This is a genomic window from Vibrio sp. 03_296 (assembly GCF_002265885.1).
In genome coordinates this window covers 1-115,343 of record NZ_NPKW01000130.1, presented here as the reverse complement: position 1 = coordinate 115,343, position 115,343 = coordinate 1, and the positions used below count along the sequence as shown (strand labels likewise).

The 115,343-nt window shown below is 46.7% G+C and carries 92 protein-coding genes, 2 tRNA genes and 2 pseudogenes (1 of these 96 running past the window's edge); 55 read left to right on the top strand and 41 right to left on the bottom strand.

Going from position 1 to position 115,343, the window contains the following annotated elements; all coding sequences use genetic code 11:
* From oadA to luxS, 8 genes are all read left to right on the top strand, one after another.
* Positions 1-434: the final stretch of a sodium-extruding oxaloacetate decarboxylase subunit alpha gene (gene oadA / locus CIK04_RS16515; protein WP_086018381.1), read on the top strand. 1,351 nt of this gene lie to the left of the window's left edge; only the last 434 of its 1,785 coding nucleotides appear in the window; its start codon lies off the left edge, out of view; the stop codon is at positions 432-434.
* Between the two features lie 9 nt (positions 435-443).
* Positions 444-1,574, top strand: coding sequence for a sodium ion-translocating decarboxylase subunit beta (locus tag CIK04_RS16510; RefSeq protein WP_017421179.1), 1,131 nt, complete (start codon positions 444-446; stop codon positions 1,572-1,574).
* Positions 1,575-1,693: 119 nt separating this feature from the next.
* Complete coding sequence (locus tag CIK04_RS16505) at positions 1,694-2,644, top strand: NADP-dependent oxidoreductase (protein ID WP_097352079.1); 951 nt, start codon at positions 1,694-1,696, stop codon at positions 2,642-2,644.
* Positions 2,638-3,099, top strand: a complete 462-nt coding sequence (locus tag CIK04_RS16500) for a YqaA family protein (RefSeq protein WP_017421181.1) — start codon at positions 2,638-2,640, stop codon at positions 3,097-3,099. Before CIK04_RS16505 ends, CIK04_RS16500 begins: the two co-directional genes overlap by 7 nt.
* Before the next feature lie 9 nt (positions 3,100-3,108).
* A complete protein-coding gene (locus CIK04_RS16495; RefSeq protein ID WP_097352080.1) occupies positions 3,109-5,967 on the top strand; it encodes a pitrilysin family protein in 2,859 nt (952 codons plus the stop codon).
* Positions 5,968-6,125: 158 nt separating this feature from the next.
* Complete coding sequence (gshA, locus tag CIK04_RS16490; RefSeq protein ID WP_026060800.1) at positions 6,126-7,691, top strand: glutamate--cysteine ligase; 1,566 nt, start codon at positions 6,126-6,128, stop codon at positions 7,689-7,691.
* 10 nt (positions 7,692-7,701) lie between these two features.
* Positions 7,702-8,334 carry a hypothetical protein gene (locus CIK04_RS16485; RefSeq protein ID WP_038969645.1) on the top strand — a complete coding sequence of 211 codons (633 nt, stop codon included), beginning with the start codon at positions 7,702-7,704 and terminating at the stop codon, positions 8,332-8,334.
* A 50-nt stretch (positions 8,335-8,384) separates the two neighbouring features.
* The gene (gene luxS, locus CIK04_RS16480; protein WP_097352081.1) at positions 8,385-8,903 is read left to right on the top strand and encodes an S-ribosylhomocysteine lyase; all 519 of its coding nucleotides are present in this window, start codon (positions 8,385-8,387) and stop codon (positions 8,901-8,903) included.
* Positions 8,904-8,961: 58 nt separating this feature from the next.
* Here the strand turns inward: luxS and CIK04_RS16475 are convergent, their stop codons facing one another.
* Together CIK04_RS16475 and CIK04_RS16470 are read right to left on the bottom strand one after the other, a co-directional pair.
* Entirely contained in the window at positions 8,962-10,239 is a 1,278-nt protein-coding gene (locus CIK04_RS16475; RefSeq protein WP_038941428.1) for an HlyC/CorC family transporter, read from the bottom strand.
* A gap of 86 nt (positions 10,240-10,325) precedes the next feature.
* On the bottom strand, positions 10,326-11,120 hold the full coding sequence (locus CIK04_RS16470; RefSeq protein WP_097352082.1) for an inner membrane protein YpjD: 795 nt from the start codon (positions 11,118-11,120) through the stop codon (positions 10,326-10,328).
* Positions 11,121-11,333: 213 nt separating this feature from the next.
* Between CIK04_RS16470 and ffh the strand changes: the two genes are divergently transcribed.
* The 5 genes from ffh to rplS all read left to right on the top strand — a co-directional run bounded on the left by ffh (position 11,334) and on the right by rplS (position 15,011).
* Entirely contained in the window at positions 11,334-12,710 is a 1,377-nt protein-coding gene (gene ffh, locus CIK04_RS16465; RefSeq protein ID WP_011079540.1) for a signal recognition particle protein, read from the top strand.
* Between the two features lie 316 nt (positions 12,711-13,026).
* Positions 13,027-13,275 (top strand): 30S ribosomal protein S16, encoded by a 249-nt coding sequence (gene rpsP / locus CIK04_RS16460; protein WP_011079541.1) that lies wholly within the window; start codon positions 13,027-13,029, stop codon positions 13,273-13,275.
* Between the two features lie 15 nt (positions 13,276-13,290).
* Positions 13,291-13,839 carry a ribosome maturation factor RimM gene (gene rimM / locus CIK04_RS16455; protein WP_038941427.1) on the top strand — a complete coding sequence of 183 codons (549 nt, stop codon included), beginning with the start codon at positions 13,291-13,293 and terminating at the stop codon, positions 13,837-13,839.
* Positions 13,840-13,866: 27 nt separating this feature from the next.
* Positions 13,867-14,616 (top strand): tRNA (guanosine(37)-N1)-methyltransferase TrmD, encoded by a 750-nt coding sequence (trmD, locus tag CIK04_RS16450; protein WP_011079543.1) that lies wholly within the window; start codon positions 13,867-13,869, stop codon positions 14,614-14,616.
* Positions 14,617-14,657: 41 nt separating this feature from the next.
* A complete protein-coding gene (rplS, locus tag CIK04_RS16445) occupies positions 14,658-15,011 on the top strand; it encodes a 50S ribosomal protein L19 (RefSeq protein ID WP_011079544.1) in 354 nt (117 codons plus the stop codon).
* Between the two features lie 230 nt (positions 15,012-15,241).
* Here the strand turns inward: rplS and yacG are convergent, their stop codons facing one another.
* The 8 genes from yacG to nadC form a co-directional block, all read right to left on the bottom strand.
* Positions 15,242-15,436, bottom strand: a complete 195-nt coding sequence (yacG, locus tag CIK04_RS16440) for a DNA gyrase inhibitor YacG (protein ID WP_039536083.1) — start codon at positions 15,434-15,436, stop codon at positions 15,242-15,244.
* A gap of 62 nt (positions 15,437-15,498) precedes the next feature.
* Positions 15,499-16,239, bottom strand: coding sequence for a cell division protein ZapD (gene zapD / locus CIK04_RS16435; protein WP_017421189.1), 741 nt, complete (start codon positions 16,237-16,239; stop codon positions 15,499-15,501).
* Positions 16,240-16,271: 32 nt separating this feature from the next.
* Positions 16,272-16,880, bottom strand: coding sequence for a dephospho-CoA kinase (coaE, locus tag CIK04_RS16430; RefSeq protein WP_039536087.1), 609 nt, complete (start codon positions 16,878-16,880; stop codon positions 16,272-16,274).
* 1 nt (position 16,881) lies between these two features.
* Positions 16,882-17,751, bottom strand: coding sequence for an A24 family peptidase (locus CIK04_RS16425; protein ID WP_080526796.1), 870 nt, complete (start codon positions 17,749-17,751; stop codon positions 16,882-16,884).
* 93 nt (positions 17,752-17,844) lie between these two features.
* The gene (locus CIK04_RS16420; RefSeq protein ID WP_039561392.1) at positions 17,845-19,071 is read right to left on the bottom strand and encodes a type II secretion system F family protein; all 1,227 of its coding nucleotides are present in this window, start codon (positions 19,069-19,071) and stop codon (positions 17,845-17,847) included.
* Between the two features lie 47 nt (positions 19,072-19,118).
* Positions 19,119-20,807, bottom strand: coding sequence for a type IV-A pilus assembly ATPase PilB (pilB, locus tag CIK04_RS16415; RefSeq protein ID WP_097352083.1), 1,689 nt, complete (start codon positions 20,805-20,807; stop codon positions 19,119-19,121).
* Between the two features lie 4 nt (positions 20,808-20,811).
* Entirely contained in the window at positions 20,812-21,237 is a 426-nt protein-coding gene (locus CIK04_RS16410) for a pilin (protein ID WP_097352084.1), read from the bottom strand.
* A gap of 222 nt (positions 21,238-21,459) precedes the next feature.
* Complete coding sequence (nadC, locus tag CIK04_RS16405) at positions 21,460-22,347, bottom strand: carboxylating nicotinate-nucleotide diphosphorylase (RefSeq protein WP_072600771.1); 888 nt, start codon at positions 22,345-22,347, stop codon at positions 21,460-21,462.
* A gap of 92 nt (positions 22,348-22,439) precedes the next feature.
* Between nadC and ampD the strand changes: the two genes are divergently transcribed.
* The 5 genes from ampD to lpdA all read left to right on the top strand — a co-directional run bounded on the left by ampD (position 22,440) and on the right by lpdA (position 30,470).
* Complete coding sequence (ampD, locus tag CIK04_RS16400) at positions 22,440-23,012, top strand: 1,6-anhydro-N-acetylmuramyl-L-alanine amidase AmpD (protein ID WP_097352085.1); 573 nt, start codon at positions 22,440-22,442, stop codon at positions 23,010-23,012.
* A gap of 388 nt (positions 23,013-23,400) precedes the next feature.
* Positions 23,401-24,168: a pyruvate dehydrogenase complex transcriptional repressor PdhR gene (gene pdhR / locus CIK04_RS16395; protein WP_011079554.1), complete on the top strand. Its 768-nt coding sequence runs from the start codon at positions 23,401-23,403 to the stop codon at positions 24,166-24,168.
* Positions 24,169-24,221: 53 nt separating this feature from the next.
* Entirely contained in the window at positions 24,222-26,882 is a 2,661-nt protein-coding gene (gene aceE, locus CIK04_RS16390) for a pyruvate dehydrogenase (acetyl-transferring), homodimeric type (protein ID WP_017421198.1), read from the top strand.
* Between the two features lie 19 nt (positions 26,883-26,901).
* Positions 26,902-28,785 (top strand): pyruvate dehydrogenase complex dihydrolipoyllysine-residue acetyltransferase, encoded by a 1,884-nt coding sequence (gene aceF, locus CIK04_RS16385; protein WP_097352086.1) that lies wholly within the window; start codon positions 26,902-26,904, stop codon positions 28,783-28,785.
* Between the two features lie 257 nt (positions 28,786-29,042).
* Positions 29,043-30,470, top strand: coding sequence for a dihydrolipoyl dehydrogenase (lpdA, locus tag CIK04_RS16380; RefSeq protein ID WP_011079557.1), 1,428 nt, complete (start codon positions 29,043-29,045; stop codon positions 30,468-30,470).
* Positions 30,471-30,601: 131 nt separating this feature from the next.
* Here the strand turns inward: lpdA and CIK04_RS16375 are convergent, their stop codons facing one another.
* Positions 30,602-31,219 carry a LuxR/HapR/OpaR family quorum-sensing transcriptional regulator gene (locus tag CIK04_RS16375; protein WP_011079558.1) on the bottom strand — a complete coding sequence of 206 codons (618 nt, stop codon included), beginning with the start codon at positions 31,217-31,219 and terminating at the stop codon, positions 30,602-30,604.
* Between the two features lie 391 nt (positions 31,220-31,610).
* Here CIK04_RS16375 and hpt point away from each other — a divergent pair, with 391 nt between their 5' ends.
* Positions 31,611-32,141 (top strand): hypoxanthine phosphoribosyltransferase, encoded by a 531-nt coding sequence (gene hpt, locus CIK04_RS16370; RefSeq protein ID WP_011079559.1) that lies wholly within the window; start codon positions 31,611-31,613, stop codon positions 32,139-32,141.
* A gap of 98 nt (positions 32,142-32,239) precedes the next feature.
* On the opposite strand, the gene can is transcribed toward hpt, so the two are convergent.
* The gene (gene can, locus CIK04_RS16365; RefSeq protein WP_026060803.1) at positions 32,240-32,908 is read right to left on the bottom strand and encodes a carbonate dehydratase; all 669 of its coding nucleotides are present in this window, start codon (positions 32,906-32,908) and stop codon (positions 32,240-32,242) included.
* 242 nt (positions 32,909-33,150) lie between these two features.
* On the opposite strand from can, the gene CIK04_RS16360 reads away from it, so the two are divergent.
* From CIK04_RS16360 to CIK04_RS16350, 3 genes are all read left to right on the top strand, one after another.
* Positions 33,151-34,821, top strand: coding sequence for a SulP family inorganic anion transporter (locus CIK04_RS16360; RefSeq protein ID WP_026060804.1), 1,671 nt, complete (start codon positions 33,151-33,153; stop codon positions 34,819-34,821).
* 167 nt (positions 34,822-34,988) lie between these two features.
* Entirely contained in the window at positions 34,989-35,912 is a 924-nt protein-coding gene (locus CIK04_RS16355; protein WP_017421202.1) for an ABC transporter ATP-binding protein, read from the top strand.
* A gap of 1 nt (position 35,913) precedes the next feature.
* Positions 35,914-36,684, top strand: a complete 771-nt coding sequence (locus CIK04_RS16350) for an ABC transporter permease (protein ID WP_026130632.1) — start codon at positions 35,914-35,916, stop codon at positions 36,682-36,684.
* Between the two features lie 97 nt (positions 36,685-36,781).
* On the opposite strand, the gene panC is transcribed toward CIK04_RS16350, so the two are convergent.
* From panC to sfsA, 7 genes are all read right to left on the bottom strand, one after another.
* Entirely contained in the window at positions 36,782-37,687 is a 906-nt protein-coding gene (gene panC, locus CIK04_RS16345; RefSeq protein ID WP_038964323.1) for a pantoate--beta-alanine ligase, read from the bottom strand.
* A 12-nt stretch (positions 37,688-37,699) separates the two neighbouring features.
* Positions 37,700-38,494, bottom strand: coding sequence for a 3-methyl-2-oxobutanoate hydroxymethyltransferase (gene panB, locus CIK04_RS16340; protein ID WP_038969627.1), 795 nt, complete (start codon positions 38,492-38,494; stop codon positions 37,700-37,702).
* Between the two features lie 23 nt (positions 38,495-38,517).
* On the bottom strand, positions 38,518-39,003 hold the full coding sequence (gene folK, locus CIK04_RS16335) for a 2-amino-4-hydroxy-6-hydroxymethyldihydropteridine diphosphokinase (RefSeq protein ID WP_045622098.1): 486 nt from the start codon (positions 39,001-39,003) through the stop codon (positions 38,518-38,520).
* Entirely contained in the window at positions 39,000-40,367 is a 1,368-nt protein-coding gene (gene pcnB / locus CIK04_RS16330) for a polynucleotide adenylyltransferase PcnB (protein WP_026060806.1), read from the bottom strand. The genes folK and pcnB overlap by 4 nt, the downstream gene beginning before the upstream one ends.
* Before the next feature lie 80 nt (positions 40,368-40,447).
* Positions 40,448-41,329 carry a tRNA glutamyl-Q(34) synthetase GluQRS gene (gene gluQRS, locus CIK04_RS16325; RefSeq protein WP_026060807.1) on the bottom strand — a complete coding sequence of 294 codons (882 nt, stop codon included), beginning with the start codon at positions 41,327-41,329 and terminating at the stop codon, positions 40,448-40,450.
* 62 nt (positions 41,330-41,391) lie between these two features.
* Positions 41,392-41,838, bottom strand: a complete 447-nt coding sequence (gene dksA / locus CIK04_RS16320; RefSeq protein WP_017421208.1) for an RNA polymerase-binding protein DksA — start codon at positions 41,836-41,838, stop codon at positions 41,392-41,394.
* A 132-nt stretch (positions 41,839-41,970) separates the two neighbouring features.
* The gene (gene sfsA / locus CIK04_RS16315) at positions 41,971-42,687 is read right to left on the bottom strand and encodes a DNA/RNA nuclease SfsA (protein ID WP_017421209.1); all 717 of its coding nucleotides are present in this window, start codon (positions 42,685-42,687) and stop codon (positions 41,971-41,973) included.
* 66 nt (positions 42,688-42,753) lie between these two features.
* On the opposite strand from sfsA, the gene hrpB reads away from it, so the two are divergent.
* From hrpB to acnB, 4 genes are all read left to right on the top strand, one after another.
* Positions 42,754-45,216 (top strand): ATP-dependent helicase HrpB, encoded by a 2,463-nt coding sequence (hrpB, locus tag CIK04_RS16310; RefSeq protein ID WP_097352087.1) that lies wholly within the window; start codon positions 42,754-42,756, stop codon positions 45,214-45,216.
* Positions 45,213-47,582: a penicillin-binding protein 1B gene (gene mrcB / locus CIK04_RS16305; RefSeq protein WP_097352088.1), complete on the top strand. Its 2,370-nt coding sequence runs from the start codon at positions 45,213-45,215 to the stop codon at positions 47,580-47,582. The genes hrpB and mrcB overlap by 4 nt, the downstream gene beginning before the upstream one ends.
* Before the next feature lie 100 nt (positions 47,583-47,682).
* On the top strand, positions 47,683-49,971 hold the full coding sequence (locus CIK04_RS16300; RefSeq protein WP_232708571.1) for a patatin-like phospholipase family protein: 2,289 nt from the start codon (positions 47,683-47,685) through the stop codon (positions 49,969-49,971).
* A 270-nt stretch (positions 49,972-50,241) separates the two neighbouring features.
* Positions 50,242-52,839, top strand: coding sequence for a bifunctional aconitate hydratase 2/2-methylisocitrate dehydratase (gene acnB, locus CIK04_RS16295; RefSeq protein WP_097352090.1), 2,598 nt, complete (start codon positions 50,242-50,244; stop codon positions 52,837-52,839).
* Positions 52,840-52,900: 61 nt separating this feature from the next.
* On the opposite strand, the gene CIK04_RS16290 is transcribed toward acnB, so the two are convergent.
* The 3 genes from CIK04_RS16290 to CIK04_RS16280 form a co-directional block, all read right to left on the bottom strand.
* A complete protein-coding gene (locus tag CIK04_RS16290; protein ID WP_097352091.1) occupies positions 52,901-54,037 on the bottom strand; it encodes a glycerate kinase in 1,137 nt (378 codons plus the stop codon).
* 14 nt (positions 54,038-54,051) lie between these two features.
* Positions 54,052-55,317, bottom strand: coding sequence for a GntP family permease (locus CIK04_RS16285; protein WP_011079576.1), 1,266 nt, complete (start codon positions 55,315-55,317; stop codon positions 54,052-54,054).
* Between the two features lie 87 nt (positions 55,318-55,404).
* Positions 55,405-56,601: a sugar diacid recognition domain-containing protein gene (locus tag CIK04_RS16280; protein WP_097352161.1), complete on the bottom strand. Its 1,197-nt coding sequence runs from the start codon at positions 56,599-56,601 to the stop codon at positions 55,405-55,407.
* A 70-nt stretch (positions 56,602-56,671) separates the two neighbouring features.
* Between CIK04_RS16280 and CIK04_RS16275 the strand changes: the two genes are divergently transcribed.
* The 6 genes from CIK04_RS16275 (at position 56,672) to CIK04_RS16250 (ending at position 62,747) form a co-directional block, all read left to right on the top strand.
* Entirely contained in the window at positions 56,672-57,040 is a 369-nt protein-coding gene (locus tag CIK04_RS16275) for a YacL family protein (RefSeq protein WP_039536131.1), read from the top strand.
* 191 nt (positions 57,041-57,231) lie between these two features.
* Complete coding sequence (glnK, locus tag CIK04_RS16270; RefSeq protein ID WP_013571157.1) at positions 57,232-57,570, top strand: P-II family nitrogen regulator; 339 nt, start codon at positions 57,232-57,234, stop codon at positions 57,568-57,570.
* Positions 57,571-57,597: 27 nt separating this feature from the next.
* Complete coding sequence (locus CIK04_RS16265) at positions 57,598-58,827, top strand: ammonium transporter (protein WP_026060810.1); 1,230 nt, start codon at positions 57,598-57,600, stop codon at positions 58,825-58,827.
* Positions 58,828-58,980: 153 nt separating this feature from the next.
* Positions 58,981-59,994, top strand: a complete 1,014-nt coding sequence (locus CIK04_RS16260; RefSeq protein WP_017421219.1) for a Fe(3+) ABC transporter substrate-binding protein — start codon at positions 58,981-58,983, stop codon at positions 59,992-59,994.
* A gap of 99 nt (positions 59,995-60,093) precedes the next feature.
* Positions 60,094-61,719, top strand: coding sequence for an iron ABC transporter permease (locus CIK04_RS16255; RefSeq protein WP_017421220.1), 1,626 nt, complete (start codon positions 60,094-60,096; stop codon positions 61,717-61,719).
* Positions 61,719-62,747: an ABC transporter ATP-binding protein gene (locus tag CIK04_RS16250; RefSeq protein WP_017421221.1), complete on the top strand. Its 1,029-nt coding sequence runs from the start codon at positions 61,719-61,721 to the stop codon at positions 62,745-62,747. Before CIK04_RS16255 ends, CIK04_RS16250 begins: the two co-directional genes overlap by 1 nt.
* Positions 62,748-62,824: 77 nt before the next feature.
* Here the strand turns inward: CIK04_RS16250 and CIK04_RS16245 are convergent, their stop codons facing one another.
* The 14 genes from CIK04_RS16245 to hemL all read right to left on the bottom strand — a co-directional run bounded on the left by CIK04_RS16245 (position 62,825) and on the right by hemL (position 85,601).
* Complete coding sequence (locus CIK04_RS16245) at positions 62,825-64,237, bottom strand: phosphoglucomutase/phosphomannomutase family protein (protein WP_026060811.1); 1,413 nt, start codon at positions 64,235-64,237, stop codon at positions 62,825-62,827.
* A gap of 71 nt (positions 64,238-64,308) precedes the next feature.
* Positions 64,309-66,714, bottom strand: a complete 2,406-nt coding sequence (locus CIK04_RS16240) for a N,N'-diacetylchitobiose phosphorylase (RefSeq protein WP_026060812.1) — start codon at positions 66,712-66,714, stop codon at positions 64,309-64,311.
* Between the two features lie 90 nt (positions 66,715-66,804).
* Positions 66,805-68,724, bottom strand: coding sequence for a beta-N-acetylhexosaminidase (locus tag CIK04_RS16235; RefSeq protein ID WP_017421224.1), 1,920 nt, complete (start codon positions 68,722-68,724; stop codon positions 66,805-66,807).
* A gap of 9 nt (positions 68,725-68,733) precedes the next feature.
* Complete coding sequence (locus tag CIK04_RS16230; RefSeq protein WP_038964500.1) at positions 68,734-69,624, bottom strand: N-acetylglucosamine kinase; 891 nt, start codon at positions 69,622-69,624, stop codon at positions 68,734-68,736.
* A gap of 1 nt (position 69,625) precedes the next feature.
* On the bottom strand, positions 69,626-71,347 hold the full coding sequence (locus CIK04_RS16225; RefSeq protein ID WP_097352092.1) for a glycoside hydrolase family 9 protein: 1,722 nt from the start codon (positions 71,345-71,347) through the stop codon (positions 69,626-69,628).
* Positions 71,348-71,422: 75 nt separating this feature from the next.
* On the bottom strand, positions 71,423-72,418 hold the full coding sequence (locus CIK04_RS16220) for an ABC transporter ATP-binding protein (RefSeq protein ID WP_097352093.1): 996 nt from the start codon (positions 72,416-72,418) through the stop codon (positions 71,423-71,425).
* Between the two features lie 37 nt (positions 72,419-72,455).
* Entirely contained in the window at positions 72,456-73,439 is a 984-nt protein-coding gene (locus tag CIK04_RS16215) for an ABC transporter ATP-binding protein (protein WP_011079590.1), read from the bottom strand.
* 2 nt (positions 73,440-73,441) lie between these two features.
* Positions 73,442-74,467: an ABC transporter permease gene (locus CIK04_RS16210; protein ID WP_080526780.1), complete on the bottom strand. Its 1,026-nt coding sequence runs from the start codon at positions 74,465-74,467 to the stop codon at positions 73,442-73,444.
* A gap of 2 nt (positions 74,468-74,469) precedes the next feature.
* Entirely contained in the window at positions 74,470-75,456 is a 987-nt protein-coding gene (locus CIK04_RS16205; protein WP_011079592.1) for an ABC transporter permease, read from the bottom strand.
* A 168-nt stretch (positions 75,457-75,624) separates the two neighbouring features.
* A complete protein-coding gene (locus CIK04_RS16200) occupies positions 75,625-77,298 on the bottom strand; it encodes an ABC transporter substrate-binding protein (protein ID WP_080536627.1) in 1,674 nt (557 codons plus the stop codon).
* Between the two features lie 940 nt (positions 77,299-78,238).
* A complete protein-coding gene (locus CIK04_RS16195; RefSeq protein WP_097352094.1) occupies positions 78,239-81,628 on the bottom strand; it encodes a response regulator in 3,390 nt (1,129 codons plus the stop codon).
* A 246-nt stretch (positions 81,629-81,874) separates the two neighbouring features.
* The gene (gene rsmC / locus CIK04_RS16190; RefSeq protein ID WP_072608914.1) at positions 81,875-82,897 is read right to left on the bottom strand and encodes a 16S rRNA (guanine(1207)-N(2))-methyltransferase RsmC; all 1,023 of its coding nucleotides are present in this window, start codon (positions 82,895-82,897) and stop codon (positions 81,875-81,877) included.
* Between the two features lie 73 nt (positions 82,898-82,970).
* Positions 82,971-84,056, bottom strand: coding sequence for an AI-2E family transporter (locus tag CIK04_RS16185; protein ID WP_013571166.1), 1,086 nt, complete (start codon positions 84,054-84,056; stop codon positions 82,971-82,973).
* 249 nt (positions 84,057-84,305) lie between these two features.
* Positions 84,306-85,601, bottom strand: coding sequence for a glutamate-1-semialdehyde 2,1-aminomutase (hemL, locus tag CIK04_RS16180; protein WP_097352162.1), 1,296 nt, complete (start codon positions 85,599-85,601; stop codon positions 84,306-84,308).
* Positions 85,602-85,887: 286 nt separating this feature from the next.
* On the opposite strand from hemL, the gene erpA reads away from it, so the two are divergent.
* The 3 genes from erpA (at position 85,888) to CIK04_RS16165 (ending at position 90,642) form a co-directional block, all read left to right on the top strand.
* Positions 85,888-86,229 (top strand): iron-sulfur cluster insertion protein ErpA, encoded by a 342-nt coding sequence (erpA, locus tag CIK04_RS16175; protein ID WP_011079598.1) that lies wholly within the window; start codon positions 85,888-85,890, stop codon positions 86,227-86,229.
* A 125-nt stretch (positions 86,230-86,354) separates the two neighbouring features.
* Positions 86,355-87,449 (top strand): efflux RND transporter periplasmic adaptor subunit, encoded by a 1,095-nt coding sequence (locus CIK04_RS16170; protein ID WP_097352095.1) that lies wholly within the window; start codon positions 86,355-86,357, stop codon positions 87,447-87,449.
* Positions 87,450-87,459: 10 nt separating this feature from the next.
* Complete coding sequence (locus CIK04_RS16165) at positions 87,460-90,642, top strand: efflux RND transporter permease subunit (RefSeq protein ID WP_045627728.1); 3,183 nt, start codon at positions 87,460-87,462, stop codon at positions 90,640-90,642.
* 72 nt (positions 90,643-90,714) lie between these two features.
* Here CIK04_RS16165 and CIK04_RS16160 read toward each other — a convergent pair whose 3' ends face one another.
* Positions 90,715-92,007, bottom strand: a complete 1,293-nt coding sequence (locus CIK04_RS16160; RefSeq protein WP_097352096.1) for a peptidoglycan DD-metalloendopeptidase family protein — start codon at positions 92,005-92,007, stop codon at positions 90,715-90,717.
* Positions 92,008-92,134: 127 nt separating this feature from the next.
* Here CIK04_RS16160 and tyrS point away from each other — a divergent pair, with 127 nt between their 5' ends.
* Positions 92,135-93,322, top strand: coding sequence for a tyrosine--tRNA ligase (gene tyrS / locus CIK04_RS16155; RefSeq protein WP_097352097.1), 1,188 nt, complete (start codon positions 92,135-92,137; stop codon positions 93,320-93,322).
* 43 nt (positions 93,323-93,365) lie between these two features.
* On the opposite strand, the gene CIK04_RS16150 is transcribed toward tyrS, so the two are convergent.
* From CIK04_RS16150 to CIK04_RS16140, 3 genes are all read right to left on the bottom strand, one after another.
* Entirely contained in the window at positions 93,366-93,782 is a 417-nt protein-coding gene (locus tag CIK04_RS16150; protein ID WP_097352098.1) for a YbaN family protein, read from the bottom strand.
* 74 nt (positions 93,783-93,856) lie between these two features.
* On the bottom strand, positions 93,857-95,284 hold the full coding sequence (gene dacB / locus CIK04_RS16145) for a serine-type D-Ala-D-Ala carboxypeptidase (RefSeq protein ID WP_038969437.1): 1,428 nt from the start codon (positions 95,282-95,284) through the stop codon (positions 93,857-93,859).
* A 94-nt stretch (positions 95,285-95,378) separates the two neighbouring features.
* Positions 95,379-96,401 (bottom strand): porin, encoded by a 1,023-nt coding sequence (locus CIK04_RS16140; protein WP_011079605.1) that lies wholly within the window; start codon positions 96,399-96,401, stop codon positions 95,379-95,381.
* Positions 96,402-96,929: 528 nt separating this feature from the next.
* Here CIK04_RS16140 and greA point away from each other — a divergent pair.
* Positions 96,930-97,403: a transcription elongation factor GreA gene (greA, locus tag CIK04_RS16135; protein WP_011079607.1), complete on the top strand. Its 474-nt coding sequence runs from the start codon at positions 96,930-96,932 to the stop codon at positions 97,401-97,403.
* Between the two features lie 72 nt (positions 97,404-97,475).
* Here greA and yhbY read toward each other — a convergent pair whose 3' ends face one another.
* On the bottom strand, positions 97,476-97,772 hold the full coding sequence (gene yhbY / locus CIK04_RS16130; RefSeq protein ID WP_017419787.1) for a ribosome assembly RNA-binding protein YhbY: 297 nt from the start codon (positions 97,770-97,772) through the stop codon (positions 97,476-97,478).
* 138 nt (positions 97,773-97,910) lie between these two features.
* Between yhbY and rlmE the strand changes: the two genes are divergently transcribed.
* The 18 genes and pseudogenes from rlmE to CIK04_RS33435 all read left to right on the top strand — a co-directional run.
* Positions 97,911-98,540 carry a 23S rRNA (uridine(2552)-2'-O)-methyltransferase RlmE gene (gene rlmE, locus CIK04_RS16125; protein WP_011079609.1) on the top strand — a complete coding sequence of 210 codons (630 nt, stop codon included), beginning with the start codon at positions 97,911-97,913 and terminating at the stop codon, positions 98,538-98,540.
* A 107-nt stretch (positions 98,541-98,647) separates the two neighbouring features.
* The gene (gene ftsH, locus CIK04_RS16120) at positions 98,648-100,600 is read left to right on the top strand and encodes an ATP-dependent zinc metalloprotease FtsH (RefSeq protein WP_039468633.1); all 1,953 of its coding nucleotides are present in this window, start codon (positions 98,648-98,650) and stop codon (positions 100,598-100,600) included.
* A gap of 103 nt (positions 100,601-100,703) precedes the next feature.
* Entirely contained in the window at positions 100,704-101,483 is a 780-nt protein-coding gene (gene folP, locus CIK04_RS16115) for a dihydropteroate synthase (RefSeq protein ID WP_128824632.1), read from the top strand.
* A 28-nt stretch (positions 101,484-101,511) separates the two neighbouring features.
* Complete coding sequence (glmM, locus tag CIK04_RS16110; RefSeq protein WP_013571177.1) at positions 101,512-102,852, top strand: phosphoglucosamine mutase; 1,341 nt, start codon at positions 101,512-101,514, stop codon at positions 102,850-102,852.
* Positions 102,853-103,113: 261 nt separating this feature from the next.
* The gene (secG, locus tag CIK04_RS16105) at positions 103,114-103,446 is read left to right on the top strand and encodes a preprotein translocase subunit SecG (RefSeq protein WP_011079613.1); all 333 of its coding nucleotides are present in this window, start codon (positions 103,114-103,116) and stop codon (positions 103,444-103,446) included.
* Positions 103,447-103,463: 17 nt separating this feature from the next.
* Positions 103,464-103,547, top strand: a tRNA-Leu gene (locus CIK04_RS16100).
* Positions 103,548-103,604: 57 nt separating this feature from the next.
* Positions 103,605-103,681 (top strand) — tRNA-Met (locus CIK04_RS16095).
* 209 nt (positions 103,682-103,890) lie between these two features.
* Positions 103,891-104,346 (top strand): ribosome maturation factor RimP, encoded by a 456-nt coding sequence (rimP, locus tag CIK04_RS16090; protein WP_011079614.1) that lies wholly within the window; start codon positions 103,891-103,893, stop codon positions 104,344-104,346.
* A gap of 35 nt (positions 104,347-104,381) precedes the next feature.
* A complete protein-coding gene (gene nusA, locus CIK04_RS16085; RefSeq protein ID WP_017419789.1) occupies positions 104,382-105,869 on the top strand; it encodes a transcription termination factor NusA in 1,488 nt (495 codons plus the stop codon).
* Between the two features lie 24 nt (positions 105,870-105,893).
* Positions 105,894-108,617 carry a translation initiation factor IF-2 gene (gene infB, locus CIK04_RS16080; protein ID WP_097352099.1) on the top strand — a complete coding sequence of 908 codons (2,724 nt, stop codon included), beginning with the start codon at positions 105,894-105,896 and terminating at the stop codon, positions 108,615-108,617.
* A gap of 99 nt (positions 108,618-108,716) precedes the next feature.
* The gene (rbfA, locus tag CIK04_RS16075) at positions 108,717-109,112 is read left to right on the top strand and encodes a 30S ribosome-binding factor RbfA (RefSeq protein WP_011079617.1); all 396 of its coding nucleotides are present in this window, start codon (positions 108,717-108,719) and stop codon (positions 109,110-109,112) included.
* Positions 109,112-110,056 (top strand): tRNA pseudouridine(55) synthase TruB, encoded by a 945-nt coding sequence (truB, locus tag CIK04_RS16070; RefSeq protein ID WP_017789914.1) that lies wholly within the window; start codon positions 109,112-109,114, stop codon positions 110,054-110,056. Before rbfA ends, truB begins: the two co-directional genes overlap by 1 nt.
* 152 nt (positions 110,057-110,208) lie before the next feature.
* The gene (rpsO, locus tag CIK04_RS16065; RefSeq protein ID WP_011079620.1) at positions 110,209-110,478 is read left to right on the top strand and encodes a 30S ribosomal protein S15; all 270 of its coding nucleotides are present in this window, start codon (positions 110,209-110,211) and stop codon (positions 110,476-110,478) included.
* A gap of 24 nt (positions 110,479-110,502) precedes the next feature.
* Positions 110,503-111,654, top strand: a complete 1,152-nt coding sequence (locus tag CIK04_RS33450) for a PAAR domain-containing protein (protein WP_325205725.1) — start codon at positions 110,503-110,505, stop codon at positions 111,652-111,654.
* The gene (locus tag CIK04_RS33445; protein ID WP_232708552.1) at positions 111,617-113,539 is read left to right on the top strand and encodes a hypothetical protein; all 1,923 of its coding nucleotides are present in this window, start codon (positions 111,617-111,619) and stop codon (positions 113,537-113,539) included. The genes CIK04_RS33450 and CIK04_RS33445 overlap by 38 nt, the downstream gene beginning before the upstream one ends.
* The gene (locus CIK04_RS33440; protein ID WP_232708554.1) at positions 113,536-114,312 is read left to right on the top strand and encodes a hypothetical protein; all 777 of its coding nucleotides are present in this window, start codon (positions 113,536-113,538) and stop codon (positions 114,310-114,312) included. The genes CIK04_RS33445 and CIK04_RS33440 overlap by 4 nt, the downstream gene beginning before the upstream one ends.
* Positions 114,312-115,050 (top strand): annotated as a pseudogene (locus tag CIK04_RS16055) (hypothetical protein). Before CIK04_RS33440 ends, CIK04_RS16055 begins: the two are co-directional and overlap by 1 nt.
* A gap of 95 nt (positions 115,051-115,145) precedes the next feature.
* Positions 115,146-115,343 (top strand): annotated as a pseudogene (locus tag CIK04_RS33435) (hypothetical protein); the annotation flags it as partial.

Genomic DNA, 115,343 nt, shown 5'->3' with positions numbered 1-115,343 from the left:
GTGGTAATCCTGATGCATTTGAGCCAGCACCAACTCTTGAGGTGGCTCAGCCAACGGTGACGAAAGCCGCTAATGGTGCCGTTGAAGCTTATAGTGTCCGTGTTGATGGTCAGGTATTCCATGTTGAAGTAGGGCCAGAAGGTCAATTGACATCGGTGACACCAGCCGCTGCGCCAGCGAGTACTCCTATCGCGGCTCCTGTTGCGGCAGTACCAAGCGATGCAGAGGCTGTATCGGCTCCGCTTGCAGGTAACATCTTCAAAGTTCATGTTCAAGCAGGAAGCTCGGTTGAGGAGGGCGATATTCTGCTGATCCTCGAAGCGATGAAAATGGAAACTGAAGTCCGCGCTGCTCGTAGTGGTGTGGTGCATGAACTGAATGTGAAAGAGGGAGATGCCGTGACAGTAGGCTCACCTCTACTGAGTTTGGCGTAAGGATGTACCATGGATGGATTAATCACGCTTTGGTCTGAAACGGGAATTGCCCACTTTGAACTCGGGCAAATCTGTATGATCGCAGTAGGCTGTGTACTGCTGTTTTTAGCCATTAGTAAAGGCTTTGAGCCTTTACTTCTGCTGCCTATTGGCTTTGGTGCCATTTTGGCTAATATCCCGAATGCGGGCTTTACCGAGCCGGGTGGGTTGCTTTACTACGTCTACTACATTGGTATTGAATCTGGCGTTTTCCCACTGCTTATTTTTATGGGCGTGGGGGCAATGACGGATTTTGGTGCCTTGATTGCCAACCCTAAAACCTTATGGCTCGGTGCCGCCGCGCAGTTTGGTATTTTTGCCACGCTGTTTGGTGCGATTCTATTGAACTATGTGCCGGGCATGGAGTTTTCCATGGAGGATGCGTCGTCCATCGCCATCATCGGTGGCGCGGATGGTCCAACGGCCATTTTCCTCGCAAGCCGTCTCTCTCCCGATTTACTCGGTGCGATTGCGGTAGCGGCATACAGTTACATGGCCTTGGTTCCTATTATCCAGCCGCCTATCATGAAGGCGCTCACGACACCGGAAGAGCGTAAGATCAAAATGGCTCAACTTCGCCATGTCGGAAAAGTGGAGAAAGTGCTTTTCCCATTAGCGGTATTGGTGATGACCATCTTGTTCCTTCCCTCTGCAACACCGCTGGTAGGGATGTTCTGTCTGGGGAACTTGATGCGTGAAGCGGGTGTGGTGGAGCGTTTGTCGAAAACCGCGCAAAATGAGCTGATCAACATCGTGACGATTTTCCTGGGTTTAGGCGTAGGCTCGAAGCTACAAGCTGAGCACTTCTTGAATGTGGAGACTTTGGGCATTCTTGCATTAGGTGCTGCAGCGTTCAGTATTGGGACTGGCGCGGGGGTACTGATGGCGAAGCTACTCAACAAGTTCTCGGAAGAAGACATCAACCCGTTGATTGGGGCTGCTGGTGTATCAGCGGTGCCTATGGCGGCTCGCGTGGTTAACAAAGTAGGGCTTGAAGCAAACCCGCAAAACTTTTTGTTGATGCATGCGATGGGGCCGAATGTGGCGGGTGTTCTGGGCAGTGCGGTAGCCGCCGGTGTGCTGTTGGCTCTGGTTGGCTAACTTCGCTGTGAAATGTCAGTCAAATTGTGCCATCACAATTAACTTCGGTTAACAAAATGGTTTATAGTCAAAGGGATGCTTCGGCATCCCTTTCTTTTTGTCCTTAGGAACGGCTGATTATGGAAAATAAGCAAATCGTTATTACAGAATTTGGTGGCCCTGATGTACTGGCTATCCGTTCAAGTCAAATGCCTGAACCCAAACCTGGTCAGGTCATCATTAAAGTCTATTTTTCAGGGATTAATCCTATTGATGTTAAAACGCGTGCAGGTCTGGGATGGGCCGCTGCACAGAATAAGGACAAATTACCTTGGGTGCCCGGTTATGACATTTCTGGCAAAGTGGTCAGTTGTGGTGAGAACGCGGAGCGCTTTGTCATAGGCGATACCGTTGCCGGTTTTGTTGGTTTCCCATTAGAAGGCGGTGGTTACAGCCAGTATCTTTGCGTAGAAGAAGACGCATTGAGTTTGGTGCCCGGCTCGGTCACCTTAGAGGCAGCGGCGGTACTCCCATTAGCCGGGCAAACGGCAGCACAAGCGCTGAACAAGGCTCAAGTGAAAGAAGGGGAGAGAGTGCTTATCCTCGCTGGTGCGGGTGGTGTTGGTCATTTGGCGGTGCAAATCGCCGTTGCCGCGAAAGCTGAAGTGTACACGACATGCAGTGAACGCAACTTAGATTACATGGCGACCTTGGGTGCTCATGCCATCAATTACCAATTTGCTCCTGCTTCAGAGCGTTTGAGTGATGTGGATGTATTGATTGATCTGGTTGGTGGTGATGTCGCCCTTGATGCATTGAAGTGCTTAAAAGACAACGCCAGAGTCGTGACGGTGCCGACGCTGAGTGCTGAGATGATCTGTGAAAAAGCCAAACTGCTCGGGTTTGAAGCAATGGGGATGCTAGTGGAGCCCGATCCTCAGCAGTTGGATACATTGCTGTATATGGTGGGCGTTGGCTTACTTAAAACAGAAATTCAGCGTATCTATCCGATGCATGAGGTCAGCGATGCGCACAAACAAATCGAAACAGCGCATACCCGAGGAAAAGTACTACTGGATATGCAATGTTAGAAACCTTTAATGGATGGTTTGCAGAGGCGGCATTGTGGTTTTCCGACTCTGCACTTTGGGTATTGTTTTTCACTGGTTTTCTCAGTGCAACCTTATTACCTGGAGGCTCAGAGGCGAGTTTGATCGCGACCTTGTCTCTTAATCAGTTTCCAATTTCACACATCATTATTGTCGCGACGCTAGGAAATACCCTTGGTGGGTTAACTAACTATTGGCTAGGTTTGCTGCTACCAAATCGAACTCAACAGGAAAAACATGGTCATACCGCTTTGAGATGGTTAGCCAAATACGGCTATTGGGGGCTGTTTTTTAGTTGGCTTCCTGTGATTGGTGATCCTCTCTGTTTAGCAGCTGGTTGGCTGCGAATGAAATTTCTTCCTTGCTTGGCGCTGATTGCGCTGGGTAAAGCGGTACGCTATAGCGTGCTAGCTATGCTTTATATCGGACTATTCTAAGGAAAAAGCATGAAAAAACTGATGCTGAGTGCCTGCTCTCTTTTTGTCCTCGCTGGTTGTTCTTCCGTAAAATCGGTTTCTGTGCCGTTTTTCTCATCATTACCAGAAGGCGTGACTCTGATTGAAGAGTCGTCAGCACAAGCGGGTAAGGTCAAAATCCCGTATGAAAAATACCGTTTAGAAAATGGCTTAACCGTCATTTTGTCTCCCGATCACTCCGATCCCTTAGTGCACGTTGACGTCACTTACCACGTCGGCTCGGCTCGAGAAGAGATTGGTAAGTCAGGCTTTGCGCATTTCTTCGAGCATATGATGTTCCAAGGTTCGGAGAATGTTGGTGATCAGCAACACTTCAAGATCATTACGGAGGCGGGCGGAACCCTGAATGGCACCACAAACCGAGATAGAACCAACTATTTCGAAACGGTGCCAGCGAACCAACTTGAGAAAATGTTGTGGTTAGAGTCAGATCGCATGGGCTTTTTGCTTGATGCCGTCTCGCAGCGTAAGTTTGAGGTGCAACGCGACACCGTGAAAAATGAGCGCGCTCAACGCTATGACAACCGCCCTTACGGTTTGATTTGGGAAAAAATGGCGGAAGCGATTTACCCTGAAGGGCACCCGTATTCGTGGCAAACTATTGGTTATGTTGAAGATCTTGATCGTGTCGACGTCAATGACCTGAAAGCGTTTTTCTTACGCTGGTATGGGCCTAATAACGCCGTGTTAACTATCGGTGGTGACATAGATACCGATCAGACATTGGAATGGGTCAATAAATATTTTGGCAGTATTCCACGTGGGCCAGAGGTGAATAACGCGCCGAAGCAGCCTGCAACCCTGAAAGAAAATCGCTTCATCACGCTGGAAGATCGTATTAGACAGCCGATGGTGATGATGGCGTGGCCGACGACTTACAAAGGTGAAGATCATCAAGCCTCTCTCGATGCATTGGCGAGTTTACTAGGGGAAGGCAACAACAGCTTGCTATACCAAAATCTCGTAAAAACGCAAAAAGCAGTCGACGCTGGTGCCTTCCAAGATTGTGCGGAACTGGCTTGTACTTTCTACGTGTACGCGATGGGGGACTCCGGAGACAAGGGAGATTTGGCCAGCTTATATCAAGAGCTGATGCAGACCTTAGATGAGTTTAAACAGAAGGGCGCCGATGGGAAACGCCTTGAGCAGATCATTGGTAAAGCAGAAGCCGATGCCGTGTTCTCATTACAAAGCGTCAGCGGTAAAGTCAGTCAGCTCGCATCGAATGAGACCTTCTTTGCCACCCCTGATCGCATCGAATATCAATTAGATCAATTACGCGCGGTGACGGCGGATTCGGTCAACCAAGCCTATCAACAATTTATTGATGGCAAAAACAAAGTGACTTTAAGCGTGGTGCCTAAGGGCAAAATAGACATGGCGGTGCAAAAAGCCAACTTTGTGACGCCGGCGAGAACCTTGCCTGAATACCAAAAAATCACCGATGATCAGTTGGCCTATCGTAAAGCGGAAAACAGTTTTGACCGAGCTCAAATGCCACCGGCTGGAGAGCCAGTGAAAGCTGAAATGCCAGATCTGTACAAAGTGCATTTTGATAACGGCAGCGAATTATTAGGCGCTGTCAGTGATGAAACGCCAACCGTATTGATGCAGTTCCGCTTCCCAGCAGGGAGCCGATTTGACCCGGTAGGTAAAGAAGGGTTAGCTAAACTCACCGCCGCTATGATGGAGGAGGGGACAACCTCTCGCAGTGCGGAAGAGTTACAAGCGGAGTTGGACAAGTTGGGCAGTAACATCAGTGTTTCTGCCGAGCGATACAGCACGACAGTCACGCTTTCTGCATTAGAGAAAAATTTACCAGCAACGTTGGAAATTTTTCAGCAGATGATCCGGTCTCCTGCGTTTGATGAGGATGATTTCGCTCGAGCGAAGAAGCAAATGATCGAAGGGGCCGTTTATGAGCAGCAGCAACCAAGCTGGATGGCTTCGCAAGCAACGCGCCAAGTGATTTATGGTGACACGCTGTTTGCTCGTTCCAGTGATGGCACGATGGCTTCATTGCAAGCGCTCACGCTGGCTGATGTCAAAGCATTTTATCAATCGCACTACACACCACAAAGCACACAGATCGTGGTCGTGGGGGATTTGAGTCGCCGAGAAATGGCCAGTCAGTTGGCATTTTGGAAAGCATGGCAAGGTGAGGCCGCGCCGTTGTATCGCCCGCAAGTTGTGAAGCCATTAAGCGATTCAAGAATCTACTTGGTGGATAAACCGGGAGCGCCACAAAGCGTCATTCGCATGGTACGCCTTGGTTTGCCGTATGATGCCACTGGTGAAATGTTCCTAAGCCAATTAGCGAACTTTAATTTGGCCGGCAATTTCAACAGCCGTTTAAATCAGAATCTTCGTGAGGACAAAGGATACACATACGGGGCGCAAGGCTACTTTGCCAGCAATCTCGAGACCGGTGTCGTGGTGTTTGATGCGCAAGTGCGTGCCGATGCAACCATCCCTGCGTTAATGGAGATGGAGAATGAACTGAATGAGTTTTCTCAATCGGGTATGACGGATGATGAGCTGCATTTCATGCGTCAGGCGGTTGGTCAGCAAGATGCCTTGAAGTATGAAACTCCCGGACAAAAAGCGCAGTTGATCGGAAATATTCTCCGTTACAGTTTGGATGAAGATTATCTTAAACAGCGTAACGCGATTGTGGAAAACATTGATAAAGCGCCACTTAACGATTTGGCGAAGAAATGGTTTGACCCGAATGACTATCAGATGATCGTGGTTGGGGATGCGAAAACGCTTCGCCCACAATTGGAAAAGTTGAATAAAGCCGTAGAAGAGCTTGAAATCATCCGATAGAGTACACATTTAGTAGCGAAGAGTATTAGCTCTTCGCTACTTGTTGTTGGTCTGGATACCCTTTTGGATACACAGAAGGGTATCCAGACCATTTCGATTTCCGACAATTCAGTTTGCAGGTGTGACGCTGCAAGCTTCTGATATAAGTGAATTTCATTTTGACTGATTTTGCTGCGCGACTTGAGTTAGTTGCAAGAAACCCAGAAGTGTTTAAACAGTTTGGCCGTGGTGTGGAGCGTGAAACGTTACGCTACAGCCAAAATGGTCGGATAGCGACCACCATGCATCCTCAAGGTTTGGGTTCTGCGTTTACCAATCGGTGGATCACCACCGACTTTGCGGAGTCGTTGTTAGAATTCATTACCCCTGTTTCTCATGACATCGATGTTTTGTTGGGCCAGTTGGATGATATTCATCATTTCACTCAAACTCAGTTGGGTGAAGAAAAAATGTGGCCAATGTCGATGCCTTGTTTTGTCGAGACTGAAGATCAAATTACGTTGGCGCAGTATGGCAGCTCAAACTCGGCCAAAATGAAAACCCTCTATCGAGAAGGCTTGAAGCGCCGTTACGGTAGCCTCATGCAGATCATTTCTGGCGTGCATTTCAACTTCTCATTTCCTGATAGCTTTTGGGATGCACTGCATGGTGAGCAAACAGAAGATGAGCGCCAAGCAACGAAGTCGGAAGCCTATTTTGGCCTAATTCGTAACTATTACCGCTTTGGTTGGCTGATTCCTTATTTCTTTGGTGCATCACCCGCAATGTGTTCCTCGTTTCTTCAAGGACGCGAGACATCGCTGCCTTTCGAAGCATTGGGGAAAACCCTGTATTTACCTAAGGCAACGTCGCTACGCTTGAGCGATTTGGGCTACACCAATAGCGCTCAAAGTGGACTGACGATTGGCTTCAACAGCATTGACCAATACCTAGAGGGGCTAAGTAAAGCCATTCGCACGCCTTCGGCTGAGTTTGCCAAGTTGGGTGTGAAGGAAAATGGCGAATATCGCCAGCTTAACAGTAACGTACTGCAAATTGAAAATGAGCTCTATGCTCCGATTCGACCAAAGCGTGTGGCGAAAAATGGCGAGAAACCTTCAGAAGCATTGGCGCGAGGTGGGGTAGAATACATCGAAGTTCGCTCGCTGGATGTGAATCCCTTTACGCCGGTGGGTATCACGGAAACTCAAGTGCGTTTCCTCGATTTGTTCTTAACTTGGGCTGCCTTGTCTGAATCGCAACCGATGGATCAATGTGAACTGGCTTGCTGGCGAGAGAACTGGAACAAGGTGGTGGTATCTGGCCGCGAGTATGGTTTAGAGCTGCAGATCGGTTGTCAAGGTGAAAAGCTCAGCTTACAAGCTTGGGCTCATCGCGTGTTTGCAGAGCTGCGCCAGCTAGCGGAAGTGATGGACAGTGCCCACGGTGACAATCAGTACAGCCTCGCTTGTAGTGAGCTGGAAAAGTGGATTGACCATCCAGAAAAAACGCTTTCTGCACAGCTACTTACTTTGATTCAGAAAAATGGCAGCTTAGGAGCGACGGGGTGTGAGTTGGGGCGTGCATACCGTGAGCAAAACTTAGCTCATCAATATCGTCACTTCTCTCTGCAGCAAATGGAGCAAGAAGTTGAGCTCTCCCTCATTAAACAGAGCCAGATTGAACAAGCCGATGAGGTGGATTTCGATACCTTTTTGGCCGATTATTTTGCCTACTTAAAATAGGGAATCGGCAATGACAGGAGCCTCTGCTGAAAGAGGAGTGAGTAAGATTGCTCGCCGTGTGTTGTTGTTCGGTTTGGTGGGGTTATCTGGCTGTGCGACTACCCCGCCGGCGCAGCAAAATAACGTATGCGACATTTTCCGTGAGAAACCTCGCTGGTATAAAGATGCCTTAGCGATGGAAAAGGAGTGGGGAACCCCGATTCAAGTCGCGATGGCGTTTGTCAAACAAGAAAGCAGCTTTCGCCACGACGCAAGACCACCAAAAGACTATATACTTGGGTTTATTCCTTGGGGGCACGTGAGTAGCGCGTATGGTTATGCTCAAGCGCAAGATCCGGCTTGGGAAGATTTTCAACGTGCCACAGGACATGGCGGCTCACGAACTAACTTTGATGACTCGTTGATGTTCATTGGTTGGTATACCAGTGAAACACGTAAGCAGTTGGGGATTTCCTTATGGGACCCTTATAATCAGTATCTCGCTTATCACGAAGGTCGAGGTGGTTATCAGCGTAAGAGCTATCAAAGGAAACCTTCACTCATTAAGGTAGCTCGTAAAGTGGAACAACAAACAAAAGATTATGGCTGGCAGCTAAAGCAGTGCCGTCAAGAATTGGAAGATAATCGAAGCTGGTTTTTCTAAATCAGCAAAGTCCTCTGAGCATCAAGGACGAATAGAGCAGGAGAGAAGTAATGCCATTATTAGATAGTTTTACCGTTGACCACACTCGCATGCATGCACCCGCGGTGCGTGTGGCAAAAACCATGCAAACGCCAAAAGGCGACAACATTACCGTGTTTGACTTACGTTTCACTGCACCTAACAAAGATATTTTGTCAGAGAAAGGCATTCACACTTTAGAGCACTTGTACGCAGGCTTTATGCGTAAGCATCTCAATGGCGCCTCGGTTGAGATCATCGATATCTCACCGATGGGCTGTCGTACCGGTTTCTACATGAGTTTGATTGGCGAGCCGACCGAACAACAAGTGGCGGCGGCGTGGACGGCTTCGATGGAAGATGTGTTGAAAGTGGAAAGCCAAAACAAGATCCCTGAGTTGAACGAGTATCAGTGCGGTACCGCAGCCATGCATTCGCTAGATGAAGCGAAGCAAATTGCTCAAAATATCTTAGCGGTTGGTATTTCAGTCAATAGAAACGATGAGCTAGCATTGCCAGAAGCAATGCTAAAAGAGCTCAAAGTCGATTAATTCAGATCATCATAAACGTTAAAGGCCCAGTGTTTCCACTGGGCCTTTTTGATCGTCATTAGGCTGTTTTGCGTTTGCGTTTAGGAAACACTTTTACCGACTTAATTCGGTTTCCTTCCAGTTGCACAATCTCCATCGCATGTCCTTCGATCTTGATGCTCAAGTGGTTTTCAGGAATATGCTCTAAGTGTTCCAAAATCAAGCCGTTCAAGGTTCTTGGGCCATCGGTGGGAAGTTTCCATTTCAAACCTTTATTGATATCACGGATGTTGGTACTGCCCTCAATGAGAAAACTTCCATCGCTTTGAGGTGTTATATCATCGGAGAAACTCGGTGCAATCGAGGTGGTAAATTCACCCACAATCTCTTCTAGAATGTCTTCCAGTGTCACCAGACCGATAATATCGCCATATTCATCGACAATCAGGCCGATGCGCTGTTTGTTGCGTTGGAACTTCAGTAACTGAACATTAAGTGGGGTGCTTTCTGGAATGAAATAGACCTCATCAGCAGCACGCAACAAGGTTTCCTTGTTGAACTCATTTTTCTCCAACATCAAACGATACGCTTCGCGCAATCGCAACATACCCACCGCTTCATCAACTTTGTCACGATAGAGGACAATACGGCCATGTGGGGAGTGTGCCAATTGACGTACGATGGATTTCCAATCGTCATTGATATCGATACCCGTTATCTCATTGCGTGGAACCATGATGTCATTCACAGTGACGTGTTCCAGATCCAAAATGGAGACCAGCATATCTTGATGTCGCTGGGGGATCAGGCTGCCCGCTTCGTTCACCACTGTACGCAACTCTTCAGAGCTCAGATTATCTTCGCCGTTGTGTTGTGCTTTTAAACCAAGTAAGCGAATAAAACCATTGGTAATAAAGTTTACCAACATCACCAAAGGCGACAGCAGTTTCATCAAAACCGCCAGCAAAATGCTGCTCGCGTATGAAACCCGTTCAGGATAGAGTGCAGCCACGGTTTTTGGGGTGACTTCTGCGAAAACCAAAACGACTAAGGTAAGGACACCGGTTGCAATCGCAACACCCAAATCACCATAAAGGCGCATGCCGAGAATTGTCGCGATAGCGGAGGCAAGAATATTGACAAGGTTGTTACCGATAAGAATCAAACCAATTAATCGGTCTGGGCGGCTCAGTAACTTTTCGACACGCTTAGCCCCTTTGTGCCCTGAATTGGCGAGGTGCTTTAAGCGATATCGATTCAGTGACATCATCCCCGTCTCTGAACCAGAGAAATAGCCTGAAATGACGATAAGACACGCGAGTAGCGCAAATAAGATACCCGTAGATATGTCGTCCAAAACTCAATCTTTCCTTTTGTTATCCTGATAAATGACAGTGCTATTACGCGTTATAGCTGTCCTAAAAATGACAGTACATTATGGGTTTAGCTCAGTATGATCTCTTTTACAAAGCGGCTGCCAAAATAGGCCAGGGTCAATAAAGTTGCCCCTGCAACAGCAAACCAGGTCACTTTTTTTCCGCGCCAGCCTTTTTGATAATGCCCCCACAGCAAGGTGGAGTAAACCAACCAAGCAATAAAAGACAGCACCGCTTTATGCGCTTTTCCTTCCGCAAACATATCGTGAACAAAAACAAACCCAGTTGCCAACGTTGCCGTTAACAGTAGATTGCCGATCATAATGATTTTAAACAGCTGTCTTTCCACCATTAAAAGTGGCGGTAGGTTTGGATTGATGACTAATGATTTTTTTGCTTTCAGTTTATGGTCTAGCCAAGCCAATTGAAGTGCGTATAGTGCGCCAATGGTCAAAGTGGCATAAGAAAACAGTGCCAAGGAAATATGGATTAACAGCTTAGGGTCATTCTCTAAATGCTTAACGAAAGTGCTGGGTAAAAACGTCGCAGCAGAGAGATTAATGGCGGCAAAGCTATAGACGACAGGCAGTAAGAACCATAAACGGTTTTTGAGCATCGCGGCACTCATCACCAAGGAGATGATGAAGCTGATCAACGACGCGACATTTAAAATACTGAGATTTTGACCATACCCTTCAAAAATGAGATCGCTCAATAGCCACGCGTGAAAGACCAGCGCCAAAGAGGCACTAATTAAAACGGTTTTGGCCTTTATCCCCGTTTGGTGTGCAAGTCCCGGAACGATCGTGGCGATGGCTAATCCGTAGAGAATCGTGGCACCAATGGCAATTATGCTGTCCATATATCCTGAAAGTTGGTCAATAGAATGGGGCAAGTATACCTTGCAACTGAGTTCTGGGCTACGTTGAATACAGATCAATGATAAGAGTTGAGATATTGAAATTAATAACTTATCCCCAATAGTGTGGAATAGAGCCGTTTCGCGGGTATCTCTGATTCCGTGGCTAAGGTATACTCACCCCAATTTATCGCCGGATTAAGCGTAGAGAACACAATGTTTGAGAATTTAACGGATCGATTATCCAAAACGCTGAAGAATATCAGTGGCAAAGGTCGTCTGACAGAAGACAATATCAAAGATACCCTGCGTGAAGTAAGAATGGCACTGCTTGAGGCCGATGTTGCCTTACCTGTGGTGCGTGAATTTGTCGCTCGCGTAAAAGAAAAAGCCGTTGGTGTGGAAGTGTCGAAATCACTGACACCCGGTCAAGAGTTCATTAAGATCGTTCAAGGTGAACTTGAAGCGGTCATGGGTGAATCGAATGAAGCGCTGAACTTAGCGGCGCAACCGCCAGCGGTTATTTTGATGGCGGGTCTACAAGGTGCGGGTAAAACCACCTCAGTCGGTAAACTATCGAAGCTGCTAAAAGAGCGCGATAAGAAGAAAGTGTTGGTTGTATCTGCCGACGTTTATCGTCCAGCGGCAATCAAACAGTTAGAAACATTGGCGAGCGACATTGGTGTTGACTTCTTCCCTTCATCTGCTGACCAAAAGCCGATTGATATCGCCAATGCCGCTATCGACCACGCGAAGAAAAAATTCTTTGATGTTTTGATCGTCGATACCGCAGGTCGCTTAGCGATTGATGAAGCGATGATGGGCGAAATCCAACAACTTCATAGTGCAATTAACCCAGTGGAAACGCTGTTTGTTGTTGATGCCATGACGGGTCAAGATGCCGCCAATACCGCCAAAGCTTTTGGTGACGCTCTGCCACTGACGGGGGTCATTCTGACCAAAGTGGATGGCGATGCGCGTGGTGGTGCTGCGCTGTCGGTACGCCATATCACAGGTAAGCCAATTAAATTCTTAGGTGTGGGTGAAAAGACCGACGCACTTGAGCCATTCCATCCCGATCGTGTAGCTTCACGTATTCTGGGTATGGGTGACGTATTGTCGCTGATTGAAGATCTGCAACGCAACGTTGATACCGAAAAAGCGCAGAAACTGGCGCAAAAGTTCAAAGAGAAAAAAGGCTTTGATCTTGAAGATTTCCGTGAACAACTTGGTCAGATGCAGAACATGGGGGGCATGATGGGTATGCTGGATAAGCTACCTGGTATGTCTCAATTGCCATCGGACATCAAAGATAAAGTCGACGACAAGATGTTCAAGCAGATGGAAGCGATCATCAACTCCATGACGATGAAAGAGCGCCAAAACCCAGATTTGATTAAAGGTTCACGTAAAAAGCGTATTGCTGCCGGTTCTGGCACCCAAGTACAAGATGTGAATCGCCTATTGAAGCAGTTTACCCAAATGCAAAAGATGATGAAGAAAATGCAGAAGGGTGGCATCAAAGGCATGATGCGCAATATGCAAGGCATGATGGGTGGTATGGGCGGTGGATTCAATCCATTCGGCCGATAACATGATTTAGGCTCTAGCACTTGTTTGTGGCTAGAGCCTAGCATTCTCTTCAAACTTCAAACTTCAAACTTCAAACTTCAAACTTCAAACTTCAAACTTCAAACCTCAAACCTCAAGCCTTAGCCACTTTTCAACTTGTTACCTCCATCACAAACTTAAAAATGAATTTATGTTGGTGAAAAAGTAACAACCCCCTTGCATTCATGCCTAATAAGAGTAAAATTCCGGAGCTTTATTTTGGCACGAGACCCCAAACTGTTTAGTGATAGATGGTTTCTGGGGTTAATTTTATTTTTGAGAAAGCAAAGAGGACGACATGGTAACCATTCGTTTGGCACGTCACGGCGCTAAAAAGCGTCCATTTTATCAAATCGTAGTAGCGGACAGCCGCAATGTTGCAACTGGCCGTTTCATCGAGAAAGTTGGTTTCTTTAACCCAACTGCACAAGGTCAAGAAGAAGGTCTACGTATCGACCTAGATCGCGTTAACCACTGGGTTGGTCAAGGCGCATCTCTATCTGACCGTGTTGCTAAGCTAGTTAAAGACGCTCAAAAAGCGGCTTAATTAAGCAACTAGTGTATGTCGATGAAAGGTATAGAAACAATGAGTGATGAACGTATTGTTGTTGGTAAATTTGGTTCTACTTACGGCATTCGTGGTTGGCTCAAAGTTTTTTCCTACACAGACAATGCCGAAAGCCTATTTGATTACAGCCCTTGGTACGTTAACCAAAAAGGCGTGTGGGTCGAGTTCAAGGTTGAAAGCTGGAAGCGCCATAACAAAGGTATGGTGGCTAAGCTGGAAGGTCTAGATGTTCGCGAAGACGCGCATCTCCTGACTAACCTTGAGATCGCTATTGACCCTGCTGTACTACCTGAATTGTCAGAAGATGAATTCTACTGGCGAGAATTGTTTGGAATGCAAGTAGTAACCACCAATGGTTACGATCTGGGTGTCGTTACTGACATGCTAGAAACGGGCTCAAACGATGTTCTCGTAGTAAAAGCAAATCTAAAAGATGCTTTTGGGCAAAAGGAACGTTTAATTCCGTTCCTTGAAGAGCAAGTGATCATCAAAGTTGATCGCGAAGCTCAACGGATCGAAGTTGACTGGGATCCTGGATTCTAATCTCCAAAGCTACAGAGCGAGATAAACATGTGGGTTGGCGTAATTAGCCTTTTTCCTGAAATGTTCCGTTCTGTTACTGATTTTGGAGTAACAGGTCAAGCGGTTAAAAAAGGTCTTTTATCGATTGAGACTTGGAATCCTCGCGATTTCACTCACGATAAACATCGCACTGTTGATGACCGACCTTATGGTGGTGGCCCTGGTATGTTAATGATGGTTCAGCCTTTGCGAGATGCCATTCATGCAGCCAAACAAGCCTCACCAGGCAAGACGAAAGTCATTTACCTTTCTCCTCAAGGTCGTAAGCTCGACCAACAAGGAGTGGAAGAATTGGCAACCAATGAGAACTTGCTTCTTATTTGTGGCCGATACGAAGGGGTAGATGAGCGTATCATTCAATCTGAAGTTGACGAAGAATGGTCAATCGGAGATTTTGTGATGACGGGTGGTGAAATTCCAGCCATGACGTTGATTGATTCTGTCTCACGGTTTGTTCCGGGAGTATTAGGGGATTTTGCGTCGGCAGAAGAAGATTCTTTTGCTAATGGCTTGTTAGATTGCCCTCACTATACGCGTCCTGAAGTGTTGGATGGCAAAGAAGTACCTGAGGTACTGATGTCCGGCAACCATAAGGAAATTCGTCGTTGGCGACTGAAACAGTCGTTAGGCCGCACCTGGCAGAGAAGACCAGAGCTCCTGGAAAACCTAGCTCTGACTGACGAACAGGAACAATTACTTGCTGAGTTCATTCAAGAAACTCACCATAAGCGCAAGTAACCTATTTAATTTAGTATCAGTTTATTCTAGGAATATTAAAAATGAGTAACATCATCAAAGCTCTTGAGCAAGAGCAAATGAAGCAAGACCTACCTAAATTTGCACCAGGTGACACTGTTGTTGTTCAGGTTAAGGTAAAAGAAGGTAACCGTGAGCGTCTACAGGCGTACGAAGGCGTTGTAATCGCTATTCGTAACCGTGGTCTACACTCTGCATTCACTGTTCGTAAGATCTCTAACGGTGAAGGTGTTGAGCGTACGTTCCAAACTCACTCTCCAGTTGTTGATAGCATCGAAGTTAAACGCCGTGGTGCAGTACGTCGTGCCAAGTTGTACTACCTACGTGAGCGTTCTGGTAAGTCAGCTCGTATCAAAGAGAAACTTGCTAAGAAGTAATGCTATAACTAGCGTTCTCATAGTATTAGCGGAGGCCATTTGGCCTCCGCTTTTTTCTGTTCATCTGCATGATGACACGATTCGTGTGGATGTCTTGATTACTTAAATAGCGGTAATAAAAAAGGTTGATGCGTGAACATCAACCCTATTTAATCACTAGAAAACTAGAAAACTAGAAAACTAGAAAACTAGAAAACTAGAAAACTAGAAAACTAGAAAACTAGAAAACGTTAATATTGATCTTCAGACCAACCGTCACTGTCAGACATATCTGGCGCGCCCGGTATGGTATTTTCTTCATCGGCCCATTCGCCAAAGTCGATCATTTGGCATTTTTTACTGCAGAAAGGGCGATGAGGGCTTTGCTCTCCCCATTCCACGTCGGTGCCACATTGAGGGCATTTAACTATGGTTATTTTTGTCATAAAGATAGAACCGTAAAACAAAGTGGTTTACTAAAAATAGCGATATTCATTCTGTGTGGACGTTAACTGCATACGGCCAGTTCAAAATGAACATCTTGGCTGCAGGCTTGCCCAGTCTCAAAGTTGATGAACTTGATCGCAAAGCGGTTTTTGTGTCCAGAAATCATCGGATAGACACCATACTCCATGGGAATATGAAGGCGAAGAATATTCGCTTCTTCCGCGTCGCTTTGGAAAAATCCATTGAGTGCGGTTTGAGATCTGAAATGACCCGCTTCTCGGGCCAGTTTTAGCCACAAGTTTAATGCGTCGGAGAGTGGTTTAAGGCTATCCAACCACTGTCGTGCATCTTCGATCTTTCTCTCAAGGGGCAAATTCAACCAATAATGCAGAGCTGGAAGATCAAAACAGCAAGAGCCACCAGGAAGACTAAATCGCTGACGAATTGAACTAAGGAAGCGATCTTCCTTTAATGATTGGCCAAAACGCGGTGCCTGCATAAGAGCGGCGTGGGTACGATCGGCCTCATCAAGTAATGAGCGCAGTGTCGCTTGATCAACCCCTTCGACATTTAACCAACTGCGATAGAGTAGACGCTGTTTCTCAATGTCTTTCGCCAGTTCGCTCTTTAACTGAATTTGTTCAAAAATTTCGATGAGATCGAAGATAGAACGAAAAAAGAGTTGATGCTGGTGCGGCTCTGAAAATGAGGCGGCAGTATGTGCCTGTCTAAGCAGTGATTCGACTCTCAGATAAATGCGAGTCTTTTCATTGAGTGGATGTTCGAAGTTATGCGTGGTCATCTAGCGGGCCTGTCGTCGTCTCTGACTTATTTTCACCGATTTTGCTTGCTCATGGCTAGGTACTTTTGGTGTAAATCTGTGATTTGCTGCAAAAGATCTTGGTCTTTTGACTCATTTTTAATCACATCGTCTGCCAAGGCGAGACGTTCGTGTCTGCTTGCCTGAGCCTTGAGTATGGCACGAACTTGTTGTTCATCAACACCGTCACGATCCATGGTTCGCTGTAATTGTGTTTTTTCTTCAACATCCACGACCAAAACGCGGTCGCACAAAGTCTGTAATTGGTTTTCTACCAACAGCGGTACAACGAGTAAAGCATAAGGGGAGGAGACCTGCGCCAGATCCTCGATCATTTTACGACGGATCATTGGGTGCAGTAGCGCGTTGAGCCATTGTTTTTCTTCGCTATGGGCAAAGATACGCTGACGAAGTTGTCCACGATCGAGTTCGCCTTCATGAGTCAGAATATCAACACCGAAATGGTCAACAATTGCAGTCAGTCCCGCACTTCCAGGGGCGACAACCTGACGAGCAACAATATCTGCGTCGACGATATCGATGGCAAAGTGTTGTTGAAAAAGATTGGCCACCGTCGTTTTTCCGCTGGCGATACCACCGGTCAATCCAATCACTAAAGCCATATCATGCCCCTATAAGATAATTGAGATACCAAGACATCAAGCTATCTCCCCACATCAAGGCGACCCAACCAGCAATGGCCAGATAAGGCCCAAATGGAAAAGCCATCTCAATGCCTTGTTTTTGCAATCTGAGTTGAATGAGACCAAAGATCAACCCGACAATCGAAGAGAGTAAGATGATCATCGGTAGATATTGCCAGCCGAGCCAAGCTCCAAGTGCCGCAAGCAATTTAAAGTCTCCGTAACCCATGCCTTCTTTTCCTGTCAGCAAGCGGAAAAGGTGATAAACGCTCCAAAGGCAGAGATAGCCCGCCATCGCACCGATCACTGAATCTTGCAGAGATACTGGGCTTATCTCAAGTAACGCTAGCGCAATGCCTGCCCACGTTAGCGGCAGTGTCAGCTGATCAGGCAGTAGCATGGTATCTAAGTCGATGAAGGTGGCGGCGATCAATACCAAAGTAAGCCCAATCAGTGCTACGGTAATCGGTGCATAACCGAACTTCCAAGCGACTAGGCCGCACAAAAAGGCGCTCAGCGCTTCAACAAAAGGATAGCGAGCACTGATTTTCGTCTGGCAATGGTGACATTTTCCTCTTAGAGCTAGCCAACTAAAGACAGGAATATTATCTCGAACTCGTATTGGGGTATGGCACGAAGGACAACTTGAACGCGGCGTGCTTAATGTTAGGGTTTCTGTCGGCGGTGATATTTTGTATTCAGGAAAGGACTCTGCACACTCTTGGCGCCACTCCAGTTCCATTATTTTTGGTAGACGGTAGATGACGACGTTAAGAAAGCTGCCTACCAGCAAGCCAAACAGGGAAGCTAAACCAATATAAAGCCAAGGGTAGTACTGTAACGCGTCCATATAATCGTTGTTCTCTTTGTGGTGTGGGCAAAAATAGCTCAAGCAAGCCAATAGCTTGCTTGAGATTACAAAAGGTAAGCAGTGGGGGGTATCTTATCCCAGAACGCTCATTAAATTAAAGATCGGCAGGTACATTGCGGTGACCAATCCGCCGACGACAACGCCTAGAAAGACGATGATCAACGGCTCGAGAATCTTACCGAGGTTGTCGACGGTGTTATCCACCTCAAACTCATAGATGGTGGCAATTTTGTTGAGCATATCGTCCATTTGGCCAGATTCTTCACCAATCATCACCATTTGCAGTACCAATTCTGGGAAAGCAAGGCTGTTACGCATGGCGATGTACATTGGCATTCCGGCTGCGGTGTCACGATAAACATCTTCAATCGCATATTGGTAATGCAGATTGCCTGCGGTTTTACTGGTGGTTTTTAAACTGGTGAGGATCGGGATACCCGCACTGAAGCTGGTGGCTAATGTGCGGCTAAATTTGGCAATCGCTGCTTTGGATAAAACCCCACCAATCACAGGGATCTTTAAACTCAAGCGTGACATTTTTAAGCGAAATGCGGGTGATTTCTTGCTTAGACCGCGAAGTAAATAGATAGCACTGAACAACGTAATAAAAAACCAACTGCTGTAGGCTTGCACAAAATCAGACAGGTCTAAGACTTTTTGCGTAAACCAAGGCAGTTCTGCGCCGAATCCGGTGAACATTTTGCGAAACTCGGGAATAACCTTGGTCAGCATTAAATAAGAGACCCCCAACGCGACCAGCACGACCATGCAGGGATAAATCAATGCCTTGACCACTTTTGCTCGCAACTGCTCGTTTTTTTCCCGATAAAAAGCGAGGCGTTCAAAAACTTGATCAAGATTACCCGATTGTTCACCAGTGGCGACTAAGTCAACATAAATGCCATCGAATTGTGGGCTGGCACTGCGAAGCGCTTTGGATAACGGCGTGCCTGCTTCAACGGCTTTGCTCACACTGGCTAAGATTGATTTCATCTCAGCTTTGCGATGGTTGTCGGCAACCAATTTGAGCGATTGTAGAATAGGAACACCAGTGGTCAGCATGGTGGCGAGTTGGCGGGTAAGCAGTGTGATGTCTTTACCTTTGACTTTATGGCTTAACCTTGTGAAGACTGACACACTGGATTTCTTGATCTTTTTGATCTGGATATGCTGCATTTTCAGCTTATCACGCACCTCAAGCTCGGTAAGCGCCAGCGTGTTGCCGGAGACTTTTTTTCCGGCTCCGTTAATCCCTTTCCATTGATAGTTTTTGATTTGTGAATGGGTTTTAAGCTTCATATCGCTTCCTTCAGTGCGATGAGTATCAAGATAACAAACTATAAAATTTACAAATAGAGGACGCGTTGCAGCTCTTCTAAGCTGGTGATGCCTTGTTTGAGTTTCTCGAGGCCAGAGTCTTTGAGTGTCATCATGCCTTTTTGCCGAGCGAGCATCTCCAAGCTTTGTACCGAGGCGCCTTTCACGATCGCCTCTGCTAGCTGCTCATTAAAAGGCATGACTTCGTATATACCGACACGACCTGAATAACCATGAGTACAATGATGGCAACCCTGTTTATCGGCTTGATAAATCAAGTCGTCAGCTTTTAGGCCGAGTAACTCAAATGTTGCGTTGTATGGATGCGGTTGCTTGCAATGGCTGCATAACCGACGAGCAAGACGCTGAGCGATGATCAAACTCAAGGATGAAGCCAAGTTAAAGCTGGCGATCCCCATGTTAGATAGGCGAACAATGGTTTCGGCAGCGGAGTTGGTATGTAAGGTGGATAGCACAAGGTGGCCGGTTTGGGCTGCTTTGACGGCTATCTCGGCGGTTTCCAAATCTCGAATTTCCCCCACCATGACGATATCCGGGTCTTGACGGAGAAAAGAACGCAATGCTTCTGCAAAACCAAAACCAATTTTGGGTTTCACTTGCACTTGGTTGATTCCCGGGAGGTTAATTTCGACCGGGTCTTCCGCGGTGGAGATATTCACTTCAGGTCGGTTGAGCAAACTCAAGCCCGTGTACAGAGATACGGTTTTGCCGCTTCCTGTTGGACCTGTCATCAAAATCATCCCTTGCGGTTTGCGCAGGGCATCGAGGTAGAGCTGCTTTTGTTGCGGGTTGTAGCCTAACTTATCAATATCCAAGCTGCTACTCGAGCTGTCGAGAAGTCGCAGCACAATTTTTTCACCAAACAGCGTAGGTAAAGTGGAAACGCGCATATCAATCGCGGTTTCTTGGTTAAGGCGTAGCTTAATGCGTCCATCTTGTGGCAGACGCCTTTCTGCAATATCCAGCTTGGAGAGGATTTTGATCCTCGCGGATAAACGGCGGCTTAAATGGCTTGGAGGCTGCTGCACTTCCACCAAAATACCATCGCAACGCAATCGTACGCGGTATTGGTTTTCGTACGGTTCAAAATGAATATCAGATGCGCCTTTGCGCACCGCATCAAGCAGAATTTGGTTGATAAAACGGCTAACGGGGGATTCATCTTGGCTTAAGTCTTCAATGGACTCGATTTCGTCATCAGAAACCTCGACCAAATTCGCCAGCTCATCTTGGTGAATCTCTTTTAAACCAGAGCCTTGGCTCTGTTTGATGCTCTTTCCATAGAGTCTACGAATCGCCGCTTGCAGTTCTTGGCAGTCGGCTAAAACAATCTCCACCTGCACGCCTGTGGCAAAACGGAAATCATCTTCAGCTTGAATATTGGTAGGGTCAGCAACTGCGAGTATTAAACCAGCGTTGCTTTTTTGCAGTGGCAGTGCTTGGTGACGGGTGATCAGCTCACGCAACCCAAGTTGATTACACAGCTCTTGGTAGTCATATTGGTTGAGGTCAGTGCGTGGTAAGCCAAAAATCGCACTTAGCTTTTCGGTTAATTCATCTGGCTGGAAAAATCCCAGTTGCAACAAAGCTTCCGGTGCTGTGACACCAGAAGCTTGGATGGTTTCTCGACACGCTTGTTCTTGCGTTAGGCTAAGTTGGTTGGCCTGACGCAGAATCGTGGCAAGGTTGGATTGCACCGAGTTAACAGCCTTTAGGTTTTAGATCTGTCGCAACATCAGTTGCACATGACCAACCACCAGCAGACGTTCTTGAAAGTGTCACGTGTTTCGATACGATGTCTGGGCTAACCCCTGATGAGTTGAAACTAAATTTAATATCGCCAGCTGCACTAGTAGGGTTTTCGTATGTAATAACTCCGATAGGAGAAGTTGGTATTGCTAGAGCGCCTGAAGTTGATGGGAAAGAACCATTTTCTAGTACATATGTTTCAACGTTGGTTCGGTGACCTGTTATCGAAGCTAGAGCGGTTGCGGCTTCACTTTTAGCAACGTATTTTTGATACTGGGGTACTGCAATTGCTGCGAGCACGCCAATTACCGCCACTACTATCATTAATTCAATCAAGGTAAAGCCTTGTTGTTTATTGGTTTTGTTTAATTTCTTCATCATAATTTCCTTTAATCTATCAAATTCGCTCCGCGAGCTTGTGGCTAGATTATGCAAGGAGTAGATGAGTGAAAATCACACCAAGAGCATCACTCGAGTGATTTAAAATTCTTTGCGCTTTATTTACATCTGGTTACTTACAAGATGCGATGCTGACCCAAAATTTCGTAGCTCAAATAAAAACGGGAGCCTGAGGCTCCCGTTTTGTGATCTAGTCGATATCTATTTGAAACGCATCGATAAATCCATCGCTTTTACATGTTTGGTCAGGGCGCCAACCGAAATGTAATCCACGCCGGTTTCCGCATATTCTGCAATGGTCTCTAATGTCACGTTGCCTGAGTTTTCCAGTGCTGCGCGGCCTGCGTTAATGGCCACCGCTTGGCGCATCATCTCGGTGGTGAAGTTGTCGAGCATAATGATGTCTGCGCCCGCGTGAATGGCTTCACGCAGTTCATCGAGATTCTCGGTTTCTACTTCCACGGGCTTTCCCGGTTGCAGCTCTTTTGCTTTGGTGATCGCTTGAGTGATGCCACCGCAGGCAATGATGTGGTTTTCTTTGATCAGGTAAGCGTCAAACACGCCAATTCGGTGGTTGTAGCCGCCGCCACAGGCCACGGCGTATTTTAGCGCGCTGCGTAGGCCAGGGATGGTTTTGCGCGTATCTAATAAGCGACACTCGGTATGGGCAATTTTCGCGGCGTATTGTGCGGTGATGGTCGCGCAACCAGAAAGGGTTTGGATAAAGTTCATCGCGTTACGCTCGCCCGTCAGCAAATCACGGGCTGGGCCTGTGAGTGTGCAAAGCGTTTGATTCGGTTCGACTTTGTCGCCATCTTTGACGTGCCACTCAATGGTCACTTTGCCACCGAGCTGTTTGAACACTTCATCCGCCCATGCTTGGCCGCAAAATACGCCGTGTTCGCGAGTGATGATAGTGGCGGTATTCATCGCCTCTGCTGGGATAAGCGCGGCAGTCACATCATTGTCAGCGTTTAGCGAACCGCCCAAGTCTTCTTTAAGCGTATCGGCAACCGCTCGGGTGATTTCGATAGGAAGTTGTTGCTTCAAATATTCAAGGCGTTCTTGGCTGTTATGTGTGTTCTTCATCGCAAATCTTATCTTGAAAGGGGAATGGCAACGAATGATACTCTGCGTAGGTAATAATTTCAGCAGTTAATTGACAAACCCATGGAGATGATATGCAAGCGGTGATCACGCAAGGATGGTTGGAGGGGGTTAAACGAGTTTCGTCACCGTTTTTTGATGCGAGGCCTCAAGGAGCACCGATCTCTTTGCTGGTGGTGCACAATATTAGCCTGCCGCCGGGGCAGTTTGGTGGCCGCTATATAGAGGACTTTTTTCAAGGCCAGCTGGACCCAAGCGAGCATCCTTTTTTCCAAGTGATTCATCAGATGCGCGTCTCGGCTCACTGCTTGATTAAAAGAGATGGGGAAGTGGTGCAGTTTGTCTCCTTTGATGATCGCGCTTGGCATGCGGGTGCATCCAGTTTTGCCGGGGTTGAACGTTGTAATGACTATTCGATAGGTATTGAGCTTGAGGGCAGTGATTTTGTCGCTTATACCGAAGCGCAATATCAAGCGTTAAGCGAGCTCACCAAAACCTTGATGCGCCAATATCCGTACATCACCCTCCCTCGCATTACTGGCCACCAATACATTGCACCGCTGAGAAAAACCGATCCCGGTTTAAGTTTTGACTGGCGTTATTATCGCACTTTACTTTCTCAAGATGGAGCGGTTGCAAAAATGTAAACCCATCGCAAGGTTGTCACAAAAAGGTAAGCATCATGGCTTACCTTTTTTTATATCGAAAATTATTTCGTCTTGTTAAAAGTTAACTACGTTTAATCATGGGGTAAGCGACTTGAGGGGCAAATGAGGCAAAATATTTTGTCTTTTTTTGTTTTTCTTTAACCGTTTTGCTAGCACGCCCTTTCCCCATCTGTTTACTATTTGTAATTGGTAAGACCAATTCTATTGCCGTTTTAATGAGCGAATGTTAGCAAAGTGTTGAAGCGTGAGCTGTTCTATGATTTAGGTCAATTTTTGGCTGGACAGTTGCGTTTTAATTATGTTAATTTCTGCACCAACTTAGAATTGGTATTACCAATTAACAGCAAAGAGAAAAAGAATAATAAATATGGCTTATCAAAGGATTCGTCAGCCGAAACTTTCTGATGTGATTGAACAAGAGTTGGAAAGATTGATCGTCGAGGGAATATTGGCACCGGGGCAACAATTGCCTCCAGAGCGCGAACTGGCCAAACAGTTCGAGGTGTCTCGTCCTTCTGTACGTGAAGCGATTCAACGCTTGGAAGCCAAACGTCTGCTTACTCGTCGTCAAGGCGGTGGCACGTTTGTCAGTGAGAACATTTGGAAAAGTTTCTCTGATCCTCTGCTAAATTTATTATCCAGCCACTCTGAAACACAGCTTGATTTACTTGAATCGCGCCATGCGATGGAAGGTATTTCTGCGTATTTCGCTGCATTGCGTGGTACCGAGCAAGACTTTGCCCGTATTCAGGCCTGCCTGGAAAAGATTAGCGCGGAGCAGACAAAACAGAATGTAGAAGCGGAAGCGGCCGCTGTGATGGCATTTTTGGTTGCATTAACTGAAGCCTCGCACAACGTCGTGCTGCTGCATATTGTTCGTAGTCTCTCTCCGTTGCTCGAGCAAAATGTCTTACAGAATCTGAAATTGCTGCACCGCCGCGCTGAAGTGGTGGAAAAAGTCAGTAAACATCGGGCTAATATTGTGGATGCGATTGTTTCTGGTCAGCCAGAAAAGGCGCGTGAAATGTCCCATTCGCATTTAGCGTACATCGAAGAAACATTGTTGGATTTGACTCGTGAAGAGTCACGTAGAGAACGCTCTTTGCGTCGAATTCAACGAGGTAATGAGTCTTAATCGGACTCATTGCAAGTTTAACGTAGATCCAACCAACAGAAGGATAGATCGCCATGTCTGATATGAAGCATGACGTAGACGCACTTGAAACTCAAGAATGGTTACAAGCACTTGAGTCAGTAGTTCGTGAAGAAGGTGTAGAACGTGCACAGTACCTACTAGAGCAAGTTCTAGACAAAGCTCGCCTAGATGGCGTTGATATGCCGACTGGCATCACAACCAACTACATCAACACTATTCCAGCGAACCAAGAACCAGCTTACCCTGGTGATACTACGCTTGAGCGTCGTATCCGTTCCATCATCCGTTGGAACGCAATCATGATCGTTCTACGTGCTTCTAAGAAAGACCTAGAGCTAGGCGGCCACATGGCGTCTTTCCAGTCTTCTGCAGCATTCTACGAAACCTGTTTCAACCACTTCTTCCGTGCACCAAACGAGAAAGATGGTGGCGATTTGGTTTACTACCAAGGCCATATTTCTCCAGGGATCTACGCACGTGCTTTTGTTGAAGGTCGTCTAACTGCTGAGCAACTAGACAACTTCCGTCAAGAAGTGGACGGCAAAGGTATTCCATCATACCCACACCCTAAACTAATGCCTGAGTTCTGGCAGTTCCCAACCGTATCTATGGGTCTTGGTCCGATTTCTGCGATCTACCAAGCGCGCTTCCTGAAGTACCTTGAAGGCCGTGGTATGAAAGATACCTCTGAGCAGCGTGTATACGCGTTCCTAGGTGACGGTGAGATGGATGAGCCAGAATCACGTGGTGCAATCTCTTTTGCTGCGCGTGAAAAACTAGACAACCTATGTTTCCTAATCAACTGTAACCTGCAGCGTCTCGATGGTCCTGTAATGGGTAACGGTAAGATCATTCAAGAACTTGAAGGTCTGTTCAAAGGTGCTGGTTGGAACGTAGTGAAGGTTATCTGGGGTAACAACTGGGATTCACTACTAGCAAAAGACACCACGGGTAAGCTTCTTCAACTGATGAACGAAACCATCGATGGTGACTACCAAACATTCAAATCGAAAGATGGCGCGTACGTACGTGAGCACTTCTTTGGTAAGTACCCTGAAACTGCAGCGCTCGTTGCAGACATGACTGACGACGAAATCTTCGCACTTAAGCGTGGTGGTCACGAGTCTTCTAAACTGTACGCTGCATTCAAAAATGCACAAGACACCAAAGGTCGTCCAACGGTTATCCTAGCGAAAACTGTTAAAGGTTACGGCATGGGTGAAGCGGCAGAAGGTAAGAACATCGCGCACCAAGTTAAGAAGATGGATATGACTCACGTTCTACATCTACGTGATCGCCTAGGTCTTCAAGACATCCTAACGGACGAAGCGGTGAAAGAACTTCCATACCTAACTTTGGAAGAAGGTTCGAAAGAATACGAGTACCTACACGCTCGTCGTAAAGCGCTGAAAGGTTACACGCCACAGCGTCTACCTAACTTTACCCAAGAGCTTGTGATTCCAGCGGTTGAGGAGTTCCAACCTCTGCTAGAAGAGCAGAAGCGTGACATCTCTACAACCATGGCGTTTGTGCGTACTCTAAACGTACTGCTTAAAGATAAGAACATCGGTAAGAACATTGTTCCTATCATTGCTGATGAAGCGCGTACATTCGGTATGGAAGGTCTGTTCCGTCAAATCGGTATTTACAACCCGCACGGCCAGAACTACACACCACAAGACCGTGACATCGTTTCTTACTACAAAGAAGCAACGTCAGGTCAGGTACTGCAAGAAGGTATCAACGAGCTAGGTGCTATGTCTTCATGGGTTGCTGCGGCAACGTCATACTCGACAAATGACCTACCAATGATCCCGTTCTACATCTACTACTCTATGTTCGGTTTCCAACGTGTTGGCGACATGGCATGGATGGCGGGTGACCAACAAGCTCGTGGTTTCCTACTGGGTGCAACTGCAGGTCGTACAACGCTAAACGGTGAAGGTCTGCAGCACGAAGACGGCCACTCACACATCATGGCAGGTACTGTACCGAACTGTATCTCTTACGACCCAACATTCGCTTACGAAGTTGCGGTTATCCTACAAGACGGTATCCGTCGTATGTATGGTGATCAAGAGAATGTGTTCTACTACCTAACTCTGATGAACGAGAACTACGCAATGCCAGCAATGCCAGAAGGCGCTGAAGAAGGCATTCGTAAGGGTATCTACAAGCTAGAAACTTACACGGGTTCGAAAGGTAAAGTTCAGCTAATGAGCTCTGGTACTATCATGAACGAAGTGCGTAAAGCGGCTCAAATCCTAAGCGATGAGTACGGTATTGCGTCAGACGTTTACTCTGTAACGTCGTTCAATGAAGTGACTCGTGATGGTCAAGCGTGTGAGCGTTACAACATGCTTCACCCAGAAGCAGAAGCGCAAGTACCTTATATCCAAACAGTAATGGGTACTGAGCCTGCAATCGCTGCGACTGACTACATGAAGAACTACGCAGAGCAGGTTCGTGCATTCATTCCTGCTGAGTCTTACAAAGTGCTGGGTACTGACGGCTTTGGTCGTTCAGACAGCCGTGAAAACCTACGTCGTCACTTCGAAGTGAACGCAGGTTACGTCGTGGTTGCAGCGCTAACTGAACTGGCGAAACGTGGTGACGTTGAGAAATCTGTGATTGCAGAAGCAATTAAGAAGTTCGACATCGACACTGAAAAAACTAACCCGCTATACGCTTAATTGAAGGTAGGAAAGAATAATGGCAATCGAAATTAATGTACCTGATATCGGTGCGGATGAGGTTGAAGTTACTGAGATTCTTGTAAGCGTTGGCGACAAGGTTGAAGAAGAGCAGTCTCTCATTACTGTAGAAGGCGACAAGGCTTCTATGGAAGTACCTGCTTCTCAAGCGGGTATCGTAAAAGAAATCAAAGTTGTTGCTGGCGATAAAGTAACAACGGGTTCACTTATCATGATCTTCGAAGCAGAAGCGGGCGCAGCTGCGCCTGCTCCAGCGGCAGAAGCAGCTCCAGTAGCTGCACCTGCAGCAGCAAGTGAACTGAAAGAAGTTTGTGTACCGGATATCGGTGGCGACGAAGTAGAAGTGACTGAAATCCTAGTTGCTGTTGGCGATTCAATCGCTGAAGAGCAATCTCTACTGACAGTAGAAGGTGACAAAGCTTCGATGGAAGTACCAGCCCCATTCGCTGGTACGCTAAAGGAAATCAAAGTAGCAGCAGGCGATAAAGTATCGACGGGTTCACTGGTAATGATCTTTGAAGTGGCCGGTTCAGGCGCAGCAGCACCTGCACCCGTTGCAGCGGCAGCTCCGGCAGCGGCACCAGCAGCATCTGGCGCCGGAACGCCGGAACGTAAAGAAGTTAACGTTCCAGATATCGGTGGCGATGAAGTAGAAGTCACTGAAATCATGGTAGCGGTTGGCGATACAGTAACTGAAGAGCAATCTCTGATTACTGTTGAAGGTGACAAAGCTTCTATGGAAGTCCCTGCGCCATTCGCTGGTACGGTTAAAGAAATCAAAGTGGCAGCTGGCGATAAAGTATCAACTGGCTCATTGATCATGGTGTTCGAAGTCGCCGGTGCAGCTCCTGCGCCAGCAGCACCAGCTCAAGCAGCGGCTCCTGCGGCAGCTCCAGCAGCAAAACCAGCAGCAGCTCCGGCAGCAACTGAGTTTGAAGAGAACAACGACTACGCTCACGCTTCACCTGTTGTTCGTCGCCTAGCGCGCGAATTCGGTGTAAACCTAGCGAAAGTAAAAGGTTCTGGTCGTAAGAGCCGTATCCTGAAAGAAGACGTTCAAGCTTACGTGAAAGACGCACTTAAGCGTCTTGAGTCTGGTGCCGTTGCAGCGGCTTCTGGTAAAGGCGATGGCGCAGCGCTTGGTCTACTACCATGGCCAAAAGTCGACTTCAGCAAGTTCGGTGAAACAGAAGTTCAGCCACTATCTCGCATTAAGAAGATCTCGGGTGCAAACCTACATCGTAACTGGGTAATGATCCCTCACGTTACACAGTGGGATAACGCGGATATCACTGAGCTAGAAAACTTCCGTAAAGAGCAAAACGCGATTGAAGCGAAGAAAGACTCGGGCATGAAGATCACTCCACTAGTGTTCATCATGAAAGCGGCAGCGAAAGCACTAGAAGCATTCCCAGCGTTCAACTCTTCGCTATCAGACGACGGTGAAAGCTTGATTCTGAAGAAATACGTGAACATCGGTATTGCGGTAGATACGCCAAACGGCCTAGTGGTTCCTGTCTTTAAAGATGTGAACAAGAAAGGTATCTACGAGCTATCTGAAGAACTGATGGTGGTTTCTAAGAAAGCACGTGCTGGTAAGCTGACTGCAGCGGACATGCAAGGTGGCTGTTTCACGATTTCAAGCCTAGGTGGTATCGGTGGTACTGCGTTTACACCAATCGTAAACGCGCCAGAAGTGGGTATCCTTGGTGTATCTAAGTCTGAGATCAAGCCTGTTTGGAATGGTAAAGAGTTCGCTCCTCGCCTACAACTGCCGCTATCTCTGTCATACGACCACCGTGTGATTGATGGTGCGGAAGGTGCGCGCTTCATTACTTACCTAAACGAGTGCCTATCTGACATTCGTCGTTTGGTTCTGTAATCGACGTGAATATTGAGAGGCGGCCTAACAGCCGCCTCTGTTAATAGAATTATCGGACAATTGGATGACAAGCGAGCACGCGTGTGTTTTTTGTCCATCGAATTGTCGTCTGGCTCACAGGCTAAATTGATTTACTTTTCACACCATTAACATCTCTGTAAACTGTTGGCGGTCTGAAAATGTTTAAAACAAACCACTCTTAAACAAAAATCAAAACTCACTCAGCCTGTTAGGGATAATGACTACAAGAGGTCAAAATGAGCAAAGAAATTAAAGCCCAGGTGGTAGTACTTGGTGCCGGTCCTGCTGGTTACTCCGCTGCATTCCGTTGTGCAGACTTAGGTCTGGACACAGTTCTTATTGAACGTTACAACACTCTTGGTGGTGTGTGTCTGAACGTGGGTTGTATCCCATCGAAAGCACTGCTTCACGTTGCGAAAGTGATCGAAGAAGCAAAAGCGCTTGCTGAGCACGGCATCGTATTTGGCGAGCCTCAAACAGACATCGACAAAATTCGTCTTTGGAAAGAAAAAGTTATCAACCAGTTGACTGGCGGTCTTGGCGGTATGGCGAAGATGCGTAAAGTGAACGTGGTGAATGGCTTTGGTAAATTCACTGGCCCTAACACGATTGAAGTAGAAGGTGAAGACGGTAAAACCGTGGTTAACTTCGACAACGCGATCGTCGCTGCAGGTTCTCGCCCAATCAAACTGCCATTTATCCCACATGAAGACCCACGTATTTGGGACTCAACGGATGCGCTTGAACTGAAAGAAGTTCCTGGAAAGCTGCTGATCATGGGTGGTGGTATCATCGGCCTAGAAATGGGTACCGTTTACCACTCGCTAGGTTCACAGATCGACGTTGTGGAAATGTTCGATCAAGTGATTCCTGCGGCAGATAAAGATATCGTGAAGGTTTACACCAAGCGTATCAGCAAGAAATTTAACCTAATGCTGGAAACGAAAGTAACGGCAGTTGAAGCGAAAGAAGATGGTATCTACGTTTCAATGGAAGGCAAAAAAGCACCAGCAGAAGCTGAGCGCTACGATGCGGTTCTTGTGGCTATCGGTCGTGTACCAAATGGCAAACTGATCGACGGTGAAAAAGCGGGTCTTGAAATCGACGAGCGCGGCTTCATCAACGTTGACAAGCAAATGCGTACTAACGTTCCTCACATCTTTGCTATCGGTGACATCGTTGGTCAACCAATGCTTGCGCACAAAGGTGTGCATGAAGGTCACGTGGCTGCAGAAGTTATCTCTGGTAAGAAGCACTACTTCGATCCTAAAGTTATTCCTTCAATTGCTTACACTGAGCCAGAAGTGGCGTGGGTTGGTAAGACAGAGAAAGAAGCGAAAGCAGAAGGCATCAACTACGAAGTGGCGACTTTCCCATGGGCAGCGTCTGGCCGTGCTATCGCGTCTGACTGCGCGGACGGCATGACTAAGCTGATCTTCGATAAAGAAACGCATCGCGTTATCGGTGGTGCTATCGTTGGTACCAACGGTGGTGAACTGCTGGGTGAAATCGGCCTTGCTATCGAGATGGGTTGTGATGCTGAAGATATCGCACTGACAATCCACGCTCACCCAACGCTACACGAATCTGTTGGTCTAGCGGCGGAAGTGTTTGAAGGTACGATCACTGACCTACCAAACGCGAAAGCGAAGAAGAAAAAATAATCTTCTTAGCGAATAGTCAAAATAAAACCGCTGAATCATCAGCGGTTTTTTATTTCCTCAAAAATGGCCCCACGTTTTACTCGGCATAAAAAAGGTTGGCCGTGGCCAACCTTTATATGAGGTTACTGGTGCTATTCGTGTTCGCGTTTATAGATGCATAGCATGTCTAAGTAGCTGCTGACCAGTTTGCTCAGCTCTGCAGTATTGTTGGTGCGGTTTGCTTGAACAAACAGCGAGTAACAAATGCCGTGGAACAGGTTTGCCAAATCTTCTGGGTTGTGTTGATCACACACTTCACCGCGTTCAATGGCTTTGATGAACATGTTTTGTACCAGCAACTGATTAGTACGGTTGGTGGTGACAAACAGAGGCCAAACTTCGTCACGCGTTGACGCACTCCACTCGAACCAAACTTTCAACCAGTGATTGTCTTGCACCACAAGCTCAATCATTGCGTTGGTGATGTTGGCGATGTTTTCTTTAGCGTGAAGATCCAAATCGATGTTGTCAGATAGGAAATTAGAAAACTGACGAACGACATGATTAAGCACTTCGTCTACAAGATCTTCGCGAGTTGGGAAGTAGTTGAAGACGGTCGCCACAGAAACTTGCGCAATTTCAGCGATGTCTGCGTGACCACCGCGGCCAATGCCACGACGAGCAAACACTTCCAGTGCAATTTCCATGAGCTGCTGTTTACGTTTTAGCGGAGATAAGCGAGTTCGCGGTCTCTTTGCGATTGAGTCCATAGGTTGTTTCCTTACCAATGAGTTGTTTTTATATAAAATGGAACGGCTTAGCTGTTCCTATTGATTGTTTTAATAATTGCTTTTAGCTCCATGAGTGTAATGGTGCATATGCATTGGGTCAATAACTTATGGTGAATAAATGAACAGTAATGTCAATATTGATATCTATCTTGAGCAACTTTTATTTAAATTGGCATCGAGATCTCGTTTATTGATGTGATAGTAAATAGCGTATTGCACTGGCACAACTTCTTCCTTTGGGGGTTAAAGATTGCTTTGCGGAGTGTTACACTACGCGAGAATTTCAGGTGAACGTTTGCGTATTGACCTAAGCGACACTTTGCTCGGGTACGAAACTCACCATTAGCAACGATAAAACATTGAGTACAGTATGAAACATACAGTAGAAGTTATGATTTCTGAGCAGACCGTTCAGGAACGAGTTCGTGAATTAGGTAAACAGATTACTGCGCATTACCAAGGCAGTGAAGATCTTGTGCTAGTCGGCTTGCTACGTGGTTCGTTTGTTTTTATGGCGGATCTTGCTCGTGCCATTGAACTAACGCACCAAGTCGATTTTATGACGGCTTCTAGCTACGGTAATACAATGGAAAGCTCGCGTGACGTTCGCATTCTGAAAGATCTCGATGATGACATCAAAGGCAAGGATGTCTTGATCGTCGAAGACATTATCGACACAGGTAATACTCTGAACAAGATTAAAGAGATTCTGTCTTTAAGAGAACCTAAGTCTATCGAAATTTGTACCTTATTAGACAAGCCTTCACGTCGCGAAGTGCCTGTTCCAGTGAAGTGGATTGGTTTTGAGATCCCTGATGAGTTTGTTGTGGGTGTTGGTATCGACTACGCACAAAAATATCGTCATCTGCCTTTCATTGGTAAAGTGGTTCCACAAGAATAAGTGGGCAAAGGTTGAGATAAATAATGGCCCGCTGATACAGCGGGCCATTGCATTTTTATCTCTAGAACACGGATTGTGTCGGCGATCTGACGATGGCGCTATTCGTGGAACTTCATCACATCGCTATTGAGGATTTTTGCCATCGCAGCCTGATAGTTGACTTCGAGTGACTCGCGGCTGTAGCAACGTACGCCAATGTCTTGCAGGCGGCCATCACCAATACCATACACCACACCGTGAATTTCCACTTCTTGTCCACGCTCCCAAGCGCTTTCCATAATAGTCGAATTGCCCAAGTTGTAGACCTGCTCTGCGACGTTAATTTCACACAGTTTGTCGCCCCATTTTTCTTTTGGTAGTTCACCTAACCAATTGCGATGTTTGAGGTAGAGATCGCGGATGTGCAGTAGCCAGTTATTGATCAAACCAAGGCGCGGATTTTCAATCGCAGCGTTCACCCCTCCACAGCCGTAATGACCACAGATGATGATGTGTTTAACTTTCAACACGTCGACGGCGTATTGCACAACCGAAAGGCAATTTAAATCGGTATGGATCACTTGGTTGGCCACATTACGGTGAACAAATAGTTCACCCGAATAAAGCCCAGTCAAGCGTTCTGCGGGAACGCGACTGTCGGAACACCCAATCCAGAGAAAGCCGGGGTTTTGCCCTTCTTCTAACTTGGAAAAATACTCCGGTTGATGCGATTTGATCTCTTCGGACCATTTTGAGTTGTTTTCAAATAATTGCTTGATTTCCGGCATGTTGCGTCTTACTTCCCTAAAAATTCTTGCATCACTATACACAATGTTACAATTTACCGCCCGAAATAAATTGGCAGAAAAGTACTCATCTGACTAGTTATGGCATAAAAAAATCATAAACTTAGCCGTTAACCAAACCGTAAGTTATATGGTGTAACTTATGAGATCTAATTAACACTTAACGAAATAGGTTAACTTTTGCTAAAGTTGCGCGATTTATGTTTTTTACAGGGAGCTGAGTGATGTTTGGAGATCGTTTTAACGATATCAATCTGAAAGGGGATCTGTTTGGTGGGGTCACCACAGCCATTATTTCTCTGCCACTGGCATTAGCATTTGGTGTGGCCTCTGGAGCTGGGGCTGAAGCCGGTTTGTGGGGAGCGATTTTAGTCGGTTTATTTGCGGCGTTATTTGGTGGTTCATCAACCCTCATTTCTGAACCGACCGGGCCAATGACGGTGATCATGACCGCTGTGTTGACCAGCATGGTGGCGAAATACCCAGAATCTGGTATTGCCATCAGTTTTACCATTGTCATGATGGCTGGTGCTTTTCAGGTACTGATCGGCACATTGAAGTTAGGCAAATACATTACCCTAATGCCGTATAGTGTGGTGTCGGGGTTTATGTCTGGCATCGGCGTGATACTGATCATTTTGCAACTGTCCCCGCTACTTGGGCATGCAGCGCCAGCTGGTGGGGTTCTTGGCACACTGTCTGCGTTGCCTGAGACGATTTCCAACATGAAGTTTAGTGAATTTTTCCTTGGCTTGCTGACGTTGGGCATTCTGTTCTTTTTCCCAAAGCAGTACCGCAAATATGTCCCTGCGCAATTGGTCGCCTTAGTGGCGGTCACGTTGCTTTCTGTCATCGTCTTTGATTTTGATGATGTGCGCCGGATTGGCGAAATTCCAACAGGTCTGCCTTCTCTTGTTGTGCCTGTGATTAATGGCGAAATCTTCACCGCGATGGTGATTGATGCTTTGGTGCTGGGCACGCTCGGTTGTATTGATACTTTACTGACGGCCGTGATTGGCGATTCTTTGACGCGTAAAGAGCATGATTCAGATAAAGAGCTACGCGGGCAAGGTTTGGCGAACATGATCTCGGGTCTGTTTGGTGCATTGCCTGGTGCGGGCGCGACCATGGGGACAGTGACCAATATCCAGGTGGGGGCGCGATCGCCGTTATCAGGCGTGATTCGCGCCTTGATTCTGGCGCTGGTTGTATTGGTAGCGAGCGGATTGACGGAACCTATCCCAATGGCAGTGCTGGCGGGGATTGCGGTGTACGTCGGTTTCGGCATTTTGGACTGGAGCTTTATTCAACGCGCGCACCGAGTGAGCGTGCAAGGCATGGCGATCATGTATGGCGTGATGCTGCTGACGGTGTTTGTCGATCTGATTGTGGCGGTGGGTCTAGGTGTCTTCATTTCCAATATCCTTATTATCGAGCGCCTCAGTCGCGTGCAAGCCAAGCAAGTGAAAGCAATCAGTGACGCGGATGAAAACGATGTGCCACTGACAGACAGTGAGCGTGGCTTGCTTGATCGTGCCAATGGCAAAGTGCTGTTTTTTTACCTCTCTGGCCCGATGATTTTCAGTGTCTCGAAAGCGATCTCGCGTCAGCACAGCAGCATTGCCGATTACGAAGCGATGATTCTTGATCTGACCGACGTGCCGATGATTGATGTCACCGTTGGCCTCGCATTAGAAAACGCCATTAAAGATGCGCAAGAAGCTCAGTGCGATGTCTACTTACTCTGCCCGAATGAGCGAGTTCGTGAGCAGCTTGAAAAGTTCCATGTACTGGATTTGGTGCCGGATGAAAATACCTTTAAATTCCGCTATGAAGCACTCAACGCTGCGGTGAATAAAGTTGAGCAAGATGAGCACCAAGGCGCGTTTGTTTAAACGTTTAAAGAGGGTGAATGAGTCGCAGAAAAACGCAGAGGTCTTCCTCTGCGTTTTTATTATCCGTGCGGGCAGTTTTTTATGATTAATTGCTAATGTAGGGTTGAAAAATCGCCACTCAAGCGTCATTTGATAGGCATCATAGAGAAAAAGAGCAATACAACATTATGTATGCATTACAAATTGAGCAGCTACGAAAAACGTATGCTGGAGGCTTCGAGGCGCTAAAAGGCATCAGTTTAGGCGTGCAAGAAGGGGATTTTTATGCGCTGCTGGGGCCAAATGGCGCGGGGAAATCCACCACAATAGGCGTGATTTCTTCTCTGGTGAACAAAACATCGGGCAACGTCAAAGTCTTTGGTTACGACATTGATCGCGATTTGGAGTTGGCAAAGCAACATCTTGGCTTGGTGCCACAGGAGTTCAACTTCAATCAGTTTGAAACCGTAGAGCAGATCGTGTTGCAGCAGGCTGGTTATTACGGTGTGCCACGTGAACTCGCCAAGCAACGAGCAGAGAAGTATCTGACCAAACTCGATTTGTGGGAAAAACGCAAAGAGCGAGCAAGAAATCTTTCTGGTGGGATGAAGCGTCGTCTGATGATCGCTCGTGCTCTGATGCATGAACCTAAGCTGCTGATTTTAGATGAGCCAACGGCGGGTGTTGATATCGAGCTGCGTCGTTCAATGTGGGAGTTTCTCAAAGAGATCAATCAAAAGCAGGGCATTACCATCATTTTGACCACCCACTATTTGGAAGAGGCTGAAATGCTGTGCCGCAATATCGGCATCATCAACCGAGGTGAGTTAATTGAAAATACCACGATGAAGTCGTTGCTGGCTAAGTTAGATGTGGAAACATTCATTTTAGATCTTGCCCCGAATTCGCCGATTCCTTGTTTGGAAGGAGTGGTGTCATCTCGTGTTGAAAATGACTCTTTAGAGATCGAAGTGGAGAAAAGCCAGCCGTTAAACCATGTGTTCAGTCAGTTGAGTGAGCAGGGGGTAATGGTCATGTCGATGCGTAATAAAGCCAATCGCTTAGAAGAGCTGTTTGTGAACATCGTGCGTGAACAGGCGAAGGAGAAATAATATGTATCGTCTTTATTGGACTGCTTTTTGTAGCCTGTTAACCAAAGAGATCAACCGCTTTACTCGGATTTGGGTCCAAACCTTGGTGCCGCCAGCCATTACCATGACGCTGTATTTTATTATTTTTGGTAATTTGATTGGCTCTCGCATTGGCCAAATGAACGGTTTCAGTTACATGGAATATATCGTACCCGGTTTGATCATGATGTCGGTGATCACCAACTCCTATTCCAACGTTGCTTCATCATTCTTTAGTGCCAAATTTCAGCGCAACATCGAAGAGTTGTTAGTGGCACCTGTGCCGAATTACGTGATTATTTTTGGTTTTGTCATGGGCGGTGTCGCTCGTGGTTTGCTGGTGGGTGCCATGGTTACCATGGTCTCTTTGCTGTTCGTTGATTTGCAAGTTGAGCATTGGGGAATCATCATTGCGACGGTCTTTTTGACGTCAGTGGTCTTTTCATTAGGTGGTTTGATCAACGCAGTTTTTGCCCGAACGTTTGACGATATTTCAATTATCCCCACGTTTGTGCTTACGCCATTGACCTATCTTGGCGGTGTTTTCTACTCCATTCAGTTATTGCCTGAGTTTTGGCAAGGTGTGTCGCAAATCAACCCGATTGTTTATATGGTTAACGCGTTTCGTTATGGTTTCTTGGGCGTTTCTGATGTGGGGATCGCCACATCGTTTACAGTGCTAAGTGCGTTTGTTGTCTTACTTTATGGCGTAGCGCACTACTTAGTGACACGTGGTATCGGTTTGCGTTCTTAACGAAAACTCATGTTCAGTTCACAGATAACAAAAAGGGATTGCCAATGGCAATCCCTTTATTCTTTGTGCGGGAAGTGTTTAGGTCAGTGATGACACATCAGTGACTGTTTTCACTTTCTGATTCGGTGCTGTCGACTTCTTCTTTGCTGTCTTTCACTAATTCCACAACTTGATTGTCGATCAGGCGAGCTTTGCCCAAGAAAGCGGACATCAGAATAACGGCTTGCGTGCTCTCCGCGTTTACCGCTTGTAGAGTGCGTGCATCACGAATGAAAATTTCATCCGGGTGTAAGCCTGCGGCGCGCAATTGATCGCTGGCGTCTTCAATGATAGAAGCAAAGTCATCACGGCCACCACGGATAGCGCTGCTGATCCAACGCATGGTGCGAGCCAAGACTGGCGCACGTTGGCGCTCATCAATGGTCAACAAGCCATTGCGAGAACTCATGGCAAGGCCATCCATCTCACGCACGGTAGGCACACCAATAATCTCAATGTCCATTGCTAAATCGGTGGTCATTTTGCGAATGATAGCGAGCTGTTGGAAATCTTTTTCACCAAAGCAAGCCACGTCTGGCTGAACAATGTTAAACAGCTTGGTCACCACTGTCGCGACACCGCGGAAATGGCCTGGACGCGATGCCCCCTCCAGCATGGTTGATAAGCCAGGGACTTCAACGAGAGTCTGCTTATCCAAGCCTTCTGGATAGATCATTTCTGGCGTTGGCGTAAAGACCAGTTCAACTGCTTCACCGTTGAGTTTGCTGAGATCATCTTCCAACGTTCTTGGATAATTATTTAAATCGTCAGCGCGATCAAACTGCATTGGGTTAACAAAAATACTGACAACCACGATATCGGCGTGCTCACGAGCTTTACGCACTAGCGTCAAGTGGCCTTCATGCAAATTGCCCATGGTTGGAACAAAAGCAATTCGACGTCCTTCGCGTTTGAACGTTTTGATCTGTTCACGAAGGGCTGAAATTTCGGCAAAGGTTTGCATTTACATTATCCTCTAAGCAATGGTGTGCGCTTCATCAGGGAAGGTGCCTGCTTGTACTTGTTCCATGTACAGCGCCACGGCTTTGCGCATATCTCCTGTTTCTGCCAGGAAATTTTTCGAGAATTTTGGCATGTAATTGGCTGAAATACCAAACATATCGTGCATCACGAGGATTTGGCCATCAGTGACATTTCCAGCGCCAATACCAATCACAGGTACATCCAGTACTTGAGTAATTCGCGCTGCTAGCTCAGCAGGTACACACTCAAGTAGGACGATTTGTGCACCTGCCGCTTGCAACGCTAGTGCATCTTTGACCATGCGATCGGCTTTTTCCTGATCGCGGCCTTGCACTTTGTAACCACCAAAAATATTAACGGATTGTGGTGTTAAACCGAGGTGGGCACACACTGGAACCGCACGCTCTGTAAGCATTTTTACCGTATCAACCAGCCAATCGCCACCTTCGATTTTGACCATGTTGGCGCCCGCTCGCATTAATTGCGCCGCGTTTTCACAGGCTTGCTCTGGTGTGGCGTAACTCATAAATGGCATATCCGCCATCAATAGACAATTTGGGCTACCCGTACGAACACAGCGTGTGTGGTAAGCAATGTCTTCAACAGTCACTGGAAGCGTGTCATTTTTGCCTTGCAACACCATACCAAGAGAGTCGCCGACCAGTAATACTGGCATTTCTTGGCTCTCAAAAAGTTGCGCAAAACTTGCATCGTATGCTGTTGAAGTCGCAAATTTACGACCTTCCTGCTTCCACTTAATCAGGTCATTAATGGTGATTTTTTTCATGATTTTTCCTTACCAGGATTTGGCTATGAATGCCAAATGCCGAGGCCATTCTTATCCACTATTGTGAGAAGTTGAGATAGCTCGGTCCCATCAGGGAGGGTTAAATTTGGTGCGATTTCAGCGAGCGGGTAGAGCACGAACTCGCGCTCCTTCATTCCGTAGTGAGGAATGGTCAATCGCTCGGAGTCGATCACCTCATCGCCGTAAAGAATAATATCTAAATCGAGGGTTCTTGGGCCCCAACGTTCTTCTTTACGGACACGCCCTTGTTCCAGTTCAATAGCTTGAGTGCAATCGAGCAGTTCCAACGGCGTTAATTCGGTTTCTATGGCAGCGACCGCATTGATGTAGTCTGGTTGATCTTGCGGGCCCATCGGGGAGCTGCTGTAGAGCTGTGAAGCGACAAGTAGGCGCGATTTTGGCAGCGTTTTTAGTGCTTCAATGGCGCTTTTGGCTTGGCTAACAGGATCGGCAAGATTACTGCCAATGGCAATATAGGCAGTGATCATGATTGGCTTCTGCTCTTTTTCTTATTAAAGGAGCGACGCTTACGGCCAGTTTTTGAACCACCTGCAGGGCCTTCTAGATCGTTCACCATCGCGAGACGCATTTCACGTCCTGCGTTTTGGAAGGTGTTCCACCAGTTAGCGAGTTTGGCTGTCTCTCCACCTTCCACTTCACCGCGCATTTCGAGGAAATCGAAACCCGCACGGAATTTGTTGAGTTCCATTAAGCGGAATGCACGTTTACCGTTGCGACGAGGTAGACGCAGTTGCAGTTGCCAAATTTCACGAATGGTTGCGGTGTGGCGGCGCGGAATAGCAATCGAACGCACCTGCTCATCAAGGATCAGGTTGCTCGCTTCCATGACGGCGTCGTAGTGACACAAATTGTGGCTATCCATCAATTTGTCCGCCAGCTCAAGCAGTGGATACCACAGCATAGCTGCAAACATGTAAGCGGGATTAATGCGCTTGCCTTCTTCGACACGAATGTCGGTGGAGTCTAAGACTAGGTCCAACATCCGCTCAGTTTTGGAAGAGTAATCCTCGGTGAAATAAGCTGAGATCGCTGGGAACATTTGTTGGAATAGATTGTATTCACGCATGAGGTGATACGTTTCCAAGCCATGGCCCGATTGCAGTAGCTTGAGCGATTCTTCATATAAACGCGCGGCAGGGATGTCTCTTAACAAATACGCCATCTCTTCGATCGGTGCTGCCGTGTCTTCTTCGATATCGAAGTCGAGCTTGGCGGCAAATCGAATCGCGCGAAGCATACGTACAGGATCTTCACGATAGCGAGTTTCTGGGTCGCCAATTAAGCGTACTAAGCGATCTTCAAGGTCTTCAACACCACCTGCGTAATCGTGGATCGAGTAATCGGCAATGTTGTAATACATCGCATTGATGGTGAAGTCACGTCGCTCAGCATCTTCATCAATGGTGCCATACACGTTATCACGCAACAGCATGCCTTCTTTTGACTGCTGGGAGATCTGCGAATTGGCATCTTGGTGGTGTCCACGGAACGTGGCCACTTCAATTATTTCGCGACCAAACATGATATGCGCCAGTCTAAAGCGGCGACCAATCAGGCGGCAGTTACGGAATAACTGCTTTAGCTGCTCAGGTGTCGCGTTGGTTGCAATATCAAAATCTTTTGGGCTTTGTCCCAGCAGTAAATCACGTACGCCACCGCCAACAAGATAAGCGTCGAAGCCGGCGCCATGAAGTCGGTACAGTACTTTTAGCGCATGGTCGCTAATCTGCTTGCGCGAAATATTGTGCTCTTGACGAGTAATGACATTTAAAGCGAGTTCCGGACACGTGGTGGAATCGCATGTTGTATATTCGTTTTTATTCATGTGCATCTGGCAACAGTGAATGATCATCACTTTGCATGGGTTAGTTTTTTACGCCGATTTGGCCTGAATTTGCGCCCTATAATAGCTCACGCCGTGCCATTTGAGAATCGCGCCGTGATTTCTAGCGACTCGGGCAACTGATTTAGGTGCCAATTTTGTACACCCCAACGCAGAATTTCATCCAAATTGGCCTGATGAAGTTCTTTGGGAATGGCAAAACCTAAAAAAGCCATCGCTTCAAGAATCATAGAGGCTGGATGTGTCAAATCAATGCCAGTGGCATGATTTTGTTTGGAGAGCTTGTTGCCATTTTTATCCATTGCCAGTGGCAAGTGCAAATATCGGACAGGAACTTGACCGAGCATGCGGTACAAGCTGATTTGACGACCGGTTGGTTCGATCAAATCAGCGCCACGCACCACTTCAGTCACACCCTGATCGATATCGTCCAATACCACTGCAAGATTATAGGCAAACAAACCATCACGGCGTTTGATGATGAAATCTTCTTGCGCGAGTTCAAGAGGAATCTGCATCTGCCCATGACGAAGATCGTCAAAATGAGTGATGGGCTGCGTCATTTTGAGACGAATAGCCCCTTCATCCAAATGCAACTCTTGGCAATGGCCGTTGTAATAGCCACCCATTTCTTTGATCTGCTTGCGACTGCACTGGCAGTAATAGGCTTGACCGCTTTGCAGCCATTGATCAATTTGCGCTTGATAGAGGTGATGACGCTGGCTTTGGTAAACCACTTCGCCATCCCAAAATAAGTGATAAGTTTCGAGCGTTTTTAAAATCAAATCCGCCGCCCCCGGCATTTCTCGAGGCGGATCGAGATCTTCAATACGCACTAACCACTGACCATGCTGAGATTTGGCTTGAAAGTAGCTGCCTAAAGCTGCAATCAAAGAGCCAAAATGCAATGGGCCTGATGGGGAGGGGGCAAAACGACCGATGTAGCTCATGGATGTCATCTCAAAACAAAAAGGGAGCATCAGCTCCCTTAATCATGTTAGGCAGGTTATTCTTAACCTTGCATTTGCTTCTCTTTGATCTCTGCAAGCGTTTTACAGTCGATACAAAGATCGGCAGTTGGGCGCGCTTCTAAACGGCGAATGCCGATTTCCACACCACAAGATTCACAGAAACCGAAATCATCGTCTTTGATTTTATCCAGCGTCTTCTCAATTTTCTTGATCAGGCGGCGTTCGCGGTCACGGTTACGCAGTTCTAGGCTGAATTCTTCTTCTTGAGAGGCACGGTCAACTGGGTCAGGAAAATTCGCCGCTTCGTCCTGCATATGGTGAACAGTACGGTCAACTTCTTCCCTAAGCTGATTGCGCCAAGCTTCTAAAATCTTTCTAAAGTGAGCCACTTGGCCTGGTGACATGTATTCTTCACCGGCTTTTTCCTGATATGGCTCCACACCTGCAATGGCTAGGATGCCTAGCGTTTTTTTCTTCGATTCTGGCATACAGCATCTCCTACTTACACCTAGTCAACTGCTAAGCAGCTAATTTAAGGCGGGTATCTATAGCAGAAAGAGGCGGTGCTGGCAAACTATCAATCGTAAACTTAACGTCAATGTGAAGACCACATCATTTTTCTAGCTATTGTTAAACGCAATAGCAGAATTGAGTTTGATTTCAGTATTGCTGATCTCTGCTTTATAGCAGAGGACTTCAACTCCGGCTTTTTGTGCTTGTTTTAGTAATTGGGAATATTTGGCGTCTATATGGAGCGCCGCAGCAACTTTTTCAATACCTGAATGTAAAACAGCAAATAAAAGTATGGCTCTACTTCCATTTTGTGCCATTTCTGTGAGCTCTCGCAGGTGTTTTTGTCCACGGGTGGTCACTGCATCAGGAAAGAAGCCTTGTCCAGGCTCGGTGTCATCTAGCAAGGTGACACTCTTTACTTCTATATAGCATGCTGGTCGGTCGCTTGCGCTGAGCAAGATATCAATTCGACTATTTTCATGACCATATTTCACTTCAGTTTGAAGTTGCTCATACCCTGAGAGCTCTTTAATCCAGCCTTGTTCAATCGCTTCCACAGCAAGCTGGTTAGCGCGAAGGGTATTGACACAGATAAGGTGACCCTGCTGCGTTTCTGTGATTTCCCAACTGTGGGGGTATTTTCGTTTGGGGTTGTCGGAAGTGGAGTACCACACTTTATCACCAGGGGTTGCGCAGCCAGTCATGGCACCAGTATTGGCACAATGAATCGTGCCTGTCTCGCCGCTTTGATAGGTCACATCGGCGAGAAAGCGTTTATAGCGTTTTTGTAATAGGGCGCAATCTAGCGCGGGTTCGAAATGCATTTGCTTATTTAGACGAGCGGGTTTTTATGTACAATGTGGCCGCCATTTAAGCATAAGGACTCAACATTGTCACAATTGCCTATCCACGCCGTGATGCCACAACTGCTTCGCGCGGTCTCGCAACATTCACAAGTCATACTCAAAGCCGCACCTGGTGCGGGTAAATCCACTTATTTCCCTTTGCAGTTGCTGCTGAGTAATGAATTCAGCGGAAAAATCGTGATGCTTGAGCCACGACGCTTAGCGGCGCGCAATATTGCTCGCTATTTGGCGCAGCAACTTGGCGAAAAAGTTGGTGAGAGAGTGGGGTATCGTGTTCGTGGCGAAAGCAAGGTTAGCCACGCGACCAAGCTGGAAATCGTTACCGAGGGGATCATGACGCGCATGATCCAAAGCGATCCAGAGCTGAATGGGGTTGATGTACTGATCTTTGATGAATTTCACGAGCGTAGTTTGCATGCTGATATTGCCTTGGCGCTTGCTCTTGAAGTGCAAGAAGCGCTGCGTGACGATCTGAAATTAGTGGTGATGTCGGCCACACTTGAGCAGCATGCTTTGCAATCTCTCATGCCTCAGGCCAGTTTTATAGAATCTCAAGGTCGCAGTTATGTGGTTGAGCAGCGCTATCAGCCGTTAAAAACGAACGATTTTTTACCCAATGTGATGGCGAAAACCATTGAGCATCTACTGGCAACGGAATCGGGCTCTTTGCTGGCGTTTCTACCAGGAGTGGCAGCGATCAAACAAGTGGCAGAGCGTTTAGAGCATCTCAGTGAGCAAGTGGTGATCTGCCCGTTGTACGGTCAGCTCTCTTTTGCTGAGCAGCAAAAGGCGATTGAGCCCGCCAAAGCCGGTGAGCGAAAGGTGGTGCTGGCGACCAACATTGCCGAAACATCGTTAACCATCGAAGGGATCCGCTTGGTCGTCGATAGCGGTTTAGAGCGGGTGGCAAAGTTTGATTTGAAAACGGGGATCACCAAGTTAGAGCAAGTGCGTATTGCGCAATCGTCAGCCATTCAGCGCGCGGGGCGTGCGGGTCGAGTGGAAGAGGGGATTTGTGTACGTTTGTACTCTGAAAGCCAGTACCAGCAAATGGCGAGTGTGCCCCTTCCAGAGATCATGCAAGCCGATCTTGCTCCGTTGATGATGGAGCTGGCGCAATGGGGGGTAAGTGAACCAGAACAAGTGAAGTTATTGGATATCCCCTCTTCGGCAGCGGTGCGTCAGGCCAAACAACTGTTGCAGCAATTGGGATTAATCTCTGGGCACCAATTGACGAGTGAAGGACAGCTGGCGCAGCGGCTTGGTGTTGAGCCGCGTATTGCCGCCATGTTGATCGGTGCTCAGCAACGCGACGAGACGCTTTTCGCCTCAGCCTTGGCAGTCGCGGTGATGTTGGAAGAGCCTGAGCGTAACATCAGCAACGTTTGCCACAGCTTACACCGTTGGCAGCAAAGTAAGCACAGCAAGACGGCGCTACTCACTCAGCGAGCCAATGCTCTGGCGAATAAACTCAATGGCACTTTCTCTTTGAAGCGGGTGACTGAATCGGCCTGTGCCATTGCCGCTAGCTTGGCATTTCCCGATCGCATTGCTCAAAAACGAGGCCAACAGTTTGGCCGATATTTGATGGCAAATGGTCACGGAGCAGAACTGCGTGAGGACGACCCTTTGGGCGGAGAAGAGTACCTTGTGGTGCTCGATCTGATGCGTGGCCAAAAAAATGCCAGCCAGATCCAATTGGCTATCCCGCTAGACCTATCGGCTTTGCAACAAAGCAATCCAAGTTGCCTCGTTAGCCACGAGCACATTGATTGGGATGAAACCAAAGGGCGTTTACTGGCGGAAAAGCAGCGAAGAATCGGAGAGCTGGTGGTGAACAGAGAAACACTTGCTCAACCCGGAAAAGAAAAAATGACGCAAGCTTTGCTCTCCTATGTCCGAAGAAAGGGGCTAGCGGTATTAGACTGGGGCGATAAATCCCAATCGCTACTCGAGCGTATTCGTTGTGCCATTGAGTGGTTGCCGGAACAGGCTTGGCCAGCGATGGATGACGCCAGCTTGCTCAGCGAGTTAGAGCAATGGTTGGAACCGTATATGGCACATGTCGCAACGGTGAAAGATCTGGCTAAAATCAACCTCTGCGAAGCATTGAATGCTCGCCTTGGTTGGCCGTTGAATCAGCAATTGGATGAGTGGTTGCCTAAGCACTACACCTTACCAACCGGCACCCAGCAAATGATTCGCTATCAACAAGGTGCTAACCCAGTACTTTCGGTACGCATGCAAGAGATGTTCGGTGAGCAAAGCTCGCCAACGGTGGCGCAAGGACGTGTAAAGCTCACCTTAGAGCTGCTTTCCCCTGCGCGTCGTCCTTTGCAAGTGACGCAAGACCTGGCCGGTTTTTGGGCTGGCGCTTATAAAGAAGTGCAAAAAGAGATGAAAGGTCGTTACCCTAAGCATGTTTGGCCTGACGATCCTGCCACTCACCAAGCAACCAATAAAACCAAAAGACAGTTACACTCATGACCCAAGAAAAAAAGTCGAACGACAGTAAGAAAACGACCACAAGAAAGCGTACCGCCAATCGTACTCCGAGAAAAACGACCAAAAAACGCAGCGCAGTGAAAGCACCAAAGCGTCAATGGTTGAAGACGCTTTGGTCTTTGAGTTGGAAAGCGGGGCTCGCGCTGGTAGCAGTGCTGATTTTTGTCGGCATTTATCTCGATAGCGTGGTCAAACAACGTTTTGAAGGTCAGCTATTTCAACTGCCGACGGTGGTGTATGCGCGTATTCAAACCTTGTATGCGGGAGAAAATGTTTCTCGCCCGGAGCTGCAGAAAGAGCTCGATATCCTCAACTATCGCAAGGTGAGCCAGCCGAGATATCCCGGTGAGTATTCCTCTTCATCGAGCAAGATTGAGCTTATTCGTCGTCCTTTTGAATTTGTCGATGGGCCAGAGGCTGATCGTCATGTGATGTTGCATTTTGACGCCTCAAGCTTAACTCGCATTCAATCTCTGGAATCCAAAGGGGATCTCGGCTATTTGCGCCTTGAGCCGAAGATGCTGGGCATGCTGGAGAAAGACACCGACGAGCAGCGCTTGTTTTTACGCCGTGAGCAATTTCCCGAGATCATGGTTGATGCTCTGTTAGTCACGGAAGATCGCGATTTCTATCAACATGATGGTGTATCTCCATTAGCGATTGCACGCGCGATGTTTGTCAATCTTAAAGCGGGCAGAACGGTGCAAGGGGGCAGTACCTTGACACAGCAGTTGGCCAAAAACCTTTTTCTTACCCAAGACCGAACTTTATGGCGAAAAGTGAGAGAGGCGTATATCGCGTTGATCTTGGACTATCGCTACAGTAAAGATCGCATTCTTGAAGCCTATCTTAACGAAGTCTATTTAGGGCAGAGTGGAAACCAAGCGATCCATGGTTTTGGTTTGGCTTCTCGTTACTACTTTGGTCAACCGATCCAAGAGTTGCGTATTGATCAGTTGGCGATGCTGGTGGGGATGGTGAAAGGGCCATCTTACTATAATCCAGTGCGCTTTCCTGAGCGAACCAAAGAGCGTCGTGACTTGGTGCTGCGTTTGATGATGCAGCAAAACATGCTCACCGCATCGGAGTACGATCAAGCCGCCAGTCGCCCTCTTGATATTCAAAATGTCCCTCGTATTGCCAGCCGTCAGCCCGCTTATTTTCAGCAGTTGTCGATGGAATTAAGGGCGAAAGTGGGGGAAGCTTTCCAAGGCGAAACGGGATTGCGCGTGTTTACTTCGCTTGATCCTATTTCACAAGACAAATTGGAAAAAGCGATCAGCAAAAAAGTCCCTGAGTTGGGGAAAGTGGCGGGTAATGAGCTCGAAGCGGCGGCCGTTGCCGTGGATCGTACCAGTGGTGAAATTCGTGCCATGGTGGGTGGTAAACGCACGGGATACGATGGTTTTAACCGGGCGATCAACGCCAGCCGTCCGATCGGCTCTTTGGTGAAGCCGGCCGTGTATTTGACGGCGCTAGAACAGCCTGAAAAATACACCTTAGCCACCACGTTGCAAGATACGCCATTAAGTTTGAAAGGCAGTAAAGGCTCGGTATGGGAGCCTCGCAATTTTGATCGACAGTTCCGCGGTGATGTGCCTCTTTACCAGGCGCTGGCGAAATCACTCAACGTGCCCACAGTTCGCCTTGGCATGCAATTGGGGATTGATCAAGTATCCGATACGTTGGCGAGATTAGGGGTAAATCGCAACGAAATTCGCCCAGTCCCTTCTATGTTCCTTGGTGCGTTCTCTCTCACGCCGTTGGAAGTGGCGCAGATGTACCAAACCTTGACAAATTCAGGACGAAAAGCGCCACTCACCGCCCTTCGTTCTGTGGTGGATTTGGAAGGGCACGTTTTGTATCAGTCGTTGCCCAAATCCTCTCCTGCAGTGAATGAGCAGGCAGCATGGCTAACCACGTATGCGATGAAACAAGGGGTGGCACAAGGCACAGGCCGTTATCTGCAAAATCAGTTTGCTTGGGCTGCGCTCGCGGGCAAAACCGGCACCAGTAATGCTAGCCGAGACAGTTGGTTTGTCGGGGTTGACGGCCGAGAAGTCACCACCATTTGGCTAGGCCGAGATGATAACCAGCCGACCAAGCTGACAGGCGCAAGTGGTGCGTTGCGAGTGTACGCTGAATACCTAAAACAGCGGACGCCAGAGAAACTGATTTTGCCGTGGCCAAAAGAGATCACCACCTTGGGTTATCAGCAAAAAAGCGATGGTGAACTTTCGCTCGACTGCTCAAGTCAATTCACTCTGCCGGTGTGGGATAAGCTGGGTGAATTAAAAGCACAGTGTGAAAAATCCTCTAACTGGTTGAATAAATTGCTCAGTTGGTAATTGTCCCCGTACCCAATTCGGTGTAAAACTGTTCAACATAAAGTGAAAACATAGGGAGAGTGAAAGCGTGACACGAGTTAATAAGAGGTGGTTCGATAGCCTGACATGTTGTTTCGTCGTATTCGTCGGGCTTCTCAAGCTACCTACAGTTTTCGCTCAGTCACTCTCTTCCTATGAAGAAGAACGCCCCAAAGTGGCGGTGGTCTTAGCGGGTGGTGGAGCTAAAGGCGCGGCGCACATTGGTGTGTTGAAAGCGCTGGAAGAGATGCAGATTCCGGTGGATTACATCACGGGGACCAGCATGGGCGCGTATGTTGGCGGCTTGTACGCTACCGGCATGAGCGCTGACGAGATCGAAAGCTTCATTTACAGCATCGATTGGTACAGCGGCTATCGTGATCGCGTCGATCGTAGCCAGCGTCGTGTGCGAGACAAAGAGGCCGAAGACCGCTATCAGCTAAGAACCGACATCGGCTTGCGTTTTGGTGAAGTGCACGCACCGCGTGGTTTTGTGCAAGGGCAAAACATGCTGCGCATTTTGCGTGAAACCACCGGGAACTTAAATGAGTTCCAATCATTTGATGAGCTCGCGATACCTTACCGCTCAGTGGCCACTGATATTGTAGAGCTGCAAGAAGTGGTGCTCGATAAAGGCCAACTGGTGGATGCTATGATGGCCAGTATGTCCGTGCCTGGTGCGTTACCTCCATACGAGCTCAATGGGCGCATGTTGGTCGATGGCGGCGTTGTTAACAATATGCCAGTGGATATTGCCAGAGCGATGGGGGCAGACATTGTTATTGCTGTCGACATCAGTACCGATTACAAGCAGAAAGAAGACTTTACCAGTATGCTGGTGGTCGCAGATCAGTTGTCTAATTATCTTGTGCGTCGCAGCACCCAACAACAAGCGGAGAGCTTAGGCGGACAGGATGTATACCTGAGACCAGATGTTGGTCAAATGGAAACCACCGAATTTGCTAAAATGCCAGATGCGTATGAGGCCGGCTACAAAGCAACCTATCAGATGAAAGAGAAGCTGCAGGCTCTGCGACTCAATGGCAGCCAATACCAGCACTATATTGATGCTAAGCAGCAAGCACGAAAAATGCTCAACTATGGTGACCAGACTCGCGTCGATCAAATTGTGGTGATCAACAATACCCACTACAGTGATGGTCTATTGACTCGTCGTCTTGATTTGGATACTGGTCGAGTACTGAAAACGGATGAAATCGAAGCGGCGATAGAAAACCTCTATGCCTTAGATCGCTTCGAACTGATCTCTTATCACTATGAGGAAGTGGATGGGATCAACCAACTCGTGGTCGTGGTGGATGAAAAATCTTGGGGGCCAAATTACGTTAACTTTCGCTTTTTCCTTGAAGATGATTTCACCACAGACAGCCAATATGGTGTTGGCCTCTCGACCAACTTCACCGATCTGAACTCCCAAGGTGGTGAGTTGACCATTAATTTGGAAATGGGCACTGATAAATTAGCTGAGGCGGAGTTTTATTCACCGATCTTTTTTGGTCAGGAGCTGTTTGCGACGGCTAAAACCACTTACAGCAGTGATAAGCGCAGTGTTCCATTTTCTGATTTCGATGAGCCTCCACTCGAGAATGCCTATGATTATTTCCCGATAACCTACTCACAATTTATTGGTGAGTTGGCGCTAGGATACCAACCGACACTATGGCAAGAGCTGAAACTGGGGGCTCGTTACGCGAAAGGGGATATTGAGCTATCCACCATTCAATCGGCGGGATCGAGTAACTTCGAGCGCCTTGGTGCATTCGTACAATATCGTTTAGATACCTTAGACAATTATGCTCTTCCCACGCGTGGCGCTTACTTGGATATCGAATATTTGGTCTCCCATGATGAAAGCCCCGAGATCTTTGAAAGTGACTTTACTGGCCAATCACAAAGTGACACGGTTCACGAGTTATCTTTGGCCGCACGGGTTGCGACGACCTATAAGCGTCATACTTTGGTCGGGTCTGCCGATTATGAGGTGGTGCAAAGTAAAAACAACTATATTCCCCTTGATCCTAAGGCTATCGGTGGCTTTCTCAATCTGTCCGGTATTCCGCGCAATAGTCTGATTGGACAAAACAAACTTTTCACCAGTTTGGTCTATCGCTATCGTTGGTTTGATAATGACTTTGGCATGTTTGAGGCTCCAGTCTATTTAGGCGCATCGGTTGAGTATGGTGGTGTCTGGTCGGATACGACGTTAACAATCAGTGACGCACCGCTCTACAACGCGGCGAGTGTATTCGCAGGAATTAACTCGCCCATTGGACCCATTATCTTGGGTTATGGTCGCACTGAACGAGATTTGGACGCGATCTATTTGATCATTGGTACATCGTTCCGCTAGTGATGAAAAGTTGAACAAAAAAGACGAATAAATAGCTAAATTTAATGGGACTTTAGTCTTAAGTTGCTATGTTGGTCAAAGTGATGAGATTTTAATTTATCGTTAAATTTGCTATTCTATCGCCCACAGTTTGGCCTCTGCGGCGCTGTTTCTCAATCATAATTGAATGAAAACATGGGCAATAGGGAGCCAAGTTTCCAAGGATGTTCACTCCTTTACTTTGAATCATAGTAATAACAAAAGGAGGAACCGCAATGAGAGGAAAAAGTCGTGCTTGAAGCCTACCGTAAACACGTCGAAGAGCGTGCAGCAGAGGGAGTTGTTCCAAAACCTCTAGATGCAGAACAAGTTGCTGGACTTGTTGAACTTCTGAAAAATCCCCCACAAGGTGAAGAAGAGTTTCTTCTAGACCTACTTGAAAACCGCATTCCCCCAGGTGTTGATGAAGCCGCGTATGTTAAAGCGGGTTTCCTTGCTGCGGTGATTCGTGGTGAAGCAAGCTCTCCGCTTGTCAGCCGTGAGCATGCGGCAAAACTTCTTGGCACCATGCAAGGTGGTTACAACATCGAACCATTGGTTGCCTTGCTGGATGATGAAGCTCTGGCGCCAATTGCCGTTGAAGCGCTGTCTCACACGTTGCTGATGTTTGACGTTTTCTATGACGTTGAAGAAAAAGCGAAAGCCGGTAATCAATATGCGCAACAAGTGCTTCAGTCATGGGCTGATGCAGAATGGTTCTTATCAAAACCTGAGCTTGCCGAAAAAATTACGTTAACCGTATTTAAAGTCACGGGTGAAACCAACACCGATGATCTGTCTCCAGCTCCGGATGCTTGGTCTCGCCCTGATATTCCTGTTCACGCTTTAGCGATGCTAAAAAATGAGCGCGAAGGCATTGTGCCAGATCAGCCTGGCAGCATTGGCCCGATCAAACAGATTGAAGCGCTAAAAGAACAAGGTCACCAACTTGTTTATGTTGGTGATGTTGTGGGTACAGGTTCATCTCGTAAATCAGCAACCAACTCAGTGCTTTGGTTTATGGGTGATGACATTCCTTACGTACCAAACAAACGTGCGGGTGGTTATGTATTGGGTGGTAAAATCGCACCTATCTTCTTTAACACGATGGAAGATGCGGGTGCGCTACCTATCGAAGTTGACGTCTCCAAGCTCAACATGGGCGATGTGATTGATGTCTACCCATATCAAGGTAAAGTGGCCAACCATGCAACCGGTGATGTTCTCGCTGAATTCTCACTCAAAACGGATGTGTTGATTGATGAAGTTCGTGCTGGTGGCCGTATTCCACTGATCATCGGTCGTGGTTTGACAGAGAAAGCACGTCAATCACTAGGCTTAGCGCCGTCTGATGTATTCCGCAAACCAGCTGACGTTGCAGATTCGGGCAAAGGCTACACGCTTGCTCAGAAGATGGTGGGTAAAGCATGTGGCGTAACGGGTATTCGCCCTGGAACCTACTGTGAACCTAAAATGACCACCGTTGGTTCGCAAGACACCACTGGCCCAATGACGCGTGATGAGCTAAAAGATCTCGCTTGTCTTGGTTTCTCTGCCGATCTTGTGATGCAGTCTTTCTGTCACACGTCAGCGTATCCAAAACCTGTAGACGTGAACACACACCATACTCTGCCTGATTTCATCATGAATCGCGGCGGTGTGTCACTGCGCCCAGGCGATGGTGTTATCCACTCATGGCTAAACCGCATGCTGCTGCCTGATACTGTCGGTACAGGTGGTGATTCGCATACTCGTTTCCCATTGGGCATTTCATTCCCTGCAGGTTCTGGTCTTGTTGCGTTTGCGGCAGCGACCGGTGTTATGCCTCTGGATATGCCTGAGTCAATCTTAGTGCGCTTTAAAGGCGAAATGCAGCCAGGTATTACGCTGCGTGATCTTGTCCATGCCATTCCTTACTACGGCATCAAGCAAGGTCTATTAACGGTTGAGAAAGCCGGTAAGATCAACGAATTCTCTGGTCGTATTCTGGAAATCGAAGGGGTAGAACACCTCACGGTTGAGCAAGCGTTTGAACTGTCTGATGCATCCGCTGAGCGCTCAGCGGCAGGTTGTACAGTGAAACTGTCTCAAGCATCGATCGAAGAGTACCTCAACTCGAACATCGTGATGCTGAAGTGGATGATTTCAGAAGGTTACGGTGATCGTCGTACTATTGAGCGTCGTATCGTTGCGATGCAAGAGTGGCTAGCAAGCCCAGAACTGATGTCGGCAGACAGTGACGTAGAATACGCACACGTGATTGAAATTGATCTAGCGGAAATCAAAGAGCCGATTCTTTGTGCGCCGAACGATCCAGACGACGCTCGTCTGCTTTCAGATGTTCAAGGCACGCAAATCGACGAAGTGTTCATTGGTTCGTGTATGACCAACATTGGTCACTTCCGCGCAGCGGGTAAATTGCTAGAGAAGTTCAAAGGCCAGCTTGATACGCGTCTGTGGATTGCACCACCTACCAAGATGGACCGTGACCAACTGACTGAAGAAGGTTACTACGGTATTTACGGCCGTGCTGGGGTTCGTATTGAAACTCCGGGATGTTCGCTGTGTATGGGTAACCAAGCGCGCGTTGCAGACAAAACCACGGTGATGTCAACGTCAACACGTAACTTCCCGAACCGTTTAGGTACAGGTGCAAACGTGTATCTATCCTCAGCAGAATTGGCGGCAGTCGGTGCGATTCTTGGCCGTATCCCAACGGTAGAAGAGTACATGGAGTACGCGAAACAGTTGGATGCAACGGCAGCGGATACCTACCGTTACCTCAACTTCCACCTGATGGGGCAGTACACCAAAAAAGCCGATACAGTGATTTTCCAACAGCCGGCTTAGTAAAATCGTTGATAATAAAAAACCGCTGAATTTTCAGCGGTTTTTTTACGTTAAGCAAAGCTTAACGGCGAGTCATACAAAAAGCAGCGGCAACGTTTCTTGCTGTTAGCTCCACGTTCTCTGCCGCTTCTGCCAACGCGGTTGGCAGATCAACGGAACGGTTGACCACGGCAAAGACGGCGTCGAGTCCATGTTCATGTACCACTCCGCAATCGGCCGACAGACAACCCGCGATGCCAATCACCGGCAAGCTGTGCTTTTTCGCTGTGCGCGCGACACCGATCGGGGTTTTGCCATGAATGGTTTGGCTGTCGATACGACCTTCACCTGTGATCACCAGATCCGCATCCGCGACGATTTCATCTAAGCGAACTGCGTCCATGACAATCTCAATACCAGGACGAAGCTCGGCATTGAGCAAGCCTAGCAGCGCCGCCCCCATGCCGCCCGCAGCGCCCGAGCCGGCGATATCACGAACATCCGCGCCAAGTTGCTGTTTAATGATCGCGGCATAATGCGCCAAGTTTTCATCCAAGATTTTGACCATCTCTGGCGTTGCCCCTTTCTGCGGGCCAAAGACAGCGGAAGCGCCTTTTGTACCACATAGTGGGTTATCAACGTCACACGCGACTTCGAGGCGAACTTGAGCCAAACGAGGATCGAGTTGAGAGCAGTCAATCGTTGCCAATTTCGCTAGCTCACCACCGCCATAGCCAAGTGCATTTCCTTGTGCATCAAGAAGTTTGATGCCGAGAGCCTGCGCCATACCAATGCCACCATCGTTGGTCGCACTGCCACCGATGCCAACAATAATGTGTTCTACACCGTGGTCGAGGGCGGCTTTGATCAATTCGCCCGTCCCAAACGTTGTGGTGATGAGTGGGTTGCGCTGAGCTGGTGTCACAAGGTGTAAGCCAGAAGCGGCCGCCATCTCGATGACAGCGGTCTTGCCTTCGCCCAATAAACCGAAAAAGCCACAAACAGGTTGGCCAAGTGGCCCCGAGACAGTGTGTTCGATGATGGTCCCGCCAGTGGCGTCAACCATCGATTGGACTGTGCCTTCTCCACCATCTGCCATAGGGAGCTTAACGTACTGTGCATCGGGTAAGACTTGCTTAAATCCTTTTTCAATCGCGATGGCCACATCCATGGCAGTAAGGCTTTCTTTATAGGAATCTGGAGCAATTATAATTTTCATGTTTACCTCAATGCTTATACAAACAGACCAAATACGCCGAACATCATGACAGAGACAAAAGCGATCATTAAGCCAACCGCAGACTCATAAGGAATCAGTTTTAAACGCTCACGAATGTCCATATGAACAGCGCCGCCCGTTGCGTGGAAGAAGCTACCATGTGGCATATGGTCAAGAACAGTGGCACCAGAATGAATCATGGCTGCCCCGGCTAATGCAGGTACTCCCAGTTCAAGAATGGTGTGACTAAATACGTTCGATGCAACGGCGGTTCCTGCTGTGGTGGATGCTGTTGCAAGTGACATCATTGCACCGGAAATCGGGGCAAGGAGATAGGACGGTAAACCCGAAGCGGTGAGAATATCGATCAAGCCATTTTTAAGCCCTGAGTTCGCGATAATACCTGCGAGAGTACCTGTGCCAAGCAGCATGACGGCAACCGGTGCCATGCGCGAAAGGCCAGAGACTGCAAAGTGGTTGGTATCGGCGAATCGACCCATCACCACGGCACCGAGCAAACCGCCTAAAGGCAAGGCGATGAGCGGATCAACGTTGATGCCGGCAATTGGGCGTAACGCCAAGAGTGCAATTGCCACTAATGGCGCGACAATGGCAGCGCCAAATTTTGGCAGTTTGCTGTGATCCACCGCGATGACTTCGCTGGCTGCGACTTTAGAACCCTTATTGACCAGACGTTTCGCAATGAAATACGCCAGTACCAACCCACAAAGACCAGGAATCACACCAGCTGCCATCACTGAGGTTAATGGCACATTAAAGGCATCAGCGGCTGCGATTGCATTGGGATTTGGCGACATTACGTTACCGGCTTTACCGCCACCGACCATGGCAAGCAAAATCGCGGTTTTAGAGATATCAGCACGGCGAGCAATCGCCAACGCAATCGGAGAAACCGTAATGACGGCGACATCAACAAAAACGCCAACGGCAGTCAGAATCATGGTCGCCAATGCCAGGGCGAGAAGCGCGCGTGTTTCCCCCACTTTTTTGACGATCGTCTCTGCGATCGATGTTGCTGCGCCAGATTCAATCAAAACGCCAGCCAAAACACCGGCGGCAAGAATACGTAAAACCGCGGTCACAATACCTTGTGCGCCGCCGATCATTAGAGAAACGGTGTCGGTCAGTGAAACACCACCAATCACACCGCCTATAAGAGCGCCAATGATCATGCCGTACGCGGGTGGGACTTTTTTCAGTATGAGCGCAATGGCTACCACTAAGGCAGCTAAGGCTCCGAGGGTAGAGACTTCAATCATGTTCCATTTCCATATTATTGATAAGAGTGTTTTTTGCTCGAATATAGAGATGGAATCTGATCGGGTCTTTAGCCGTTACAACAAATTTCACCCAGCTGACTGCTTTATTTTTTGTGCATCTGCACAATTTCTTTGTTTTGAGGAGAACAACTCTAGCGCGATATAGAGTTGGAAGGTGTTGTTTAAGTTATTGAAATTTAATGAGGTTATGTCTTCAATCTTTTCAATTCGATAGCGGAGGGTATTACGATGGATATGAAGCGCTTGGCAAGTTCGACATGCATCACAGTTCTGAGCAAAATATACGGTGAGGGTTTTGAGTAGCACGCCTTTGCTGTCTTTTTTTTGCAGTTTCAGTAATGGAGCCTGCAATTGTTCGGCTTTCCAAGGTTGTGAAAGGAGATCGCTCATCAACACAGGTAGCTTATGATCTTGGTAGAAGAAAACCGTGCCAGATTGCTCAGCCATCAATTGCATGGTGAGTTTGGCGGTTTCAAAAGATTGGGCTAATCCTGCCAATCCCTCAAAGTAGTCTCCGAGCGCAATTTTGATTGAGAAGTTCCCTTCTTTACTTACCCGCTTTAGCAACTGGTTGATGCGCTTGGTTTCCACCTCTTTGGACCAACCGTTGTCGGTGAGGCTTATCGGTTTTAACACCACCACTTCGTTATTAGAGACAGATAAAATACCAACGAGATTGTCACGTTCAGGATACTCAAGTAGGTGAACGATCTGTTGTAAATGCTCCAACGAGAGTGAGGTTTGTTTATCAGGAAAAACCTTGACCACAGCAGCTATTCTCGGCTCACTCAAATTTAAGCCAAGTCGCTCAGCGATGGAATTCAACTGGTTGTCATTCAGCGTCGCGCCAGAGATAAGCTGCAGAACCAGTTCTTCCCTGTGTCGCTTATTCCATTGCACTTGAGACATGAGGGCTGCTTGCTCAACGATGAGCTCTGCGGTCATCTTAACCAGTTCACCATAATGCTTCACTTCGTCTGGTGCGCCGGATACGCCAATGACGCCAATCACTTGTTCTAGAAAAAGGATCGGTAAGTTGATCCCAGGTTTAACCCCTTTAAGATGGCTAGCGGTGGCTTTATCGATCTCAACCACTCGACACTCCGTAATTGCGAGCACGGCACCTTCATGTTTTTGTTGTAGTCGCGATGGGTCCCCCGAACCAATAATTCTCCCTTGATCGTCCATTACATTGACCGAATAGGGGATGATCTTCATGGTGCGTTCGACAATTTGCCGTGCAATAGTTTCGTTCAGTTTCATGCTTGAGAGTGGAGTCCAAGTGAGAATTTGTCGATAATAGTACCTGATCTCGTTATCAATAGAGAAAAACATGGATTACGAATTTAAGAAAAACATCCTAGATGGTAACTATTACTGCCATTGCTCAATGGACCATGAAATTGTTGGCCGTTGGATTCAAGAAGAAATCGGCAAAGAGAGCACTAAAATCGCCCAAGTGCTGGCTTTAATTGCCGCCGCAAGAAGTAACCCGACAGAAGAGCTTTGCCTAAATGGCACCGAAATCAGCTTGATGATTTGTGGCGATGAAGTCACCGTGCAAGACAATGCGTTGCTGCACAGCTACGAGCTTGAGGCAGAGAGCGAGTTCGAACTGTATGACTGTGAGAGTGTCGCATGTTGTGGTTTAGAAGACTTTGAACAGCTAATTCAGCAGTGGCAGTTGTTCGTTCGTCGTTGATGGATAGCTTGTTGCACGTTTATTGAACACTTGCTTTATATTTGTGAATAGAGCGCACTATTATGGTGCGCTCTATTTTTATTTTTGTAACTTTTAAAATTAATTTCATTTAAAAACAATAAGATAAAAAGTTGGCACGTTGCTTGGATTATCTAAAGCGTTACAGGATGAACGCTTTCAGAGAGGATGCAATGAAACTAATTAATGCCATTATCAAACCTTTTAAGCTCGATGATGTTCGAGAAGCGCTAGCTGATGTCGGAATTGAGGGAATGACCGTTTCCGAGGTTAAAGGCTTTGGTCGTCAAAAAGGTCACACTGAACTTTACCGTGGAGCGGAATATCAAGTGGACTTTCTACCTAAAGTCAAACTGGAGATCGCAACGCAGGCTGAGAATGTTGACCGTGTGATTGAAGCGATCACCAAAGCAGCGCACACCGGAAAAATCGGTGACGGCAAAATCTTTGTTTACGACTTGAGCCATGCCGTACGTATTCGTACTGGTGAAACTGACGTTGAAGCACTTTAACGATTCAAAGGATTGGAGAGATACATTATGGAATTAACAACAACAGTCTCGGAACTACGCTACGCGCTCGATACCTTTTTCTTCCTTATTTCTGGGGCGCTGGTGATGTGGATGGCAGCAGGTTTTGCCATGCTGGAAGCGGGGTTGGTTCGTTCAAAGAACACCACAGAAATCTTAACCAAAAACTTCTGCCTATACGCGATTGCGTGCACCACGTATTTAGTCGTGGGCTACAACATTATGTACGTGGATAACGGTGAAGGCGGTTGGTTGCCTTCGATTGGCGCATTAATTGGCAGTCAAGCTGAAGGGGCCGATCACTCACTTGAGTCAGATTTCTTCTTCCAAGTGGTGTTTGTGGCAACGGCGATGTCAGTGGTGTCAGGGGCGGTTGCTGAGCGTATGAAGCTTTGGTCTTTCTTGTTGTTCTCCGCCATTTTGACTGCCTTTATTTATCCGGTAGAAGGCTACTGGACGTGGGGTGGTGGCTTCTTGTCAGCGGCGGGATTTAGTGACTTCGCAGGTTCGGGTATTGTGCATATGGCAGGTGCATCAGCGGCATTAGCCGGAGTGTTATTGCTTGGAGCGCGTAAAGGTAAGTACGGCAAAAATGGCGAAGTGTATCCAATCCCTGGTTCAAACATGCCATTGGCAACGTTAGGTACCTTTATTCTGTGGTTCGGTTGGTTTGGTTTTAATGGTGGTTCACAACTAATGGTGTCTGACTTTGAAAACGCGACGGCCGTTGGGCAAATTTTCCTTAACACGAATGCTGCAGCTGCAGCGGGGGCCATTACCGCACTCTTTGTATGTAAAACAACATGGGGCAAAGCGGATTTAACCATGATTCTCAACGGCGCGCTTGCTGGTTTGGTTGCGATTACTGCTGACCCTCTTTCACCATCACCTCTGTATTCGGTGGCGATTGGTGCAGTAGCAGGTGCCTTGGTTGTGTTCAGTATCGTTGGTCTTGATAAGCTAAAAATTGATGATCCAGTGGGCGCGATCTCGGTTCACGGCGTGTGTGGTTTCTTTGGTCTCATGGTTGTGCCAATCAGCAACGGTGACGCGAGCTTTCTTTCGCAACTATTTGGTGCCGCAGTGATTTTTGCTTGGGTATTTGGAGCAAGCCTTGCGGTTTGGGCGGTACTGAAAGCCACCATCGGCATCCGAGTTTCTGAAGAAGAAGAGATGGAAGGGATGGACATGCACGACTGCGGTGTCGGTGCGTACCCAGAATTCGTCACGGTAAAATAAGTCAACTAAGACATACTTGTTTACAAATAAAAATATCAAAAACCTGCTCATACCAGCAGGTTTTTTTGTTTTCCGTCATTGTGTTCTAAACTATGATGAATATAATAACGCTACTGATAAACGTTATCATTACGAATCTAAAGGATTGAATCAATGAAAAAGCTGCTTACTCTTTCTGCGCTTGCATGTGCCACTCTTGCTCCTACCGCAATGGCTGCTGAAGAGGTGAATGTTTACTCTTACCGTCAACCTTTCCTTGTTGAACCAATGTTCAATGAGTTCACAAAGGAAACCGGTATCAAAGTAAACGTGATGTTTGCAAAAACTGGTATTGCAGAGAAACTTGCGCAAGAAGGCGAATACAGCCCTGCTGACGTGATTCTAACCGTAGATATCAGCCGTCTTGCTGAGCTAACAGACAAAGGTCTTGTTCAGCCAGTCAACAGTGAAATCATTGAAGCGAATGTTCCTGCTCAATACCAAGACAAAGAAAACGAGTGGTTTGCACTAACGACTCGTACTCGTAGCGTCTACTCTTCTCGTGATCGCGTTGGCAAGCTAGGCGATGCTTTCACTTATGAAGATCTTGCTAAGCCAGAGTTCAAAGGCAAAATCTGTACTCGTAGTGGTAAGCACCCTTACAACATTTCACTGGTTTCTGCGATGATTGCACACCACGGTGAAGCTGAAACCAAGAAATGGCTGGAAGGTGTAAAAGCAAACCTAGCTCGTAAACCTCAAGGTAACGACCGTGGTCAAGTGAAAGCGATCAAAGAAGGCCTTTGTGATGTTTCTCTAGGTAACAGCTACTACCTAGGTGCAATGGTTAATGACCAAGAGCAGAAAGCGTGGGCAGATGCGGTTTACATTAACTTCCCTAACCAGCAAACCACCGGCACACACGTGAACATTTCTGGTATGGCGATGGCGAAATATGCACCAAACAAAGCCAACGCGCAGAAGCTAATGGAATTCCTAACTGGCGACAAAGCACAGCATATGTATGCGGAAGTGAACTTTGAGTACCCAGTAAAGGCGGGCGTTGAGCGCTCTGAGCTTGTGGCTTCTTGGGGTGATTTCAAAGCAGACACCATTTCTCTAGATGACATCGCATCGCATCACGCAGCAGCAATCAAACTGATTGATGAAGTGAAATTTGACCTTTAAATGAAACTAGGGGTATAACTATACCCCTATTTATTAAAGTGATATGAGATGTATTTGCAAACGCATCTGTGTTTCATACGCCCGTGCAGTTATTAGGCGATGAAAGAAAAAAAATACACATGGAAAACCAGTAGTGGAGCGTTGGCTTTACTGCTGGTTTTGCCGATTTTGGCGATCTTCTATACCGCTGTCGGATACAGTGATGAGCTGTTTGCTCATTTGATGTCGACGGTGATGCCATCTTACATATTGAATACCATTCTTTTGACGACGGGCGTGTTAGTTGTCTCTCTCATTTTGGGTATTCCGAGTGCGTGGTTCATGGCCATGTGCAAACTTCCCACTGAAAAATGGTTGCAATGGGCCTTAGTGCTGCCATTGGCTATGCCGGGGTACATCATCGGTTATATTTTTACCGATTGGTTTGATTTTGCCGGCCCTGTGCAGATTTTACTACGAGATCTCACTGGGTGGGGCCCAGGAGACTATTGGTTTCCTGATATTCGAACGGTTGCAGGGGCTACCTTCGTGTTGTCGCTCGTGCTCTATCCATATGTTTATTTACTCTGCCGTGCTGCTTTTATGGAGCAAAACGTCTCTTTACTGCAAAGTGCTCGCTTACTGAAGTGCAGCGCGTGGGAGAGTTTCTGGCGTATTTCCATGCCGCTTGCGCGTCCCTCTATTGCCGTGGCTTTATCGCTGGTGGCCATGGAGACCATTGGTGATTTTGGTACCGTCAGCTATTTTGCCGTCAACACGCTCACCACTGCGGTATATGACACTTGGCTCGGTTACTCCAATTTGAACGCTGCGGCAAAAATTTCGGCCTTAATGCTGCTGATTGTCATCTTGTTACTCAGTGCAGAGCGTTATAGCCGACGAAAGCAAAAACTCTTCCAAGCGCAATTTAATAGCCACGAAGATTTCCGCTATGAACTCAAAGGCTGGAAAATGTGGGCAGCACTGATTTGGTGTTGGGGCTTGGTCGCTATTGCCTTTGTTTTCCCGCTGCTGCAATTGGTGGACTACTCGATTACCTATTTTGAACAAAGCTGGACCAATGAATTTCGTCGCTTTGCCATGAATAGTCTTAAAGTCTCGATTGCGGCCGCCATCGTTGCAGTGATTGTCGCATTGATCGTCAATTTCAATCATCGATTACACAATCAGAAAACCAGCTTGGCGTGTATTCGTTTATCGTCATTGGGGTATGCGGTGCCAGGTACCGTATTGGCGATTGGCATCATGGTGCCTGTTTTGTCTATGGATCACTTGGTCAATGATGTTGCGAAATACATGGGATGGGGCAGACCAGGTCTGATTTTCTCAGGTACCATTTTTGCGATCATTTTTGCCATGGTCGTGCGTTTTTCTGCGGTGGCGATTGGCAGTATTGAAAGTAGTTTAAATAAAATCTCACCTTCGCTCGATATGGCATCACGCACCATGGGCTGCCATGCCAATGCCATGTTATGGCGTGTGCATTTCCCGTTGATCAAACGCGGCATGCTGATTGCGGGATTGTTGGTATTTATTGAGTCGATGAAAGAGCTGAATGCTGCGCTGCTACTGCGCCCATTCAACTTTGAAACCTTGGCCACCTATGTTTACAACTATGCCTCCGACGAGCGTTTGGAGCTGGCCGCATTACCGGCGGTGTTGTTGGTGTTGGTTGGCTTGATCCCCCTTGTTATCGTTAACCGTTCACTGGAGCAGAGTCACTAATGAGTTGTGCACTATCGATTAAAAACCTGACTTGTCAATACGATGCTCAAACGGTGCTTGAGTCACTCTCTCTGGAAGTGGAACAAGGGCAGATTGTTTGTTTACTTGGGGCCAGTGGTTGCGGAAAAACCACTTTATTGAAAGCCATCGCAGGGCTGCTGCCTCTCTCTTCGGGAGAGATGAGTTTAAACTGCATGATGATCGATAATGGTGAGCATTGGGTTCCACCTGAGCAGCGTAATATCGGCATGATTTTCCAAGATTATGCGCTGTTTCCTCACCTTACCGTGGCAGAGAATGTGGCGTTTGGTTTGCGCGGTTGGAGCAGTGAAGCTCGCCAGAGCAAAGTCAAAGAAATGCTAGAGTTGGTGCATTTGTCTCCTTTTGCTGATCGTTACCCGCACCAGCTCTCGGGTGGCCAACAGCAACGAGTGGCGATTGCTCGTTCGTTGGCGTACAAGCCAGATTTGCTCTTGCTCGATGAACCGTTTTCGAACATCGATACGCAAGTACGCCATGAACTGATTGCGGAGATTCGTAAAATTTTTAAGCAGCAAGGCGTAACAGCAATTTTCGTTACGCATAGCCGAGAAGAAGCGTTTGCCTTTGCCGATAAAATGGCGGTGATGAATCATGGTGTGATTGAACAATATGGCACCGCTTCTGAGCTTTATTACAAACCGTCGAGCAAGTTTGTTGCCGATTTCCTTGGTGGCGGCAGTTATCTACCTGCCAAGCGTTTGTCTGAATCTGAATTTGAAACCCACTTGGGCGTCGTCGAAGCCACCGCGCAGCAATCGATTTTGATTAATGATCAGTGTGAGTTGTTGTTGCGTCCTCAGCACATTCAAATCAGTGCCGCAGAGGAAAGCAGTATCCGTATTATGGAGCAGCAATTTATGGGTGATCACTGCCGCTATGTGATCGAAGCCAATGGAAATAAGCTGCTCGCCAGTTCGGCAGAAGCACTCAATATCGGGCAAATGGTGTCAGTGAAAGTCGACACGCAAGGCATTTTGGCTTTTTAACTCTGTTACAAAGAAAAAAGCCCGACCAAAATTGGTCGGGCAAAGGTACGTTATCTCATCGCTTTGTCGAGTGATGTTTAAAGGGCTAAAAACTCTTTAAATTGATTAACGACCAGTTCGGCAGTCTCTTTATCCTGCATCTCAGCAAAAATGCGCAGCAGTGGCTCAGTGCCGGAGAAGCGAGCTATCACCCAGCCTCCGTTTTTGAAGTACACTTTCGCCCCATCGTCATAACTGACTTTTTCGATCTCAAAGCCAAATTCAGGCAACTGTTTTTTGACATAAATTTTGTCGTACAGCGATTGTTTGGCCGCTGGTTTGAACTTGCAATCACCTTCTGCCATGTAGGCATAGCCGTACTTGCTGTAAATCTCTTCCAGCAGCTCAGAAAGCTTCTTGCCCGTCACAGAAATCATCTCAACCAACAGGCTCGATGCAAATACGCCATCTTTGCCTTTGATGTGACCACGAATGGTTAAACCACCAGAGCTTTCCCCACCAATGAGCGAATCGTCGGCTTCCATTTGTGAGCTGATGTGTTTAAAGCCAACAGGTACTTCAAAACACTTCTCACCATGATCGGTGGCGATTTTATCCAACAGGTGTGTGGTGGCGATGTTGCGAACCACAGAACCTTTCCAGCCTTTGTACTCCAGTAAGTAGTAATACAGCAGGATCAGCACTTCGTTCGGATGAATGAAGTTGCCTTTTTCATCGATGATGCCCAAGCGGTCTGCATCGCCATCGGTACCGATACCGATGTCGTAGCCTTGTGCCGCCACAAGGTGTTTGAGGCGGTAGAGTGTTGCTGCACTCGGGGATGGCATTAAGCCGCCAAAGTCAGGGTTTTTACCGTCGTTGATCACGTCAACATCACAGCGTCCATTGATCAACACCGTTTGCAGTGCGTTCTTCGCCACACCAAACATCGGGTCGATCAGCACGCGTAGATTGGCCTTTTTGATTGCTTCGATGTCGATGAAGTTGATGATGGAATCAACAAATTCGTTCATCGGGTTGATGATGACAATTTGTTTGTCTTCTACCGCTTGTTCGAAATCGACACTTTGCACTTGATCCAAGGTCAGATGAGCAATTTGCGCTTCGATTTTCTGCGTGATCACTTCGTCCGCATCACGGCCACCTTCAATGAACACTTTCACGCCATTGTAGTCGGCAGGGTTGTGAGAAGCGGTAATACAGGCAGAGTAAGCACAGCCCATTTCTTTGGCTTTGAACATCACAATTGGCGTTGGGACAAATTTATTGATGAAGCTCACCACAATGCCATTCGCGGCAAGGACTTCGGCAAACCAAGCGCCGGCTTTATCCGATAGAAAACGACGGTCATAGCCAATCACGAAACCGCGTTCAGCAACCTGTTCGTTATTGATGATGTTGGCTAGAGCCTGTGCGACCAAGCGAACGTTATCTTTGGTGAACTCTTCGCCAATAAAAGCGCGCCAGCCACCGGTTCCAAATTTGATCATAATTCGATCTCCCTTAGGAAATGGCCCGTGGGCCATTTCCCAAACTATTTGCTAGCGATAACGTGATGGGATTAACCCAAAACGACCACAACCTCATTCACGGTGCCTTCCGCCTGCGCAGGAACGGCACCTTCGATCGCTTGACCGTTAAGGGTGATGGATTTAACGCCCTTAGAAACACCTTGCGGGTTTTCCACTTTGATTTGGTAAGTTGCGCCACGCCATTGACGAGTCACTTCAAAACCTGGCCATGATGTTGGAATGCATGGGTCGATTTCAAGCGAATCAAAACCAGTACGTACACCGAGAATAAAGTTGGTGGTCGCGTAGTAAGCCCAACCAGATGTGCCTGTTAACCAAGGGTGGTTTGCACGACCATGGTCTTGGTGGTCACGACCCATGATGAACTGAACGTAGGAGTACGGTTCTGCCATGCGCGTTTCAATGATGTCGTTTTGGTTATATGGGTTGAGTGAGTCGTAGAGCTCCATAGCGCGATCGCCACGGCCCAGTTTTGCTTCCGCTACCCAAGCCCATGGGTTTGGATGCGAGAAGATAGCGCCGTTTTCTTTCACGCCTTGGTAAACGCGAGTGACGAAACCGATATCATCGTTTGGTGTTGCAAACGATGGTGCGTTGAGGTGGAGACCGTATTTCGAGAACAGGTACTCGTAGACCGCATCCATCGCTTTGATGCCGCGCTCGTGGCTGACTGCGCCAGACAGTACTGCCAGCGAGTTTGACTCAAGGTGTACTTTACCTTCTACTTGGTCGAAGGTACCGATCTTGTCCCCATCTTTGGTCAAACCACGGATATACCATTCGCCTTTCTCATCCCACAAATGAGTTTCACACGCTTCACGAACGCCGTTTGCCATCGCTTGGTATTTGTCTGTCGCCGCTTCATCATTGCGGAAGCGAGAAAGCTCTAGGAAAGCTTCCAGTGCCCAGAAGTGTAGGAATGACACCATAGAAGACTCGCCACCACCTAGGTTTAGACAGTCGTTCCAGTCTGCGCGTAGACCTTTACAGATACCCGTTTGACCAACGTATTCTGCGGAGAAATCCAGCGCCGCCATCATGTGTTCATACACAGTGGCGTTGCCGCCGTCGGCATAAGGAATCACTTCATCAATAAAGCCGATATCGCCTGTCTCTTTCACATAGTTCAAGATGGTTGGCACGATCCATAGGTGGTCGTCTGAACAGGTGTCTTTGATACCGTGGATCTTGTCATCGTCAGATGGTGTTGGGACAACGGTTGGTGATTTTGATGGTTTAACATCCGCTTTTTCTGGATCGAACCAATCTGGATCAAATAGGTGTAAACCGTATCCGGCTTTCACTTGGCCGCGAAGCAGATCAACCAAGCGCTTGCGCGTCATTGCTGGGTTGGTGTGAGGAACCGAAATTGCGTCTTGCGCGGTATCGCGGTAACCCAAGCCTGTACGGCCACCCACTTCAATGAAAGAGGCAAAACGAGACCACACCACGCACGTTTCTGCTTGGTATAGAGTCCATGCGTTGATCATGGTATCCAAACCTGCGTTTGGAGATTTCACTTGGAACTTCTCACAGCGCTCATCCCAGTGTGCTTTGATACCAGCAAACGCTTGATCAACTTTCGCAAGATCTTGGTATTTTTCGCGCAGTTTTGCGCCATTACCTTTACCTACACCTAAGATCACGGCAAAGCGTACTTTTTCGCCTGGTTGTAGAACGAATTGCTTGTGCAAAGCGCCACAGTGGTTGTAACACGTTTGGGCAGTGTTAGAACACTTACCTTGTGCCACAGCGATAGGATTCGCTTCGTCACGGTACATACCGAGGAAGACATCGCGTTGGCCGTCGTAGCTATCAGCATCAAATGTAGCTGTTAGGTAGTAGAAACCTAGGAAGTCGTCGGTGTTGTAGTAAAGATCGTATTCAATCACGCCGTCTTTGTATTCGGTACCTGCAGAGTACAACGACATCTGATGGTTTTGGTTGTCCGATTTAATGTGGCTGAAAGAAAACTCAACGTAGTTGAATGCACTGATGGTACGTACTTCGTCAGAGGTGTTCTCGATTTCAACATCCCAAACTTCCGCGTCTTCGCCTTTTGGTACAAACAGAGTTTTGTTGGCAACGATGCCATTGTATTCACATTTGAATTTTGAGTAAGACAAGCCATGACGTACTTCGTATTTAGCTTGTTCTAGGCTTTTCGCCACAGGCTGCCATGAAATTGACCAGTAATCACCCGTTGCATCATCGCGTAGGTAGACATAGTGCCCCGGACGATCTTGAGTAAAGTTTGGACGGAACTTGGTCACACGGTTGTACTCAGGAGAGTGATAGAAAGAGTATCCCCCTGCGTTGTGTGAAATAACGGTACAGAATTTTTCGGTACCTAAGTAGTTGGTCCATGGTGCCGGTACATCCGGGCGAGTGATGACGTATTCACGATTGTCATTATCGAAATAGCCGTATTTCATTGTCATTTCCTTTTCAACAAACTGCTTGGTAAGGCAGTCAAAAACTAAAGCTAGTGAAAACTTAGGAAAGCGAGGCTTTCATTCGGTTGTTCATTTCCATGGCTGGCGATACTTGATGCCCTGTTTGTCCAGTAGCGGCAAGTGACCTTTCAGCCTTGATAAAAAGTCGTTCCAATCACGATGTTCTTTCTGTGTCCAACACGCTTCTGCGAGTGCAATAATGCGTGGGAAGACCATATAGTCCATTCGCTCAGGGTTATTGATGATTTCGCACCAAAGAGCCGTTTGGATTCCCCAAATTCGCTTATGAATTGGGTCATCAGCCGGAATATTGGCAAGCGGCTCGTAGTTGTAGGCTTTTTCGAGTGGCAGTGGATTGGCCCAATCTACCCCCGGCTCTTCCGGTGCGTAATCTTGTGTCATATCGAGGTAAGTAGTTTGAGCGGGTTGCAGTACCACATCAAAGCCTTGACGGGCGCAGTTGACCGCTGCGTCTTCACTTAACCACGAGTAAATCACGGTGTCCTTACTCACTTTGTCACCGTGTTGTGCTTCTTCCCATCCCAACATACGCTTACCAAGACTGCGCAGTTTTTGCTCTGCGTGACGCAGTAAGTGACCTTGCAGTTCCTTGTAATCCTGATAGCCATGTTGCTTCATCAAGGCTTGACAGCTTGGGCTGTTTGACCAAACCCCGTGAGGTACTTCGTCGGCACCAATATGAACGTAGGGTGCCGGGAACAGTTGGGCGATTTCTTCCAGCACACCATCTAAAAATTGATAGGTGGTGCTTAAGCCGGGGTTGAGAACGTTATCGGAGTAATTTTGAATACTGCGATAGACGGTGTCGTCTTCTACTTCGACCAGCATTTCTGGCAGCGATTTAATCGCTGCACGACAGTGACCAGGAACGTCAATTTCAGGGATGACCATGATGCTGCGCTGTGCGGCATAGGCGACCACTTCTTTGATCTCTTCTTGGCTATAGAACCCGCCGTAACGCTGCGAAATATGGGTATATTGAGGCTCAATCGCTTCATCGACACCACGCCAAGCCCCTATCTCTGTTAATGCTGGGAATGCTTTGATTTCAACGCGCCAGCCTTCATCGTCCGTTAAATGCCAATGAAAGGTATTGAACTTATAGTGGGCGAGGAGATTAATTAGACGCTTGACTTGCTCAACCGAGTGGAAGTGGCGAGAGCAATCCAACATCATGCCGCGATAGCGAAAACGTGGGCTGTCAGAAATTGAACAGCAAGCCAACTGGGCCTCTTGCGTGATCGAATTGTAATCAAGCAGTTGTAATAGGCTTGCGGTAGCGTGGACAAAGCCAGAGCTAGAGCCCGCTTCAACGCGCACTTGCTCTTGGCTAATTTTGAGTTGATAAGCCCCTTCATCCAGTGTTGGATTGCTACGGTAAACGATTTCTCCCGCTTCGCTGGTGGCAAGTTTAAACTGATGCAAACGCGCCACTTCGTCCATGAGCCAAGTCACCGCGGAGTCCGCCAAAGCGGATTGGCAAGTGATGGCTGACGATGGTGTGAGAGAAAAATGCCCAGCATCAACATGTAATGCGTTTGCTTTAGGCAATAGTGAGTAGGCACTGGCTAACGTAGGGGCGATGGTTTCGCGTTCACGGTAGGGTGAAGCAAGAACGATCGGGGTGACATCGACGTTAGAGCGTACCTGCTCACCTTCATGGTGATACTCGACAAAAGCTTCATTCAATCCATCGGAATAAAAACGGAATGGATTGGTCAGTACGGTGAACTCACAATAGAAGTGATGATTGGCCGGTAGCACCAAGCTATCTGGTGTTAACTGACAGAAACTCCCAATTTGCGTTAAGGTGCCATGCGAAATGCTGCCTGGCTGAATAAAACGAGTAAAGGCAAAGGTTAAAGACCAGTTGGGTAAATCTTGATCGCTGAGGTTATGCAGCGTCATACCAAAACGGCAGTTTTGCTTTTGTTCTGAAAGGACAACCAGGTCGATACGATATTCCATAAACGATTCCTAATTTGTTGCCACGGCATAGAGGTTATGTTCGCTTTTACCTGCAAACATGAGTGCGCCCTCTATGGCGTCATACTGAGCTTCAACGATCCACTGTTGTACTGGTGGAGAGAGCCACTTAACAATACGCTCGGCGATGCTGCCCATTAGACAGATGCGTGTTGCCCCGCGTTTATTTAAGGCAATCAGGAACATTTCAATGTCTTGCGCTGTTTGTTTTAGCATCTCGATCGCCAGTGCGTCGCCTTGTTCGGCATGCTGGAAGATCGCAGGAGAAAATTGGCCATAATCACGAGGTAAAGCGGTTTTTGACCATTCAACAATGGCATCCACGTCATGATGGAAATGCGCCATAACATGCTCACATAACGGTGTGTTTTCGCGGATCCCATCTTGAGCTAGGAGTACTTGTTGAATAAGGCGAAGTCCCATGACAGCGCCGCCCCCTTGATCCGAAATAGGGAATTCTCGGCCGCCGACCACGTGTTGAGTGGTGCCTTGTAGAAAGATGCCACATGAACCCGTACCGGCAATCATGATGGCGCCATCTTGACCATTATGTGCACCAATACAGGCGCCGTAAGCGTCGGTATTGAGTGTCATGCTGGCAAACGGATGTGTTTGTTGCATAAAGCTTTGCCAAGAGGCTTTATGTTCTGCTCCGGCTAAAGCCAATCCTACATGCATGCGAGAAAAATCTTGTGTGGATAAACCGCCTTGTGTAGCCGCGTCTTGAATGGCAGAAAGAATCGATTCCATTGCGACAGAGGCGCCCAGCATAATATTGGCGCTGCCGCTTTTGGCTTCACCAATAAAGTGCCCTTGAGCATCTTTGATGCGTGCTCGGCAAGAAGTGCCGCCCCCATCGATTCCTACGTATAAATGCGTCATGTTATTTTCCTAGCGTGGCTGAGTTGTAGTGTGTCTGGCTCATGATCGCGAGAAGATACCAAGCCCCATGAGGGATCCATTGTTCTCCCCAACGCCAGTTTTGTAATAAGTTGTCTTTTTGTTTGTCAGGATTAAATGCGATGTCATTTTCATCATCAAAGCCTGAGGTGATGCCGTTACAGACGCCCCCTTTGGCGTTGAAGAAACCGAATTGAGGCAAATAGTCAGGGTTGTTACGGCCATGCCCATCCAGCATGCACATATCGTAAGGATTGAGACCCAATACCCAATCGAGTGAGCGCTGACCTAATACGGCCATCTCATGACTCAGGCGAGCATCTTGCAGATGAGGTTGCACCAAGTAAGCCATTGAGGCGATGGAGCCTAAACGCGCATTCTCACCTTGCCACCAGTAACCAGACTCATTGTTTTGCGCGACAAAAAACGCATCACGCTTATTTTCGTTTACGCCTTTGACATATTGTCTTGGGTAGCTAAATGGGTTATTCACTTTATGAGTAATGTTGAGCTCAAATTCACATGCTTGGCGAACGACTTCTCGTGTTTGTTTCAGTAGATCACCATTGTGTTCAATCGAGAGGTATTCGCACAGGGCAATAACAGGCAAGCCTGCTTCCGCTGCGTGGAAGTAGGGACGAGAACCATCCAGATTGGCAGACCAATAATGGGCAAACTGCTCGTCACTTTGCTGTCGAGCACACAGGCGTGATGCCCAAATTCGGCTTTCCGCGATATAACGCTCTTCTCGAGTGGCACGATAGAGCTCAACAACCGCGAGCAGCGCGCAATACTCATCAATGATGTTTTCTTGACCATCGTTGAGGTATTGAGGGTTGTACTCTTTGAGATGCCAGTAACCATTTTCTGCAGCATTTAGGTATTTTTGTTGGTCAAATTCACCGTGTACATTGAGACGAGAGGCGGCCGCTAGCGCTGCGATGCTGACGCCGCCACCTTGACGAAAACCTGCTTGATAGTCATCAGATTTATGACCTTGCTGAGTTTCGTAAGAGCAGATCTCGCGTTGTTTGATGTCTTTACTCCACTTATCAAACACCGTGGTATAGAAGAAGCCTTGGCTGTCTTGCATTCTGACGAGGAAATCCGCGCCATGCAGCGCTTCTTCTTTCAAGCGTACTTGGCTGAAAGCGGGTAGGATCTCATGACCAGAGAGCAGTTCTAGCCCTTTTAGCATATTCCAAACCACCATCGGCGTTTGCTGTGGGTTGAGGTAATTGGCATACGAAAGATGGCTGAGGTATTTGCTCACGTCGCCAGATGCATCGTACCAACCACCGTGTACATCGACGGTTTTATCACGGTTTAACAGTGGTGCGTTGCGATCTTGCAGGTCAAAAATTCCGCCACAGCGCTGTGATTTAAAGTAATGCAGTACATCGGAAAAAGTTTGCTGCATCAGCAGCGATTGGCCGATAGTGAAGTTTGCTGAACGATGATTATCAAAACGAATATAGAACTCGCCGACTTGGTCGAAGTCTGAAAAATCAATCGTGTAAAAGTAACCTTGGTGCCAATTGGCGACTTTGCCCACTTTCTCGATTTCTAATGATGCCACGGTCTGATGGCCATTGGCGCACACCAATAAGGCAGCATAAGACGACAAACGCGACTTATTACTTTGAATGACCGCATGTTTGGGTCCACTCAGTTCGTAGCCTAGGTGATTGGTGAGTAGCAGCATTACAAATCTCCGACATGTCGCAAAATAATAGGTAGTAACAGTGAGAGCCAAGGCAACGCCTTGGCTCAACTAGGTTTAGTTTTCGAATAGGTAACAACGAACAAAGTGATTTTCAGACAGTTGAGTCACTTCAGGTAGCTTCTCACGACATTTCGCTGTTGCGTGTTCACAGCGGCCAGCGAAAGGACAGCCAACGGAATCTGGAGTCCAAAGTGGAATTTCCCCTTTGTTGCCTTTGAGCTTCTCATGAATCGATTTCGATGGATCTGGCACCGCAGAAACCAATAACTGCGTGTATGGGTGTTGAGGATCGTGAATGATCTCATCGGTATCCCCCCATTCCACCATGTGTCCCACATACATTACCGCCAGATCTTCCGCGATGTAACGAGCCGTTGCGATGTCGTGCGTGATGTAAAGAAGAGACATCTGTTTTTCGAACTTCATCTCTTCCATCAAGTTAAGGACACCAGCGCGAATCGATACGTCCAGCATTGAGGTCGGTTCGTCGGCAAGTACGACTTCTGCGCCTACGGCAATGTTACGCGCTAAGTTGACACGCTGACGCTGACCACCAGAAAGCTGATGTGGAAACTTTTCTGCAGTGGCTTTCGGTGGAATCAAGCCCACTTGCTCAAGCAAGTCGTACACACGTTCTTCTAACTCTTTCTTGTTACCCGGAGCGATCTTTTTGTGAATCAGTAGCGGGCGCGCAATATGGTGGAAGATATTGTGTGTTGGGTTGAGTGAACCAAACGGGTCTTGCCACACCATTTGGATCCCTTCACGATAGGTCATGAGATCTTTCTTTGATGTGATCTCTTGAATATCACGGCCTTTGTATTCGATAACACCATTCGTTGGGGCGTACATCTTGGCAATCATTTTGGCTGTAGTGGATTTGCCTGAACCAGATTCACCCACGACAGAAAGGCCACGTGCTTTGTACATTTTGAACGACACGTCGTTGATCGCACGCATCTTGGTTTGTTTTAGAGCATTACTGTTGAGGGGAAAGTCTTTGACGACATTTTTACCTTCAATCAGTAGCTCGCCATATTCTTTGCTCATAATTGTCTCCAGTCTTCTTACTGCTTATTTCGTTGTATTACAGCTTGTTTTGAGCAATCGGTTCGCCATAAAGGTGGCAGTTTGAGAAACGGCCTGGCTCGATTTGTCTTAAGCTAGTAGCGACTTTGGTACAGGTGTCATGCACTCGATCACAACGTGCCTGGAAACGGCAGCCCTGAGGAACCTCTAGTAAGTTAAGAGGGTTACCTGGGATACCTGTTAACTTGGTTTTTGGACCCGTTAACGGAGGGAAAGAGCTACCCAACCCTTTGGTGTAAGGGTGGTACGGACTTTCCAAAATTTGTTTAGCGGGAGCGACTTCAATCAGTTCACCGGAATACATGATGCCAATGCGGTCTGAAAACTCGACCATCAACGACAAGTCATGGGTAATGAACAGAATCGAGAAGCCGAACTCTTCTTTCAATGCGTAGATTTTTTGCAAAATCTCACGCTGTACAACCACGTCTAGTGCTGTGGTTGGCTCATCCATGATGATCATTTTCGGATTGAGAGCCAACGCGATTGCAATAACCAAACGCTGACGCATACCACCAGAGAACTGGTGAGGGTAGTCATGCAAACGGCTTGGGTGAATATCCACGATCTCCAGCAAACCTTCTGCGCGACGTTTTGCCTGCTCACGCGTCATGTTGGTGTGGCGCATGATGACGTCACAGAATTGATCTTCCATCGTCAGTACTGGGTTCAGCGCGTTCATTGCACTTTGGAAAACCATCGACATTTCGCTCCAGCGGAATGCCTGCATGCGGTCATCGCTGTATTGCAAGATGTTTTCACCATTGAAGATGACTTCCCCGCCAGTGATAAATGCTGGCGGCTTGTGTAGGCGCATCAATGAGAACGCAACGGTGGATTTGCCACAGCCTGATTCGCCCGCTAGGCCAAATACTTCGCCTGGTGCAATATCAAAGCTAACGTTGTTACAAGCGCGGACATCGCCCGCGTCTGTGATGTAGTCAACGCAAAGGTTGCGGATTGAAATAAGTGGTTCGGTCATGATTATTTATCTCCGCTCCAAAGTGCATTTTGCGGTGCCATTTCAGGCTCACGCTCTTTCTTGTCTTCTTTCGCTAGCTTCTGCCAGCGCTTCATTCCTTTGTGAGAACGAAGTTGTGGGTTCGCAATCTCATCGACTGCAAAGTTCAGTAATGCAAGGCCAGTGACGAGTAGTGTCAGTGCGATACACGGAGCAATCAGTTCCCACCATGCGCCAATCAGCATTGAAGAGGAGGTCTGTACGTTGTACAGCATGATGCCCCAACTGATGGTGTTTGGATCGCCTAGACCAAGGAAGGAAATGATCGATTCCATGGTGATGGCGTACATTACCGAGCCGATGAAACTTGCACCCACGATTGGAATCAGGTTTGGCAGAATCTCAACAAAGATGATGCGCCATGAAGATTCGCCCAATACTTCTGCGGCTTTAACAAATTCTTTTTCACGTAGTGCAAGGGTTTGAGAGCGGACAACCCGCGCACCCCAGGCCCAGGAGGTACAGCCGATGATAATGGCAATGGTCATTGGCCCTGCTTCACCGATAAAGGCGGCAAGGACGAACAGCAATGGATACTGAGGAATAACCAGCATGATGTTCATCGCTGCGGTGAGAATGTCATCAACACGACCACCAAAGTAACCCGCTGAGATACCAATAACGGTTGCAAGGAAACACACGGTGATACCCGCACCAAAACCAACCGCAAGTGACACTCGTGCACCGTAAGCAAGTTGTGACCATACGTCACGTCCCATACGAGAAGTACCCAGTACGTGATCGGCTTTCTTCGACAGAAGAAGAGTGCGACGGTCATCGGCAAGGTTGGTAGCAATCCAACCATTTGGATCTGCTTGCGCGGCTTTTACGACGAAACTTGGGTATTCGTGTGGGTTACCAGTACGTTTATCTGGAGCATGTTTGGTGATCAGTGGCGCTGCGACCGCCATAAAGATAAACAGACAAACAATGACCAAACCAACGCGAGCAATCGCATTACCTAGAATCAGCTTAAATAAGTTGTTCATGATTATTTGCCTCCCTTGCGTAGGCGAGGATCGAGTACGACATACAGCATGTCGGCAATCAGGTTAAATGACAGCATAAATAGAGTCATGATTAACAATTGGCCTTGTAGTACTTGGTAGTCACGTGCATTGATCGCATCAAGCAGGACTTTACCCAAACCTGGGTAGTTGAAGATGATCTCAACAATCAGCTGACCACCGATGGCCATACCGAGTGACATGGATAGAGCAGTCACACTAGGTAGCAGTGCGTTACGAGCTGCGTAGTTGAATACCACGCGGTTTTCGCTTAAGCCTTTGCCTTTCGCCATAGTGATGTAGTCTTCTGCTAGCAGGTTGATCATGTTGTTACGCATGTTCACCAAGAAGCCACCAATTTGAACGATAGACGCACAGAAGAGAGGTAGGACGGCGTGATAAGCAACATCCTTGAAGTAGGCCCAGCTCGTCCAGTCTGGAATGGTACCAGGCGTGTATGCATAGCCCGTCGGGAACCAACCAAGCCCGATTGCAAAGATAAATAGGGCTAGCATTGCGATAACCACTTGAGGTACAGCTTGAATAATCAACATACCTGGTGTGATGAACGCATCGTATTTACTACCGCGACGCCATGCTGCGAAAATACCCAGAATAGAGCCGATTGAGAATGAAAGAATAACCGCAGTACCAGCTAGGAAGAGGGACCAACCAAATGCGCTGCCTAATAGGTCATTAACACTCAGTGGGTAGAATTTAATAGAAGTACCAAGTTCCCAGCTTAGAATGCTCTTAATGTAAGTGAAATACTGAACATAAAGGGGACCATCGACAAAACCTAGCAGTTTCTTCATTGCCTCAATACGTTCTGGCGTTACCTGTGTGGTTGCATTCGCAAACATCATGGTAACTGGATCGCCAGGCATTGCTCGAGGAATAATAAAGTTTAATGTTGCCGCGACTAGCAGCGCGACCATATAGAACGACAAACGTCTTAAAAAATAACCCATAACTCACACCTTACTCACCCAGACTTTTTCCCTGTTTCTGGTTTCAGGTCGCTCGTGACCAAATTCAGAGCGAAAAATCCCCTGACGACTGGCGCCATTAACAAACTAGGTCTGAGAGGGATTTTATAGCGGCGCACGGGATGCGCGCCGCGGGAGATGAACTTCTACTTATTTAACTGGTTTTAGGTCCAGTACGTGTAGTAGACGCTCTGGGATGCCTGCCCAAATGTTTGGACGGCCCTTCGGATTTTCTTCTGTCCACCAACCAGTGAAGCGCTTGGTGTTGTATTGGTACATGTAAGCACCAGACATTACAGGGATAGTAACTTGATCCGCTGCGATGATTTGCTGGATGCCGTGAGCAATGGATAGTTGCTCTTTCTTGTCAGCTGTTTTGTAGAAGCTGTCAAGTAGGTTGTCCAGTTTGTCATTGGTGTAGAAGTGCATCGCGAAGCGTGGCATACCTTCACCTTTCTGTAGTGCAGAGTTGTATGCACTGTTCCAGTATAGGTGTGGATCCGCACCGTGGAAGTAGTTGGTGTACGCCACGTCGTAAGTACCATCAAGCATTGCTTGGTTGTACACTGCGAACTCAGGAGTACGAGCACGTGCTTTAATACCTACTTCAGCAAGTTGCTCAACCGCTAGTTGAACTGTGTTGTTGAAGTCAGTCCAACCGTTTGGAGATTGAACGAGTAGCTCAAATGGTTTGCCAGATGGAGTATCAACGAAACCATCTTTGTTCACATCTTTAAAGCCAGCTTTCGCTAGAAGCTTCTTCGCGCCTTCAACGTTATAGGTGTTGTAGCCTTTGTACTTGTTGTGAGTCTTTTCGTCAGACCACGCTTCGAATGCATAGCCAAGGCCAGATGCGAAGTCGTTCACTGTACCGCCACCGTAGAATGCGATGTCGATGATAGTTTGACGGTCAAGAGCCATAGAGAATGCACGACGGAAGTCAACGTTAGTCAGAGCTTCGTTCTTCGCTGCATCTGGGTTCTTGAAGTTCACAACGAACGCTTGAGTACCTGATGGTGGGTACCAGTACTGATGGTTAGGGCTCGCTGCTGCGTAAGTACGGTCAATATCTGGAATGAAAGAAGAAGTCCAGTCTAGCTCAGAGTTAACGATTTTACCCAATAGCTGGTCGTTGTTCGCGATCTGAGGTACACGCAAACAGTCAACTTCTAGGTTCGCAGAATCCCAGTAGTTAGGGTTACGACACTGAATGTATAGCTGAGGAGTGAAGGTGTCGATAACTGTAAATGGACCAGTACCTACAGGGTTTTCGTTGGTGAATGTGGTTGGATCTTTCACTTCTTTCCATACGTGCTCAGCAACGATAGGAACAAGAGAAATTTCGTAAGGTACGTTTGAGTTAGCTTCGCTTAGACGGAAACGAACTTGGTAGTCATTCAGTTTCTCTACGCTAGTTACCCACTTGTTGATACCACGTTGGTCAAGTTCTGGTTTGTTCTTAAGTAGAGCATAAGAGAACACAACGTCGTCCGCGGTAAATGCTTGACCGTCAGACCATTTAACACCTTTACGGATGTCAAACGTTACGCTCATTAGGTCATCAGACATGCGGAAGTCTTCAGCAAGACGCATTACCGGAGTGTTGCCGTGCATCTCATTGAAAACAACTAGTGGCTCATAGATGAAGTCCGTTGTTGTGCGAAGGTTAGTCGCCAAGTACGGGTTAAAGTTACGTACCATTGTAGGGTAAAAATCAGGTACGATGGTCAGCTCACTACGAGCTGCCGCTGGTGCTGAAATGCTGGTCGCTGCTGCGGCGATAACTGCAGTTGCTAGAGCTGTCTTTTTAATATTGGCAAGCATAGCTGTTCCTTACTATTTTGCTTTCATTTCACAATGTTTGGAATGTCATCAATTGATAAACACTCTCCAAGACCTACCTCTGATAATCATTTACCAAAGTGGCCTGTAGGCCTTAGGCAAGGCTAAGAAAACACCTTAGCGAGAAAATAATCAAATAGCATTCCCGTTAAAAACGTTAAAACTCCCATTAACTCCGTTATAAACGTCATTTTTTTTAGCTGAGTTGGTTTTTTGAGCAAAAAGTGGACATTGATGTGTGTCGCATTGTTCTTGTTGTTGATAAGTGTTTGTTAGTGGTCACTTACCCTTTAGGTTCTTTTTAATATGGTTGTTAGGTTGCTGTGGCTAAATGAAGATCTTGCTCACACAGCAAAATGACGTTAATTAATCGACAAAAATTTAATCTGCCGTTCTGTTGTGATTGATCTCGCAATATGGTTTAAAAGTCCCCACTTTAGGCGAGAGTAATGGTTTATACGATGGAAAAACGGCATTTTTTTCGCACTGAGTGATGGTTATTTTTAACTGAGAATAAAGTACATCTAGGGCATGTCTGCGTGGTTTTTATTCGTGCACCATTAGCGGTATTTGCCACTTCATTTCTGCAGCGAAGGGGACAAGCAAAGGCAAAACACAACGCGCAGATATCGCGCCTGTATGGATGTGAGAGCGGTTTACCCTACAATAACTGCAGGCGACCAAGCGTTTCTTATAATCGTAAAGACATCCCCTAGCGCGTTTGTGCTTTAAGAGAGGTAGAGAGGTTCGAAATATCGTCAAGGATATGTTGAGCCGACTGATGACGGTCTAGCATGCTCATCAAAGCTGGAGTTGATATTGCTTGCTCTGAGGAGAAGTACACAAATAACTGAAAAGTTGGGCAAATGAAAAGCCCGACTCTTTGAGTCGGGCTGAAGTTAACGATTTAGGCTCAACATTATTAGCTGGTGAGCAGGCGTTGTAATTTATCTCGCTGCATCTCAATGTAAGTACGCTCAGGACTTTGCTCTTTACAGTGCTCCAGAATGTACTCAATAGAACTCAATACGGTTCTCCAACGAGGCGTTTTTGGCAAGGTTTCAATTCGCATGTATTTATCAAGTGTGCGAGTTTGTAGCGTGCTGCGGTCGAGATAAACGCGCCATAAACCACTTTGTTCAGCAAAGGTAAATTTGTTTTCACCTGTCACTGACTCCCAATAATCGAGTGCATGCGTCATCAAATCCACGAGGACTTCACGCATCAGCTCTTGCTTATTCTTATTGGTACCCAGCGCTTTGTCTGCTAGGCGAGTAAATTCTCCCCCTAGCTCTTTGAGGCTTTGTAAGCGCTCTTTGTCACCATCAAAGGCATAGCTTGAAAGGACTTCCACGGCGGTTTCTAGGTTGTGCACACGAGAAGCAGCAGCGCCTCCTCCGACATTAAAGATAAACATCGCATCAAGGCCAGACCCTTCTGGTAATTTAAGGATGTCCGTTTCAATATGCTGTCGAACATCGTCGACATAGATATCGATATTGCCGCAATAATGCTGCTGTTTGACGGTTAAATATTTGGGAGCAATAAGTTCTTCTGCGTTTGATCGCTTGAGCTGCTCTAAGCTGCGTTTGAACAGTTTACAGGCCGCGTCATTGGCAAAGCGAATACGCTTATCTTCACGAATACAGATGATGGCTTCTGGGGCCGACTCCAATTGTTCTAATAAACGCCCTTGTGTTTCCAGTAGGCTCGCTTCCACCATTGCACGTTGGCGAAGCTCCGCTTCAAGGCGATTGTTTTCCAAGCGACGAGCTTCTGCTTTACTTGCCATTAAATGTGCTTTGATTCGGGCCGCAAGCTCTTGCTTATTAAATGGCTTGGTTAAGTAATCATTGGCCCCAGCTTCGAATCCTCGCACGCGATCTTCGCTCTGACTCAACGCTGTTAGCATGATAATAGGCAACTCTGCCATGTCGAATTGCTGTCGGAGTTGATGGCAAACTTGATAACCGCTCATACCCGGCATCATGATGTCGAGCAACAGCAAGGCGGGTTTTTCATGTTCAATGAGTTCGAGTGTTTCTGGGCCATCTGAGGCCGTTTGCACTCGGTACCCTTCGATGCGTAGGAAACTTTCAAGCACTCGTAAGTTGACGGGTTCATCATCGGCCACAATCAGTAGCGGGCCATTGGGATTCTCTGGCAGTGAGGAATTATCTAATGAGATCAATTCATTGCTATCTGGTGCTTGGAAGTGATGTTGATTTTGCATGACTTCCGTGGCGCTGATTTCATCTGCGCTGGCCAATGGCAAGGTGAAGCTAAAGGTGGTGCCAACCATAGGTTGACTGCTGACGTAGAGCGATCCTCCCATTAACTCGATCAGTTGGCGGCTAATGGAAAGCCCCAGACCTGCACCTTGGCGATAACGACCAGAGTCTCGACCAGCTTGAATGAGCGGTTCGAAAATATGCTCTAATTGTTCTGCTGGAATGCCTTGGCCGGTATCGACGACTTGCACTCGAACTTTATCGTCAACCACATTGGCGGAAATGACGATTTTACCTTCAGTGGTGTATTTGATCGCGTTGCCAATAAGGTTATACAGCACCTGTTCTAATCGCTGTGGATCGGCAGATACCGGTGCAATATCGTTAGAAACCTGATTAATGATGCGCAGAGTTTTGTTGCCCAATAAGTGGTGAGACAGCTCCAATACCAGTCGAGTTGCACTGGCCAAATTGACGGCGGATTTTTGAATATCCAAACTGCCATAGCGCATTTTGTGGTAGTCGAGCAAGTCATCCACAAGCGTAGCTAAGCGCTGGCCACTCTTAATAATGATGTCCAGTTGATAGCGCTGGTTAGAGGGCAGTGGGCCGTTTGCCCCTGAGATTAGAGTTTCTGCAATACCAATCATGCCATGCAGTGGAGTGCGTAGCTCATGAGAGGTAGTTGCCAAAAATTCATCTTTGAGCTTATCAGCCAATTGCAATTCGTCGTTTTGCTTTTGAATCAGTTGTAGATTTTTCTCTAGCTCCGCATTTTGCGTTTTAATGAGCTGAATTTTATCGCGAATCGAGCGTTGCATTCGTTCAAAACTGATTGCTAAACGGCCTATTTCGTCTTTGCGTTCTGTATTAATCATGTTTTCATCGAGATCACCAGCAGAAACGCGCTCTGCAGCCCAAGTGAGTTTGAGTAGTGGTGAGGTGATGAAATTCGATAAGTAGTGAGATGAGATAAACACCAGCACGATCGCAATCAACATGGCGATGACGAACAGTTTTTCTAACTGATGAATGCGTGCAAACGCTTCTTTCTCCGGCAACTGAACCACTAAAGCCCAGGTTTGACCTTTGAATGAAATTGGCGCATAGGCGGCGATGGTCGCCTCTCCGCTGCTGTTGATGTAAGTCCCGACATCCGTGAGTCCCGCGAGTGCCTTATCGACCACTTCAATACTGCTTTCTATATCGGTTTGCTTTGTGGTCATAGTGCGAGGTAAGTGGTCACTTCCAACCAGCAAAGTGTGGATAGCCGCATCTTTATTGATGTCTGCAATCAGTTTAGTGATGCCATTGTTCGGTAGCCTGAACATGGCGTAGCTGTGCAGATAGCCTTGCTGGATGATCGGTGCGCCCAACCAAGCGACTTGTTTGCCATCTTCAACCGAGAAGTCGGAAATATAGACGGGGGTATAGTCTTCGTTTTGCTTGCGTTTTTCGCTGACGTCATTGGCCAATTGACGGAAGCTTTTGCCGAGCATGCTCTCTTTAAAAGGCCCCTCAATTAAGTTTGTGCCAAAGTTTTCATTTTTGTAGATGGAGTAGGTGACGTTGCCATCGAGATCCACCAACAAAATATCGTCAAAATCGGATCGCTTCAAAAGCTCCAAATAGGCCCAGTGATAGCGCTTATGAAGCAAACGGTAACGTTCACTACCCACATAAGAGCTGGATTCCGGCAAAATCGACGTTTTTATTTGATCGCCAGATCCCTGAATATAGCGCTGCTGAGCGTTTTCTCTAGCCTGTTCCATATCCACGCCTAAGCTTTTGAAGGCGTTGACAAGCCCGTAAAATCGGCCACCACTCGCGTAAGCCAACTCTGAACGAACAAATCCCATCACTTCCGTTTCTTGTGCTTGGAAATAATCTAGGATCTGTTGCTGCTTGGTGTCTCGAACAGAAAGCAGGTGAGAAGTGCTTTGCTCTTGGAGATCTTTACTGTGTGATTGCAAAAAGAAAATCGCTGTGATGGTTAATGGCGTGATACTTAGCACCAAAAACGCAGTCATCAGAGTGCTTTGAAGGCGTTTAAACTTCTGTTTGCGATAAAACTTAAACATACAATTTCGTCAAGGTTGTGAAGACAAGGTTTCGAATCAAAGTTGTGAATGCATGAATTTACTCTCGTTCAAAGCCAGTTTTGCGGAGATAAGAGTAAAAGGATTCAAATTTAACGAAATTAACGAGTTTTTTTACTTTGACAAGTAAGTTGTCATCAATTCGTGGAGAGTGGCGCAAAAATATCGAATGAGTGATGGAAATTGAGCAAAAGCAGCACAGTTAGACGCTGTGCTGCAGAAGGATCACTATTTGCTGGCGTGGTATATCGAGAACTTATTGGTCTTATTTAGAGTCGCGCAATTACTGAATGCTTGCTCAATAATAGGTGGGTATTTGAGGAAGCTGTTCGCCACGATGATCAATTCCCCTTGCTTGCTCAAATGCTGTGGCGCTTGGCCTAATAGTGTTTCAGCCGCGTTGTAATTGGTGTCCAAACCACTGTGAAATGGAGGGTTAGAGATGATGAAACGATAGTCATCAGCAGTGTCGGAGTAGATGTCAGAAGCAAAAACGCGACCTTGCAAACCATTGGCTGCCAGCGTTGCTTCACTGGACGCTAACGCGTAAGCATTGATGTCACACATCTCGAGTTCAATGGATGGGTTGCGCTTGGCCATGAATGCACCAATAACACCAGCTCCACAACCAAAATCCAATACCTTGCCACTTAAAGAGGGAAGCGTTTCCAGCAGTAATTGACTGCCTAAATCAAACTCGCCATGGCTAAAGACACCCGGCAGGCTTTGAATCTCTAACTGTTGTCCGTGGATATTGATGGAGTAATGGCGGAACCAATCGGCTTGATTAAAGGCGTTTGGTTGCGTGTTGCATTGCCCCCAATAAAAGGAGCAGCGACGAGCTGAATCGTACTTGTTGACGGGGCCATACGCTTGGAACATTTTTTCGATGCTTTTAACACCTGAGCGATTCTCTCCCACCACAACAATTTCGCACCCAGGACCCAACTTAGCCATCAGCATGGCTATGAGATATTCCGCCTCTGCTTTGGCCTTTGGCCAGTAAAGCAGTAAGAGATCGGCTTGGCTATCTGCCTCAAGTTGCGAGCCAAAGTAGCTGGTGATCGTTGAATGGGCGCGAATTTGACGGAAATAGCTGTAATTCGATGTAAACACACTCACCGATTCACAGTGTTCAGCCAGTTCGAGTGGAAACAAATCTTCAACTTCCCCTGCGACGAGCACGTGCTTTCCGTTGAAATAGTCGAGTTGTCGTTGGGCAATTTGGCTAGGAGCAGTATAGGCAGACATGAAGTGGCATCAGTTAGAAAAAAGTGGGCAGATTTTCTCATAATCTGCCCAGGACTTGAAGTAGTGCTATCCGTTAGCTGTTGTCTTGCTGGTCAAGGAAGCCCTTAAACTCTTCCTCGTAAATATTAAATAGCACCATAGTGATAGCAAAAATCAGTGGACCGTAGATCAGACCTATCAGTCCAAACAACTGAATTCCTCCCAATAGAGAGAAGAAGATCAGTAAGGTGTTCATTCCGGCACTGCCTTGCATTAAAAATGGTCGTAGTAAGTTATCGATCGAGCCAACAATAGCGATGCTCCAAATGGCAAGGAAGATAGCCCAACCAGTATCCCCGGTTAAGAATAAGTAGATGGTGGCTGGGATCCAAATAAGCGCGGTACCGACAACGGGAATAAATGAGGCAAAGCCCATCATGGTGCCCCAGAAGAGCCCAGGGAAGCCCGCAAGCCACATCCCTAAACCACCGGCAATCCCTTGTGCAATCGCGGTGAGAAAAGAGCCCATTACCGCAGATTTTGAAACATTTTCAATCTCGCTCAGGAGCTTATCTTCTTGGCTGCGCGATAATGGCAGAATATGACGAATCGCACTGATGATTTTGTCGTGATCGCGCAATAAGAAAAAGAGCACAAACAGCATCAAGAAAAAATCCATCAGGAAGTTGGTCGCGTCGCCGAGTATTTTTGCACTGATGGCAACTAGGTTTGAACCAAATGAGGTGGCGAGTTGGCCAATTTTTTCTGCAATGGATTTGGCGTCAATATTGTCAAAAGGTAAGTACTCATTAACCAGTTTTAGACCTTTAACAATCCACGGATGACCGAGCACTTGCTGAATACCGCCATGTGTTACCCACTGATAGGTATTTTGCGAGAAAACGGATCCTTGCTGAACAATAGCAGCAAAAACAAATAACAAAGGCACAACGATAATAAAGGTTAAAACAACGCAAGAGAGCAGCGACGCCATATTGCGATGTTTGGGCATTTTGCTTTCAAACCAGTCGTGAATGGGAAACATCAATAGGGAAATGATGAACGCCATGATAATCGAGTTAATATAAGGCTCGACCAACAGGTAGCACGCAGTTCCTGCGGCTAACAATGCGACGATCAGCACCCAGTGGCTTGAGCTGATTTTAATTTTTTCTGGCACGGTAACAGTCCAATTAGTTGCAGTCTGTGGTTATAATGACCTGAAACACGAAGCTTATCAACGCAATGGGGCGATTATGGGGTGTTGTAACAATGAGAAAGGCTGTGAAGCGAGAAAAACATCACGGCGTATTCCTTGGTTCGCAGTGACCATTGGTGTGCTCGCGCTGTTGGTGATATTTAATTGGCAATGAAAAAGGATCGCTGACTGCGATCCTTTTCTTATTTTTGTCGTTGAGTGTTGGCAATCTTACTTGCTTTCTGCTGCCAAAATCGCAAAACAACGATCTGCCGCTTCCAATGTTGCCTCAATCTCTTTGCTGCCGTGAGCTAATGAGGTGAAGCTGGCTTCAAAGGCAGAAGGTGCCAAATAAACACCGTGATCAATCATGAGGTGGAAGAAGCGTTTGAAGCGTTCAACATCGCACTTAGTGACATCTTCATAGCAAGTGATCTGCTCTTGCTCAGTAAAGAAGAAGCCAAACATACCGCCCACTTGGTTAACCACAAGTGGAATGCCATGCTGTTCAGCAAGAGACTTAAAGCCATCGGCCAGATGTTTGGTTTTTGATGCCAGACGCTTTTCATTGCCTTCTTCACGCAGCAACGTTAAACAAGCGTAGCCCGCCGCCATGGCTACAGGGTTACCTGATAATGTTCCTGCTTGGTAAACAGGACCGGTCGGGGCGATGTACTGCATGACTTCTTTACGGCCACCAAATGCACCAACAGGCATGCCACCACCAATAACTTTACCAAGTGTGGTCAAGTCTGGTTTGATGTTGTAGTGAGCTTGTGCACCACCAAGTGCCACACGGAAGCCAGTCATCACTTCATCAAAAATCAGCAGTGTGCCTTCTTGATCGCAGATCTCGCGTAGCCCCTCGTGGAAGCCTTCCACTGGAGGAATACAGTTCATGTTGCCCGCCACTGGTTCAACGATGATACACGCGATTTCACCCTTGTTTGCTGCAAACAGCTCTCGTACTGAATCGAGATCGTTAAATGTAGCGGTTAGGGTATGTTTTGCGAAATCGGCAGGTACACCTGGAGAGCTTGGTTGACCTAGAGTCAATGCACCAGAGCCCGCTTTAACAAGCAAGCTGTCTGCGTGGCCGTGATAACAACCTTCAAACTTCAGAATTTTATCTCGGCCAGTGAAGCCGCGTGCAAGGCGGATTGCACTCATGGTCGCTTCAGTACCTGAACTGACCATGCGTAGTTGCTCCATCGAAGGAACGAGCTCGGAAACCAACTCAGCCATTTTGATTTCCATTTCGGTCGGAGCACCAAAACTGAGACCACGTTGCGCTGCATCAATCACCGCTTCACGAATCACCGCGTGGTTATGGCCCAAAATCATCGGACCCCATGAACCTACGTAATCGATGTAGGCTTTGCCATCCGCATCAAAAATGAAAGCGCCATCGGCTCTTTCGACGAAAATTGGCGAACCGCCAACGCCGTTGAACGCACGAACGGGTGAGTTAACGCCACCAGGAATGGTTTGCTGGGCTTTTTGATACAGCTCGGCTGATTTGGTCATGGGTTTATCCTCTTCTGATTGCTCGGACCAAGTGGCGGGCATTGTACCTCTCTCAACGGCAGTTAGAAATATTTTGCTTCGGTTTATGACTCTATTCACGGGATTTATAAAAATGTTCTGTTTAGATAATGAGTATTTGGCGAAACATTGTAGACAATACAGTGGTGAATACTTGAACGTATTGGTCAGGTATTGGATAATCTCGCGATAGCTAAAACAATACCATCGTCAGCGACCTCTAATATCGAGATTGTCTGGCGGGAATACACGAGTGAGAGAGGTCGTCGTGAGCGATATTAATCTACCATTATCATTTTCTGATGCAGCAGCAGCACGAGTTAAGATGTTGATTGCTGAAGAAGAAAACCCAGCGCTTAAATTGCGTGTTTACATTACTGGCGGTGGTTGTAGCGGCTTCCAGTACGGTTTTACTTTTGATGAAAGCGTCAATGAAGGCGATACCACTATTGAAAACAGTGGTGTTACGTTAGTTGTTGACCCAATGAGTCTGCAGTATTTAATTGGCGGCGTTGTCGATTACACAGAAGGGTTGGAAGGCTCACGCTTTTTCGTCAACAACCCAAATGCAACAACCACGTGTGGTTGTGGTGCATCATTCAGCGTGTAATGTCATCAACAGCTGATTATCAGGTGGTTGGCACAACCAGCCACCTCAGTTTTACGTATTAGGATGTCACGTAAAACTTGCTCCAGATTCCGTCTTGCTGAGCAAAAAAATAAAAAGGACTTTCTATGTCTATCAAACAACAAGGCCGCCAGTTTATTCAGCGTCCGTGGCTAGTATCTCTTCTTATCATTCTCATCTTAGGTGCATGGCTTGGTTTTGGCAGTAGCAAAGCCGATGAAACATCGTCCACCAAAGCCGCGCAAGAAATTCCATTAGCGAAAGTCGTGTATCAAACGTTCCTGGCTCAGCCAACGGCACGCAGTATTGATCTTTATGGTCGAACCGCGCCCAACCGCCAAGCTCGTTTAGGCGCAGAGATTGCGGGAAAAATCGTGCGTTTAGAAGTAGAGAAAGGCCAAGCGGTACGTAAAGGTCAGGTGATTGCGATAATCGATAAGCGTGATTTGGATTATCGCTTGCAGCGCGCGAAAGCCATGCTTGAAGTGAAGCTCAAAGAGTTTAAGGCAGCGCAATCCTTGAAAAGTCGCGGTTTACAAGGCGAAGTCGCGTTTGCAACAGCAGAAGCTGCTTTGGTTGACGCAAAAGCCAATCTCAACAATGTGGAAACCGAGCTGAGCAATACGGAAGTTCGGGCTCCTTTTGATGGCATCCTTGATAGCCGTTTTGTCGAAGTGGGGGATTTCGTTGGTATTGGCGATCCGGTGGCGACCGTGATCGATCTACAAAAATTGGTGATTGAAGCCGACGTCAGCGAAAGACATGTTCAGCATCTGGCGGCGAAACAGATGGCGCAAGTGCGTTTGATTGGTGGGCAGCTATTGCAAGGCGCAATTCGTTATGTTGGGCAAGTCTCTTCCCCTTCAACCAATACCTTTCCCATTGAAATTGAAGTCGACAACAGCCTGCATCGCATTCCTGCAGGTGTTAGCGCAGAAGTGCAGTTAACCCTAGATCAGACATCCGCGATTAAAGTGACGCCAGCGATGTTGGCTCTTGATGAGCGTGGTAATTTAGGCGTCAAAACAGTGCAGAATCAGCATGTACGCTTTGTTCCTATTCAATTGGTAAAAGCCGAGCAAGATGGCGTGTGGCTGTCTGGCTTGGGAGAAGAGGTTGACATTATCGTACTGGGGCAAGGTTTTGTTCGAGATGGCGATTTGGTTGATGCGACACTGCAAACAGAACTCGTAACCAATTGAGGAGAGCACCATGTTATCTGTGATAGATGCGGTTCTTTCCCGCTCTCGTACCATGATGACGCTGCTGGTGATGATTTTGCTGGCAGGCATTGGTACTTACATGACGATTCCTAAAGAATCGAGTCCAGACATCACTATTCCGATTATTTACGTTTCCGTCGGCCACCAAGGCATCTCTCCTACGGATGCGGAGCGTTTGCTTGTGCGTCCGATAGAGCAAGAGCTGCGTTCTATCGAAGGGGTCAAAGAGATGACTTCGACGGCATCGGAAGGGCATGCTTCGGTTATGTTGGAGTTTACGGTGGGGGTAGACCTAGCAAAGGCGATGGCGGATGTTCGTGATGCCGTGGATCTTGCTAAGCCCAAATTACCTGCCGATAGCGACGAGCCTACCGTTAATGAAGTTACTTTGGCGTCGGAAGAGCCGGTACTGTCAGTGGTGCTTTATGGCACGCTACCAGAGCGTACCATTGTTCAAATTGCTCGCCAGCTACGCGATAAGTTAGAGAGTTATCGCCAAGTCCTTGAGGTCGATATTGCCGGTGATCGCGAAGACATTGTTGAAATCATCGTCGATCCCTTGTTGATGGAAAGTTATGGCCTCGATCAAGGTGACATTTACAACCTGATCGCGTTGAACAACCGAGTGGTGGCGGCCGGTTTTGTTGACACGGGTTATGGCCGTTTCTCGGTCAAAGTACCTTCCGTGTTTGATTCATTAAAGGATGTGTTAGAACTACCAATCAAAGTGGATGGTAAGCAGGTCATTACGTTTGCCGATGTGGCGACAGTACGGAGAGCTTTTCGCGATCCGGAGTCTTTTGCTCGTCTAGATGGTAAGCCGGCCGTGGTACTCGATGTAAAAAAACGCGCCGGTGAAAATATCATCGAAACCGTTGAGTTGGTTAAACGAGTGATTGAAGAAGGTCAAAAGCGGGCAGATTGGCCAGATAACTTGCTGGTAAAATACACCTGGGATCAGTCGGAAGATGTTGAGTTGATGCTCAATGATCTGCAAAACAACATATTGTCCGCGATCATTTTGGTGGTCATCGTCATTATTGCCATTTTGGGTGTTCGAACTGCGTTGCTTGTGGGGATCTCGATCCCAGGCTCCTTCCTCACTGGCTTATTGGTTTTGGCCGTGTTCGGTCTCACCGTCAATATCGTGGTGCTCTTTTCTCTGATCATGGCTGTAGGCATGCTGGTGGACGGGGCTATTGTGGTCACCGAGTTTGCCGATCGCCGTATGCAGGAAGGGGTCGAACGCAAACAGGCGTATCGTGACGCAGCCAAACGCATGGCGTGGCCGATTACCGCATCAACAGCTACGACGTTAGCTGCATTTGCACCACTGCTTTTCTGGCCCGATATTACGGGCGAATTCATGAAGTATTTGCCTTTGACCTTAATTGCGACGTTAGCGGCGTCTCTCATTATGGCGTTGTTGTTTGTGCCAGTATTAGGGGGGCTGATCGGCAAGCCGCAAAATGTCTCAAGTGAGAATCAGCGTCGTATGGTGGCTTTGCACAATGGTGAATTCGACAAAGCAACGGGCATCACCAAGCTTTACTACCATACTTTGGCGATTGCCGTACGACACCCATTGAAGATCTTGTTGAGCGCGATCCTAATGGCGGGTGGTGTTGGCTTTGCCTATAACAAAGCTGGGTTAGGAGCGGAGTTTTTCCCTGAAGTCGATCCTCCTTTCTTTACGGTGAAAGTTCGTTCTTACGGTGACTTGTCGATTTTTGAGAAAGACGTCGTGATGCGAGATATCGAACAAGTGATGCTTGGGCATGATGAGTTTGAAAGCGTCTATACCCGAACCGGTGGTGATGACGAAATTGGCCAGATCCAAATTACGCCTGTGGATTGGCAGTATCGGCGTAAAGTCAAAGAGATTATTGATGAGTTAAAACAAACCACATCCACATTCTCTGGGGTTGAGATCGAATATAAATTTCCCGATGCAGGGCCGCCAGTGGAGCATGATTTGGTGATCGAGATGTCATCTCGAATCCCTGAGCACCTTGATGATGCGGCTAAAGTGGTACGCCATTGGGCGGACAATAATCCTGCGCTGACCAACTTGAGTGATACTTCCAGCAAGGAAGGGATCGATTGGCAAATCGACATCCGCCGTGACGATGCATCGCGTTTTGCAGCTGACGCGACTTTGGTTGGCAATACGGTCCAGTTTGTGACTAATGGTTTGAAAATTGGTGATTACTTACCGGATGACGCCAATGAAGAAGTGGACATTTTGGTACGCTATCCGGAAGAAAAACGCGACATTGGCCGCTTTGATCAGTTAAGAGTGAAGACTCCCGCAGGGCTTGTGCCGATTACCAATTTTGCGCAGATCAAACCGGAACCTAAACAAGATACGATCAAACGGATTGATGGGCAGCGAGTGATCAACGTCATGGCGGATATGGTTGAGGGTTACAACTTAGCACTTGAACTGCCAAAGATTGAGCAAGCGCTCAGTGAGCTTGGCTTGCCTGAGGGGGTGGAGTTTCGGATTCGAGGGCAAAATGAAGAGCAGGAGCATTCATCCGCGTTTTTACAAAACGCCTTTATGATCGCACTGGCGGTGATGGCACTTATCTTGATCACTCAGTTTAATAGTTTCTATCAAGCGTTTTTGATCCTCAGTGCTGTGCTCTTCTCTACGGTCGGGGTTTTTGCAGGGCTGTTGATTTTCCAAAAACCGTTTGGCGTCATTATGTCGGGCATCGGAGTGATTGCGCTGGCAGGTATTGTAGTGAACAACAATATTGTATTGATCGACACTTATAACCAGTTACGCCAACGTGGTTTAGATAAAGAAGAAGCGATCTTGCGCACCGGAGTTCAGCGTTTAAGGCCGGTGATGCTCACTACGGTAACAACCATTCTTGGGTTATTGCCGATGGTATTGGAAATGAATATCGACTTGATCAACCAAAAAATTGAATTTGGGGCACCAAGTACCCAGTGGTGGTCACAGTTGGCAACCGCTGTGGCGGGTGGTTTGGCGTTTGCGACGGTATTAACTTTAGTATTGACGCCATGTTTATTGATGTTGGGGCGAGAACATAGAAGTGTGGATGAAGACGATGACGTCGAAGAAGATCTCATCGACGAGGTTCATACCAACATTCCACCTGCAGCAAGCTCTGAATCCGGAAAAGTCGTCGGCTTGTAATCTCCAAACCCTATTAAGCAAAAGAGAGGCAAACCTTGCCTCTCTTTTTGCTTTTGGTGTTCTGACGCTTGCTTAGTTCATTGCCAGTAACTTACTGTAGCGCTCCAATTTATCAAGACGCAGTTTAGAATTGGCGATGAAGGTCTCTTTTGCTTGTCCGTTCAACGATTGAGCTTGAGGTAAGCTGACCGTTCTGGGGTTTTTGTGAACCCCGTTGACCAAAAATTCATAATGCAGGTGAGGGCCTGTCACACGGCCTGTCCCGCCTAAAGTACCAATACTTTGACCTTGTTTGACTCGCTGTCCGGTCTTGACCAATCTCTTTTGTAGATGCAAATACTTCGTCAGATAAGTGTTGCTGTGGCGGATAAACACATAGTTGCCGTTAAATTGGTTGTATCCCGCTTGTTGTACAACGCCATCACCTGCGGCCCAGATCGGCGTACCAACGGGTGCAACGTAGTCAGTCCCTCGGTGCGCTTTGACTTGACCGGTAACGGGATGCAGTCGGCGAGGGTTAAAGTTAGAGCTTACGCGTCGGAAATCGATAGGTGCCCGCAAGAATGCTTTCTTCATTGCTCGCCCATTCTCGTCGTAATAGTTGCCTGTTTTGTCATCATAGATGGCAGTGAAGGTGTCGCCTTGGTTACGGAAAATAGCAGCAATAATACGGCCACGACCGATAACTTCTCCCTCCACAACCTGTTCTTGATAAAGCACGCGAAAGCTGTCTCGTTCACGGATATCTTGTGCAAAGTCGATGTCCCAACCAAAAATCCCAGCGAGTTCCATTATTTGGTTGGCCGTCAATCCTGCGCTGATGGCGGCATTCCAAAAGTTTGAAGTAATGGACGCTTCGGCATACGCGTACTGGTAGTTCACTTCCTTATTATTAAACTGAGAGCTGTAACTAGTATCACTTCGAGTGATTTCAAAGGTTTCGAAGGCATTCAGTTGGCGTTTGAGTTTGACCAATTGATCCTGTGCATCAAAGCCAAATTGCAGCATGTCGCCAGGTTTAAGGCGAGAAAGTTGAGTTTTAATGTCATCGTTGGTGGTGATCAATTGGTGTAATAAGGAAGCCGATAAGCCAATGCGTTGGAATAAGATGGCGGCGCTTTCCCCATCCTTCACGCGATAGCGTTCCCAACGATGCACTGAGGATTCGGTAGACAAAACGGGATTGATTGACAATCGCTGCATCTCGATGTCAATAGGGTAGTGGCGTCCTACTTCTAAACGGTTCTCTTTTGGGCGCAGTTCATTGGCATCAGGCAAAAGAAACAGAGCGATAAAAATTATCGCACTAAAAAAGCCGATCAGCACTTTGTGCAATATGGGAAGACGGGCAAAAATTGAAAGCATATCGGTTTTATACGGTTTATGAAGACAAAATTAACAACGGAATAGTCTAACTTGTTTCAAAAATCATCGCTATTCAAGTAAGATGTCCAGCTATTATATTTTGCCAAATTTGTGGGAGTGAACAAGCATGGCGAGCATTGAAGCCGCTTTAGCCGAGATTAAGCGCGGTGTTGAAGAGCTGATTCCAGAAGAAGAGTTAATCGCAAAACTAAAAGAAGGTCGTCCTCTTCGCATTAAATTGGGTGCCGATCCAACTGCGCCTGATATTCACTTAGGTCATACCGTCATTTTGAATAAGCTGCGTGCGTTTCAAGATCTTGGCCATGATGTGACATTTTTGATTGGTGACTTTACTGGTATGGTCGGTGACCCAACTGGTAAAAACTCGACGCGCCCACCGTTGACTCGTGAAGATGTGCTACGCAATGCTGAAACCTATAAGCAGCAAGTGTTCAAAATTCTCGATCCTGCGAAAACAAAAATTCAGTTTAACTCTGAATGGTTGTCTGAGCTTGGTGCTGAAGGCATGATTCGTCTTGCGGCAAACCAGACCGTTGCACGTATGCTAGAGCGTGATGATTTCAAAAAACGCTATGCAGGTGGTCAGCCAATCGCTATTCATGAGTTTATGTACCCACTTCTACAAGGCTACGACTCAGTGGCGATGGAAACCGACGTAGAGCTCGGTGGTACTGACCAGAAGTTTAACTTGCTCATGGGCCGTGAACTGCAAAAAGCGAACGGACAAAAACCGCAAGTGGTATTGATGATGCCTCTTCTTGTTGGCCTAGACGGCGAGAAGAAAATGTCAAAATCAGCCAACAACTACATTGGTGTTAGCGAAGCGCCAAGCGAGATGTTTGGTAAGATCATGTCAATCTCAGATGATCTGATGTGGAGCTACTACGAGTTGCTTTCTTTCCGTCCATTGGAAGAGCTAGCTCAGTTCAAAGCGGATGTTGCAGCAGGTAAAAACCCACGTGATATCAAAGTACTGTTAGCAAAAGAGATCATTGCACGTTTCCATAGTGAAGCCGATGCGGATGCGGCCGAACAAGAGTTCGTTAACCGTTTTGCGAAAAATCAGATCCCTGATGAAATGCCAGAGTTTACTTTTGCTGTAGGCACGCCAATGGCGAACTTGCTAAAAGAAGCAGAGCTATGTTCATCAACATCGGAAGCGATGCGTATGGTTAAACAAGGCGCGGCTAAGATGGATGGTGAAAAAGTAGAAGATGCCAAAGCAGAACCAGACGTTGGTACGTATGTGTTCCAAGTTGGTAAACGTAAGTTTGCTCGAATCACTATTGCGTAAGATGCGCCTCTAGGGCATCTCACTGCTATTGAAAAGCGCCTTCTTAAAGGCGCTTTTTTTCTACTTGTTGATAGGTTTTGAAACGTAAGATGAACCAAGTTTCAAAGAGGAGAAGCGACAAAATAGCGTACTGCCAATGTGTACCGTAAGCCACAAAAAATAATACGCTGAGCATAGATACCCAAATCAACAGCAAAGAGTGAATTTTTTCTCGCCTCGTTAAACCTTGTTTCTTGTTAAGGCGCTGTGCTAAAGGGCCAAGCTTAGGATGGTTGAGTAGCCACTGTTGAAAAACAGGGGAGGATTTCCCGAAACAGTAAAGTGCCAATAGTATAAAGGGCACAGTAGGTAACAGTGGCACTGTGATGCCAATCGTGCCTAGAATGACACACGTCCAGCCAATGCAGTTGTAACCTTTACGGCGAAAAGCTTCTCTGTCTTTTATTGGGTGATGTTTCATGATGATATTCCCCAGCCAAATATCAACAAGTATGGCTGGGGTTTAGCTTAAATGGCAACTTGTGCTGTTTTTCGTTAGTTGTGTTTTACTTGTGTAAACTCAACTAAATCTCGATAAAACTCACGCTCAAAGCGTGTGATAGGCGCAACATTGCCACTCTCTTCTTTATCAGGGTAGTAATCGGTAATAAATTGAATGAAGGCGGCGCTTGGCTGTCCATTCTGGTCTAAAACAAATCCTGCCATATTATAGCTGCCATAAAGTGAGCCACTTTTAGCGACGATCTGCCCTTTAACTGGATCACTGCGCATACTTTGGCGGTACTTGAGGGTACCGGATTCTCCGGATTTGGGCATCAATGCCACTAAGCCGAGCTCTTTATCGTGTTGCCAGATGTATTTTAAGATCGACATCATATCCATAGGGTTGATTCGATTATTACGTGACAAGCCTGAACCGTCGGCGAGTTGAGCGCGAGAAAGATCGATTCCTGCTTTGGAATAAAGGATCTGTTTCACCGCTTCAGTGCCATTGGCAAAGCTACCGGGTTGCAAGTAAAAGCGAGCCCCAATCGCTTTAGTCAGGTTGTCGGCAATAAGATTATCAGAGTCCTTTAGCATGGTGTCTAATAACTCTGGCAAGGTCGCTGAAGAGTGGCTGGCAATGACATTGGCTTTATTTGGCATGACGCCAATTTTAATTTCTCCACCAAGTTCGATTTTGAGCTGTCTCAACAAGGTATATAAAGTTCGGCTTGTATATTGGGTTGAGTCTTGAATTGCGAACTTAAGGGGCAACGGCTTGTCTCTCTCAACCAGACAGCCTTGTAGTTGATATTGGTTGTTATCCCCCGTCAACAGCTCTAAGTCGCAATGATTACTCTGCTGGATTGCTTTAGAGACGGTTTTCGCATTGGTTGTGACGTGAATCGGGTACTGCTCTGGCACGTAAACCCGAGTATTGCCATCGGCCAATGTGTAAATAGAGGCTTGAGCGCAGTTCTCATCTAATGTAATGGCACTTGAAGGGGCACTGTAGCAAACACCCAAAATATCCCAAGGCCAACCCACCGCGCGCTCATAGCCTGTAAACACCGAGTTGTCGAGCCAAAGGTCTCCACGAATGTTCGCGCCATTTTGCTGCTTGTAGGCTTCTAAAAGCTGTTTTAAATGTGCGGTTTTAAGCGTGGGATCGCCAGAGAACCGAATGCTGATGTCACGGCCATTGCTTAACAGTTCGGTGGTGAAGGCAAAGTCGTCTTCAAGTTCCAGTTTGGCCGCTAGGGCGGTGGCCAGTTTGAGTGTGCTTGCTGGCGGGAAAAAGCGGGTATTTTGCGCTAAGGTTTGCCAAGAGGTTTGGCTTTGTAAGTCTTCAACCCAAATACTGCTTCTACTGCCATCTGGGAGGTTGCTTAGTGGTGAGTATTCTTCTGCCTGAATGGTGGGAGAAGCAGCAAGCAAGAAGCAAAAGCTCGATGCGAAAAGTGAAGCGAGAAAACGCATAGTGACAACCCAATCTATCTAGAATGGCTTGATTATAGCGAGGATAAAAAACGCCCGCTAGTTGCGGGCGTTTGCGATTCAGTCAAGGCTGAAATTAGAAGTCGTAACGTAGACCTAGTGCTAGCTCGTCTTCTGCATCTGCTTTAGAGATAGTTGATGTACCAATCTTATCACCAGCGTCTAGCAGGTTGAAGTTGTATGATACGTAACCACGGAAGTTAGGTTTGAAGTAGTAGGTTGCGTCAACGGCAAAGTTATCAGTTGAAGTGTAGCCATCAGTTTCAGCATTGTTGTATGTTGTGGTGAATACAGTTTGACCCATTGTGTATTTCGCCGCTAGTTCATAACCAGTGTAGTCTTCTACAGAAGAGAAACCACGGTGTGAATAGTCACCATTTGTGCCGTAGTCTTTTTCACCATCAGTAAATACACCTGCAAAGTACAGGTCGCCCATAGTGTAAGACGCCGCTAGCATGTATTCATTGCTCTTATCTTGATCTGCGTAACCACCACCAAGCGTTAGACCAGTTTGGCCGATAGCGTAGATAGCCGATAGAGAGTAGCCATCTTTACCGTTGTCGATGTAAGTGTTATCTACATTATTCTTGCTTGAATCTGCACGGTCAGCAAAACGGTAGCTTGCTTTCACGCTTAGTGCGTCGAATTGGCCTTTGTAAGACATCATGTTGTCTACGCGGTCAGCAACAGCGATTTTATCTGCCGCAGAGTTACCGTGGTAAGCCATGATATCGGTGAAGTCAGTGATAACACCTAGAGCGCCATCGTTTTTACCGTAAGTCACTTCACCAAACTTGCCACCTAGACCTGCGTAAGTGTAACGGTTGTCTAGATCGCTGCCATCAGCGTTGTCTGCAGTAGTGAATTCACCTTCGTAGAAACCAACACCGTATAGGCCGTCTTGGATTTCTACTTTACCTAGGAAGTTAAGACGGATACGAGAGTTATCTGCTACTTTACCATCTTTCATCGATAGGCGAGCTTCAGCACGGCCGCCCATGTCTAGAGAAGTTCCATCTTGGTTGTAAAGTTCAGCAGCGTTAACACCAGTTGCCACTGCAGCAGCAGATACAGAAAGTGCGATTAATGTCTTTTTCATTGTTTTGTTGTCCTAGTTTAGCTGTCCATAATCTTTTTGTTGTAAGACGAATATCTCACAGATTATCACTATGATTCTAGATTCATAAATGAGATGCATCTCAAATACTTGGCCAGAGTTATTGGTTGACGTCCAATGTTGTACAGCCAAAGTTCCATGATGGGTTAGTAAAATTATATAAATTCAACCTATGAACACTGTTCGATTGCGTAGTGATTTTTATTAATTTATTGTTTTTAAATGGATTTATGCTGATTTACATGCCTCTGACATTGATGATTTTTTATGGTTTTTTATCTATTTGTCGATATTTTGCTCGCATTTTTCACGGTGATGTTGATGTGAAAATTGTCAAAATTGATAGGTGGTTTCGGCATTTGAACTTGGGTACAAGCAAGAATGAAATTAAGGTGATTTAGGCTCAAAGTTTGTTTACACTAGGCGAAATTAATCCGTTCCGTGACTACCTGATCATTCGGTCAGGTAGGTTTTTTTTGTCCAAAGATGACTTTGGCATTGAGGTTGAAAATGGAAAAAGTTCCAATGACGGCTCGCGGCGAGCAATTGCTGCGTAAAGAATTAGAAAGACTTTTAAAAAGACGTCCACTGATCACTGAAGCGATTGCTGAAGCTCGTGAATTGGGTGATTTGAAAGAAAACGCAGAATATCACGCTGCTCGTGAAGAACAGGGCATCTGTGAAGCTCAAATTCGTGATATCGAATATAAACTTTCTGTCGCTCAAGTGATTGATGTGAGCAAAATGGAAAATAACGGCAAAGTTATTTTCGGTGCAACGGTTACTTTGATTGACTGCGATACAGAAGAAGAAAAAACCTACCAAATCGTGGGTGATGATGAAGCGGACATTAAATCTGGCCGTATCTCTGTCAACTCACCGATAGCTCGTGGCCTCATTGGCAAGATGGAAGGCGACGAAGTAGCGATTTCAACGCCAGGTGGTATGAAAGATTTTGAAATTGATAGCGTGGAATACCGATAATTTCCTATCTATCGCACATCAAAAAGGTCGCCAATGGCGACCTTTCTTTTGTGACTAGAAGAAGCACTTAACTTACTTACGAGGAAGTTCAATCTTGCGCTCTTCAGATTGGCGATAAAGTACAAGTGTCTTACCAATTACTTGCACTTTCTCTGCGCCAGTTTCACGCACAATGGCATCAACAATCAGCAATTTTGTTTCACGATCTTCAGATGCGATCTTTACTTTGATCAGCTCGTGAAAGTTCAATGCGATTTCGATTTCGGCTAGCACGGCTTCAGTAAGTCCATTTGCGCCCGTTAGCACAACAGGTTTTAAACTGTGAGCCAGGCCTTTTAGGTGCTGCTTTTGTTTGGTGCTTAGGTTCATTACGCCGCCATTTTTATTTAAACTAAGGGTTGAAAAAACCTATTTTAACGCCATCTATTGCTGAAGACTATAATTTATTAATTAATAGGAACGACCTATTAAATTGATAACTCTGCAACTGGCTTTGTTGAGACTAGAATGAGTAAACAAAAACATTCAGCGAGCTCTAGCCGCTGGTTAAAAGAACACTTTGACGACAAGTATGCGAATGAAGCCAGACGAAAAGGTTACCGTTCTCGTGCTATCTTTAAACTTGAAGAAATTCAACAAAAAGACAAGTTGCTAAAACCCGGTATGACGGTTGTTGATCTGGGTGCGGCTCCCGGTGGTTGGTCGCAATATGCCATTGGAGTGGTTGGTGATAGTGGTCGTGTGATTGCTTGTGATATTTTGCCGATGGATTCGATCGCTGGTGTTTCCTTCCTTCAAGGTGATTTTCGTGAGGATGCCGTTTTGGAAGCGCTGCTTGAACGTATTCAACCTGACATGGTGGATGTTGTGATGTCAGATATGGCGCCCAATATTGCCGGTAACAACTCAGTCGATCAGCCAAGAGCAATGTATTTAGTTGAATTAGCTTTAGATATGTGTCGACAAGTTCTTGCACCTAATGGTAGCTTTGTCGTAAAGGTTTTCCAGGGTGAAGGCTTCGATGAATACGTCAAAGAAGTCCGAAACATGTTTAAAGTCGTAAAAATCAGAAAACCAGATTCATCGCGAGCTCGCTCACGAGAAGTCTTTGTTGTAGCCACTGGTTACAAAGGTTAACTATTTGCCCTCACAGGTAAAAGTTAACACTATAGATACAGGTTACAAACTGTAGTACCCTACCTTTAATTACAATTAGTTATCGAGAGGCTGACACCTTGAGTGACATGGCAAAAAATTTAATTCTGTGGCTGGTTATCGCTGTCGTGTTAATGTCGGTATTTCAGAGCTTTGGCCCTGGAGAAAGTAACGGCAGAGCAGTGGATTACACCACATTCGTACAGGAAGTTGGTCAAGGCCAGATTCAAGAAGCAACGTTTAAAGACGGTGAAATTACCTTCGTTAGACGTGGCGGCGGCGGTAAGTTTGTAACTTACATGCCGGTATACGATCAGAAATTGCTGGACGACCTGATCAACCAAAACGTTAAAGTACAAGGTACGCCTCCAGAAGAGCAAAGCTTGCTCGGTACTATCTTTATTTCCTGGTTCCCAATGATTCTACTCATTGGTGTATGGATTTTCTTCATGCGTCAAATGCAAGGTGGCGGTGGCAAAGGTGCCATGTCATTTGGTAAGAGCAAAGCTCGCATGATGAGTGAAGAGCAGATCAAAACGACGTTTGGTGATGTCGCAGGTTGTGACGAAGCCAAAGAAGACGTTAAAGAGCTAGTGGATTATCTACGTGACCCAAGCCGTTTCCAGAAGCTGGGTGGTAAGATTCCAACTGGTGTTTTGATGGTGGGCCCTCCAGGTACGGGTAAAACCTTATTGGCAAAAGCCATTGCTGGTGAGGCGAAAGTCCCATTTTTCACTATTTCCGGTTCTGACTTCGTTGAAATGTTTGTTGGTGTTGGTGCATCGCGTGTTCGTGATATGTTCGAACAGGCAAAAAAAGCCTCACCATGTATCATTTTCATTGATGAAATTGACGCCGTAGGTCGCCAACGTGGTGCCGGTGTTGGTGGTGGTCACGATGAACGTGAACAAACACTAAACCAAATGCTAGTAGAAATGGATGGTTTCGAAGGTAACGAAGGCATTATCGTTATTGCGGCAACCAACCGTCCAGATGTTTTGGACCCTGCACTGCTGCGTCCTGGGCGTTTTGACCGTCAAGTTGTGGTCGGTCTGCCCGACGTACGTGGTCGTGAACAGATCCTAAAAGTGCATATGCGTAAAGTACCGCTAGCGGGTGACGTTGAGCCTTCTCTTATTGCGCGTGGTACACCAGGGTTTTCGGGTGCTGATTTGGCCAACCTAGTTAACGAAGCAGCACTATTTGCTGCGCGTGGCAATAAACGCAATGTCTCTATGGTTGAATTTGAACTGGCAAAAGACAAAATCATGATGGGTGCAGAACGTCGCTCTATGGTGATGTCTGAAGAAATCAAAGAGTCAACGGCGTACCATGAAGCGGGCCATGCGATTGTTGGTCGCCTCGTGCCTGAGCATGATCCTGTTTACAAAGTGTCGATTATTCCTCGCGGGCGTGCACTTGGTGTTACCATGTACTTGCCAGAGCAAGACCGAGTCAGTATGTCTCGTCAGCACTTAGAGTCTATGATTTCAAGCCTATATGGCGGTCGTTTAGCTGAAGAGCTGATTTACGGCGTAGATCGTGTATCAACAGGGGCTTCAAACGATATCGAACGTGCAACTGATATTGCTCGCAAGATGGTGACACAGTGGGGCTTCTCGGAAAAACTTGGTCCAATGCTTTATGCAGAGGAAGAAGGTGAAGTTTTCTTAGGTCGTAGTGTGACACAAACTAAACATATGTCAGACGACACCGCAAAACTGATTGATGATGAAGTTCGTAAGTTGATTGACCGCAACTATGAGCGTGCAAGACAAATCCTAATCGATAACATGGATATCATGCACGCAATGAAAGATGCGTTAATGAAATACGAAACCATCGATGCTGGTCAAATTGATGATCTGATGGCTCGCAAAGAGACCATTCGTGAACCTGCGGGTTGGGGTGATCAAGCGGCGACGGAGAAAACGGAAAAATCAGAAGCAAAAGCTGAAGAGAAAACCGCAGAGCCGGAAGTGACTGCTCAGTCTCAACCAGATGAAGTTCAGCAGCCTACTGACAAAAAAGATGCAGAATAGGTTTTAATTAATAAGGAAACCCCGAGGCAACTCGGGGTTTTTGTATTTCTACTATGATTCTACGTTCTCAAAAAAATCTTTAGATCTTTCATTCCCTGTTGTGATGGGAATTCTTAATGTCACACCTGACTCATTTTCCGATGGAGGCCAATTTAATGCGCTTGATGCGGCGTTGGTCCAAGCAGAGCGAATGATTGCTGCTGGTGTGAGTATCATTGATATCGGTGGTGAATCAACACGTCCAGGTGCGCCAGAAGTCTCATTGGAAGAAGAGTTGAAGCGCGTTATTCCGGCAATTCAAGCCATTCGGCAAAAGCATGATGTTTGGATCTCTATTGACACCAGCAAAGCGGAAGTGATGAAGCAAGCTATTGAAGCCGGTGCGGATCTCATTAATGATGTTCGCGCATTGCAGGAACCAGGGGCCTTGGCTGTTGCCGCGAAAGCCCAAGTGCCGATTTGTCTGATGCACATGCAAGGTCAGCCTCGAAGCATGCAGCATAACCCAAGCTATCAAGATGTGTTAAAAGAGGTCGGCGAATTTTTGGAAGAGCGTGTTGCAGCCTGTGAAGAAGCCGGTATTGCTAAAGAGCTGCTTATTCTTGACCCTGGATTTGGTTTTGGCAAAACCATCGAACACAATTATCATCTGTTAGCGCACTTAGAAGCGTTTCATCAATTGGGCTTGCCGATTTTGGCGGGCATGTCTCGCAAATCGATGGTTTTTAAATTACTGAACAAAAAGCCTGCAGAGTGCATGGTGGCTAGTGTAACATGTGCGACGATTGCTGCTATGAAAGGCGCTCAGATCATTCGTGTTCATGATGTCGAAGAAACCGTTGAAGCGATGCGAGTTATTCAAATGATGCATAAAAATATCTGAGTTAAAAAGAATATAAGAAGGAATAAACATGTCGGATAAAAGACGTTATTTTGGTACAGATGGTGTTCGTGGGAAAGTAGGCCAGTATCCTATTACTCCCGACTTTGTACTAAAACTTGGCTGGGCTGCAGGTCGTGTATTGGCGAAGCAAGGAACGAAAAAAGTTATTATCGGCAAAGATACGCGTATTTCAGGCTATATGCTTGAGTCTGCTTTAGAGGCGGGGCTTGCAGCTGCGGGTTTAAAGGCGACTTTTACTGGGCCGATGCCAACACCTGCTGTGGCGTACTTGACACAAACATTCCGCGCTGAAGCTGGTATTGTGATCTCGGCTTCTCACAATCCATACTATGACAATGGCATCAAATTTTTCTCTTCTGAAGGGACAAAATTACCCGATGATATTGAGTTAGCTATTGAAGCTGAGTTGGATAAAGAAATCGAATGCGTAGAGTCTGCAGAATTAGGTAAAGCGACACGTCTCAACGACGCAGCTGGTCGTTATATTGAATTTTGTAAAAGTACGTTTCCTTCAGAGTTGAGCCTAGCAAAACTTAAAATCGTTGTAGATTGTGCGAATGGTGCAACGTATCACATTGCGCCAAATGTGTTTACTGAGCTGGGTGCCGATGTTATTGCTATGGGCGTAACACCAAACGGTACCAATATTAACCATGAAGTAGGCGCAACCGATGTACGTGCTCTACAACAACGTGTTGTTGAAGAGCAAGCGGATTTAGGATTGGCGTTTGACGGTGATGGTGACCGAATTATCATGGTCGATCACTTAGGTAATAAAGTCGACGGCGACCAAATTGCCTATATTATTGCGCGAGATGCATTGCGTCGTGGTGAACTTAAAGGGGGCGTAGTGGGCACCCTTATGACTAACCTTGGTATGGAAAATGGCCTCAAGCAACTGGGTATTCCATTTGTACGCGCTGCGGTTGGCGATCGCTATGTAATGGAAAAACTGTTGGAGAAAGGTTGGAAGATCGGCGCTGAAAACTCTGGACACGTAATTCTGCTGGATAAAGTAACTACTGGCGATGCCATTGTTGCCGCATTGCAGGTGTTGGCATCTGTTGTGGGCAGTGAGCTATCACTAAATGAGCTTTCAAAAGGCATGACACTTTACCCGCAAGTGCTCGAAAACGTGCGCTTTGCTGGACAAGGCAATCCACTAGAAGCCGAAGCCGTTAAAAAAGCCGTGGAAGACGTTGAAGCCGATTTGGGCAGTAAAGGCCGAGTTCTTCTACGTAAATCAGGTACCGAGCCATTAATTCGTGTGATGGTAGAAGGCGAAGATGGTGAACTTGTACAAAATAGTGCACTTAAAATTGCACAAGCAGTGAAAGACAACTGCTAAATTATCACAAGCTTATCTTCTCGAATGTGAAAGGAGCTACTTTGAAAGTAGCTCTTTTTTTCGATTAAAATTGATATTTTGCCCCTTTTTTAACCGTTCAGTGCGTTGTGCTCTTTTTTTTGTATTTTTCGCTTGTCATGAATGACTCCTTTCGTTAGTATTGCTCGGCCTTCAGTTAGGAGGATGCTAGCCTTGTTCTTGCTTGCTTAATGCAAGTCAGAGAATAGCGCTGGCTCAACAATTTGGAACATAGGTGGAAAAATGTTTAGCGTTCTACTTGTGATTTACCTGTTGGCAGCGCTTGGTGTAATTGGCCTTGTGTTGATTCAGCAAGGTAAAGGCGCAGATATGGGAGCCTCGTTCGGTGCGGGCGCATCAAACACTGTTTTTGGTGCCAGCGGCTCAGGTAATTTTCTTACCCGAACAACTGCTATTTTAGCAACAGTATTTTTTATCGTGAGCTTAACGCTTGGTCGCATGTCGACTCATAAAGCAGAGTCTCAATGGGTTGATCCGACACAAGGTCAAGTTGTTGAACAAGTTCAAGATAACGTGAGTGAAGCTCCTGCTAAGTCAGATGAGATTCCTCAATAAGCGAAAGCTTTAAAATTGCCGAGATGGTGAAATTGGTAGACACACTAGCATGAGGTGCTAGCGCCTATGGTGTGAGGGTTCGAGTCCCTCTCTCGGCACCATTGATTTTACAAACTTGTAAATAACTGTGTTGAGCGTATAATGCTCAGCTAGTCGGACGCGGGGTGGAGCAGCTTGGTAGCTCGTCGGGCTCATAACCCGAAGGTCGTCGGTTCAAATCCGGCCCCCGCAACCAATTTTCGATTGGATGCAAGTTTGGTAGTGCTAACCACACTACAAGTTAAGCAACATCGGTTGTTTAACGTATCAGGGTCCAGCAACAAAAAACCCCGACTAATCGGGGTTTTTGTTATCTGTACTTCTCGCCGGTGCGAGTTTTGTACAGATAGTGCTTGGTTTTTATATTGGGCTCTGAGCCCTTTTTTTATTTCTGGAGTGGTTTGAATGACTGGTTTAGAAAGACAACTGACAGAGATGCTTGAATCGGCAGTCGTTGCATCCGGTTATGAGTTAGTTGGATTAGAATTTATTCGTGCGGGTGAACACTCGACGTTGCGTATTTACATCGACCATGAAAATGGCATTACCGTTGAAGACTGTGCGGAAGTAAGTCATCAAGTGAGTGCTGTGCTTGATGTTGAAGACCCAATTTCAGTGGCGTATAGCCTAGAAGTTTCTTCACCAGGTTTGGACAGACCACTTTTTAAACCTGCACATTATGAGCAGTTTATCGGTCAAGAAGTCAACGTTGTATTGAAAATGGCTGTAGCCAACCGTCGCAAATGGAAAGGTGAAATCCATTCTGTTGATGGTGAGGCCATTACACTGACGGTTGATGGTCAGCAAGAAGAATTCGCTTTGAGCAACATTTCCAAAGCTAACCTTATCCCTAAATTTTAGTTCCTGAACAAGTTTTCAGATTAGAGGCTAATTAAATGAGTAAAGAAATTTTAGCGGTAGCAGAAGCGGTATCGAACGAGAAAGCGGTACCTCGTGAGCGTATCTTTGAAGCTTTGGAGATTGCTTTAGCGACTTCGACTAAGAAAAAATACGAAATCGAAATCGATGTACGTGTTGCTATCGACCGTAAAACAGGCGAATTCGTCACATTCCGTCGTTGGTTGGTGGTTGATGAAGTAGAAAACCCAACGAAAGAAATTTCGTTCGAAGCTGCTAACTACGACGATGAATCTGTTCAGCTTGGTGATTTCATTGAAGAAGAGATCGAGTCAGTAACGTTTGACCGTATCACTACTCAAACAGCAAAACAGGTTATTGTACAAAAAGTTCGCGAAGCAGAGCGTGCACAAATCGTTGAGCAGTTTATTGATAACGAAGGTGACCTAGTTACTGGTGTTGTGAAAAAAGTAAACCGTGAAACTGTGGTTCTTGATCTAGGCAACAACGCGGAAGCGGTAATTCTGCGCGATGACCAACTACCTCGTGAAAACTTCCGTCCGGGTGACCGTGTACGTGGTCTTCTATATAAAGTTGCACCAGAAGCACGTGGCTTCCAATTGTTCATCACGCGTTCTAAACCTGAAATGCTTGCTGAACTATTCCGCGTTGAAGTTCCTGAAATCGCAGAAGAAATCATTGAGCTTAAAGGCGCTGCACGCGATCCTGGTTCTCGTGCCAAAATCGCAGTGAAAACAAATGACAGACGTATTGATCCTGTTGGTGCGTGTGTCGGCATGCGTGGTGCGCGTGTTCAAGCGGTTTCTGGTGAGCTTGGTGGCGAGCGTATTGACATTGTGCTTTGGGACGATAACCCAGCTCAGTTCGTTATCAACGCGATGGCGCCAGCGGATGTTGCATCCATCATTGTTGATGAAGATGCCCACTCAATGGATATTGCTGTTGAAGCGGGTAACTTGGCACAAGCTATCGGCCGTAACGGTCAGAACGTACGTCTAGCGTCTCAACTAACGGGTTGGGAACTGAACGTAATGACGGTTGAAGATCTGCAGAAGAAACACGCAGAAGAGTCTCAAGCGTCAATCGAAAACTTCATGAAATATCTAGATATCGAAGAAGACTTCGCTCAACTGCTTGTTGAAGAAGGTTTCTCGACACTAGAAGAAGTCGCATACGTACCAGTAAACGAGCTATTAGAAGTTGAAGGTCTGGATGAAGATCTAATCGAAGAGCTACGTAGCCGTGCGAAAGATGCACTAACCACGATCGCATTAGCTCGTGAAGAGTCATTCGAGGGTGTAGAGCCAGCAGAAGATCTACTAAATCTAGAAGGTCTTGAGCGTGAAATGGCATTCAAATTGGCTGCAAAAGGTGTTGCATCACTGGAAGATCTAGCAGACCAGGGCATCGATGATTTAGAAGGTATCGACGGTCTAACAGAAGAGCGTGCAGGTCAGTTGATCATGGCAGCACGTAATATCTGTTGGTTCGGAGAAGAAGCATAATATTCAGCAAGGGGAGGAAGCGGCATGACACAACTTACAGTTAAAGCACTGAGTGAAGAAATTGGTACGCCAGTTGACCGCTTATTGGAACAACTTGCTGATGCTGGCATGAAAAAATCGAGTTCAGATCAAGTTTCAGATGAAGAGAAGCAAAAACTGCTGACGCATCTGAAAAAAGAGCACGGCGACACTAGTGGTGACACCGAGCCAACTCGTTTGACTCTACAGCGTAAAACACGCAGCACGCTAAGTGTTAATGCTGGCGGTGGTAAGAGTAAAGATGTTCAGATTGAAGTGCGCAAAAAGCGTACCTACGTAAAACGTAGTGCAATCGAAGACGAAGCAAAACGCGAAGCTGAAGAAGCGGCGCAACGTGAAGCTGAAGAAGCAGCAAAACGTGCAGCCGAAGAAGCGGCGAAACGTGAAGCTGAAGAAGCAGCGAAACGTGAAGCTGAAGAAAAAGCGAAACGTGAAGCTGCAGAAGCCGCAAAACGTGAAGCTGAGAAGTCGGTTGATCGTGATGCAGAAGAGAAAGCGAAACGTGATGCTGAAGGTAAAGCAAAACGTGACGCTGAAGAAAAAGTTAAGCAAGAAGCAGCGCGAAAAGAGGCCGAAGAGCTAAAACGTCGTCAGGAAGAAGAAGCTAAGCGTAAGGCTGAAGAGGAAAGTCAGCGCAAGCTTGAAGAAGCTCGCGAGATGGCTGAAAAGAATAAAGAGCGTTGGTCTGCTGCAGAAGAGAATAAGGGTGATATGGAAGATACAGATTACCATGTAACGACTTCACAATATGCACGTGAAGCCGAAGATGAAGCAGATCGTAAAGAAGAAGAAGCTCGTCGCCGTAAGAAGAAGACCAAATCTTCTGCTAAAGCGAGCGAAAATGATGAACGTGGCGGTCCACGTGTACAACGTGGTGGAAAGGGTGGCCGTAAAGGCAAACTTTCTAAGCCTAAGTCAATGCAACACGGTTTTGATAAGAGCGCAGTTGTTGCGAAATCAGACGTTGTGATTGGTGAGACGATCGTTGTTTCTGAACTTGCGAACAAAATGTCGGTTAAAGCGACCGAAGTTATCAAGATCATGATGAAGATGGGCGCTATGGCAACCATCAACCAAGTTATCGACCAAGAAACAGCACAGCTTGTTGCTGAGGAAATGGGTCACAAAGTTGTTCTACGCAAAGAAAACGAGCTTGAAGAAGCGGTACTTTCTGATCGTGACAACATGTTTGAAGCGGTACCTCGTGCTCCTGTTGTAACCATCATGGGCCACGTAGACCACGGTAAAACGTCAACGCTTGACTACATTCGTCGTACTCACGTTGCCTCTGGTGAAGCGGGCGGTATTACGCAGCACATCGGTGCATACCACGTTGAAACTGAGAACGGCATGATCACCTTCCTGGATACTCCTGGACACGCGGCGTTTACCGCAATGCGTGCTCGTGGTGCTCAAGCGACGGATATCGTTGTTCTTGTTGTTGCAGCAGATGATGGCGTAATGCCACAAACTGTGGAAGCAATTCAGCACGCGAAAGCGGCTGGTGTTCCACTGATTGTTGCAGTGAACAAGATCGATAAAGAAGAAGCGAACCCAGACAACGTTAAGAACGAGCTATCTCAGTACAACGTAATGCCTGAAGAGTGGGGCGGTGAGAACATGTTTGTTCACATCTCTGCGAAACAAGGTACTAACATTGATCAACTACTTGAGACAATCCTTCTTCAAGCTGAAGTTCTAGAACTAACAGCAGTGAAAGACGGTATGGCTTCTGGTGTGGTTGTTGAGTCTCGTCTTGATAAAGGTCGTGGTCCGGTTGCAACTGTACTTGTTCAATCTGGTACGCTACGTAAAGGCGATATCGTTCTTTGTGGTCAAGAATATGGCCGTGTACGTGCGATGCGTGATGAAATCGGTAACGAAGTTAACGAAGCTGGCCCATCAATCCCTGTAGAGATCCTAGGTCTTTCTGGCGTTCCAGCTGCGGGTGATGAAGCGACAGTTGTTCGTGATGAGCGTAAAGCACGTGAAGTTGCTAACTACCGTGCAGGTAAGTTCCGCGAAGTGAAACTGGCTCGTCAGCAGAAGTCTAAACTAGAGAACATGTTCTCTAACATGGCGGCTGGTGATGTTGCAGAACTTAACATCGTACTGAAAGCTGACGTACAAGGCTCTGTTGAAGCTATCGCAGACTCACTAACAAAACTTTCAACTGAAGAAGTGAAAGTGAACATTGTGGGCTCTGGTGTTGGTGGTATCACTGAGACTGATGCGGTTCTGGCTGAAGCGTCTAACGCGATCATCCTAGGCTTTAACGTACGTGCTGACGCATCTGCACGTCGTGCAATCGAAGCAGCAAGCATTGACCTACGTTACTACTCAATCATTTACCAATTGATCGACGAAGTGAAACAAGCGATGAGCGGTATGCTTGCGCCTGAATTCAAACAAGAGATCATTGGTCTTGCTGAAGTTCGTGACGTGTTTAAGTCACCTAAGCTGGGCGCAATCGCAGGCTGTATGGTTACTGAAGGTCTGATCAAGCGTAACGCACCTATCCGTGTACTTCGTGATAACGTTGTAATCTACGAAGGTGAGCTTGAGTCACTACGTCGCTTTAAAGACGACGTTGCAGAAGTTAAGAATGGCTACGAGTGTGGTATCGGCGTTAAGAACTACAATGATGTTCGCGTTGGTGACCAAATCGAAGTATTCGAAACAATTGAGATCAAGCGTACGATCGATTAATTGACTAAAATTGCCGATAACTGGCAATTGTAGGTTGTTGAATACGCCATGGGGGGTTGGGATATCCACCCCCCATTCTTTCTATATAAGAGAAAAGATATGTCAAAAGATTTTAGCCGCACGCAGCGTGTTTCACAGCAGCTGCAAAAAGAACTTGCGATGATCCTTCAACGTGAAGTTCGTGATTCTCGTTTGGGTATGGTGACGATTTCCGATGTGGAAGTGTCACGTGACCTCGCTTATGCGAAAGTCTTTGTTACCTTCCTATGTGTTGGCGAACAAACACCAGAATCTTGTCTAGCTGCTCTACGTGAGCATGAAGTACATATTCGTATGATGCTAGGTAAACGCATCCGTCTTCGTTTGACGCCTGAAGTTCGCTTCTATTACGACAACACTTTGGTTGAAGGTATGCGCATGTCAAACCTTGTCACCGAAGTGGTCAACAAAGACAAAATCAAGCAAAAAGACGCAGGTCGTGAGGACGAAGAGTAATGGCTCGTCGTCGTAAAGGTCGTCCGATTGATGGTGTTATCTTATTAGATAAACCTACAGGAATGTCATCTAACGATGCTTTGCAGAAAGTAAAACGCCTCTACTTTGCAGAAAAAGCGGGTCATACAGGCGCGCTTGACCCACTGGCTACGGGGATGTTGCCAATTTGCCTTGGTGAAGCGACAAAGTTTTCTCAGTTTTTGCTCGATTCAGACAAACGCTATCGAGTGATCGCAAAGCTAGGTGAGCGCACCGACACCTCAGATTCTGACGGTGACGTAGTGGAAACTCGCCCTGTTAACGTGACGCTAGAGACCCTAGAAGCGTGTATTGAGAAATTCCGCGGGGAATCCGATCAAGTACCATCGATGTTCTCAGCATTGAAATATCAAGGCAAGCCTTTATATGAATATGCTCGTAAAGGCATCGAAGTGCCACGAGAGTCTCGCAAGATAACCGTCTATGAGATCATTCTTCATCGCTTTGAAGGTGATGAAGTGGAAATGGAAGTGCATTGCTCAAAAGGTACTTACATTCGCACTATCGTCGACGATCTAGGTGAAATGCTTGGCTGTGGTGCCCACGTAACCATGCTACGTCGTACTGGTGTTGCAAAGTATCCTTATGAAAACATGGTAACGTTAGAGCAGCTTAATGAATTGGTCGATAACGCTAATCGTGATGGCGTTGCACCACGTGAGGTGCTGGATCCATTGCTGATGCCGATGGATACCGCAGTTGAAGATTTGCCAGAAGTGAATCTGATCGCGGATCTAGCCGATATGGTGATGCATGGCCAAGCTGTTCAAGTCTTGGGTGCGCCAACAGAAGGCCAACTCAGATTGACCATGGGTGAAGAAAGACGCTTTATCGGTGTCGGTGAAATGAATCGCGATGGGAAAATTGCACCAAAACGTTTGGTGGTTTTTCGCGACGAAGAGTAACGATAAAAGGCTCAAGTAAAAATACCGGCTAACAAGCCGGTATTTTTGTATTGCTCAAAGGAAGAATATTCCCTATAATTCGCGCTCCTCGTGTCGGCTGAATCAGAGATTGGCTGGCACAAATATTAACCTACTCTTATTAGGAGAGAATGATGTCTCTGAATGCAGAAACTAAAGCAGCAATCGTTGCTGATTACGCACGTGGCGAAGGCGACACTGGTTCACCAGAAGTACAAGTAGCACTACTAACTGCTTCTATCAACCACCTACAAGGTCACTTCCAAGCGCACAAAGGCGATCACCACAGCCGTCGTGGTCTTCTACGCATGGTTTCTCGTCGTCGTAAGCTTCTAGACTACCTAAAAGGTAAAGATCTAGCTCGCTACCAAGACCTAATCAAACGTCTAGGCCTACGTCGCTAATTAGTGGCTGCATAGTACAGTTTGTTGAAAAAGGGGCTATATGCCCCTTTTTTTGTATCTGAAAATCACCATCGCCTCCTTCGCTTTTTTCTCTTTTTACCGTTTTTGTCTCTCTACTTTTATATTGTTTCTTCTGACATTAGCGTTCTGCCAATTTACCAACTGACTCGCAGAGCGGAAACCTCACACTGCAAAACGCTCAGAATCTCTTTGTTGATGTTTTACACACCAATATGTTGTGTGCAAAATTTCGGCAATTCTGTAATGCCATCAACGAGATACAAGATCATGTCAAAACCTGTAGCCACGATAGGTCATAATCATCTTTGTCCCAAAAAGACTGGGAAGATTCCTCACGTGGGAGGGCCGATCACAACTGGTTCAAGTAATGTCATGATTAACGGAGTGCCTGCAGCAAGAAAGGGAGATTCCATGGTTTGTGTGGGGCCTCCTGATAGCATAAAACAAGGCTCATCTTCCGTATTCATTAATGGCAAGCCTGCAGCTCGAATGTTTGACAGTACCAATCACGGCGGTGTCATCATTGGCGGTAGCTCTAATGTGTTTATTGGTGATGCTGGGTGCTATCCCGACCCACAAGACTCTGCAGTTGCAAGTAGCGACTCTCGCCTGCAAAGCAATGAAGATAAACAGGTAGCACCCCCAACAAAGCAAAGTAACCCTCTCTCAAGCGAGCCTCAAGATTTACCCTCATCGGCGTCACATACGTCAGCGAACGGTTCCTCGACATCATCGGCTGTAGATAGCAATACCGTATATCCTGGTCAGTCGACAGATCAGAATCATGAGCAGAAAACATTTTCCATTGTTCCTATTCGTTATGCTATTGATATGGAAAGGCAGACGCCTGAATCGGTACTAGGCCGCGGGCCTCTGTCAATATCGACACCCTACGTGCTACGTCAGTTGCGCGATGGATGGCTTTATATTTATGACGATCTCACTCAAGAGATAACGGAGTATAAAGTAGAAGGCGCATCACTTACTGGCGATGCAAACATCTATCTCGAAGGCACAACCCTGCATATCGCTTTTTCATTAATACAATGGACAAAGCGTATTGTTGATACCCTCACTCAAACAAGATTCGAGTTTAAGACATCGATGGATGCGTCGAGTGGTTTGTATCGAAGGAGAACAGTGGCATGTTGGTGATGAATCGACGCTCGAACATGTTTCGGATATGGATACGTGTCCACACGATTTTATAATGAGCTCAGTTTCATTGCGAGAGCCGGCTAAAGTAGATTCAGGAGATGAGGCCGAGAGTAATCCGACCGCTGAAGCCATAATGAGCAAGTTGGTGACTACCAAAAAAACCTTTGCAGCCGGAGACTGGCTACGAAACGCTCAAGGCGAGGTGAAGTTAGTCGTAGCATTGGATGATGTACTTTCTGATGTGCTTGATCTCACCATTCCACTAAATCTGCCAGTTATGGACAACCTTTCAATAACGAAAGATGAAGACGAATTTCATAAGCTTGAGATGGCACGTATCGCGCGAAGTTTGGCGCGAGTGCAAGTGCCTGAATCGAAGTGGAGTTCAAACATCAATAAATCAACCTATCCTTATTTTGAAGCTGATTTACATGCCTATTTTAAGGAGCGCGAGGCGGATGTTACTGAATTAGTCGCAAAGCAACAAAAACAAAGTTATGTGAGCCTAAATACTAAGGAGCACTCTACACACGGTTCCAAAGGGTTAAGAATATTACGAGAACGCTGGGACTATGTGCCAGATGAACTTGATCATAAGCTCTGGTTTGAAAGACGAAAGTACGTCGATGAAGTCAATTGGAAAAAACTGGATCGATTCAGTAACGAGATGGAATCCAAGTTGGGAGAGGCAGAGACGAAGATCGACCTCTATATGCGTGAGTTATACTCAGGTTTACAGGGGGCTGACGTCGTCGACCCTATGCGTTATGGCATAGATATCTACACACAAGAGGGTATGAATCACTACATTGTCCTCACCCATGAAATCTTTACCACCATGCAACTAGCGGTGCAAAACCGTGAACGAGAACTTAAAAAGTTAAATGAGTTTTTAGCGGGACGAAATATTCTCTCCTTTGCCCCCTATGGCGGCAGTGAATCCCTTCGCTTTGCGGTAACGCGAGAGCTGGATAATACCGAATCAATAAATCTAGTTCCCCACTATACCAATATCGTTGGGGCATTTGATAAATTAAAAGATCTGATGCAATACGGTACAGGACGTGATGCGATATGGCTACGAGAACTAACCGAAGAAGCTCGCGCAGTACTCGATATATTGGGCAAAACTTTGAAAGGAGCGCTGAGTGACTATTTGAACCATTTGTTGCTCTATATCTATCCTGATCGTATATCGAGTCCTCCTCTGATTTTTGAAATAAAAAGGGCCATTTGGTGGCATCGGATAAAACAGGAAGTACCGAGATTTAATGATGACTATATCAATGGAACGCAGCGATTTCGGAAAGAGTTTAAGCAGTTGGTTAAAGAACTCTCTGATGAATATTACAAACTCGGCAAGCACACAATATGGCCGGTCCGAAAATACAACCTGTATAAAAAACTGAGAATATCGTTACTTGAAAAATTGGTGGAACATCCGGACTTGATCTCTATTCGTGCCGACGAAAATTTCCGCCAAAGTCGCAAGGCCTTACGCGCGCGTTATATGCAGATGGTGGGAGGGAAGTTTACGCAAGCGAGTACTGCTTATAGCTCCGTTGGTGGTAATGCGGCATTAACGGTACTGCTCAATAGTATTAACTTAAATATGCTTAGTGAAACGTTAGGTGATGCTGCTAAAGGTTCTGATGCACATAGCAAAGCACTTCAAGATGTTGGGATTGGGCTGATGTGGTTAATTTCTGCTACGGGTGACTTAATTAAGAATCTTACTGGTGAGTATTTGACTCGTTCAATTAGTGATTTTAAAGGTATGAAGGTAAGTAGGGTTTTTTATATAAAAATATTAATTTTCAATCTCTTAGTATTACAAGGGTATATATATCTTCCATTGCTGTTAGTTCGGTTTTTGGTGTGATGGTATCATTTTGGGAAGTTCTAAAAATTCATCGTTTATATATTAAGTCAAACAGTTTGTATGAACGGTCACTTCTATCAGTTTTAGTGTTTTTCTATGGGACACAATTCGTAGTTTATTTGAGGCTTTATGTTCGGGCTTTTGTCTCTAAAAAATCAGTTGGAGCTTTGCTTTCGCCTTGGATGGCTAGTGTTGGAGGATGGGCTGGAGGGGCGATTGTTTTGGTTTCCATCCTTTATGAACTTAGTAAGAAAAATGAGATTGAAAAATGGCTATCGGAATCTACATGGGGAAATAATAATGCGAACTGGAGTAAAGAGAAAGAGCTATTGGAGTACGAAAAAATAGCTTTTAAGCCAAAAGTAGAAATCAAAGAACAAACTGGTGTTTACCCTTATGGGATGGAAAAAACAATGCCAAGTAGTGAAGGTTATTATCATGCGTCAAGCACCAAAATGTCTGTTAATCGCTCATTGTGTCGCTATGTATGCCGATTTTACGTTCCAGACTCAGAGCAAGGCTTTGTTCTGACCATATTAAATCAGGCGACCATTAATCCAACAAGCGGAAAGTGGGAACAGGAAGAAGGCCAATATTTCTATGAGATGGCGATGGAAAGCCGTACTGGTATACGAGTAAATGTTACTTATGCTAGTGATGAGAGTGATATATGTTATCTAGTCTCAGGGAAAGGAGAAGGGCAGTGTTCAGTTTCTTTCAATGATGGACGAGAAGTGATTGGTGAAGCATACCAAATTATAGGACGTAAATAATGTCGGACTTTTACTCATTAGATGAGCAGGCGATAAAGCAAGAGATTTCTTATAAAAAAGAAAATCTTCCTACAGCAGATGTATTGTTTTCTTGGGTTTGTACGCCCAAAAGATTGTTTGTTGAGGAGTTGCATGTTTTATTGATGATTTTTGTACCTCCATTATTGTTTATTATTCCAATGGAAGAAGATGACAATTTTATTTATGCATTTATTTTTTTTGTAATTTTCTTTTTATTTGGGCTTTATTATAGGTTTACCATTTTTCAACCTAAAACATACTGCTATGAACTCACTAAAGTAGGCATTCGATATACCATAGAAGAGAATGTACATGAAAACTTTTACAAGTTCTCTCGCGCTGGAGGTAAATTTGCGGCTTTTGTCAGTGTTATTGCGGTTATATTTTTGGGGCCACTTGCATTAGCTGGTGCGGGTGCGGGGTTACTTCACGCGAGAGCCATGTCTAATCATAGAAAAAGGACAGAATACGAGGAGTATATTATTCCGAGTAGCTTTCGTGTTCGGTATCAACATAGTCGCCAGCAGGTTGCATTAAACCCTAGGTTTGAGTTGGAAATGCAGGAGATCGGAGCATGGGAGATGACATCACCTCCGGGTATACATATAGATAAATCTGATCTTTATAAGTGTTTATTATCTTAAAAGAAGGTTTGACGTGATTGATATAAAAGAAGCCAATAGCTTTAAAGAACTTAAACTTGAATATTTAAATTAAAAGATATATTTACATTTCTAAGTGGGGTTTTAAGTTTTTATGGATATGGATATGGATATGGATATGGATATGGATATGGATATGGATGAGATGAGATGAGTTTTTACTCATTAGATGAGCAGGCGATAAAGCAAGAGATTGCTTATTAAAAGAAAAAGGAGTCTCTACAGAAGATATATCTATTTTCTTGGGTTTGTACGCCTAAGAGATTGTTTGGTGAGGAAGTTCTAGTTTTTGGTATGATGATCATACCTTCGCTAATCGTTGCCTTATTAGTGCCACCAACTATTGAA

What these genes read in the sequence shown, in the direction of transcription:
- CIK04_RS16510 (WP_017421179.1), top strand. Translation starts at nt 444, where the DNA reads ATGGATGGATTAATCACGCTTTGGTCTGAAACGGGAATTGCCCACTTT.
- CIK04_RS16505 (WP_097352079.1), top strand. Translation starts at nt 1,694, where the DNA reads ATGGAAAATAAGCAAATCGTTATTACAGAATTTGGTGGCCCTGATGTA.
- CIK04_RS16500 (WP_017421181.1), top strand. Translation starts at nt 2,638, where the DNA reads ATGTTAGAAACCTTTAATGGATGGTTTGCAGAGGCGGCATTGTGGTTT.
- CIK04_RS16495 (WP_097352080.1), top strand. Translation starts at nt 3,109, where the DNA reads ATGAAAAAACTGATGCTGAGTGCCTGCTCTCTTTTTGTCCTCGCTGGT.
- CIK04_RS16485 (WP_038969645.1), top strand. Translation starts at nt 7,702, where the DNA reads ATGACAGGAGCCTCTGCTGAAAGAGGAGTGAGTAAGATTGCTCGCCGT.
- luxS (WP_097352081.1), top strand. Translation starts at nt 8,385, where the DNA reads ATGCCATTATTAGATAGTTTTACCGTTGACCACACTCGCATGCATGCA.
- CIK04_RS16470 (WP_097352082.1), bottom strand. Translation starts at nt 11,120, where the DNA reads ATGGACAGCATAATTGCCATTGGTGCCACGATTCTCTACGGATTAGCC.
- ffh (WP_011079540.1), top strand. Translation starts at nt 11,334, where the DNA reads ATGTTTGAGAATTTAACGGATCGATTATCCAAAACGCTGAAGAATATC.
- rpsP (WP_011079541.1), top strand. Translation starts at nt 13,027, where the DNA reads ATGGTAACCATTCGTTTGGCACGTCACGGCGCTAAAAAGCGTCCATTT.
- rimM (WP_038941427.1), top strand. Translation starts at nt 13,291, where the DNA reads ATGTCGATGAAAGGTATAGAAACAATGAGTGATGAACGTATTGTTGTT.
- trmD (WP_011079543.1), top strand. Translation starts at nt 13,867, where the DNA reads ATGTGGGTTGGCGTAATTAGCCTTTTTCCTGAAATGTTCCGTTCTGTT.
- rplS (WP_011079544.1), top strand. Translation starts at nt 14,658, where the DNA reads ATGAGTAACATCATCAAAGCTCTTGAGCAAGAGCAAATGAAGCAAGAC.
- yacG (WP_039536083.1), bottom strand. Translation starts at nt 15,436, where the DNA reads ATGACAAAAATAACCATAGTTAAATGCCCTCAATGTGGCACCGACGTG.
- zapD (WP_017421189.1), bottom strand. Translation starts at nt 16,239, where the DNA reads ATGACCACGCATAACTTCGAACATCCACTCAATGAAAAGACTCGCATT.
- coaE (WP_039536087.1), bottom strand. Translation starts at nt 16,880, where the DNA reads ATGGCTTTAGTGATTGGATTGACCGGTGGTATCGCCAGCGGAAAAACG.
- CIK04_RS16425 (WP_080526796.1), bottom strand. Translation starts at nt 17,751, where the DNA reads ATGGACGCGTTACAGTACTACCCTTGGCTTTATATTGGTTTAGCTTCC.
- CIK04_RS16420 (WP_039561392.1), bottom strand. Translation starts at nt 19,071, where the DNA reads ATGAAGCTTAAAACCCATTCACAAATCAAAAACTATCAATGGAAAGGG.
- CIK04_RS16410 (WP_097352084.1), bottom strand. Translation starts at nt 21,237, where the DNA reads ATGAAGAAATTAAACAAAACCAATAAACAACAAGGCTTTACCTTGATT.
- nadC (WP_072600771.1), bottom strand. Translation starts at nt 22,347, where the DNA reads ATGAAGAACACACATAACAGCCAAGAACGCCTTGAATATTTGAAGCAA.
- ampD (WP_097352085.1), top strand. Translation starts at nt 22,440, where the DNA reads ATGCAAGCGGTGATCACGCAAGGATGGTTGGAGGGGGTTAAACGAGTT.
- pdhR (WP_011079554.1), top strand. Translation starts at nt 23,401, where the DNA reads ATGGCTTATCAAAGGATTCGTCAGCCGAAACTTTCTGATGTGATTGAA.
- aceE (WP_017421198.1), top strand. Translation starts at nt 24,222, where the DNA reads ATGTCTGATATGAAGCATGACGTAGACGCACTTGAAACTCAAGAATGG.
- aceF (WP_097352086.1), top strand. Translation starts at nt 26,902, where the DNA reads ATGGCAATCGAAATTAATGTACCTGATATCGGTGCGGATGAGGTTGAA.
- lpdA (WP_011079557.1), top strand. Translation starts at nt 29,043, where the DNA reads ATGAGCAAAGAAATTAAAGCCCAGGTGGTAGTACTTGGTGCCGGTCCT.
- CIK04_RS16375 (WP_011079558.1), bottom strand. Translation starts at nt 31,219, where the DNA reads ATGGACTCAATCGCAAAGAGACCGCGAACTCGCTTATCTCCGCTAAAA.
- hpt (WP_011079559.1), top strand. Translation starts at nt 31,611, where the DNA reads ATGAAACATACAGTAGAAGTTATGATTTCTGAGCAGACCGTTCAGGAA.
- can (WP_026060803.1), bottom strand. Translation starts at nt 32,908, where the DNA reads ATGCCGGAAATCAAGCAATTATTTGAAAACAACTCAAAATGGTCCGAA.
- CIK04_RS16360 (WP_026060804.1), top strand. Translation starts at nt 33,151, where the DNA reads ATGTTTGGAGATCGTTTTAACGATATCAATCTGAAAGGGGATCTGTTT.
- CIK04_RS16355 (WP_017421202.1), top strand. Translation starts at nt 34,989, where the DNA reads ATGTATGCATTACAAATTGAGCAGCTACGAAAAACGTATGCTGGAGGC.
- CIK04_RS16350 (WP_026130632.1), top strand. Translation starts at nt 35,914, where the DNA reads ATGTATCGTCTTTATTGGACTGCTTTTTGTAGCCTGTTAACCAAAGAG.
- panC (WP_038964323.1), bottom strand. Translation starts at nt 37,687, where the DNA reads ATGCAAACCTTTGCCGAAATTTCAGCCCTTCGTGAACAGATCAAAACG.
- panB (WP_038969627.1), bottom strand. Translation starts at nt 38,494, where the DNA reads ATGAAAAAAATCACCATTAATGACCTGATTAAGTGGAAGCAGGAAGGT.
- folK (WP_045622098.1), bottom strand. Translation starts at nt 39,003, where the DNA reads ATGATCACTGCCTATATTGCCATTGGCAGTAATCTTGCCGATCCTGTT.
- pcnB (WP_026060806.1), bottom strand. Translation starts at nt 40,367, where the DNA reads ATGCACATGAATAAAAACGAATATACAACATGCGATTCCACCACGTGT.
- gluQRS (WP_026060807.1), bottom strand. Translation starts at nt 41,329, where the DNA reads ATGAGCTACATCGGTCGTTTTGCCCCCTCCCCATCAGGCCCATTGCAT.
- dksA (WP_017421208.1), bottom strand. Translation starts at nt 41,838, where the DNA reads ATGCCAGAATCGAAGAAAAAAACGCTAGGCATCCTAGCCATTGCAGGT.
- sfsA (WP_017421209.1), bottom strand. Translation starts at nt 42,687, where the DNA reads ATGCATTTCGAACCCGCGCTAGATTGCGCCCTATTACAAAAACGCTAT.
- mrcB (WP_097352088.1), top strand. Translation starts at nt 45,213, where the DNA reads ATGACCCAAGAAAAAAAGTCGAACGACAGTAAGAAAACGACCACAAGA.
- CIK04_RS16290 (WP_097352091.1), bottom strand. Translation starts at nt 54,037, where the DNA reads ATGAAAATTATAATTGCTCCAGATTCCTATAAAGAAAGCCTTACTGCC.
- CIK04_RS16285 (WP_011079576.1), bottom strand. Translation starts at nt 55,317, where the DNA reads ATGATTGAAGTCTCTACCCTCGGAGCCTTAGCTGCCTTAGTGGTAGCC.
- CIK04_RS16280 (WP_097352161.1), bottom strand. Translation starts at nt 56,601, where the DNA reads ATGAAACTGAACGAAACTATTGCACGGCAAATTGTCGAACGCACCATG.
- CIK04_RS16275 (WP_039536131.1), top strand. Translation starts at nt 56,672, where the DNA reads ATGGATTACGAATTTAAGAAAAACATCCTAGATGGTAACTATTACTGC.
- glnK (WP_013571157.1), top strand. Translation starts at nt 57,232, where the DNA reads ATGAAACTAATTAATGCCATTATCAAACCTTTTAAGCTCGATGATGTT.
- CIK04_RS16265 (WP_026060810.1), top strand. Translation starts at nt 57,598, where the DNA reads ATGGAATTAACAACAACAGTCTCGGAACTACGCTACGCGCTCGATACC.
- CIK04_RS16260 (WP_017421219.1), top strand. Translation starts at nt 58,981, where the DNA reads ATGAAAAAGCTGCTTACTCTTTCTGCGCTTGCATGTGCCACTCTTGCT.
- CIK04_RS16255 (WP_017421220.1), top strand. Translation starts at nt 60,094, where the DNA reads ATGAAAGAAAAAAAATACACATGGAAAACCAGTAGTGGAGCGTTGGCT.
- CIK04_RS16250 (WP_017421221.1), top strand. Translation starts at nt 61,719, where the DNA reads ATGAGTTGTGCACTATCGATTAAAAACCTGACTTGTCAATACGATGCT.
- CIK04_RS16245 (WP_026060811.1), bottom strand. Translation starts at nt 64,237, where the DNA reads ATGATCAAATTTGGAACCGGTGGCTGGCGCGCTTTTATTGGCGAAGAG.
- CIK04_RS16240 (WP_026060812.1), bottom strand. Translation starts at nt 66,714, where the DNA reads ATGAAATACGGCTATTTCGATAATGACAATCGTGAATACGTCATCACT.
- CIK04_RS16235 (WP_017421224.1), bottom strand. Translation starts at nt 68,724, where the DNA reads ATGGAATATCGTATCGACCTGGTTGTCCTTTCAGAACAAAAGCAAAAC.
- CIK04_RS16230 (WP_038964500.1), bottom strand. Translation starts at nt 69,624, where the DNA reads ATGACGCATTTATACGTAGGAATCGATGGGGGCGGCACTTCTTGCCGA.
- CIK04_RS16225 (WP_097352092.1), bottom strand. Translation starts at nt 71,347, where the DNA reads ATGCTGCTACTCACCAATCACCTAGGCTACGAACTGAGTGGACCCAAA.
- CIK04_RS16220 (WP_097352093.1), bottom strand. Translation starts at nt 72,418, where the DNA reads ATGAGCAAAGAATATGGCGAGCTACTGATTGAAGGTAAAAATGTCGTC.
- CIK04_RS16215 (WP_011079590.1), bottom strand. Translation starts at nt 73,439, where the DNA reads ATGACCGAACCACTTATTTCAATCCGCAACCTTTGCGTTGACTACATC.
- CIK04_RS16210 (WP_080526780.1), bottom strand. Translation starts at nt 74,467, where the DNA reads ATGAACAACTTATTTAAGCTGATTCTAGGTAATGCGATTGCTCGCGTT.
- CIK04_RS16205 (WP_011079592.1), bottom strand. Translation starts at nt 75,456, where the DNA reads ATGGGTTATTTTTTAAGACGTTTGTCGTTCTATATGGTCGCGCTGCTA.
- CIK04_RS16200 (WP_080536627.1), bottom strand. Translation starts at nt 77,298, where the DNA reads ATGCTTGCCAATATTAAAAAGACAGCTCTAGCAACTGCAGTTATCGCC.
- CIK04_RS16195 (WP_097352094.1), bottom strand. Translation starts at nt 81,628, where the DNA reads ATGTTTAAGTTTTATCGCAAACAGAAGTTTAAACGCCTTCAAAGCACT.
- rsmC (WP_072608914.1), bottom strand. Translation starts at nt 82,897, where the DNA reads ATGTCTGCCTATACTGCTCCTAGCCAAATTGCCCAACGACAACTCGAC.
- hemL (WP_097352162.1), bottom strand. Translation starts at nt 85,601, where the DNA reads ATGACCAAATCAGCCGAGCTGTATCAAAAAGCCCAGCAAACCATTCCT.
- CIK04_RS16170 (WP_097352095.1), top strand. Translation starts at nt 86,355, where the DNA reads ATGTCTATCAAACAACAAGGCCGCCAGTTTATTCAGCGTCCGTGGCTA.
- CIK04_RS16165 (WP_045627728.1), top strand. Translation starts at nt 87,460, where the DNA reads ATGTTATCTGTGATAGATGCGGTTCTTTCCCGCTCTCGTACCATGATG.
- CIK04_RS16160 (WP_097352096.1), bottom strand. Translation starts at nt 92,007, where the DNA reads ATGCTTTCAATTTTTGCCCGTCTTCCCATATTGCACAAAGTGCTGATC.
- tyrS (WP_097352097.1), top strand. Translation starts at nt 92,135, where the DNA reads ATGGCGAGCATTGAAGCCGCTTTAGCCGAGATTAAGCGCGGTGTTGAA.
- CIK04_RS16150 (WP_097352098.1), bottom strand. Translation starts at nt 93,782, where the DNA reads ATGAAACATCACCCAATAAAAGACAGAGAAGCTTTTCGCCGTAAAGGT.
- dacB (WP_038969437.1), bottom strand. Translation starts at nt 95,284, where the DNA reads ATGCGTTTTCTCGCTTCACTTTTCGCATCGAGCTTTTGCTTCTTGCTT.
- CIK04_RS16140 (WP_011079605.1), bottom strand. Translation starts at nt 96,401, where the DNA reads ATGAAAAAGACATTAATCGCACTTTCTGTATCTGCTGCTGCAGTGGCA.
- greA (WP_011079607.1), top strand. Translation starts at nt 96,930, where the DNA reads ATGGAAAAAGTTCCAATGACGGCTCGCGGCGAGCAATTGCTGCGTAAA.
- yhbY (WP_017419787.1), bottom strand. Translation starts at nt 97,772, where the DNA reads ATGAACCTAAGCACCAAACAAAAGCAGCACCTAAAAGGCCTGGCTCAC.
- rlmE (WP_011079609.1), top strand. Translation starts at nt 97,911, where the DNA reads ATGAGTAAACAAAAACATTCAGCGAGCTCTAGCCGCTGGTTAAAAGAA.
- ftsH (WP_039468633.1), top strand. Translation starts at nt 98,648, where the DNA reads ATGGCAAAAAATTTAATTCTGTGGCTGGTTATCGCTGTCGTGTTAATG.
- folP (WP_128824632.1), top strand. Translation starts at nt 100,704, where the DNA reads ATGGGAATTCTTAATGTCACACCTGACTCATTTTCCGATGGAGGCCAA.
- glmM (WP_013571177.1), top strand. Translation starts at nt 101,512, where the DNA reads ATGTCGGATAAAAGACGTTATTTTGGTACAGATGGTGTTCGTGGGAAA.
- secG (WP_011079613.1), top strand. Translation starts at nt 103,114, where the DNA reads ATGTTTAGCGTTCTACTTGTGATTTACCTGTTGGCAGCGCTTGGTGTA.
- rimP (WP_011079614.1), top strand. Translation starts at nt 103,891, where the DNA reads ATGACTGGTTTAGAAAGACAACTGACAGAGATGCTTGAATCGGCAGTC.
- nusA (WP_017419789.1), top strand. Translation starts at nt 104,382, where the DNA reads ATGAGTAAAGAAATTTTAGCGGTAGCAGAAGCGGTATCGAACGAGAAA.
- infB (WP_097352099.1), top strand. Translation starts at nt 105,894, where the DNA reads ATGACACAACTTACAGTTAAAGCACTGAGTGAAGAAATTGGTACGCCA.
- rbfA (WP_011079617.1), top strand. Translation starts at nt 108,717, where the DNA reads ATGTCAAAAGATTTTAGCCGCACGCAGCGTGTTTCACAGCAGCTGCAA.
- truB (WP_017789914.1), top strand. Translation starts at nt 109,112, where the DNA reads ATGGCTCGTCGTCGTAAAGGTCGTCCGATTGATGGTGTTATCTTATTA.
- rpsO (WP_011079620.1), top strand. Translation starts at nt 110,209, where the DNA reads ATGTCTCTGAATGCAGAAACTAAAGCAGCAATCGTTGCTGATTACGCA.